Origin of the sequence: Bacillus sp. EKM206B, assembly GCF_011066015.1 — a bacterium.
Taxonomy (GTDB): domain Bacteria; phylum Bacillota; class Bacilli; order Bacillales; family Bacillaceae; genus Bacillus; species Bacillus velezensis.
Map to the genome: position 1 here is coordinate 1 of NZ_JAAMNL010000011.1, position 96,192 is coordinate 96,192.

The 96,192-nt window shown below is 43.2% G+C and carries 101 protein-coding genes, 3 tRNA genes and 5 pseudogenes; 31 read left to right on the forward strand and 78 right to left on the reverse strand.

What is annotated here, in order from left to right:
- From G9F50_RS16985 to dnaB, 6 genes are all read right to left on the reverse strand, one after another.
- Positions 1–77 (reverse strand) — tRNA-Asp (locus tag G9F50_RS16985).
- Positions 78–161: 84 nt separating this feature from the next.
- A tRNA-Glu gene (locus G9F50_RS16990) sits at positions 162–233 on the reverse strand.
- An 8-nt stretch (positions 234–241) separates the two neighbouring features.
- Positions 242–317 (reverse strand) — tRNA-Lys (locus G9F50_RS16995).
- Between the two features lie 202 nt (positions 318–519).
- A complete protein-coding gene (gene purA / locus G9F50_RS17000; RefSeq protein WP_165406473.1) occupies positions 520–1,812 on the reverse strand; it encodes an adenylosuccinate synthase in 1,293 nt (430 codons plus the stop codon).
- Between the two features lie 238 nt (positions 1,813–2,050).
- Complete coding sequence (locus G9F50_RS17005) at positions 2,051–2,464, reverse strand: VOC family protein (RefSeq protein ID WP_017418495.1); 414 nt, start codon at positions 2,462–2,464, stop codon at positions 2,051–2,053.
- Between the two features lie 117 nt (positions 2,465–2,581).
- Positions 2,582–3,946, reverse strand: a complete 1,365-nt coding sequence (gene dnaB / locus G9F50_RS17010) for a replicative DNA helicase (protein ID WP_004393100.1) — start codon at positions 3,944–3,946, stop codon at positions 2,582–2,584.
- A gap of 170 nt (positions 3,947–4,116) precedes the next feature.
- Here dnaB and G9F50_RS17015 point away from each other — a divergent pair, with 170 nt between their 5' ends.
- Entirely contained in the window at positions 4,117–4,314 is a 198-nt protein-coding gene (locus tag G9F50_RS17015) for a DUF2188 domain-containing protein (protein WP_025285570.1), read from the forward strand.
- 30 nt (positions 4,315–4,344) lie between these two features.
- Here G9F50_RS17015 and G9F50_RS17020 read toward each other — a convergent pair whose 3' ends face one another.
- Positions 4,345–4,554, reverse strand: a complete 210-nt coding sequence (locus tag G9F50_RS17020) for a hypothetical protein (protein WP_012118898.1) — start codon at positions 4,552–4,554, stop codon at positions 4,345–4,347.
- A gap of 118 nt (positions 4,555–4,672) precedes the next feature.
- On the opposite strand from G9F50_RS17020, the gene G9F50_RS17025 reads away from it, so the two are divergent.
- Together G9F50_RS17025 and G9F50_RS17030 are read left to right on the forward strand one after the other, a co-directional pair.
- Complete coding sequence (locus G9F50_RS17025) at positions 4,673–4,816, forward strand: YycC family protein (protein WP_007407902.1); 144 nt, start codon at positions 4,673–4,675, stop codon at positions 4,814–4,816.
- Positions 4,817–4,907: 91 nt separating this feature from the next.
- Positions 4,908–5,153 (forward strand): annotated as a pseudogene (locus G9F50_RS17030) (mannosyltransferase YkcB-related protein); the annotation flags it as partial.
- A gap of 79 nt (positions 5,154–5,232) precedes the next feature.
- Here G9F50_RS17030 and G9F50_RS17035 read toward each other — a convergent pair.
- The 10 genes from G9F50_RS17035 to G9F50_RS17080 form a co-directional block, all read right to left on the reverse strand.
- Positions 5,233–6,525, reverse strand: a complete 1,293-nt coding sequence (locus tag G9F50_RS17035; RefSeq protein WP_060562286.1) for a glycosyltransferase family 4 protein — start codon at positions 6,523–6,525, stop codon at positions 5,233–5,235.
- 22 nt (positions 6,526–6,547) lie between these two features.
- On the reverse strand, positions 6,548–7,603 hold the full coding sequence (locus tag G9F50_RS17040) for a phosphotransferase (protein WP_060562285.1): 1,056 nt from the start codon (positions 7,601–7,603) through the stop codon (positions 6,548–6,550).
- Positions 7,596–8,783 carry a carboxylate--amine ligase gene (locus G9F50_RS17045; RefSeq protein WP_025285573.1) on the reverse strand — a complete coding sequence of 396 codons (1,188 nt, stop codon included), beginning with the start codon at positions 8,781–8,783 and terminating at the stop codon, positions 7,596–7,598. The genes G9F50_RS17040 and G9F50_RS17045 overlap by 8 nt, the downstream gene beginning before the upstream one ends.
- Entirely contained in the window at positions 8,773–10,107 is a 1,335-nt protein-coding gene (locus tag G9F50_RS17050; RefSeq protein ID WP_060562284.1) for a glycosyltransferase family 4 protein, read from the reverse strand. Before G9F50_RS17050 ends, G9F50_RS17045 begins: the two co-directional genes overlap by 11 nt.
- Positions 10,104–10,760, reverse strand: coding sequence for a PIG-L deacetylase family protein (locus G9F50_RS17055; protein ID WP_060562283.1), 657 nt, complete (start codon positions 10,758–10,760; stop codon positions 10,104–10,106). Before G9F50_RS17055 ends, G9F50_RS17050 begins: the two co-directional genes overlap by 4 nt.
- An 87-nt stretch (positions 10,761–10,847) precedes the next feature.
- On the reverse strand, positions 10,848–11,546 hold the full coding sequence (locus G9F50_RS17060) for a protein kinase family protein (protein WP_079891088.1): 699 nt from the start codon (positions 11,544–11,546) through the stop codon (positions 10,848–10,850).
- 6 nt (positions 11,547–11,552) lie between these two features.
- The gene (gene rplI, locus G9F50_RS17065) at positions 11,553–12,002 is read right to left on the reverse strand and encodes a 50S ribosomal protein L9 (protein WP_004393063.1); all 450 of its coding nucleotides are present in this window, start codon (positions 12,000–12,002) and stop codon (positions 11,553–11,555) included.
- Entirely contained in the window at positions 11,999–13,978 is a 1,980-nt protein-coding gene (locus G9F50_RS17070; protein ID WP_007615000.1) for a DHH family phosphoesterase, read from the reverse strand. Before G9F50_RS17070 ends, rplI begins: the two co-directional genes overlap by 4 nt.
- A gap of 30 nt (positions 13,979–14,008) precedes the next feature.
- Positions 14,009–14,944 carry a YybS family protein gene (locus G9F50_RS17075; RefSeq protein WP_007615002.1) on the reverse strand — a complete coding sequence of 312 codons (936 nt, stop codon included), beginning with the start codon at positions 14,942–14,944 and terminating at the stop codon, positions 14,009–14,011.
- Between the two features lie 243 nt (positions 14,945–15,187).
- Positions 15,188–15,340, reverse strand: a complete 153-nt coding sequence (locus tag G9F50_RS17080) for a hypothetical protein (RefSeq protein ID WP_004393059.1) — start codon at positions 15,338–15,340, stop codon at positions 15,188–15,190.
- A gap of 133 nt (positions 15,341–15,473) precedes the next feature.
- Between G9F50_RS17080 and G9F50_RS17085 the strand changes: the two genes are divergently transcribed.
- On the forward strand, positions 15,474–15,959 hold the full coding sequence (locus G9F50_RS17085) for a spore coat protein (protein WP_007407913.1): 486 nt from the start codon (positions 15,474–15,476) through the stop codon (positions 15,957–15,959).
- 36 nt (positions 15,960–15,995) lie between these two features.
- On the opposite strand, the gene G9F50_RS17090 is transcribed toward G9F50_RS17085, so the two are convergent.
- Entirely contained in the window at positions 15,996–16,367 is a 372-nt protein-coding gene (locus G9F50_RS17090; RefSeq protein ID WP_007615010.1) for a winged helix-turn-helix transcriptional regulator, read from the reverse strand.
- Between the two features lie 206 nt (positions 16,368–16,573).
- Here G9F50_RS17090 and G9F50_RS17095 point away from each other — a divergent pair, with 206 nt between their 5' ends.
- The 5 genes and pseudogenes from G9F50_RS17095 to G9F50_RS17115 all read left to right on the forward strand — a co-directional run bounded on the left by G9F50_RS17095 (position 16,574) and on the right by G9F50_RS17115 (position 22,739).
- Positions 16,574–17,503 carry a manganese-dependent inorganic pyrophosphatase gene (locus G9F50_RS17095; protein ID WP_004393053.1) on the forward strand — a complete coding sequence of 310 codons (930 nt, stop codon included), beginning with the start codon at positions 16,574–16,576 and terminating at the stop codon, positions 17,501–17,503.
- A 189-nt stretch (positions 17,504–17,692) separates the two neighbouring features.
- Positions 17,693–18,611 (forward strand): annotated as a pseudogene (locus G9F50_RS17100) (DMT family transporter).
- A gap of 346 nt (positions 18,612–18,957) precedes the next feature.
- Positions 18,958–20,379 carry a glycoside hydrolase family 68 protein gene (locus tag G9F50_RS17105; protein WP_039063877.1) on the forward strand — a complete coding sequence of 474 codons (1,422 nt, stop codon included), beginning with the start codon at positions 18,958–18,960 and terminating at the stop codon, positions 20,377–20,379.
- Positions 20,380–20,452: 73 nt separating this feature from the next.
- Entirely contained in the window at positions 20,453–21,997 is a 1,545-nt protein-coding gene (locus tag G9F50_RS17110) for a glycoside hydrolase family 32 protein (protein WP_060562282.1), read from the forward strand.
- Between the two features lie 79 nt (positions 21,998–22,076).
- Positions 22,077–22,739: a GntR family transcriptional regulator gene (locus G9F50_RS17115; RefSeq protein ID WP_007409865.1), complete on the forward strand. Its 663-nt coding sequence runs from the start codon at positions 22,077–22,079 to the stop codon at positions 22,737–22,739.
- A gap of 77 nt (positions 22,740–22,816) precedes the next feature.
- Here the strand turns inward: G9F50_RS17115 and G9F50_RS17120 are convergent, their stop codons facing one another.
- From G9F50_RS17120 to G9F50_RS17130, 3 genes are all read right to left on the reverse strand, one after another.
- Positions 22,817–23,326: a DinB family protein gene (locus tag G9F50_RS17120; RefSeq protein ID WP_060562281.1), complete on the reverse strand. Its 510-nt coding sequence runs from the start codon at positions 23,324–23,326 to the stop codon at positions 22,817–22,819.
- A 50-nt stretch (positions 23,327–23,376) separates the two neighbouring features.
- On the reverse strand, positions 23,377–24,594 hold the full coding sequence (locus G9F50_RS17125) for an MFS transporter (protein WP_060562280.1): 1,218 nt from the start codon (positions 24,592–24,594) through the stop codon (positions 23,377–23,379).
- A gap of 176 nt (positions 24,595–24,770) precedes the next feature.
- Entirely contained in the window at positions 24,771–25,649 is an 879-nt protein-coding gene (locus G9F50_RS17130) for a LysR family transcriptional regulator (RefSeq protein WP_015240968.1), read from the reverse strand.
- A gap of 126 nt (positions 25,650–25,775) precedes the next feature.
- Between G9F50_RS17130 and G9F50_RS17135 the strand changes: the two genes are divergently transcribed.
- Entirely contained in the window at positions 25,776–26,354 is a 579-nt protein-coding gene (locus G9F50_RS17135) for a LysE family translocator (protein ID WP_060562568.1), read from the forward strand.
- 18 nt (positions 26,355–26,372) lie between these two features.
- Here G9F50_RS17135 and G9F50_RS17140 read toward each other — a convergent pair whose 3' ends face one another.
- From G9F50_RS17140 to G9F50_RS17170, 7 genes are all read right to left on the reverse strand, one after another.
- Positions 26,373–27,575, reverse strand: a complete 1,203-nt coding sequence (locus G9F50_RS17140) for an MFS transporter (RefSeq protein ID WP_063093713.1) — start codon at positions 27,573–27,575, stop codon at positions 26,373–26,375.
- Positions 27,576–28,466, reverse strand: coding sequence for a LysR family transcriptional regulator (locus G9F50_RS17145; protein WP_099567246.1), 891 nt, complete (start codon positions 28,464–28,466; stop codon positions 27,576–27,578).
- 156 nt (positions 28,467–28,622) lie between these two features.
- Positions 28,623–28,991 (reverse strand): DUF1304 domain-containing protein, encoded by a 369-nt coding sequence (locus tag G9F50_RS17150; protein ID WP_039063879.1) that lies wholly within the window; start codon positions 28,989–28,991, stop codon positions 28,623–28,625.
- 30 nt (positions 28,992–29,021) lie between these two features.
- The gene (locus G9F50_RS17155; RefSeq protein WP_004393039.1) at positions 29,022–29,660 is read right to left on the reverse strand and encodes a nitroreductase family protein; all 639 of its coding nucleotides are present in this window, start codon (positions 29,658–29,660) and stop codon (positions 29,022–29,024) included.
- Between the two features lie 13 nt (positions 29,661–29,673).
- Positions 29,674–30,135, reverse strand: coding sequence for a MarR family winged helix-turn-helix transcriptional regulator (locus tag G9F50_RS17160; RefSeq protein WP_169510223.1), 462 nt, complete (start codon positions 30,133–30,135; stop codon positions 29,674–29,676).
- A gap of 110 nt (positions 30,136–30,245) precedes the next feature.
- Entirely contained in the window at positions 30,246–31,124 is an 879-nt protein-coding gene (locus G9F50_RS17165) for a YitT family protein (RefSeq protein ID WP_060562277.1), read from the reverse strand.
- A gap of 183 nt (positions 31,125–31,307) precedes the next feature.
- Entirely contained in the window at positions 31,308–31,760 is a 453-nt protein-coding gene (locus G9F50_RS17170) for a MarR family winged helix-turn-helix transcriptional regulator (protein ID WP_007409879.1), read from the reverse strand.
- A gap of 119 nt (positions 31,761–31,879) precedes the next feature.
- Here G9F50_RS17170 and G9F50_RS17175 point away from each other — a divergent pair, with 119 nt between their 5' ends.
- Both G9F50_RS17175 and G9F50_RS17180 read left to right on the forward strand, forming a co-directional pair.
- Positions 31,880–32,311 (forward strand): GNAT family N-acetyltransferase, encoded by a 432-nt coding sequence (locus G9F50_RS17175; protein WP_060562276.1) that lies wholly within the window; start codon positions 31,880–31,882, stop codon positions 32,309–32,311.
- A 350-nt stretch (positions 32,312–32,661) separates the two neighbouring features.
- A complete protein-coding gene (locus tag G9F50_RS17180; RefSeq protein WP_012118923.1) occupies positions 32,662–33,528 on the forward strand; it encodes a DUF1259 domain-containing protein in 867 nt (288 codons plus the stop codon).
- A gap of 181 nt (positions 33,529–33,709) precedes the next feature.
- On the opposite strand, the gene G9F50_RS17185 is transcribed toward G9F50_RS17180, so the two are convergent.
- Both G9F50_RS17185 and G9F50_RS17190 read right to left on the reverse strand, forming a co-directional pair.
- Positions 33,710–34,111 (reverse strand): carboxymuconolactone decarboxylase family protein, encoded by a 402-nt coding sequence (locus G9F50_RS17185; RefSeq protein WP_007409882.1) that lies wholly within the window; start codon positions 34,109–34,111, stop codon positions 33,710–33,712.
- A 104-nt stretch (positions 34,112–34,215) separates the two neighbouring features.
- On the reverse strand, positions 34,216–35,124 hold the full coding sequence (locus G9F50_RS17190; protein WP_007409883.1) for a LysR family transcriptional regulator: 909 nt from the start codon (positions 35,122–35,124) through the stop codon (positions 34,216–34,218).
- A 118-nt stretch (positions 35,125–35,242) separates the two neighbouring features.
- Here G9F50_RS17190 and G9F50_RS17195 point away from each other — a divergent pair, with 118 nt between their 5' ends.
- On the forward strand, positions 35,243–36,028 hold the full coding sequence (locus tag G9F50_RS17195; RefSeq protein WP_060562567.1) for a 3-hydroxybutyrate dehydrogenase: 786 nt from the start codon (positions 35,243–35,245) through the stop codon (positions 36,026–36,028).
- Positions 36,029–36,341: 313 nt separating this feature from the next.
- On the opposite strand, the gene G9F50_RS17200 is transcribed toward G9F50_RS17195, so the two are convergent.
- Positions 36,342–37,790: an aminotransferase-like domain-containing protein gene (locus G9F50_RS17200; protein WP_060562275.1), complete on the reverse strand. Its 1,449-nt coding sequence runs from the start codon at positions 37,788–37,790 to the stop codon at positions 36,342–36,344.
- 128 nt (positions 37,791–37,918) lie between these two features.
- Here G9F50_RS17200 and G9F50_RS17205 point away from each other — a divergent pair, with 128 nt between their 5' ends.
- Both G9F50_RS17205 and G9F50_RS17210 read left to right on the forward strand, forming a co-directional pair.
- Positions 37,919–38,830 carry a DMT family transporter gene (locus G9F50_RS17205; protein ID WP_025285584.1) on the forward strand — a complete coding sequence of 304 codons (912 nt, stop codon included), beginning with the start codon at positions 37,919–37,921 and terminating at the stop codon, positions 38,828–38,830.
- Positions 38,831–38,979: 149 nt separating this feature from the next.
- Positions 38,980–39,159 (forward strand): annotated as a pseudogene (locus G9F50_RS17210) (DUF255 domain-containing protein); the annotation flags it as partial.
- A 133-nt stretch (positions 39,160–39,292) separates the two neighbouring features.
- On the opposite strand, the gene G9F50_RS17215 reads toward G9F50_RS17210, so the two are convergent.
- From G9F50_RS17215 to G9F50_RS17225, 3 genes are all read right to left on the reverse strand, one after another.
- A complete protein-coding gene (locus G9F50_RS17215) occupies positions 39,293–40,168 on the reverse strand; it encodes a BclA C-terminal domain-containing protein (protein ID WP_165417779.1) in 876 nt (291 codons plus the stop codon).
- Between the two features lie 46 nt (positions 40,169–40,214).
- Positions 40,215–40,565, reverse strand: a complete 351-nt coding sequence (locus G9F50_RS17220; RefSeq protein WP_113766408.1) for a DUF3992 domain-containing protein — start codon at positions 40,563–40,565, stop codon at positions 40,215–40,217.
- A 77-nt stretch (positions 40,566–40,642) separates the two neighbouring features.
- The gene (locus tag G9F50_RS17225) at positions 40,643–41,314 is read right to left on the reverse strand and encodes a CotZ-related putative spore coat protein (protein ID WP_165406595.1); all 672 of its coding nucleotides are present in this window, start codon (positions 41,312–41,314) and stop codon (positions 40,643–40,645) included.
- A 227-nt stretch (positions 41,315–41,541) separates the two neighbouring features.
- Between G9F50_RS17225 and G9F50_RS17230 the strand changes: the two genes are divergently transcribed.
- Complete coding sequence (locus tag G9F50_RS17230; RefSeq protein ID WP_165406604.1) at positions 41,542–43,044, forward strand: recombinase family protein; 1,503 nt, start codon at positions 41,542–41,544, stop codon at positions 43,042–43,044.
- Positions 43,045–43,150: 106 nt separating this feature from the next.
- Here the strand turns inward: G9F50_RS17230 and G9F50_RS17235 are convergent, their stop codons facing one another.
- The 21 genes and pseudogenes from G9F50_RS17235 to G9F50_RS17330 form a co-directional block, all read right to left on the reverse strand.
- Positions 43,151–44,344, reverse strand: a complete 1,194-nt coding sequence (locus G9F50_RS17235) for a Rap family tetratricopeptide repeat protein (protein ID WP_099320016.1) — start codon at positions 44,342–44,344, stop codon at positions 43,151–43,153.
- Between the two features lie 432 nt (positions 44,345–44,776).
- Positions 44,777–45,604 carry a hypothetical protein gene (locus G9F50_RS17240; protein ID WP_165406596.1) on the reverse strand — a complete coding sequence of 276 codons (828 nt, stop codon included), beginning with the start codon at positions 45,602–45,604 and terminating at the stop codon, positions 44,777–44,779.
- A gap of 246 nt (positions 45,605–45,850) precedes the next feature.
- Positions 45,851–46,237, reverse strand: a complete 387-nt coding sequence (locus G9F50_RS17245) for a cystatin-like fold lipoprotein (RefSeq protein ID WP_099320018.1) — start codon at positions 46,235–46,237, stop codon at positions 45,851–45,853.
- 62 nt (positions 46,238–46,299) lie between these two features.
- On the reverse strand, positions 46,300–46,806 hold the full coding sequence (locus tag G9F50_RS17250; protein WP_125778503.1) for a hypothetical protein: 507 nt from the start codon (positions 46,804–46,806) through the stop codon (positions 46,300–46,302).
- 11 nt (positions 46,807–46,817) lie between these two features.
- On the reverse strand, positions 46,818–47,828 hold the full coding sequence (locus tag G9F50_RS17255) for a bifunctional lytic transglycosylase/C40 family peptidase (RefSeq protein ID WP_165406597.1): 1,011 nt from the start codon (positions 47,826–47,828) through the stop codon (positions 46,818–46,820).
- Positions 47,825–50,188, reverse strand: a complete 2,364-nt coding sequence (locus G9F50_RS17260; RefSeq protein ID WP_165406598.1) for a CD3337/EF1877 family mobilome membrane protein — start codon at positions 50,186–50,188, stop codon at positions 47,825–47,827. Before G9F50_RS17260 ends, G9F50_RS17255 begins: the two co-directional genes overlap by 4 nt.
- A 10-nt stretch (positions 50,189–50,198) precedes the next feature.
- Positions 50,199–50,525, reverse strand: a complete 327-nt coding sequence (locus G9F50_RS17265) for a YddF family protein (protein ID WP_017418466.1) — start codon at positions 50,523–50,525, stop codon at positions 50,199–50,201.
- Between the two features lie 13 nt (positions 50,526–50,538).
- The gene (locus tag G9F50_RS17270) at positions 50,539–53,034 is read right to left on the reverse strand and encodes an ATP-binding protein (RefSeq protein ID WP_124737108.1); all 2,496 of its coding nucleotides are present in this window, start codon (positions 53,032–53,034) and stop codon (positions 50,539–50,541) included.
- Complete coding sequence (locus tag G9F50_RS17275) at positions 52,922–53,452, reverse strand: conjugal transfer protein (RefSeq protein ID WP_165406599.1); 531 nt, start codon at positions 53,450–53,452, stop codon at positions 52,922–52,924. Before G9F50_RS17275 ends, G9F50_RS17270 begins: the two co-directional genes overlap by 113 nt.
- Positions 53,453–53,463: 11 nt before the next feature.
- Entirely contained in the window at positions 53,464–53,712 is a 249-nt protein-coding gene (locus G9F50_RS17280) for a hypothetical protein (protein ID WP_025649948.1), read from the reverse strand.
- A 15-nt stretch (positions 53,713–53,727) separates the two neighbouring features.
- Positions 53,728–54,792 (reverse strand): conjugal transfer protein, encoded by a 1,065-nt coding sequence (locus G9F50_RS17285; protein ID WP_165406600.1) that lies wholly within the window; start codon positions 54,790–54,792, stop codon positions 53,728–53,730.
- 158 nt (positions 54,793–54,950) lie between these two features.
- The gene (locus G9F50_RS17290; RefSeq protein WP_099320108.1) at positions 54,951–55,247 is read right to left on the reverse strand and encodes a hypothetical protein; all 297 of its coding nucleotides are present in this window, start codon (positions 55,245–55,247) and stop codon (positions 54,951–54,953) included.
- A 67-nt stretch (positions 55,248–55,314) separates the two neighbouring features.
- On the reverse strand, positions 55,315–55,602 hold the full coding sequence (locus G9F50_RS17295) for a hypothetical protein (RefSeq protein ID WP_039062656.1): 288 nt from the start codon (positions 55,600–55,602) through the stop codon (positions 55,315–55,317).
- A gap of 21 nt (positions 55,603–55,623) precedes the next feature.
- Positions 55,624–55,878, reverse strand: coding sequence for a DUF3850 domain-containing protein (locus G9F50_RS17300; RefSeq protein WP_025649953.1), 255 nt, complete (start codon positions 55,876–55,878; stop codon positions 55,624–55,626).
- Positions 55,879–56,153: 275 nt separating this feature from the next.
- Positions 56,154–57,212, reverse strand: a complete 1,059-nt coding sequence (locus G9F50_RS17305; protein WP_099320023.1) for a replication initiation factor domain-containing protein — start codon at positions 57,210–57,212, stop codon at positions 56,154–56,156.
- Positions 57,205–58,626: a DNA translocase FtsK gene (locus G9F50_RS17310; protein ID WP_165406601.1), complete on the reverse strand. Its 1,422-nt coding sequence runs from the start codon at positions 58,624–58,626 to the stop codon at positions 57,205–57,207. The genes G9F50_RS17305 and G9F50_RS17310 overlap by 8 nt, the downstream gene beginning before the upstream one ends.
- 186 nt (positions 58,627–58,812) lie before the next feature.
- Positions 58,813–59,187 (reverse strand): DUF961 family protein, encoded by a 375-nt coding sequence (locus G9F50_RS17315; RefSeq protein ID WP_165406602.1) that lies wholly within the window; start codon positions 59,185–59,187, stop codon positions 58,813–58,815.
- Positions 59,188–59,251: 64 nt separating this feature from the next.
- Positions 59,252–59,343 (reverse strand): annotated as a pseudogene (locus G9F50_RS20840) (hypothetical protein); the annotation flags it as partial.
- 205 nt (positions 59,344–59,548) lie between these two features.
- Positions 59,549–59,809 carry a hypothetical protein gene (locus G9F50_RS17320; RefSeq protein ID WP_099320025.1) on the reverse strand — a complete coding sequence of 87 codons (261 nt, stop codon included), beginning with the start codon at positions 59,807–59,809 and terminating at the stop codon, positions 59,549–59,551.
- 50 nt (positions 59,810–59,859) lie between these two features.
- Positions 59,860–60,120: a hypothetical protein gene (locus G9F50_RS17325; RefSeq protein WP_099320026.1), complete on the reverse strand. Its 261-nt coding sequence runs from the start codon at positions 60,118–60,120 to the stop codon at positions 59,860–59,862.
- Positions 60,117–60,287, reverse strand: coding sequence for an ICEBs1 excisionase (locus tag G9F50_RS17330; RefSeq protein ID WP_394810743.1), 171 nt, complete (start codon positions 60,285–60,287; stop codon positions 60,117–60,119). The genes G9F50_RS17325 and G9F50_RS17330 overlap by 4 nt, the downstream gene beginning before the upstream one ends.
- Before the next feature lie 295 nt (positions 60,288–60,582).
- On the opposite strand from G9F50_RS17330, the gene G9F50_RS17335 reads away from it, so the two are divergent.
- From G9F50_RS17335 to G9F50_RS17350, 4 genes and pseudogenes are all read left to right on the forward strand, one after another.
- Positions 60,583–60,963: a helix-turn-helix domain-containing protein gene (locus G9F50_RS17335; protein WP_099320028.1), complete on the forward strand. Its 381-nt coding sequence runs from the start codon at positions 60,583–60,585 to the stop codon at positions 60,961–60,963.
- Positions 60,960–61,469 (forward strand): ImmA/IrrE family metallo-endopeptidase, encoded by a 510-nt coding sequence (locus G9F50_RS17340; protein ID WP_099320029.1) that lies wholly within the window; start codon positions 60,960–60,962, stop codon positions 61,467–61,469. The genes G9F50_RS17335 and G9F50_RS17340 overlap by 4 nt, the downstream gene beginning before the upstream one ends.
- 36 nt (positions 61,470–61,505) lie before the next feature.
- Positions 61,506–61,661: pseudogene (locus tag G9F50_RS17345) on the forward strand (DUF255 domain-containing protein); the annotation flags it as partial.
- Between the two features lie 74 nt (positions 61,662–61,735).
- A complete protein-coding gene (locus G9F50_RS17350) occupies positions 61,736–63,586 on the forward strand; it encodes a thioredoxin domain-containing protein (protein ID WP_260398184.1) in 1,851 nt (616 codons plus the stop codon).
- On the opposite strand, the gene G9F50_RS17355 is transcribed toward G9F50_RS17350, so the two are convergent.
- Positions 63,583–64,479, reverse strand: a complete 897-nt coding sequence (locus G9F50_RS17355; protein WP_060562273.1) for a CPBP family intramembrane glutamic endopeptidase — start codon at positions 64,477–64,479, stop codon at positions 63,583–63,585. The two genes, G9F50_RS17350 and G9F50_RS17355, sit on opposite strands and share 4 nt — an antisense overlap.
- Positions 64,480–64,693: 214 nt before the next feature.
- Between G9F50_RS17355 and G9F50_RS17360 the strand changes: the two genes are divergently transcribed.
- Positions 64,694–66,025 (forward strand): MFS transporter, encoded by a 1,332-nt coding sequence (locus tag G9F50_RS17360; RefSeq protein WP_007615061.1) that lies wholly within the window; start codon positions 64,694–64,696, stop codon positions 66,023–66,025.
- 32 nt (positions 66,026–66,057) lie between these two features.
- Here the strand turns inward: G9F50_RS17360 and G9F50_RS17365 are convergent, their stop codons facing one another.
- The 12 genes from G9F50_RS17365 to G9F50_RS17420 form a co-directional block, all read right to left on the reverse strand.
- The gene (locus tag G9F50_RS17365; RefSeq protein WP_012118934.1) at positions 66,058–66,438 is read right to left on the reverse strand and encodes a VOC family protein; all 381 of its coding nucleotides are present in this window, start codon (positions 66,436–66,438) and stop codon (positions 66,058–66,060) included.
- A gap of 56 nt (positions 66,439–66,494) precedes the next feature.
- The gene (locus tag G9F50_RS17370; protein WP_060562272.1) at positions 66,495–67,433 is read right to left on the reverse strand and encodes a LacI family DNA-binding transcriptional regulator; all 939 of its coding nucleotides are present in this window, start codon (positions 67,431–67,433) and stop codon (positions 66,495–66,497) included.
- Positions 67,434–67,495: 62 nt separating this feature from the next.
- Positions 67,496–68,254 (reverse strand): exodeoxyribonuclease III, encoded by a 759-nt coding sequence (gene xth, locus G9F50_RS17375; protein WP_060562271.1) that lies wholly within the window; start codon positions 68,252–68,254, stop codon positions 67,496–67,498.
- The gene (locus G9F50_RS17380) at positions 68,251–68,808 is read right to left on the reverse strand and encodes a methylated-DNA--[protein]-cysteine S-methyltransferase (RefSeq protein WP_060562270.1); all 558 of its coding nucleotides are present in this window, start codon (positions 68,806–68,808) and stop codon (positions 68,251–68,253) included. Before G9F50_RS17380 ends, xth begins: the two co-directional genes overlap by 4 nt.
- Positions 68,805–69,386 carry a bifunctional transcriptional activator/DNA repair enzyme AdaA gene (locus tag G9F50_RS17385; protein ID WP_060562269.1) on the reverse strand — a complete coding sequence of 194 codons (582 nt, stop codon included), beginning with the start codon at positions 69,384–69,386 and terminating at the stop codon, positions 68,805–68,807. The genes G9F50_RS17380 and G9F50_RS17385 overlap by 4 nt, the downstream gene beginning before the upstream one ends.
- Positions 69,387–69,578: 192 nt before the next feature.
- Positions 69,579–69,818, reverse strand: coding sequence for a 30S ribosomal protein S18 (gene rpsR, locus G9F50_RS17390; RefSeq protein ID WP_004392983.1), 240 nt, complete (start codon positions 69,816–69,818; stop codon positions 69,579–69,581).
- 43 nt (positions 69,819–69,861) lie between these two features.
- Positions 69,862–70,380 carry a single-stranded DNA-binding protein SsbA gene (ssbA, locus tag G9F50_RS17395; RefSeq protein WP_004392979.1) on the reverse strand — a complete coding sequence of 173 codons (519 nt, stop codon included), beginning with the start codon at positions 70,378–70,380 and terminating at the stop codon, positions 69,862–69,864.
- A 39-nt stretch (positions 70,381–70,419) separates the two neighbouring features.
- Positions 70,420–70,707: a 30S ribosomal protein S6 gene (rpsF, locus tag G9F50_RS17400; protein WP_004392977.1), complete on the reverse strand. Its 288-nt coding sequence runs from the start codon at positions 70,705–70,707 to the stop codon at positions 70,420–70,422.
- 111 nt (positions 70,708–70,818) lie between these two features.
- A complete protein-coding gene (gene ychF / locus G9F50_RS17405; RefSeq protein ID WP_004392975.1) occupies positions 70,819–71,919 on the reverse strand; it encodes a redox-regulated ATPase YchF in 1,101 nt (366 codons plus the stop codon).
- A 126-nt stretch (positions 71,920–72,045) separates the two neighbouring features.
- Positions 72,046–74,049: a molybdopterin-dependent oxidoreductase gene (locus G9F50_RS17410; protein ID WP_043020838.1), complete on the reverse strand. Its 2,004-nt coding sequence runs from the start codon at positions 74,047–74,049 to the stop codon at positions 72,046–72,048.
- Between the two features lie 46 nt (positions 74,050–74,095).
- A complete protein-coding gene (locus G9F50_RS17415; protein WP_012118942.1) occupies positions 74,096–74,302 on the reverse strand; it encodes a DUF951 domain-containing protein in 207 nt (68 codons plus the stop codon).
- An 85-nt stretch (positions 74,303–74,387) separates the two neighbouring features.
- Entirely contained in the window at positions 74,388–75,413 is a 1,026-nt protein-coding gene (locus G9F50_RS17420; RefSeq protein ID WP_088005468.1) for a YkvI family membrane protein, read from the reverse strand.
- Between the two features lie 179 nt (positions 75,414–75,592).
- On the opposite strand from G9F50_RS17420, the gene G9F50_RS20845 reads away from it, so the two are divergent.
- The 3 genes from G9F50_RS20845 to yyaC all read left to right on the forward strand — a co-directional run bounded on the left by G9F50_RS20845 (position 75,593) and on the right by yyaC (position 76,836).
- On the forward strand, positions 75,593–75,844 hold the full coding sequence (locus G9F50_RS20845) for a GNAT family N-acetyltransferase (protein ID WP_331852763.1): 252 nt from the start codon (positions 75,593–75,595) through the stop codon (positions 75,842–75,844).
- Positions 75,845–75,850: 6 nt separating this feature from the next.
- Positions 75,851–76,048, forward strand: a complete 198-nt coding sequence (locus G9F50_RS20655) for a GNAT family N-acetyltransferase (protein WP_231945408.1) — start codon at positions 75,851–75,853, stop codon at positions 76,046–76,048.
- Positions 76,049–76,221: 173 nt separating this feature from the next.
- Complete coding sequence (gene yyaC / locus G9F50_RS17430) at positions 76,222–76,836, forward strand: spore protease YyaC (RefSeq protein WP_004392969.1); 615 nt, start codon at positions 76,222–76,224, stop codon at positions 76,834–76,836.
- Between the two features lie 30 nt (positions 76,837–76,866).
- Here the strand turns inward: yyaC and G9F50_RS17435 are convergent, their stop codons facing one another.
- The 10 genes from G9F50_RS17435 to rpmH form a co-directional block, all read right to left on the reverse strand.
- The gene (locus tag G9F50_RS17435; protein WP_004392966.1) at positions 76,867–77,718 is read right to left on the reverse strand and encodes a ParB/RepB/Spo0J family partition protein; all 852 of its coding nucleotides are present in this window, start codon (positions 77,716–77,718) and stop codon (positions 76,867–76,869) included.
- Positions 77,711–78,472 (reverse strand): sporulation initiation inhibitor protein Soj, encoded by a 762-nt coding sequence (gene soj, locus G9F50_RS17440; RefSeq protein WP_007409899.1) that lies wholly within the window; start codon positions 78,470–78,472, stop codon positions 77,711–77,713. Before soj ends, G9F50_RS17435 begins: the two co-directional genes overlap by 8 nt.
- Positions 78,473–78,767: 295 nt before the next feature.
- Positions 78,768–79,619, reverse strand: a complete 852-nt coding sequence (gene noc / locus G9F50_RS17445) for a nucleoid occlusion protein (RefSeq protein ID WP_007409900.1) — start codon at positions 79,617–79,619, stop codon at positions 78,768–78,770.
- A 121-nt stretch (positions 79,620–79,740) separates the two neighbouring features.
- Positions 79,741–80,460, reverse strand: coding sequence for a 16S rRNA (guanine(527)-N(7))-methyltransferase RsmG (gene rsmG, locus G9F50_RS17450; protein WP_165417780.1), 720 nt, complete (start codon positions 80,458–80,460; stop codon positions 79,741–79,743).
- A 13-nt stretch (positions 80,461–80,473) separates the two neighbouring features.
- Entirely contained in the window at positions 80,474–82,360 is a 1,887-nt protein-coding gene (mnmG, locus tag G9F50_RS17455) for a tRNA uridine-5-carboxymethylaminomethyl(34) synthesis enzyme MnmG (RefSeq protein ID WP_004392959.1), read from the reverse strand.
- Positions 82,361–82,376: 16 nt separating this feature from the next.
- A complete protein-coding gene (gene mnmE / locus G9F50_RS17460; protein WP_004392954.1) occupies positions 82,377–83,756 on the reverse strand; it encodes a tRNA uridine-5-carboxymethylaminomethyl(34) synthesis GTPase MnmE in 1,380 nt (459 codons plus the stop codon).
- Positions 83,757–84,045: 289 nt separating this feature from the next.
- Positions 84,046–84,687 carry an RNA-binding cell elongation regulator Jag/EloR gene (jag, locus tag G9F50_RS17465; RefSeq protein WP_017418434.1) on the reverse strand — a complete coding sequence of 214 codons (642 nt, stop codon included), beginning with the start codon at positions 84,685–84,687 and terminating at the stop codon, positions 84,046–84,048.
- The gene (spoIIIJ, locus tag G9F50_RS17470) at positions 84,684–85,433 is read right to left on the reverse strand and encodes a YidC family membrane integrase SpoIIIJ (RefSeq protein WP_007409906.1); all 750 of its coding nucleotides are present in this window, start codon (positions 85,431–85,433) and stop codon (positions 84,684–84,686) included. The genes jag and spoIIIJ overlap by 4 nt, the downstream gene beginning before the upstream one ends.
- 160 nt (positions 85,434–85,593) lie before the next feature.
- Positions 85,594–85,944, reverse strand: a complete 351-nt coding sequence (gene rnpA, locus G9F50_RS17475) for a ribonuclease P protein component (protein ID WP_004392944.1) — start codon at positions 85,942–85,944, stop codon at positions 85,594–85,596.
- A gap of 153 nt (positions 85,945–86,097) precedes the next feature.
- Positions 86,098–86,232 (reverse strand): 50S ribosomal protein L34, encoded by a 135-nt coding sequence (rpmH, locus tag G9F50_RS17480; protein ID WP_003178075.1) that lies wholly within the window; start codon positions 86,230–86,232, stop codon positions 86,098–86,100.
- A 622-nt stretch (positions 86,233–86,854) separates the two neighbouring features.
- On the opposite strand from rpmH, the gene dnaA reads away from it, so the two are divergent.
- From dnaA to gyrA, 7 genes are all read left to right on the forward strand, one after another.
- Positions 86,855–88,195: a chromosomal replication initiator protein DnaA gene (dnaA, locus tag G9F50_RS17485; RefSeq protein ID WP_007409908.1), complete on the forward strand. Its 1,341-nt coding sequence runs from the start codon at positions 86,855–86,857 to the stop codon at positions 88,193–88,195.
- Between the two features lie 184 nt (positions 88,196–88,379).
- Positions 88,380–89,516: a DNA polymerase III subunit beta gene (gene dnaN / locus G9F50_RS17490; RefSeq protein WP_007409909.1), complete on the forward strand. Its 1,137-nt coding sequence runs from the start codon at positions 88,380–88,382 to the stop codon at positions 89,514–89,516.
- 134 nt (positions 89,517–89,650) lie between these two features.
- Complete coding sequence (gene rlbA, locus G9F50_RS17495; protein WP_060562268.1) at positions 89,651–89,866, forward strand: ribosome maturation protein RlbA; 216 nt, start codon at positions 89,651–89,653, stop codon at positions 89,864–89,866.
- Positions 89,867–89,881: 15 nt separating this feature from the next.
- A complete protein-coding gene (gene recF, locus G9F50_RS17500; RefSeq protein WP_007409910.1) occupies positions 89,882–90,994 on the forward strand; it encodes a DNA replication/repair protein RecF in 1,113 nt (370 codons plus the stop codon).
- Positions 90,995–91,011: 17 nt separating this feature from the next.
- Positions 91,012–91,257 carry an extracellular matrix regulator RemB gene (gene remB, locus G9F50_RS17505; protein ID WP_004392908.1) on the forward strand — a complete coding sequence of 82 codons (246 nt, stop codon included), beginning with the start codon at positions 91,012–91,014 and terminating at the stop codon, positions 91,255–91,257.
- 56 nt (positions 91,258–91,313) lie between these two features.
- Positions 91,314–93,230 carry a DNA topoisomerase (ATP-hydrolyzing) subunit B gene (gene gyrB, locus G9F50_RS17510; RefSeq protein WP_060562565.1) on the forward strand — a complete coding sequence of 639 codons (1,917 nt, stop codon included), beginning with the start codon at positions 91,314–91,316 and terminating at the stop codon, positions 93,228–93,230.
- Positions 93,231–93,445: 215 nt separating this feature from the next.
- On the forward strand, positions 93,446–95,914 hold the full coding sequence (gene gyrA, locus G9F50_RS17515) for a DNA gyrase subunit A (RefSeq protein WP_032870831.1): 2,469 nt from the start codon (positions 93,446–93,448) through the stop codon (positions 95,912–95,914).
- Positions 95,915–96,192 lie beyond the last annotated feature (278 nt).

The following is a 96,192-nucleotide window of genomic DNA, read 5'->3' on the forward strand; positions in this document are numbered from 1 at the left end:
TGGCGGTCCGGACGGGACTCGAACCCGCGACCTCCTGCGTGACAGGCAGGCATTCTAACCAACTGAACTACCGGACCTTACAGTAATTTGTCCGGAGAGCCGTATCGTGGCGGCCCTCCGAGGACAAATAAGGAGTTAGCAATAACGCTAAAGTAAATCAATGACCCGTACGGGATTCGAACCCGTGTTACCGCCGTGAAAGGGCGGTGTCTTAACCGCTTGACCAACGGGCCATAAAAAGTGGTGAGCCATGAAGGACTCGAACCTTCGACCCTCTGATTAAAAGTCAGATGCTCTACCAACTGAGCTAATGGCTCCTGATGTGTCGGATTATGTATCATAGAGCATTCAGACAAAAGCTTTCTTGCAGTACTCTATTGAAGCTGTTCCGTAACAACGAGATTTATAATATCATAGAACATTCGAAAGTGGCAACTACTTTTTTGAAAAAAATCTATTATTTTTTTCCTACATAAAAAAACAAGCCTCCGTGACCGGAGGCTTGTTTGCTGCAAATTCTTAGTTAGCGCGGTATACACTGCGGATGACGTTCGTTTGTGAACGGTCGGGACCGACAGAGAAAATAGAAAGCGGAATACCTGTCAGCTGAGACACGCGTTCCAGATAATGGCGCGCATTTTCAGGAAGATCGCTTAATGTTTTTGCACCTGTGATATCTTCCGTCCAGCCAAGCATTTCTTCATATACCGGTTCACACTCTGCGAGAGCTTTCAGACTTGCCGGGAATTCTTCAATCACTTCACCTTTGTAGCGGTAAGCGACACAGATTTTCAATGTTTCAATGCCAGTCAGCACATCGATTGAGTTCAGAGAAAGATCTGTGATTCCGCTGACGCGGCGGGCATGGCGGACAACAACGCTGTCAAACCAGCCGACACGGCGCGGACGGCCTGTCGTTGTGCCGTATTCGCGTCCGACTTCACGGATTTGATCTCCGATTTCATCTTTCAGCTCAGTCGGGAAAGGACCGTCACCGACACGGGTTGTGTACGCTTTAGATACACCGACGACGTGCTGGATTTTTGTCGGACCTACGCCTGAACCGATCGTCACCCCTCCGGCGACCGGGTTGGATGAAGTGACAAACGGGTATGTCCCTTGGTCGATATCAAGCATAACCCCTTGAGCGCCTTCAAATAAAACGCGGCGGCCTTCATCCAGCGCGTCATTCAGAACGACGGATGTATCGCATACATACTTTTTAATCTGCTGGCCGTATTCATAATACTCATCCAGAATATCTTCAATTTTGAAGCCTTCCGTTTCATACATTTTTTCCAGCAGACGGTTTTTCTCTTCAAGGTTCCGCTCAAGCTTTTCTGCAAACACGTCGCGATCTAACAGGTCTGCGATCCGAATGCCGATCCGCGCCGCTTTGTCCATATAAGCAGGTCCGATGCCTTTTTTCGTTGTGCCGATCTTGTTGGCCCCTTTGCGTTCTTCCTCTACTTCATCCAGTTTCAGATGGTATGGAAGAATGACGTGGGCTCTGTTGCTGATTCTCAAGTTATCCGTGCTCACATTGCGTTCATGAAGATACGCAAGCTCCGTTACGAGCGCTTTCGGATCAACAACCATTCCGTTCCCGATGACACACGCTTTTTCTTTATAAAAAATTCCTGATGGGATTAAATGAAGCTTGTACGTGACGCCATCAAACTTGATGGTATGTCCTGCATTGTTTCCGCCTTGATAACGTGCGATCACTTCTGCATTTTCTGATAGGAAATCTGTAATTTTACCTTTTCCTTCATCGCCCCACTGCGTACCTACTACGACTACTGAAGACATATATCCGTGCACCTCCGTTAACCTTTCAAAACGATATCTCATTCAAACAAATTAAGTGTATCAGTGCCGAAACAGAAAGTCAATCGTAAATCCGAACGTTTAAATCTTATTATTCTATATTTGTTCGCCTTAAACCTGATTAAAAGCGTTTTCTCTTTCATTTGCTATCTATTACTCCCGAAACTTTCATACTTTAACATGAAAAAGAACCCGTATCCCGGATTCTTCAGACAGTCATTTATATTCCGCTTGTATTCATCAGGACGATCCGCCAGCCGTCAGGATCTTCGATGGTCACGCCTTTTTCTTCCCAGTACGGATTTTCGGGTTCTTTCTCCTCATATCCCATCTGCTTTAATTTCGTGCTGATGCGAATGACCTCCTGCTGATCAGGGATGTAAAAGACAAGCAGGCTGTCGCCGTGCGGAACGGGCGCCGGATGAGACGAGCCGGTTTCTTCGGTGAATTCTAAATGATATTGCGTATGCGGCAGGCCGAACATGACGCCGCTGTAGCCCTCATGTCCGGAAAAACTGCCGATTCTCTTCAATCCGAGGCCTTCTTCATAAAACCTGATGATTTCCTTAAGCTGTCCGGTCGGCCGGGCAATCCGGATTTGCGCCGCTTGAAAATGCGGAAATTCAATTGTCATCATCATCCCTCCCTTAATGCCATTATATAAAAGCGCTTTCTTTTTTTCGTCTGCCGAACGGACGGCATTCTCTCATTCTTTCGGATGAAAAAAAGCCTCAAGACATTGCTTGAGGCTTTACGCACCTGCCGGAACACCGCCGTCATCAAAGCGCCTTTCCAGGTTTACGAACTTATTGTATTCTTTCACAAAAGCCAGTGAGACGGTGCCCACCGGGCCGTTACGCTGTTTGGCAATAATGATTTCGATGATGTTTTTGTTTTCGGATTCTTTATCATAGTAATCATCACGATACAGGAAGGCGACGATGTCGGCATCCTGCTCAATACTTCCCGACTCACGGATATCTGACATCATCGGACGTTTATCCTGCCGCTGCTCAACACCCCGGGAGAGCTGAGACAGGGCAATGACCGGGACTTCAAGCTCCCGCGCCAGCGCTTTTAGCGCCCGTGAAATTTCCGATACCTCTTGCTGACGGTTGTCGCTCGAACGGCCGCTTCCCTGAATGAGCTGCAGGTAGTCAATTAAAATCATGCCCAATCCGTTCTCCTGCTTCAGTCTGCGGCATTTTGAACGGATTTCGCTGACACGGATGCCGGGGGTGTCATCTATAAAGATACCGCTGTTTGACAGGCTTCCCATCGCCATCGTCAGCTTGCCCCAATCTTCTTCCGTCAGATTACCCGTTCTGAGATTTTGGGCGTTAATATTCCCTTCAGCGCAGAGCATACGCATGACAAGCTGCTCGGCACCCATCTCAAGACTGAATATCGCGACGCTCTCATCCGTTTTGGTGGCCACGTTTTGCGCAATATTTAAGGCAAACGCCGTTTTCCCCACAGACGGACGGGCTGCGACAATGATCAGATCATTCCGCTGAAAACCCGCCGTCATCCGGTCAAGCTCGATGAAACCGGTCGGAATCCCGGTTATATCGCCTTTCCGGTTGTGAAGCTGCTCAATGTTGTCGTATGTTTGCACAAGCACGTCTTTAATATTTTGGAAGGCGCCCGAATTTTTTCGCTGCGCGACCTCCATAATTGTTTTTTCCGCATCGCTTAATAAATCTTCAACTTCATCCTCGCGCGTATACCCGTCTTGAGCGATCGAGGTCGCCGTTCTGATTAAACGGCGGAGAATGGATTTTTCCTCAACGATTTTCGCGTAATATTCTATATTAGCCGCTGTCGGAACGGAATTCGCGATGTCCGTCAGGTAAGAGACGCCTCCCACCTCTTCTAACAAATCGGTATTCGCAAGCTCTGACGTTACCGTGACCAAATCAACCGGTTCACCGCGGTCTCCGAGCACGAGCATGGCATTGTAAATTTTTTGATGTGACATTCTGTAGAAATCATCCGGAATCAACACTTCAGAAGCCAGTGTTAACGCAGACGGCTGTAAAAAAACAGCACCTAACACGGCCTGCTCAGCTTCTATGTTTTGCGGCGGCAGCCGATCATTCAGAAGGTCTGTCATGCTAAGCACCGTCCTCTCCTTAAAAAATATCCAAACTCCATTTTACCATTTCTCAAGAAAAAGAATAGAAAAACATCACTTTCCCTGTATTTGTCAAACAGCGGCTGCGTGTTTCACCATTCCGAATGCTGGGAAACAAATAAATAAATCGAAACCAGGAGGTAAGAAGGATGAAAACATATGCAGTAACACCTAGTATTGATGCGGACGGATGGTTTGTGAAGGTGGAAAATGTGGCGCCGACGGCTCTTTATACATCAAAGGACGCGGCGATCGAGAAAGCGGAGCAGACGGCTAAAGAGAACAGCCCGTCTAAGCTTGTCATTTATGATCAGCATAAAAACATTGAAGAAGAACGGTCCTTTTAAGAAAAGCCTTCGCCCGAGCGAGGGCTTTTCTTAATCGATGAAACGGATGTGCAGCACCGTCTGCGCCATGAGATCGGCCGTTTTTTGATACAGCTCCCATTCTTCACAGGCGGCGAATACTTTCATCATGTCCTGCAATGTCTGTTTCAGTATGATAAATTCGTCAATTGTCCGCAGTTCTGCGGCTTTTTTCTGATAATCAGCCAGCTTCAGCTGTAATAACATCAATGGCGATTGCATAAAAAACCTCCCCCATTCTGTTATAAAGCCCCGCTTTTCAAACCTCCATTCCTTTGTCATATCCTCTTACGATAGATTTCTGATTTTAGTACAATAAAGAAACGGAAGGAGTGATCACATGAAACCGCTGCAAATTTCCGCCGAAACGGCGCAAAAACTCGCAGAATCACTGAATATGCCGCTTGAGAGAATCATGCACATGCCTCAGCACATTCTGCTTGCCAAATTAGCTGAAGTCCAAAAAGAGAACGATCACAAATAAAGGCTGCTCTCTCATATATATGTGCGGGAGGCGGAAGCGATGGCTTTCCGCCTCTTTTTTCGTTAAGAAAATTTTGGTAAAACATTCTTTGAACGGAATCGATCCGATTTTAACCGTCTCACAGCTGAAAAAACTTGTTGACGAAGGAAAAGTGAAATATTTCTTATTATCCGGAAACAATTCAGGCAATACGAAGCTTGTCTCATGGAGGAAAAAGCACGGCACAAAAATCTCAGCTGACCAATACAGCACCGGAAAAACAAGCTCAGCCCGGCAAGGAATGACGGGCGGCCCGGGCGGACAAAGTCAGCAGACTCTGTATGAGATGAAAAAATAGTTCGGAAAGAGGCTGGATAGTTAAACGCCGGCCTCTTTATTTTGCTCTTGAAGCACCTGCCATGCGGCGCCGGTATCATTCAGAAAAATGATTGATAAATCCTTTCTATTTTTGAAACCATCAGTTCCTGACGCAGATGCCGGCCGGCATAGGAGCGCGCTTCTTTTCCAAGCCGTTCCCTGAGAGACTGATCCGTAATCAGCATTACGAGAGCATCAGCAAGTTCGCGGCTGTTGCCGGGCTGGCAAATAAGCCCTGTGCCCTCATGCCGGATCATCTCAGGGATTCCTCCGCAGTCAGTTGCGACAATGGCGTGACCTGAGAACATCGCTTCGATGATCGCTATAGGGAAATTATCATTCAATGTCGGCAGGACAAATATAGATGATTCAGCCAAAAGCGCCGGCACATCACGTCGTTTTCCGAGGAAAAACACATTTGAGAGGCCCAGTTTCCGTCTCTTCTCTTCCAGAAACCCTCTCATGTTTCCGTCTCCGATGATCCATATATCAACTCCGGATAAATGGTGCCGGATGCGGGCGAGAGCGTCCAGCAGCACATCATGTCCTTTTCGCTCGGTCAGACGGGAAACGCACGCAATCACGAGCTTTTCAGCACGTTTTGACTCAGGGGCATCCTGAATGTCAATGCCGGTATGAACAGTCGTCAGCTGAGCCTCCTTCGCTCCGTACTCCAGCAAGGGCTCGTGAAAGGAGTCGCTGATTGTAATGATTTTATCCGAAGCCCGAATACCCTGCCTTTCTATTTCACTGAAATATGCCTCTTCTATTGAACCCTTTTGGATTTTATGGAACTTCATCCGGCTCTTCGTAAAATGTCCGTGCGGCGTGAAAAAAAGAGGACGCTGGTACGTTTGATTAAGGTATCCCAGCAAAAATACCGCAAATAAATCCTGCGCGTGAAACAGGTCATATTGTTCTAAGTCTTTCTCCTTCAAAAATCTTTGAAAGACATGTAAATAGCTGAGATTCTTCACAAACTTTTCGTTTGCGGCGCCGTATCTGCCAACAAGAAACGCTCTGATCTCGTCAGCGGCCCGCGGGATATCTTCCTGAAAAAAAGATGGCGGCATTTGAAGCGGCGAGATGACATCCGCCTGATGACCGATGCGCTCAAAACCCGTCTTAATTGATGTGATATAACTCGCCAACCCTCCGACATTCGGGTAACGGAGAAAGGTTGCGTACAGAATACGCAATGGCTTTTTTCGTTTGGGGGAGCTTTTTCCTTCCGCACAGAACGAATACAGCATCTCTGGCTCACTTTGATGTTCGATCCCGTAAAATTGATCCATGACGCGCAATAAGGCTGGAGGCACCAGACCGTTCGGCTTACCGATCTCTTCTTTCACATCCGCTCCCCCTCTCTCAAACTTATAATCCTAATTCCCGTCCCCATTTTGACACTTTGTCAACATGATACGGCAGCAGTTCCCCTCCCCGATTGTCGAAGATTCTCCGCAATTGGGTATGAAGCCCTTTCTCAAGTGTTCTCTGCAAATAAGCCATTTTATAAAGCGTCATAGGAGGGGTCTGAAAATGAATGCCCCGCTTTTTCATTTCTTTCGTATACACTTTTACGCAATACGTCCGAATATCTTCTGCGTGCCGGCTCCAATCTTTTCTGAAGCCAAGCAGAATTTCAACCAGCACCGTCATATCAAACCAAACCGGCGCGTATTTTGCGGATTCCCAATCGATGAATTGAATATCCCACGGTTCATGTCCGGACGCATCGTGGGTGCAGATATTCTGCATATGAAGATCACCGTGTGTGATGGCTGAGCCGTTTTGTATCAATTCAGGGAAAAAATCCGGCTCCTCCTGCTCAAGCAAGTTTGTAATTTGCCGATAATGAGGCTTCACGATATCTTTTGTGCGCTCATCTTTAAGAGCCCTATCCAATAATTCCGCTGTCTTTTTGATCTGCTTTTTACGCCCTTTTCTCATGGTTTCCGATCCATATACCGGCAGCCACGACCGCCATTTACCGTCAGAAATATTCTTGTTTTCAAAGGTGCGGCTGTGCAGTTCTGCGACAGACGGAATAATATACTTGAAATGCTTCGGGTGAAATGTAAGCTGTCCCCTGATCTGGCTGACAAACTCCATAAATATCCACGTTTCATGGTCACTTTCTTCTATAAGATAGATATCCGGCAGCAAATCCCCTAAAACAGAACGGGCTTTCCCGTATATATTAATCTCGACCTTGTTTTTTTCACGGGAAGATTTATATACCTTCAATATCAGCGGAACAGTTCCGGATTTTTTCTTTACAAACAGTTTATAAATGGCGCTTCTGTCTGTCGATTTCAGGCATGTGATGTCATCCGGATTCACCGCAGCCCTTTCACCGAACGAATACGACAGTTTTTCGTCAATTCTCAGTTTTTGAAATGCGCCATACAAAAGATCCTTTTCATACATGCCGATCTTCCTTCCGCTTCCGTTTCCAGCTGTTTTTGAGATGAGACCAAGTGTTTCTGATAAAGGGCATCGGGTCATTCCAAGCAAAAAGAGCGTACTCTTTTTTTCCTTTACACCCTTTCCAAAAATCCCGGAACGTCATTTCTCCTCTTTTTCGTTTCTTCAAAAACGTTAAGAAATAACGCACCTCATAAATCCAGTTGATTCCGTCTTTTTGTTCGAGCTGGGGCTTCACATGTTGTCCGGTCAAATACAGATAGTACATGTAAACGAAATGAACGCCTGCCGGTTCTGTCAGGCTATGGCTGAGCCAAAAGCGCGGATTAATTTCGATAAACTTGTAAACATTGTCCCGGGGATCCTTTTTAAATTCCGCCATGCCTACTCCCTTCAGCTGAATCGCTTCAAAAAACGGCAGGGTCTTCTCAATTAAATCAGGAAGCCGTTTGCTGACGACGTGGGCCCCCGCGCCAAAATCAGCAGGGAATTGATGGTTCTTTTGCAGAGAGAATAAGCCCATTAATTTCATTTGGTCATCATAAAAAGTGGCGACTTTATAAAAACACTGGTTGTCTCCGGGGATGATCTCCTGCACGAGCAGTTCTCCATTTTCTCTGTAGGAGCTGAACTCCTTGCGCAATTGTGCGGCATCCTTCATTACAATTGCTTTTTTGTTTACTTTTTTTCTGTATTCATGGCCGGCCACCGGTTTTAAAATACACGGGAAGTCAATATTGGCGATGGCCTCTTCCAGCTCATCCTGATTGTTCGGAAAAAAGGTTTTCGGGCAGGGGATGTGATGCTTGACCGCTAATTCATATGCTTTGCTTTTATCTAAGACCGTTTCTAACAGAGAGTGGCTCGGGAGCAAAAATAAAAAAAAACCGGCTAATGTCTCGCGGAATTTAGATATAAATCCCGCATAATCATCAGATCCTGCGTACAGAACCGGCTTTGCTTGGAATCGCTTCCCGAAATCAGTCAGAAATGTCAGCAGTTCTTCCTCTTGTGTTAAAGGGCTGGGACATATCCCGCAATCTGCCAATCTTGATTTTCCGATACGATAAGGTCCCTCCGTGTCAAACGCGTAAACATCGATTCCTCTTCGGGCCAGGCTGCGAATGATCCCAATCCCGTTTGCACTGAAATCAAGTACAACGGCTGCATGTTCATGTTTCATGATCTCCCTCCGAGCTGTTGGTATTTTGATAAATCGATTCGATATTTTTTATCATCGTCTCACTGCTTAAATATTTCTCCGCGTAGGCCTTTGCGTTTGAAGCAGCTATCTCCCGCGCAGATTTGTTAGAGATAAAAAACGCTAAAGCCCGGGCAAGAACCTTTGCATTTCCCGGCTCGACAATAAGTCCCGTTTTGTTATGGCGGATCAGATCCGGAATACCCCCGCAATCGGTCGCGATGATAGCCGAGCCGCTGAACATCGCTTCAATAATCGAAATAGGCAGACTATCATTAATGGTCGGCAGTACGAATATGTCCGTCATATTCAAAATAGCGGGAACATCATCTCTTTTTCCTAAAAAGGAGACCATAGATAGATTCAGTTTTCGAGCCTGTTCCTCTAAGGCGCTCCTCATCTCTCCGTCGCCCGCGATCAGCACTTCAACATGCTCAAGTACATCAGATGGAATTCTCGAAAGTGCGTCCAGTAAATATTTGTGACCTTTTCTCGGGCCTAATCTTGCAATACACGAGATGATGATCTTATTTTTCGGTAACGGGGTTTTTCTTTTCCCGCCTGTTTTTGCATCGTAATCGATTCCTGTGATCACCGTTGCCATGTCTTCCTGTTCGGCTCCGAGCTTCATGAGCGGGCTGCGGAACGTATCGCTGATAATAATCAGGCGATCTGCGTATTCAATGGCTTTCATCTCTAGTTTTTTATAATAAAACTCTTCTACCGATCCTTTTTTAAAGATGTGAAATTTAAGTCTGTTGAAAGTAAACATGCCATGCGGTGTGAAAAATAAAGGTTTCTTATAGATTTGATTGAATCTGCCTAATATATTGGCTGTAAATAAATCTTGAGCATGAAACACATCATATTTCTCCAGATGAATCTTTTGAAGCATTTGCTCGTATATAAACATCAGCCGATTATTCTTCAAAATATGATCACTGTAATCCCCGTATCTGTCACTAAAGAAATCTTTTAATTTCGGAACAACATCCGCCCGCAGTTCTTTTACCTGTGCGGACGGAAACAGATTGGGGGATATGACATCCACCTTATGACCTCTTTTTTTCAGTCCTTCACTAAGCGTTTTAATATAGTTTGATAAACCGCCCGTGTGCGGGTAGTCCCAAAACGTGGCAATCAAAATGGATAACTTCTGTTTTTTTCCGTATAATCGCGGAATATGATATGCATGTTTCATCTGAGTCTTTACCGCCGTCTTTTTTTGCGGGCGCGCTTTGACCCCGTAGTAGCGGTCAAGCGTCTGAATCATATACGGATACGGGACGGAAAATGTCTTGATCATTTCCAGATCCTCCGCACGACTTCAAAAGCTTCGGCGTATTCCACACCCGCCGTCATCCCTCTGACTCTTCCTAAATGTTTTACGCCTTCATATGAACGGGGATGAGGGTAATCCCTCATTTCTACGTCATAGTGGTGAAGCGCCGCGAGTTTGGCATCCATTGTGTCTGTGATATTGACGAAGTAATTAGGCTTGAAAAGTTTATCAGCCGTATTCCTCTCCCACTCGCTTGAAGATAGCGTTTCGAACGTAAGCAGTTCGATAGGCTTTTGATTCGGAAGCGGTCTGGCGGCTGTTAAAACTGCTTGGAATGTTCTCTGGTGATCCATATTGATATCGCCGTAATGATGTGTAAAGATTTTTTCAGGCTGATAGACGCGAATGAGCTGCTCTAATTCTTTGACAAGCTTATGAAGAGGGATACATTCCAGCTCTAAATTCGTATGCTCCAAAAAGATGACTTTCTCAATTCCAAGCTCTTGATTCGCGCGTTCGCCTAATTGTTTAATATGATGAGCTTCTTCTTTTCTTCCTAATGCCGTAATAATGGAAATCACTTTATATCCTTCATTGATCAGCCGTTTTATGGTGCCCGCTGCTCCCAATAGTTCATCATCGGGATGAGCGCCGATAACCATAATGTATTCTGCCATTTTTTCCACACTCCACCAAACAAATGTTACAAATATCATATGACGACCCTAAAAAAAGGAAACTTACATATGCGGATTTTCAGAAACTTACATGTGCGGCTGCCATTCCAGGTAACGTGACGGATTTAATTTTTTTATAGTGTTCAAAAACTCATCCGCCAAGCCGTATTTGTCCAGTCCTTTTAATAGTTTTACGGGAAACCGGGTAATGGCGGAAAAAGCTCTTTTATGGTCGATGACTTTAAGATTTCCGTGTTCATTGATCAGAATGTGCCTGATTTCGGCATCCCATCTGGTAAAACCGATTCTTTTTAATTCATCCAGCATATTTAAAATATCAGCAGTCAGTTTGACGGACAGGGATTTTTCTTTTCTGATATGGCGGGCAAGAGAGGTGCCTTGGATGTATTCCATCACAATATAACGATCTCCGTATTCATACAGTCTTGGAATCACCGGGGAACCTTGTCCGGTCTTTAAAGCCGCCAATTCCTTCTTGCATGTCCCTTTTTCAAAGAAGTATTTTACGCATTTGTTGTGTGTTAAGCGGTAGACTTCCCCGTCTTTTCCGTCTCCGATCAGCGGATAGTGCTCCAGCGCCTTTTTATTCTCCGGATTATTAAAATATGTTTCAGAAAAAAATCGTTTCATACCGACACATCCTTCGTTATGATGTAATATAATATGCAATCTGGTAACGATCGGAAATGAAACAATCTCATCATTTTCTTGCGCTGCGCCGTCTGCTGACATGAAAAAAACCCGCCGGATCGGCGGGTTTTTCATTGTATTTTACGCTTCTTCTTTTACGTGAACCTTCAGCACAGCCTGAACTTCAGGGTGCAGCTTTACAGGAACGTTTGTATATCCCAGTGTGCGGATACCGTCTTGGAGCTCCAGTTTCCGTTTATCCACTTTAATCTTATGCGTTTTTTGCAGCGCTTCTGCAATCTGTTTGCTTGTGACAGATCCGAATAGACGGCCGCCTTCACCGGATTTGGCACTCAGCTCAACAGTCAGCTGTTCAAGCGTTTCCTTCAAATCTTTCGCTCTTTCAAGCTCGGCAATCGCTTCTTTTTTCTCTTTTTCTTTCTGTCCTTTCAATGCGCTGATGTTTGTCGCATTTGCTTCGACAGCGAGGCCTTTTTTAATGAGAAAGTTATGTGCATAACCGTCTGCTACGTTTTTCATTTCGCCTTTTTTTCCTTTACCTTTTACATCTTGTAAGAAAATAACCTTCATCTCTGAACGCCTCCCTCAAAATATTCATCAATGGCTTCCTTCAGCCGGACGAGCGCTTCTGAGACAGAAATGCCCGATAACTGGGTTGCCGCATTGGTTAAATGCCCTCCGCCATCCAGCGCCTCCATAATAATCTGCACATTGACCTCACCCAGCGATCTCGCACTGATGCACACCGTATGCTCATCCCGTCTGGCTACCGCAAATGAAGCTTCCACTTCACTCATCGATAAGAGGGAATCAGCCGCCTGCGCAATCAGCACCTGGTCAAAGTACTCCTCTTCGTTCTCAGGAAGAGAAGCAATCGCGATATGTTCTTTATAAAGAGACGTATGCTGGATCAGCTTCGCCCGCTTGATATAAGAACCGACGGATTCTTTGAGAACTTTCTGCACCAGAACCGTATCTGCGCCTTTCGCTCTCAAATAAGAAGCGGCGTCGAACGTCCGCGAGCCCGTGCGAAGGGAAAAACTCTTTGTATCCACTATTATACCAGCTAACAGGGCCGTCGCTTCAATCATATTGATTTTGAGCCGCTTCGGCTGGTATTCAAGCAGCTCCGTCACGAGTTCTGCGGTGGATGAAGCATATGGCTCCATATAAACGAGCAGCGGGTCTTTAATAAATTCCTCGCCTCTGCGGTGGTGGTCAATCACAACGATGTGCTCGATTTTGTTCACGAGACGCTCTTCCATCACAAGGGATGGTTTATGTGTATCAACGACGACAAGCAGCGTGTCGTCATTTGAAATTTCCATCGCCTCTTCCGGCGTGATGAACCGCGACCACAGCTCTTCATATTTTTTAATTTCTTCAATCAGACGCTGAACGCTTGATCCGATCTGGTTCGGATCAATGACGATGTAGCCTTCTTTGCCGTTGGCCTGCGCCACCTTCAATATTCCGATTGCGGCTCCGACTGCGTCCATATCAGGAAATTTGTGCCCCATAATAATGACATTGCTGCTTTCTGAGACAATTTCCTTGAGCGCGTGGGAAATCACCCGGGCGCGCACCCTTGTGCGCTTCTCCATCGGATTCGTTTTGCCGCCGTAAAATTTCACCTTGCCGTTCGGCATTTTGATCGCCACTTGGTCGCCTCCGCGGCCGAGAGCCAAATCCAGGCTGGACTGCGCCAGATCTCCAAGCTCCTTCAAGGAAGAAACCGATGCGCCGATCCCGATGCTGAGAGTCAAAGATACAGTGTGAACGGCTGTTTTTTCTCGGATTTCATCCAAAATCGAAAATTTCGCGTTTTCAAGCTCCGTTAAAATGTGTTCATTTAACACCGCGATAAACCGCTCCGAGGACGTCCGTTTCAGGAAAATGCCGTACTCCTGCGCCCACGCATTTAATAATGAGGTGACCTGGCTGTTCATCGTACTTCTCGTTTGGTCATCCAGCCCCTGTGTGACGTCATCATAGTTATCTAAGAAGATATATGCCAGCACGGTTCTCTCATTTTCGTACTGCTTTTCAATCTGAATCTGTTCTGTCACATCAAAGAAATAAAGCAGGCGCTCATCTCTTTTAATCACTACTTTAAACTTCCGCTCATTCAAGGTGATCGTTTCCGAATCGACCTCCTGCTTGATCAGCGGCACGACGGCCTCGCATGTGTCATACAGCGACCGTCCGACGAGCGTGCTTTCATTAAAACAGGAAGACAAAAACGGATTCGCCCACTCAATGTAATATTGATCATTAAACAGCATAATCCCGATAGGCATTTCCATTAATGCCTCTTCGCCTACTTTTTTCAATCTATACGATAACGTGGAGATATAATCGTCAATTTCTTTTCTGATCAGAGAATCCGCACGTTTAATGAAAAACAAGATCACGGCGAGCAGCACAACGCCGATGGCTCCTATCAGCCAGTTAAAGTAAATGCTGATGAGGATTATGATGATTGACAATGCAATCAATGCATAGATGGGATACCGAAACAACGGTTTTTCATAAAAACTAGGCATTTCTATCAACTCCCCACCTGTAAGTCACACTCAATTTCGCGTCACCTTATTTCTTATGTTAAAGCCTATGTCAATGATGCCTAAGAGGAGATACACGGACAAGATGAGCGGAAAAAGCACCCCCAGCACAATTGCTAATACAGGAACGGCTTTCGGCATCTCCATTTCGCGGCAATAGAAAAAAATAAACGCTAATCCTTGAATACAAATCAGCAAGCTGAGAATAAATCCCCCATTCAATGAAACCGAATACAGCATATGCCCTTTTTCTAAAGGCAGAAACCCTAATATCGTCACAATAAAATACAGAATGACAACGCTTTGCGGGAGTTTGAGCTCTCTAAAAGGCTTCATCTTCGGAAGATCAGGGGAAAATCGCCGTAAAAGCGGCCTTGCCATAGCATAACTGAGGAAAGAAAAAACGATGCCGGTCAATACGAGCACTGTAGGAAAAAGATATTGAACCGTGCTCAGCTGACTTTCCATCAGCTTGATCTGCTTCCCGAACTGGTCTCCGTAACCCAGCTGTTTTGACATGGTATCAGCCACAGACAGCGACTCCCGAAGCTGGGACATGGTGGTATCAACCACATTCATATTAAGAAACACGATGCTGACCACAAAAAAAACGACGCCGCACAGCACATACGCCATAGCGCCGGCAGCAACCGCATAGCCGGGCTGTTTCTTTTTAAAATAATATCCCATGGCGATTCCCGTACAGGCCGCCGTAAAAGCGCCTGTAAGCCCGGTAAACGAACTTACAATAAAGCTGACAGGAAGGCTGGCAAGCCCCATCCATACCCCGGGCTTCAGACCATGCCGAATGGTGTAAAGAATGATCGGCAGCGGCAAAGCAAAGAGAAGAATTGCCCCCAGTAAAGGGAGGTACACGACCAAAAGGGAAATGATTGCAAAAATACTGATCAAAATGGCGCCTTCTATTAGAGCCCTTGTATTTTTCACTTACTCACCTCAAACCTTGTATCATTCGAACATACGAATAGAAAAGAGCAGCTTAGACGACTGCTCTTTTGACGCCGCAATGTCTCTTTCAAGACCTGAATTTTCCATAAACTCTCCAAAATACACGTATATATTTTAACATAAGTCGAAATCGCAAGTAAAATGAGCGCGGACAGCCGCAATGTTCCATGTGAAACATGAAAACAGACAAACGGACATCCCAGTGAAAGAATGCCCGTTGTATCAGTGATCCTGATCATCCATGAAACCAGAAGTATCTCTGTTTTTCTTTTTGGTTTTTCGTACATATAACAAGACGATAACGATAAGTAAGAGAGTGGTCGCCTGCAAAACCCCGCTGCTGAAAAGGAAGAAGTTCTTTATCATGTCCCACATATAGTTTCACCTCTATTTCGTATTTCCTTTACATTGAGTTTCCCTTTCTGGAAACTTCAAAACATCAGGAACAACATCGGGACCGGGGCATATGCTGAAAGTGAAAATGAAGGATAAAGGAGATTCTTACACCATGACTGAGCGGAGAACATTAGCATGGCATGAAACGTTAGAACTGCATGAGTTAGTGGCTTTCCAGGCAAACGGACTTGTGAAATTAAAAAGAACAGAGCGGGACGTAAGCGATGCCAGATTAAAACAGCTCTACAGATTTTCCATCCATTCGCTGGAACAAAATCTGCGTGAACTGCTTCCTTTCTTCCCTGAAGCTCCCGCTTTTCGTGAGGATGAAACAGAAGAGCGCGCTGATTCCTCCTTTTACAGCGGCGGCCTGCTTATTCTGGCCAAAACATCTGTCCGCAATTATGCCGGAGCCATTACAGAGACGGCCACACCTCAATTAAGACACGTCTTCGTCAAGCACTTAAACGCGGCCATCAAGTGGCACCAAATGGTCTTTGAGTATATGGAAGAACGGGGTCAATATCCGGCTTACAACCTGAGCGAATTGCTGAAAAATGATGTGCGCAACGCCAGAAAAGCCATCGCGATGAAATAAAAAAAAGCAGCAAGGAATTTAATCCTTTGCTGCTTCTTATTTTTGAGCGGACTGATCTTGAGGAGACGTTTTTTCCCGGTATGCCTCGAGAAACTCCCTGTTGGCATCTCCCCATTTCTTCATTTGCAAAACGATCGGTTCCAGCGACCTGCCGAATTCGGTAAGAGAATACTCCACCTTTGGAGGCACCTGCTGATATACCTCGCGATGCACGATGCCGTCCGCCTCAAGCTCGCGAAGCTGAAGCGTCAGCATACGCTGCGTAATGCTGGGGCAAATGCGCCGAAACTCATTAAACCGCTTTTTTCCGCCGATCATATGATAAAACAAAATACCCTTCCACTTTCCGCCGATAACGGAAAGCGTCAGTTCAACCGGACAACCTTCTTTATTCGGATATATGTTCATTTTTCATCCTCCATAGTACCTTTTTTGATACTATATGCTGATTAGCATCTGACTTACCCAGTATTTTACTCGCAATCCTCTCCACCTCTCAACAAAAATGCTTCTTTTTCACATCAATTTTTAAGGTTTTGAAGATTACACCCTCCTCAAGACGTGTTAAACTATAAAAAGATTGTTTACACTACAAAAAAGGACAAGGAGTTATTATGGAAAAAATTCTTATTTTCGGACATCAAAACCCAGACACAGATACCATTTGCTCTGCCATTGCCTACGCTGATCTAAAAAATAAACTCGGCTTCAATGCTGAGCCCGTCCGCCTCGGACAAGTCAACGGCGAAACACAATACGCGCTTGATTATTTCAAGCAGGAAAGCCCGCGTTTGGTGGAAACAGCCGCAAACGAAGTAAACGGCGTCATCCTTGTTGACCACAATGAACGCCAGCAAAGCATCAAGGATATCGAAGACGTTCAGGTTCTTGAAGTTATCGACCACCACCGTATCGCCAACTTCGAAACAGCGGAACCTCTTTACTACCGTGCTGAGCCGGTCGGCTGTACGGCTACGATCTTAAACAAAATGTACAAAGAAAATAACGTGAAAATCGAGAAAGAAATTGCGGGCCTCATGCTGTCAGCAATCATTTCTGACTCTCTGTTATTTAAATCTCCGACTTGCACGGAGCAAGATATCGCAGCGGCAAAAGAGCTTGCTGAAATTGCCGGCGTAGATGCGGAAGAGTACGGCTTAAACATGCTGAAAGCGGGCGCCGACTTAAGCAAAAAAACTGTGGAAGAACTGATTTCTCTTGATGCGAAAGAGTTCACGCTCGGCAGCAAAAAAGTCGAAATCGCCCAAGTCAACACAGTTGATATTGAAGATGTTAAAAAGCGGCAGCCGGAATTAGAAGCGGCTCTTTCAAAAGTAATTGCTGAGAAGAACCTTGACCTGTTCCTTCTCGTGATTACGGATATTCTGGAAAACGATTCCCTTGCGCTTGCCATCGGTGATCAAGCGTCAAAAGTGGAAAAAGCATTCAACGTGACTTTAGAAAACAACACGGCTCTTTTAAAAGGCGTCGTATCCAGAAAGAAACAAGTCGTTCCTGTTTTAACAGACGCGATTGCAGAATAACCAACACACCCCGGAAACCAGCCGGGGTGTTTTTTTATTGCTCAATCATCAGACGGCGTTTCGTAAGCGCTTTCTCCGAAAATTATTTTGACGGAATTTAATATAAAATATACAATATATAATATATCACATGGAAGACGTTCGATTTCCTAATTATTGTAAGTTAGCATCACAACATCAGAATCGGGGGTGTCTATCCTGGAAAAACACGCTGCTCTTTCTTATTCACGAACAACAGGCATTTGGCTTGTGCTGACAGGAGCTATCTTATGGGGGGTCTCGGGAACGGTTGCCCAGTATCTGTTCCAGCACCGCCATTTTAATACAGAATGGCTGACTTCGGTGCGCCTTCTGGTGTCAGGGGCGCTTCTGCTCGGCATCGCGTACCGCAAAGAAAAAGGACGGATATGGGCTGTTTGGAAAGACAGACGGGACAGAATTCCCCCTTCTTTTATTCGGGATTTTCGGAATGTTAGGCGTTCAATACACCTACTTCGCGGCAATTGAGTACGGCAACGCGGCAACTGCTACCGTTCTTCAGTATTTAGGGCCAGCGATCATCACATGCTTTTTAGCGATTCGCGCAAAGAGAATTCCTTCAGCAAAAGAGCTTCTGGCCGTCTTATTGGCGGTTGCCGGCACATTCATTTTGGTCACGCACGGTAATGTCGGAAGCCTGTCCATATCCGGTCTGGCCGTCTTTTGGGGCATCAGTTCGGCGTTTGCACTGGCGTTTTACACCCTTCAGCCGCATCGTCTGCTGAAGAAATGGGGATCGGCCATTATTGTCGGATGGGGCATGCTGATCGGCGGAGCCGCCCTCAGCTTGATCCGCCCGCCCTGGAAATTTGAAGGCGAGTGGTCCTTTCCTGCATATGCCGCGATTGTGTTTATCATCATTTTCGGAACGCTCATCGCTTTTTATTGCTACTTGGAAAGCCTGAAATATCTGAGTGCCTCTGAAACCAGCCTGCTCGCCTGTGCAGAGCCGCTGTCGGCAGCTTTTTTAGCTGTTATCTGGCTGCATGTTCCCTTCGGAATATCAGAATGGCTGGGTACTTTGCTGATTTTAGCCACCATCGCTTTATTATCTATCAAGAAAAAATAACCTCTCTTTTTTAGAGAGGTTTTTTCCTAGGCCCAGAGCACCCCTTAGTCTCAATTACCCATATATTAAAAGGCCTTTTTTCATTTTACTATCATCCAAAAGAGGAAAATAGACCAGTTGTCAATAGAATCAGAGTCTAATAGAATGATGTCGACAAGTAAATCATGCAGGATTGTTACTGATAAAGCAGGCAAGACCTAAAATGTGTTAAGGGCAAAGTGTATTCTTTGGCGTCACCCCATACATATTTTAGGTCTTTTTTTCTGTAACAAACCTGCCATCCATGAATGCAGGAGGATCGAATCGGCAGATCGCAAAAAAGGTACATACAAAAGGAGACATGAACATGAACATCAAAAAATTTGCAAAACGAGCCACAGTTCTAACTTTTACGACTGCACTTCTGGCAGGGGGAGCGACTCAAGCCTTCGCGAAAGAAAATACCCAAAAACCTTACAAAGAAACGTACGGCGTCTCTCACATCACACGCCATGATATGCTGCAGATCCCTAAACAGCAGCAAAGTGAAAAATACCAAGTGCCTCAATTCGACCAATCAACAATTAAAAATATCGAGTCCGCAAAAGGACTGGATGTGTGGGACAGCTGGCCGCTCCAAAACGCTGACGGAACAGTAGCTGAATACAACGGCTATCACGTCGTGTTTGCTCTTGCCGGAAGCCCGAAAGACGCTGATGACACATCCATCTACATGTTTTATCAAAAAGTCGGCGACAACTCGATCGACAGCTGGAAAAACGCGGGCCGTGTCTTTAAAGACAGCGATAAGTTCGACGCCAACGATGAAATCCTGAAAGAACAGACACAAGAATGGTCCGGTTCTGCAACCTTTACATCTGACGGGAAAATCCGTTTATTCTACACTGACTTTTCCGGTACACATTACGGCAAACAAAGCCTGACAACGGCGCAGGTAAATGTGTCAAAATCTGATGACACGCTCAAGATCAACGGAGTGGAAGATCATAAAACGATTTTTGACGGTGACGGAAAAACATATCAAAACGTTCAGCAGTTTATCGATGAAGGGAACTATACATCCGGCGACAACCATACGCTGAGAGACCCTCACTACGTTGAAGACAAAGGCCATAAATACCTTGTATTCGAAGCCAACACGGGAACAGATAACGGATACCAAGGCGAAGAATCTTTATTTAACAAAGCGTACTACGGCGGCAGCACAAACTTCTTCCGTAAAGAAAGTCAGAAGCTTCAGCAAAGTGCTAAAAAACGCGATGCTGAATTAGCGAACGGCGCCCTCGGTATCGTAGAATTAAACAATGACTACACATTGAAAAAAGTCATGAAGCCGCTGATCACTTCAAACACGGTAACTGATGAAATCGAGCGCGCGAATGTTTTCAAAATGAACGGCAAATGGTACCTGTTCACTGATTCACGCGGTTCAAAAATGACGATCGACGGTATTAACTCCAACGATATCTACATGCTTGGTTATGTATCAAACTCTTTAACAGGTCCTTACAAGCCGCTGAACAAAACTGGTCTTGTACTGCAAATGGGTCTTGATCCTAACGATGTAACGTTCACTTACTCTCACTTCGCAGTGCCGCAAGCCAAAGGCAACAATGTCGTGATCACAAGCTACATGACAAACAGAGGCTTCTTTGAGGATAAAAAGGCAACATTTGCGCCAAGCTTCTTAATGAACATCAAAGGCAAGAAAACATCCGTTGTTAAAAACAGCATCCTTGAACAAGGACAGCTTACGGTTAACAACTAATAACAACAAAAAGAAAATGCCGATACTTCATTGGCATTTTCTTTTATTTCTCAACAAGATGGTGAACTCAATCATGTCACGAAAATGGCCCGTTGTAATATTGATCTTTTTGGGTGCGTTCCTGTTTGTCGGCTTACTGCCGAACAAAAGCCACAATTCCTCTGACACAAACACGGAGCATAAGAAAGATTACCGTGCGGCGTATCATTTTACGACCCCGGACAAATGGAAAAACGACCCTCAAAAGCCCATTTTTTTCGAGGGGAAATATCATTACTACTATCTTTATAATCGGGATTACCCGAACGGCAACGGCACAGAATGGCGGCACGCCGTATCAGAGGACTTGGTGCACTGGACGGACGAAGGCACGGCTATTCCGAAATACACCAACGAAAACGGCGATATATGGTCCGGTTCTGTCGTCATTGATAAACACAACACCGCGGGCTTCGGCAAAAACGCGCTGGTCGCCGTCACAACGCAGCCGACAGCCAAAACAAAAGCCCAGGAACAATATTTATGGTACAGCACGGACAAAGGAAAAACGTTTACTTCCTATAGTGATCAGCCCGTGATGAAAAATCCGGGAACTAAGGATTTCCGGGACCCGAAAGTGATCTGGGATGAACAGGATGACAAATGGGTGATGGCCATGGCCGAAGGCGAAAAAATCGGTTTTTATGAATCACCCGATTTAAAAAATTGGAAATACACGGGCGGTTTTATCACTCAGCAGATCGGCCTCGTCGAATGCCCCGACCTTTATATGATGCGTGCAGATGACGGAACAGCCAAGTGGGTTCTGGGCGCAAGCGCAAACGGCAAACCCGCAGGCAAACCGAATACATACGCGTATTGGACCGGAAACTTTGACGGGAAGGAATTTACCCCCGATCAAGAAGAACCGCAATGGCTCGATTACGGCTTTGACTGGTACGGCGGCGTCACATTTGAGGACGGTAATAGCGAAGATCCGCTGACAAAACGCTATGCGCTGGCATGGATGAACAATTGGGATTATCCGAATGAAACACCGACACTAAAAAACGGCTTTAACGGCACGGATTCTATCGTCCGTGAAATCCGCCTTCAGCAGCAGGAAGGCGGCACATACAGCCTAGTGTCAGAGCCGGTTGAAGCATTGAACCAATTAACCTCTTCAACTGACAGCATAGAACACAAACAGGTGAACGGTTCAGAGACACTGCCGATCAAAGGTGATACATATCAGCTTGATATGGATATCGCTTGGTCAGATATCAAAAATGCAGGCGTCAGACTCAGAGAATCAGCAGACCAAAGTCGGCATATTGATATCGGTATTTCGGCAGAAGACGGCTATGCCTATGTGAACAGATCGTTTACAGACCAGCCTGATAAAACCGGTGCATACGCCGAAAGCAAAGCCCCATTTGACGGAAACAAAGGGCGCGTCCATCTGAAAATTCTCGTGGATAAAACAAGTATTGAAGTATTTGCAGACGACGGAAAAACCGTTTTGACAAATGAAGTGTTCCCAAAACACGAAGATCAGGGAATCACGCTCTTTTCTGAAGGCGGCTCCGCTGACTTTCAGCATATTGAGATGAAGCATCTCGGTTCGATTCATTCTTAGACGTCCCTCTTCATTTCTAACCAGCGCCCGGACTGTGGTAAAATGCAAATATGTATACTACGATTCATGAGGTGTTCCATTGGATAATCAAAACAAAGAACCTGTGCTGAAAAGAACCATCATGCGGGACGAAGTGTATCGCACACTCAGAAACTGGATCATAACGGGCAAGCTCAAACCGGAAACAAAGTTAAAGGACAAGGATTTGTCGGAAACATTGGGAATCAGCCGCACCCCGATACGGGAAGCCTTATTGCGGCTGGAAGATGACGGCTTGGTGATAACAAAAGCGAACAGATGGACGCTTGTCGCTCCGATTGAGTTAAAAGAAGCGGAAAACTTGTATTCCATCGTCTGGACGCTTGAAAAACTCGCATTGCAGCAAGCTCTCCCGCATGTGGACGATGCCGTGATTCAGGAATTGAAACAGCTGAATGAAAATCTTCTTCAAACAATGAAAGACGGCGATAAACTGGCCATCCTGGAAGCGGACAATGCATTTCACCATCGCATCATTCTGCTTGCGGACAACGCCGAACTTCACAAATTGCTAGTAAGCCTGAAAGTCAAAATTCAGAGAATGGAAATCCGCTATTTCAGTGAAAACGGCGCTTTAAACAGATCATATAATGAACACTCTGATATCATTCACGCATTAGAACAGCAAGATGCCGCCGCTGCTTTTACAGCGCTTGAAGCGAATTGGAAAAACAGTTTAGAACGGCTGCAGAACATGGCATAGCAAACGAAACAGCCAAATCACTCATATGATTTGGCTGTTTTACGGATATCACAAGACAGCCGCGTTGGCTGTCTTGTTTACTTTTTGTTTATATATAAATACATACCGTAATCCGTCGGCACAGAAGCATACCCCATCTGTCTGAGCATGGCTGTTATATTCCCGCGATGATACGTTCCGTGGTTCACAACATGGAGGATCATATCGGCCGCTGCGGTTTTCATGATGTCACCTGACGGATGCTCTATTTCAAGGGGGAGGCTGATATTTTCTTCCTTTTGCAAAAATAATTGATACCGGTCTGATAATTCCGAGAACATATCTTCCAGCTCTTCTATCTCTTTAGACAAGATGTCCTCTTTTTGCTGGTCAGCTGATTTCAGCGTATCCTCCAGACGCTCTCCGGAGAACACATCAAACCACCCCTTATCCGACAGATACACATGAGTCAATACACCGGCTATCGACGGAAAGACACTTTGAATCTCCTTACGGTACACATCCTCCGGAAGCTCTTTAAGCCGGGTGAATATTTGCTGATTTGCCCAAAGATGATAATCATACAATTGCAGTGCCAGATGTCCCACATTACCCTCTCCTCTCTCGATATAGAACGTACGTTCCTCATTATACTACACTACATGCGGCTTTGTACCATCTTCTTCATTCGCAGCTGAGAAAATCCGATAAAAGCCGAAATTAATAAGAGGAGGCCTGCGCCAATATAAATAAACCGCACGCCGAATACATCCGAGATGACCCCCGTTCCGATAATGGAAAACATAAAAATGAACTGAACTAAAGCTGATCTCGCCGCTAATATATTGACCCGTGTCTTTTCGGTCGTGATGTTTTGAAGCAATGTTTCCTGCGTGAGATCTCGTAATACACAAGCCGGCCCCATACACAGCACCAGAAAAAGGGCCGTAACGGCACTTGTGATCAACCCATAAATAAACGTGAACATTCCATATGCCAAGGCTCCCGTCAGCATAAGCGGAATGAGATGATGCTGAAACTGACCGGATAACTTATAGATGATCAGTCCGCCGATCATCGTCCCTGCATAATAGACTCCGTTGACATACCCCCACCAAGCCTCTCCTTTATGAAGGACGTCATGCACATAAGTCAAGGACACAGACCCGATCCATATCATGCCTGCCCACGATTCGATCACATCCATCACAATGAGAACCCTCAGCTGCTTTTGCCGAAATAAATACACCCAGCCGCTTGCCGCATCTGCAAAAAGGGAACGTTCCCTGACTGCTGCCGGCGCACACATGCGTACTTGAAGAAACAGAATGATGCCCAAAACCGAAGAAACCAATAACATGACAGTGACGATCATTGTATCGCTCTCTCCCAAGAACGCTATGATGACGCCGCCGAGAGACCACCCCGCAAACTGAACGGTCTGATCCGCCGCAGATAATAAACCGTTCGCTTTCGCCCTTCGATCAGGAGGAATGATTTCCCCAATCAGCGCGCTTTTTATCGGAGCAAACCATCCGTTGCAAAAAGAAATGCCTCCGATCAGACAAAACATCAGAAAAAAGAATGCGGATGAACCGGTTTGGATGACAAAAAACAAACAGACTAACAGTGTGATCTGAATCAATTGAGAACCGATTAACAAAGACCGAAGCGTGAACCGGCCGGTGACCAGCGGCAAAACGGCACTGCCCAATACGCGACATACAATGCTGACGAACGTCATAAGAGAGGCCATCGCCGTCGAACCGGTTTTTGTAAACAAAAACAAGATGACAGCCATCGTATAAAGTGAGAACCCCAAGTTGATAGCGGTCTGGCTGTATAAAATAGCGTAATATGCCCTCTTCATATTCATCTTCTCACTCCCTGATTATGTAAATCATACCATATTTGCTGATCGGCTCTCTTTTTTTAAAAAAAGGTAGGTATGGAGTCAAAAAACAGCTGGCTGACATCGAAAATGTCATTAAGATTCCGGACAAAAACAAAAGCCGATGCACGCAGGCATCGGCTTTCAAATTAACCTAAACATTATTTATCACCAAACGACTCAAGAACAAGCGACACAAAAGCCTCGGCGGCCGGAAGCTGCCATTTTTTCTTTTTGACCAGCATATGAGAATAAAGCCGCTCGAACGGCTCAGACTGCTGAAGAATTTTCAGCTTCCCCGCTTTTACCTCTTCTTTTACCGTAATATAAGGTAAAACGGAGAAACCGAGTCCGCTCATCACCGTCTGCTTAATGGCTTCTATACTCCACAATTCCATTGTTTGTAAATGACTGATATCATGTTTGACGAGAAATCGTTCAAACATAGTCCGATAGCTGCATCCTTCTTCATTTGTAATAAAAAAGTGCTTGCCGCTTTGTTGATAGTCGTCAAAATGTTCCGGTGCGTCACTGCCCGCCACGAGGACGATGCGTTCCTCCAATAAAGAATGATGTATGCATTTTTCCATTTGTATCTCCGGATACACCATAAATGCGATATCCACGCGGCCGCTTACTAATTCCACCTGATTCTGCCCGCATGTTCCGTTGCTCAATATGATATTGACGTTCGGATACTTCATGGAATATTCTCTGATAATCGGCCCCAGTCTGGAAATGGTCAAAGACTCCGGCGCAGCAATTTTTAAAACGCCCTTCACCTCGTGAATGCTTTGCATATTTTTGATCTTGTCATGGGCGGAAAGTAAATCCTCGGCTAACGGTATCAGCTCTCTCCCTAAAGGCGTCAGTTTCAGACGCCTTTTTTCGTACGTAAATAATGCGCCGCCGATCTCCTGTTCAAGCGCCTGAATATGAGTCGTAATCGTCGACTGCGTATATCCCAGCTTCGCCGCGGCCCCTGTATAGCTTCCCTTATCTACAATGGCCTGAAATGTAATAAGATGTCTGATCTCCATATGAATTCACCTCTAAGATGTATCGAAAAAATCAATAATGCGATTTTATTTTTCAATTTTATTTATAACTATTCTTATCATACAATAAAAAACGGTTCCATCACATTAGCAAATGAAGGTGATTTAATGAGTATCATAGCTTTTCTTTCTTATGTCCTGATGACATCTATTACACCCGGACCGAGCAATATTTTAATGATGAATGAAGCGCGCAGAGCCGGCTTTATCGGTTCATGGCGTTTTAACGGCGGAATCCTGACGGGATTTGCAGTTCTCGGCATTCTCAGCGGTCTGTTTACCATGAGTGTTTATCATTGGATTCCCGTCGTGGAACCTTACTTTAAAATTGCCGGAGCCGTCTATTTGCTCTATTTGGCTTGGCAGATCTCGCTGCCCAAAACATCAAAAGGCGATTCTGAAAAAAACCGATCGTCTTTTCTATCGGGATTTCTGTTTCAAATGATCAATATAAAGAGTATTTTATTCTTTTTAACCTTAATGAGCGCTTTTATATTGCCATTTCAGCACACGTATCCATTGATTGCGTTCTGGCTCGCGTCGGCTATTCTCCTGGGCTGGGCGGCTTTACTGCTGTGGTCGGCGTTCGGCTCTGTTTTTAAACATCTCTTTGAGAAACACGATAAAGCGTTTCGCATCGTGATGTGTCTGCTGCTCATCTATTCTGCGGTAAGCATTTATCTGTAATTCAAAAAAGATAAACGCCTATTGGTGTTTATCTTTTTTTCGTTTCGTCAATAATCCCAGCCAGACTGAAACGGCTGCTGAAACGGCAGAAAGCGCCGTGATCATGACGGCAATGCCGCCCCAGCCGAATTGGTGATAGAAAGCGCCGCTTGCAGTCCCCCCGATGCTCCCTCCCACATAATAGGAAAACAAATATAAGGCCGCGGCCTGTGCCTTATCGCGGACGGCCAGTTCGCCAACCCAGCTGCTGGAGATCGAATGGCCCGCAAAAAAGCCGAATGTGAAAATCGCAACTCCTAAAATCATGATCCCTATATCAGCAGATAAAGTAATGCAGACACCAATCATGACAATCACCAATGAGAATGGCAGGATTTTTCTTTTGCCGTATTTGTCTGCTAACATGCCCATCCACGTTGAACTGAACGTTCCGACAAGGTATACGAGAAAAATAAATCCGACTGCCGTTTGGCTTAGTGAATAAGGCGGCTTCATCAATTGAAAACCGATATAGTTATATAAAGATACAAAGCCGGCTTCCAATAAAAAACCGATGATCAAAAGGCAGCCGAAACCGGGCGTCCTGTATTGACGGTAAAATGAGGTGAAAATGTCGTTTCTTTTATATGTCCGGGGCGTAAAATGAGAAGAGGCAGGAAGGATCGTCCAGAAGATAATGCTTGCCAGCAAGCTGATGAGGCCGATCGTCAGCAAAGCCGTATGCCAGCTGAAGGAATCCGTCAGAAAGCCGCTGATGATGCGTCCCGTCATGCCGCCAATCGAATTTCCGCTGATATAAAGCCCCATTGCCATTCCCAAGCTGTCCGGCTCGATTTCTTCAGCTAAATAAGCCATTGCCGCGGCGGGAAGCCCCGCTAATGCAACTCCCTGCAGCGCCCTGCAAACGACGAGCAGCTGAAAGTCCGAAACAAACCCTGTGAGAACGGCTAGGATGGATGCAGCAAATAATGACACGCCCATTATCTGCTTCCGCCCGTACATTTCTGATAAAAAACCGGCGAATACCAGACTGATGGCTAAAGCAATCGTTGCCGCTGATTGGCTTAAGCTTGAAATCGCCGGTGACAGGTGAAAATCGTTTGCGATATCAGGCAGCAGCGGCTGTGTTCCCCAAAGGATGGCAAACGTGCAAAATCCGCCAGCAAACAAAGCGAAGTTTACCTTTTTGAATTGAAGTGTGCCGCGGCGAATGTAAGTCATTTATCTTCCCCCTTTTCTGTTAAGCCGGGTTTGAATAAACGCTATAAAATTCTCCGCTGCCGGCGATAAATAGCCGTCTTTCCTCCAAGCCAAACCAATCTCTCTTTCACAGATCGGATTGGTGACACTGAGAAGTTTGACCTTTGTTTTATCAAAAACGTGCAAGTCAGGGATAAGAGACACCCCCAGTTTAGCGCCGACTAACCCGGAAGCTGTCACAATATCTTCTCCCTCAAATACGACATCCGGTGAAAATCCCGCTTTTTCACACAACTCTTTAATCATGCCGTGAAGAACATTTGTATCTTTAAAAGAGATAAACGGTTCATGCTCCGCCATTTTCAAATCAATTTCATCATATGAGGCGAGCGGATGTTCAGCAGAAACGGCTAAATATAACTCTTCTGTTAAAAGCGGCTGGCAGATCACCTCATCGTTTTCATCACGAAGCGAAGTCAATGCGATGTCCACTTCTCTTGACGTTAATTGCTCGATAATCTGCTGATTTGATGCTTGGGTCAACTGAAAATTGACATGAGGATACATGTGTTGAAACGAGCTGATCACATCCGGAACCATACTCATGCCAAGCGACGGCAAAAAAGACAACAATATTGTGCCGTTGTTGGGATGGATTTCATTCCACACTTCCTGCTTACCGATTTCAATTTGTCTGATAGATTGTTCCACACGATGCAAAAACATTTTCCCGTACCGATTCAAATAAATATTCCTGCCTTTGCGATCAAAAAGCTGAACGCCCAGCTCGTCTTCAAGCTTTGAAATCGAACGGCTGAGAGCGGGCTGAGATATGGACAGCTGTTTTGCTGCCTGTGTAATATGCTGCACTTGCGCCACTGTCTGAAAATAATTAATCTGATGCCAATCCATTGATTGCCTCCGCGATTTGTTATTTTCACTTATCATACGTTACCCGATCTATAACTTCTAATTGTTAGTTTGCATGAAACTGATGCATATAAGGAATGATTTTCAAAACAGAATAAAAAAAGAGGGCTTCCTTTCCGGAAGCCCTCTTTCCGTCTGCTACGCCAATAATAGAAAAATAAGCGCTAAAACAGCCGGAAGTCCTTGTTTTACGATAATTGATTTGTTTGAAGTAAAGCCTCCGAAAATGGCCGCGATGACCACGCAGATGACGAAAAACATTTGAATCATATGGCCAATCGGATCAGCTCCGAGGATCAGCCCCCAAATGAGGCCGGCAGCCAGAAATCCATTATACAGACCCTGATTTGCAAACATGACCGCTACATTCCGATCACCTTCTAAATGCTTCGGCAATTTGAAGGACCGCTTAGCTGCCTTCGAATTGATAAAAAACATTTCAAGTATCATGATAAATATATGTTCTAAAGCTACAATTCCGACGAAAACAGCTGCAATAATCTCCACTGTCCCTCTCCCCTCAGCTTCACTTCAACCTTATTTCCATTGTGCGATTGTTTCGATAGGAAGACGGTAGGAAGCATATCCTTCGTCTGCCGCTTTTCCGATTGATAACAGCATGACCGGTACATAACGCTCTTTATCCATTCCGAAAACCTCGGCAATCTTTTCTTTATCGTAGCCGCCGATCGGGTTTGTGTCATAGCCGTGCGCGCGTGCCGTAAGCATCAGCTGCATGGAAACGAGTCCTCCGTCAATCAGAATCGTTTCACGGTTCACTTGCTCCGGCAGTTTTTCAAAATGCGCCGTCAACGCAGCGATTTGTCTGTCTTTTACTTCCTGCGGCATGTAGCCCAGTTCGACCGCTTTTGAATAAATTTCTTCTAAATAGTCATCACTGTTCATATCTGCGAAAACCGCGATCACCGCAGATGATGTGCTGACTTGTGTTTGGTTGAAGCTTGCAAGCGGCGCGAGTTTTTCTTTTCCTTCAGGGCTGTCAATGACGAGAAAACGCCACGGCTGCGCGTTGACTGAAGACGGCGCCGTCGTTGCTTCTTCCAGGATTTGAGTCATTTCTTCTTTGCTGATTTTTACGGCCGGATCGTAATTCCGAATGGAACGGCGCCCTTTCATAATGTCCATAAAGTCGTTTGTTTTCAGTTCTGTTTTCATGTGTAAAACACTCCTATGCTTTCATATTTTCTATATTATTCTGCATCTGTGACAATACGTTTTTTAACATACTGCGTTCTTCCTCGCTGACACCGGCAAGCATTTCCTTTATGAAACGCTCCTTCTCCTTTTTGGAAGCCTCGATTCTCTCCCGCCCCTGTTCAGTAAGCCGGACAAGTATAATTCGGTTGTCCTCGGGCTTCCGCCTTCTTGTGACCATTTCTTTGGCTTCAAGCTGTTTCAAGTGTCTGGTCACGGCTGCGCCATCAATATTCACCTTTTTCTGAAGATCGCTTTGGCTGATCTCATCGACGTAAAAAAGCACGGCGAGAAGCTCAAGGCGGGATTGGCTGATTCCGGTGCACGCTTCAAACTTCGTGCCGATCACTTTATGCAGTGATTGGAGCTGATATAAAATCTCGCCTTCCTCTGAACAACATGCTGTCAAAACCCATCCCCACTTTCTTTTGCGCAATTAATTGACTAGTCAATGTTTGATATATCAATAATATACAGCCGTCATTCTATTTTTGCAAGTTTTTTCTCCTTTTTTAAAAAAGCTGCCGATTAACGGCAGCTCACTTCTTAATGATTATGGACTTTTCTGAAATTACTGCCTTTTACTTCTGCGACATCATATACCGTCACAAAGGCTTGTTTATCAATGTCATTAATAATTTCTTTCAGTTTGGTTTCTTCTAAACGGTTGATAACACACGTGATTTCTTGGAATTTTTCATGAGAAAAACCGCCGTATGCTTCTTTATAAGTAGCGCTCCGGCCCAATTCTTCACGAATGGTCTCTACCATTAATGCAGGCTCATTGGTGATAATCTGAAATGTTTTAGAACCGCTTAAGCCTTCCTCAACCACATGAATGACCTTAGACGCAATGTAATAAGCAATGACGGAAAGCAATGCGCCTTGCAGCCCGAATACAAAAGAAACAAAAATAAACACAAACATGTTTAAAAATAAAATGAGGTCGCTCGTGCCAAACGGCAATTTCCGTGACAGAAGCACAGCCAGCATATCAATTCCATCTAAGGCGCCGCCGTTGCGCAATGCCAATCCCATTCCCAAGCCGAGAATAATCCCGCCGACAACGGTGATTAACAGGGTGTCTCCCTCAATGATAGCCGGTGTGTGGTGGAAAAAACTCGTGCCCGCGGCAAGTGAGACAATACCGATAATTGATAGAAACGCAAAACCTTTCCCGATTTGCTTATATCCTAACCAGACAAACGGTATATTGATCACCGCGATTAAGATCCCAAGAGGCAAATGAAACAGCTGTGAACCGACAATGCTGAGTCCGGTTACACCGCCGTCAGATACACTATTCGGAATCAATACGGTTTCCAGTCCATACGCGGCAATAATTCCGCCGATGATGACCATGATGGCCCGTACGATTGATTTCACTCTGAATTTCTTACGTCTTTGTTTTTCGATTGTACTCATATCATTCCCCGCTTCAATTATTTTTTCTTATTTAAATATACCATAATTGATACTTTTCGTTAAAAATAAGCCTATCGGCTATGTTGAAGCAGGAACCGAGGAAGGAGATGTCACAGATAACGTATCCATTTATGACTTTAATCATTCACAACGCAATCATTCACTAAAAGGAACTAATAACCATTAATAATCTCTTTTATTCCCCTTCTTCACAAATTCCCAATCATGTTCTATATTTTTTCTCACCCGCTGAAGAAGGCTGAAAATGGTTTCTTTTTCCTCAGATGTAAAGCCGGACAGAGCTACCTCCGCAGAATGCTCTCCTTCTCTTTGCAATAACGGATAAACCTTTCTCCCTTTTTCAGTCGGAAACAGTTTTTTTATTTTTTTATTTTGATCATCAGGACGCTTTTCAATAAACCCCTGTATTTCCAGTTTTTTGATTGCCCTCGCCGCTGTTGTTCGGTCGACTTTAATCATTTCCGCCACTTTTTCCTGTATCACTCCCGGGTTTTCACATATACGCACAAGATAGAGATACTGCCCTTTTGTTAAGTCTAATTCTTTAAATTCAATATTGCTGATGGAATCCAGTGCCCGTGCGATCATGCCGATTTCCCGCAAAATATCAGTCATATCTTTTCAAACCCTTCATTTTTTGTTGCATTTACAATATAATTATTTTATCGTTACTTCTATAAGACCACAAGCAAGCCGTGCAGTCCAGACTAACATGTGAAAAGGATTGGTTGATTATGAGGATAAAAAGAATAACAACGGAAATTGATTTACAAGCAGCGCTTGAGATTAGAAAAGCAGTATTCATTGAGGAACAGCAAGTACCTGAATCCGATGAATTTGATCAGTTCGATACGCTTCAGGAACAGTGCGGGCATGTCTTGGTTTATCATGAAAATCAGCCTGCCGGCACAGGACGCGTCCGCATTGTAAACCATACAGGCAAGCTCGAACGAATCTGCATCCTGAAGCCTTACCGTAAATACGGGTTGGGCAAAGTCATCATACGCGAATTAGAAAACATGGTAAAAGAAAAAGGCATCACCCAATGTAAACTGCATGGACAAACACATGCGGAAGGCTTTTATCACAAACTGGGCTATCAGACAGATTCACCGGAATTTATGGAAGACGGCATCCCGCATGTCTTGATGACAAAAGAGCTGTGAGCTGTCACTGAATGAGCAGCCAAACGGCTGTATGAATTATTTACCGAAGGCCTTGTATAAAGGCTTTTTTTCTTAGCCTGAAACTCAAATTAAAAGGTATGTGTGCTCAGCCGGTGCTTGTCACAAATGACCGCCACAAAAAAATCAAATCTGGAATAAAACTACCAATTTAAGCTTTTAATCTATTAAAAATTAACAGTTAAAGAGATTATAAAAAGGGAAGAAAATCTCAAATTATACAAGGAAGGCTGATTCTCTCTAATATGGACTGCTGACGCGTTACATTTTTTCTATCTTCACATATCTTTATACTACGTACGTTATAAATAGATTCCAGGAGGAGATATGAAGTGGAAGAAACGAGTATGGAGCCATCACGGCTCTGCAAAGAATTTGCTAGAATTCTCAATTCAACGCCCAGTGTCGTAAATGGCGTATGTACGGCGACAAGATTTCGAAGCAACATTCATCCGGTGGTACTCGGAAGAAGAGCCGAGGCATTTCCTTTTATTCCTCAGGCCTTTTCATTTGAAAGCATGGATCGGGAAGGCAGAGCTTTATGTTTAGGTGAAACTGTTTTACTGCAAGAAGAAGTGAACCCGTTAATGAGTGAGCTGCGCAAATTCGGTATCATCGTAACTGCCGTTCATAACCATTGGCTGTTTGATAAACCGCGTCTGATGTTTATGCATTTTGAATCAATTGATAAACCTCTCAATTTTGCAAGAAAAGTGAGAGAGGCCCTGAGAGTTCTAACTACTAAAACTGTGCGTGCGGTACCAAAAACTGACGGGGAAATGATTGAACGGCATGGTCTTTGTGACGAATTCAACGATATTCTAGGCGGAACCATGCATACGTTTGAAAATGGAATTTGTACAGTAATGAGATCACGAACGAATATAAAACCAGTAGTACTGGGACGGCCCGGAAGATCATTTTTGCTCATTCCGCAAATGTTTTCATTTGAATCAATGACAAAAGACGGCCGTGCTCTTTGCAGCGGAGAAACTGTCATTCTGCAAAAAGAAATCAATCCATTTATCAGCGTTCTTCGGAAACATGATCTGATTGTAACGTCACTTCACAATCACTGGCTGTTTGATAAACCGAGACTGATGTATATTCATTTCGAAGCGATTGATAAACCTGTCAACTTCGCCTTAAAAGTGAGAGATGCTTTAAAAGTGCTTACTGATAAAGAGGTCAAAGCTTAGCATGTTTCGAAGTATCAAAAAGCGATTAATATAATCGCTTTTACATATGATCAACCGAAAAACAAAAAAGAGGTCAGACATTTTAATGTTAAAAAACAGCCTTATAGGCTGTCGTTTTGTGTATATTCTATTGATGAGTTTATACTAATTCATCCCGCATTCCATACAAGCTCTTTATTTCTCAATGGTTTTCTACATGTCGTTGTGCAAACACCTTCTTAGCCACTGAAAGAGCATTAAGTACACGCGGGAATCCTGTATAAGGAACCAATTGGGTGATACTCTCTACAATCTCAGTCGGTGTTAATCCGGATGTAAGCCCTGTATTGATATGAAGTTCAAGCTGCGGCTCGGTTCCTTGCGTTACAAGGGATGAAATGGTAACAAGCGCACGTTGTTGATTGGTTAATCCCGGTCGTGAATATATATCTCCATAAGCAAATTCTATCATGTACTTACTTACATCTGGGGCGATATCTTTCAAGTCTTCGGAAATCTTTAAATGCGTAGAGATTTTATCATCGCTTGTTAAAGTGTACTCCATTAATTTGTCTAAACCTTGTTGGTAACGGCTTTGGTCCATTTGAATTTCCTCCTGAAAAGTACTTATTTTCTGACATAAGATAATATATCGCAGCCCTCTCTAACCGTAAAATACATAAAAACTATAAAAACCATTCATTTTTTTCATGAGTTATCTTGATCTGCGTAATTACTCTTACAAAAAAATGAAATATACCGGATAAATTCGCGTACTGCGTGTGAAACATATTTGCCTTTTTTTAAAATAATCGCCACTTTCCAAGGAATGGATGGATTGACAATGGAAATTGCCTTAACTAAACTTTGATCAGTCTTTTTCACTATAGATTGAGGGAAAATGGAAATACCTAGTTCTTCTCCAATCATTTCGCTGATAAAATCCCATTGAGAACTTTCATAAACGATATTTGGACGAAAACCGGCTCTAATACACTCTTGAATAATCCGATCGTGAAGAGAAAAGTCTTCACTAAACAGGATGAAAGGTTCATTTTTCAAGTCTTGCATTTCCACAATCTCTTTATGAACAAGCGGATGAGCGGAATGAACGAAGAGCATCAGTTCTTCATTAAGCAATGGAATGATATCAAACTGCTCTTCGTCCACTGGTTCAATAACCACGCCAAGATCCAGTACCCCATCTTCAACCTCCTGTTTCACCTTGTTTCCCCCATGTTCTATCAGCTTGATGTTCACATCAGGATACAATTGTTTAAATCCTCTAATGATTTTAGGAAAAAATAAGACACCGATAAGCGGCGGTATTCCAATTTTCACTTTTCCTTTTTTTAAATGTAAAAGATCGTATAAGTTCGTCGACAAGTCATCTATTGACTTCATAATCATTTGGCCCTGCTCAAATACAATTTCGCCTGCATCTGTCAAAGCGATTTGTCTAGCTGATCGATCAATGAGCTCAACCTTTAATTCCTCTTCCAAACTTTTCACCATCTTACTTAAGGCAGGCTGTGACAAATGCAAATTTTCTGATGCCTTAGTAAAACTGTTGGATTTAGCAACTTCAAGAAAGTAAGTGATTTGGCGTATATCCATCGTATGATCTCCATTCCATAAGTTTAACGAATACATTATATTCTTTTTATTCATTTTACTTATACAACTGCTGGGTGTAAACTTTTAGGAGACCAAAATGAATCCTGGAGGGGTTACTATGAGTAAATTATTGGAAAGTAAAGTTGCTCTTGTTACAGGCGCGGCGAGTGGAATTGGTTTAGAAATTGCACGTGAATTCGCTAAAGAAGGCGCAAAAGTGGTAATTTCCGATTTGAACGAAAAAGCCGTGCAACATGCAGCTGAGGAACTTACGGAACAAGGATACGAAGTCCTCTCTGCGGTTTGTGATGTAACAAACGAAGAACAAGTAGAAAAAAGTGTCTCTAAGACACTTGAAGCCTTTGGGCGATTGGATATTCTGGTAAACAATGCAGGGATTCAGCATGTGTCGGATATAGAAAACTTCCCGACTGATAAATTTGAATTTATGCTGAAATTAATGCTTACTGCTCCTTTTAGTGCGACAAAAAGAGTATTCCCTTTGATGAAAAAACAAAAATTTGGCCGCATCATCAATATGGCTTCCATAAATGGTTTAATCGGTTTTGCAGGGAAAGCGGCTTATTGCAGCGCCAAACACGGTTTGATCGGTTTAACTAAAGTATCAGCATTGGAAGGAGCGGAATACGGAATTACCGTCAACGCCTTGTGTCCGGGATATATCGACACTCCATTGGTGCAAAACCAGTTAAAAGATATTGCAGAGACTAGAGGCATTTCTAAAGAAAAGGTGTTTGAAGAAGTCATTTACCCCTTGGTTCCTCAAAAACGTTTGTTAACCGTGCAAGAAATCGCTGATTACGCAGTATTCCTCGCCAGTGACAAAGCGAAAGGCGTTACAGGGCAGGCAGTCGTAATGGACGGCGGTTATACGGCCCAATGATCTAAATATTAGAAAAAGCGCTATTCTTCATCTGTGATATAAGAATTTCTGTAAATGATTTACTCTTCAAAAACCAAGCCGATGTTCTTCTAGGAAAGACATAACCATACAATTGAAGTTTGAATAAAACAAGGAGAGCAGAGATTAACTTTTTTTACATTTTGCATCTTAACTTAAGAAAAGCCGCTTTGTTGGCGGCTTTTTTACTGGTTTTCATGAGGGGGAAGAAGCATTTGAAAAAGCGAAACGCGAAAACAAGCCGATTCTTGTCATTGATAGCTTGTCTCTTTCTATTAAAGTAATCATTATATATTTATCTGCTTGCCAATTCCTTAATCATCAAACCCAATTCATAAATTCCCTTTTGAAGGTCTTCAAGAGATGCATAAGCATATGATAAGCGAATATAATTCCCTTTTTCTTGAGCATAGATACTGCCGAGATTGAGAAGTATCCCTTTTGTCAAAGCTTTTGTATAAAGTAATTTCATAGATAGTGAAGGCAATATTTTTACCCAGACAAAGAATCCTCCCTTTGGCATATTCCATATAGCGACATTCTTCAAATTGGTTTCTAAGAGACTCATGACCAATTGCCTTCTCACCTTTAATTGACTTCTCACCTGTTCTAGATGTTGCTGGTATTCACCGGATGTAAACCACTCTGCCGCTACTCTCTGAGATAACGAACTGGAGCCGTAATCTGTTTGCATTTTTATGTCGGATAAACGTTCAATCACTGGTTCTGGACCGACGATCCATCCAATCCTCAAGCCCGGACTTAACGTTTTCGATAAACTGCCTATGTAAAGCACATGCCCATTTTTATCTATTGTTTTAATAGGATCTGGAGGAATCTCATCTATCCATAACTCCCGATAAATGTCATCTTCAATAATGGGAAGCTGTACATTCTCACTTGCCGCAAGGATTTCTTCCCGTCTCTTTTTTGACATTAAAATACCTGTCGGATTATGAAAACAAGGATTTGTATATAAGATAGCCCTCCCCCGTTCCCCCCTTGCCATGTGGATGTGTTCCGGCAAAAGCCCATCGTTATCCATAGGAACTCCAGTCAGCTTCATACCGGCTGATTGAAATACGTGTAATGAATAAAGATAGGACGACTGGTCAAGATAAACGGTCGATCCCCTTTGTAAAAGCCCCATTGATATCAGCTGCAAGGCTTGCAGTGCACCCGAAACAATAAGAATGGAAGAAGGAGACGCTTGAATGCCGATTGTTCTTAAATAGCCGCTTAATGCCTGTCTCAAAGGTAAATATCCTTTTGGTTCCTCATATCCGAATGCCTCTATGTTTTGAGATACCTTTCCCATCATCTTTTTCATAGCAGCTAAAGGAAAAATCTCATGTGAAAGTTCTCCTTTACTGAGCTGTATAAGATCGGAGTTTGATTCTGATTTATTGATCTCTTGAACGATTTTTTGGCTTGGCTGCTGGATTCCGGAGGTTACATACTGATCCCAATCGGGGGCGGAATTCTTAGCCAAAAGTGTCCATGTATTGTTCGTAACAACTGTCCCTTTGCCCATTCTGCCTTCGATTAATCCATCCGCCGTTAATTCCTCTAAAGCTGTAATGACTGTGCTCCTGTTCACCTCAAAGTGTTTAGCAAGCGTGCGCTGGCTTGGAATCTTACTTCCAATCGGCCATTCTCCATTTCCTATTTTCTCTTTTATAAATTGAATGATTTGTATGTACTTAGGAAGCTTTTTCATCTTTTTTTCTTCTGGAGCGCTCATAAAAAGGATCCTCCTTAAAGTGGTTGGATCAAAATCTATTTAACTGGTTGAAGTCATATCATCAAATCTTTATTAATATAGAAACACATTAAATAACTGGTTGGTTTTTGTAAAGAGGAGTGAGAAAGATGAGAAAGAAAACAGTTCGAATCGGTATATCTTACAGTCTGATGATTGGGTTGTGGGCATCAGCTTTCCCGGGAATTCGAGCGGGTTTGGAGAGTTACACGCCGGAACACCTCGCTTTGTTTCGCTTGTTGATTGGGTCAATGGCACTGTTGGTTTTTGCTGTTTTGACTCATATGCGTTTACCTGACATGAAGGATATCCCTGCTATTTTATCGTTAGGATTTTTAGGTTTTGCACTATATCACATTTTGCTGAATATCGGAGAAAAAACAGTCAGCGCAGGGGTAGCAAGCTTACTCGTGACCATGACACCTATTTTTTCTGCAATGTTATCCCGTCTGTTTTTTGGTGAACATTTTGGGCTTTATAAATGGATTGGCTCTATCATAAGTTTATTGGGTGTGTCGATCATTTCATTTGGGGCAGGAAACTATACAAATTCAGTGAACGGCATTTTGTTAATCCTGCTGGCAGCTTTTTCGGAGAGTATTTATTTCGTTTTTCAAGCTCGCTATATAAAAAAATATGGATTTATTCCATTCGTTACATTCACTATTTGGGGCGGGACAGTACCTATGCTTGTGTTTTTGCCTGGCTTAGGGGAAGAGTTTTTGAACGCTTCAATGAACTCAACATTGTCTATCGTTTACTTAGGTTTATTACCAACGGTTGTGCCTTACTTTGCACTTGCGTATGTAACTTCACTCGTCGGTGCTTCAGAAGCAACCATTTCACTTTATTTAACACCAGCCGTAGCCTTGGCCATTTCTTGGGTGTGGTTAGGTGAGGTGCCTGCGTTTATTGCACTGACAGGCGGGATGGTTACAGTCGCCGGAGTGTGTTTCACCTATCTAACAGTAAATAAAACGATAAAGATTTTAAATCCTTATTTCTTATCTAAAAAGCAATAAGGTGGATGAAGTTTAATCCTGAAAATAGAGTCATAAGCAGTTCTCCTTTTTAATGACTTGGGTGTGGTTCACAAAGTTGAGTGTATGAATTTTTTTAGAGGATTGTGGTATGTTAAACATACAAATATTAATAGAAAGAAGGTGAGCCCATGCCAAACAATAGTAAACCCAACAGTTTAATCACGGAGAAGTCCCCCTATCTGCTCCAACACGCCCACAACCCCGTAAACTGGCATCCTTGGGGAAAAGAAGCCTTCGAAAAAGCAAAACGCGAAAACAAGCCGGTTCTTGTCAGCATCGGCTATTCGACGTGTCACTGGTGCCACGTCCGTTAGAATAACCAAAGAATAACCAAAGAATAACCAAACAACTTGCATATGTAATCTGAACTTAAAAGTGATGTAACTAAGGACAAATAAATAAAAAAAAAGGAACTCAGGTGAATTCCTTTGTATTGTTTTTTTAGTTTAAACGAATAATAGATAAGGCCGCTCCTGTTGATCCCCCGCCTAAAAGTATAACTGTAGCCGCTACTCCAAATAATTGAAGAGATATTCTATCCCCTGCATCCAAAGTCGCAAACACATCATCATTGTAACTCGAAGTCGATATCGCCGGAGAAACGATTGATCCCGGAATTGGGTCACCATTACGCATTAATCTAGAACCAGCTAGCAATGAAAGAGTAGTATTGATTTGATATGAGAGATAATAACGTCCAGCCACTGGTACAGTAAACATATTGTTACCTCCATTTACCGTAAATCCATCCAAACTTTGATTGTTCGGTAAAGGAACCGTTGAACCACCCAGCACAACTACAATTGTACTACCAACTGTATTAGATGCATACATAGAATTTCCAGTTATACTTTCGCCGGTGGCTCCTGTTGCTCCTGTTGCTCCTGTTCTCCCTGTTACTCCGGTGGCTCCGGTTACTCCTGTTGCTCCGGTGGCTCCGGTTATTCCTGTTGCTCCGGCGGCTCCTGTTCCCCCTGTTGCTCCGGTGGCTCCTGTTGCTCCTGTTGCTCCGGTTACTCCTGTTGCTCCGGTGGCTCCGGTTATTCCTGTTGCTCCGGTGGCTCCTGTTCCCCCTGTTGCTCCGGTGGCTCCTGTTCCCCCTGTTACTCCGGTGGCTCCTGTTATTCCTGTTGCTCCGGTTACTCCTGTTGCTCCGGTGGCTCCTGTTATTCCTGTAGCCCCTGTTACTCCTGTTGCTCCGGTTACTCCTGTTGCTCCGGTTACTCCTGTTGCTCCTGTTGCTCCTGTTGCTCCTGTTGCTCCGGTAGCACCGGTGGCTCCCCCTCTGCCTCCACATGCGTTAAGTTGAGCGCACATTTCTGTCACTACTTTCAGCAAAGTTTATAATTTTAAAGATTTAATCTCAATAATATTGATAATTAAGTGAGAAAGAAACAGTTACATTTGAAGTACCTGTACCTCCAGCTCCTATAATTCCTATTGAGTTGATATCATTTAAAGTGATTGATCTACTTTCTCCTGGTGCTACTGTAAATCCAGCTACCGCAGTCCCGTTAACTGAAAGCGATGCTGTAGGGCCTACCCCTACGACCCCGTTATTTTCCACCATTATTGTCCCATTTATAACATAAGAGGTACCATCTTCCCAAATTGGTGTAGCTACAGCTCCTGTATCCCCTAAATCAATCGTGAAACATACAGCATCGTTTACAAAACCTGTTTGTTCATTACTACAACCACCCAGTATAGCCATCATTATCCTCTCCATTTCATTTTATATTTATAAAGATATGTTTTAAGTAACAAATTCGATTGGATAATCACCCTAACTTAAAAACATCTATTAGTTTTTTTAATGTGATTCAAATGAACCTCTATTAGACCATGTAATATTTTTTTCGATGAATCGATACTAAGACATTCAAGATCTTTAACCGTAATAGCACAGCTTTCTCCCTTTTTCACATTTAATGAGTATAAGTTCTCTTTAGTCTGGAGATTAATTTTAATAGTAGAATTCTTATTATCTTTATGATGGAGAGTAACTGTGGCAGTATTAGCAAAATTAGATTTATTGTTCCATAAAATGCTTGATTTTTTTTTAGTTGTCGTAAAACAAATTCTAAATTTATCTTTTATATTAGTTTTTAAAACCAAGTAATCATAAACAGGAATTTTAAGTAGACCCATTCCACAAAAACACGAAATATCAATTAAAATACGAGAACTTGAACGATACAAAGCTCTATTAGCACATTTTGAATTCAAGCAACAAGGAACTAGTAATTCCAAGACAACACAATTTCGCAGTTCATTCACCGAAACAACTGTAAAAAAACATGTTTTAAAAGAATGACCATTTGATAAGCCAGAAGCAAAAAAATGTTCACCCTCTTGAGTAATTAGAAAAAAAGGATATATACACGAATATTTTTGAACATTCCCCGACTTTTTATTAATATCATGGATTTCTTTTAGCTTTTTAATAATAAAGTTCGTCAATCTGAACCAACCCAATTCATTACCTAAGGTTAAAGTAGCTTTTTATAATTTATATTATGTGTCACGAAACTAATTGTGCATTTGTGATTGAGGTTTATCGAAACATTTCCCCCTCATTTTTTACGAGTTGTAGTGTCACGCACACTAAACTAACCACTCAAATTATGTTATATTATCAATAAATTACTTATACCTTTTTCTGTATATGGAGTGATTAAACGGTGGAAATGCAAAACAGAATTCAACGTGTGGCAATCTACCTCAGGAAATCTCGTAATAAGGAAGGCGAAGAAACTGAAGAAACATTGATGAAACACAGAAAACGTCTAATTGACATATCAAATAAAAACAAATGGGATTACGAACTATTTCAAGAGGTTGGAAACTCTATGAATGAAAATCGGCCCGAATACCAGAAGTTATTATCAAAACTTTCAGAAGGTATTTTTGATGCAGTCCTTTCTGTCAACCTAGCTCGTGTTACAAGGGACGATGCTGAGACACCAAAATTTATGAGCCTTCTCAGACAAGAAGATATCCTCTTCATAACGGACAGCGAACGAATATACGACTTAGAAGTCCAAGAAGATTGGCAGGCCTTGAAGTTTACTGGTTTCGTTAACAACTGGGAATACGAAAATATCAAAGCACAGCTAAGAAAAGGAAAAAAAGATAGTGCAAAAATGGGAAGATGGTCGAATGGTGTTCCAAATTATGGACTAGTTTACAACCGTTTTGATCGTTCTCTCGAAATTGACCAACAAAAAGCCGATGCTGTAAAACTTGCTTTTCAACTTGTCATAGATGGTTTAGGCGTTGATAAAGTCGCTAAAGAATTGAACAGACTAGGCTATAAAACAAATAGAGGCCGCTACTTCTCAGGAAATGCAATAACCAGGATGATACGTGCCGAGATATATAAAAGCGTGATAATATCAAATCGTGTGAAGGGGCGAAATTTATATGAAGGAAAATTGCGCCCAAAAGATCAGTGGATAATCGCTGAAAATGCAGCTCCCCCAATTATTGATGAAGAGACTTGGAATATGGCTAATGAGGCTTTAGATCAAAGAAAACTTCTCTCTCCTAGAGGTAAACAAAAAAAACATCCTCTATCTAACTTAATCAAATGCGGTTTATGCGGCAGAACACAAACCGTTTCTCGAAGAAGAGACAGAAATGACGCACTTGCCATTCAGCCATGCAATAAAACAGACCCTTTAGGGAAAAGCAAATGTAATAATAGAGGAATCAAACATGATACTATGATAAGCCTCGTAATTGAAGCTATAAATGAAAAGTATCAAGAAATCTCATCAGAATTAATAAAATTCGAAGAAGACACAGAAGCTAATGATATTAAGTCAATTAAAATAAACAAATTACAAGAACAAATCAACAAATCTAAAAAGGCTCTCAATATCTTACAAATTCAATTAGAAGAGGAACTCATCAATATCTCATCCTTTAAGGAAAGACGAAAAATACGTCAGGTGGAATTAAACAACTTGGAAAAAGAATTGACTGAATTGTTAGAGGAAACGAAAGAAGACGCATTAAAGTCAAAAAAGTCCTTTGCTAACAAATTAGATTTCTTTCTGGAAAATTGGCATACAATAGATGGAGCAGACTTAAATCATGAACTTATGTCATTCATAAATAAAATTATCTGGTATGCCCCAAGAGATAGTGAATTGCCCCCACAATTAAAATTTGAGTGGAGAGTGTAACCTGAAAAAAGTGAGCAGCTCCCTAAGGGAAAGCTCACTTTCATTTGATTATGTCTCAACTCTATCGGCTACTTGGTACACTTTAGCATTTGAAATTTCTCCAACTTTATTTACTCCCGCTATACTCAATCCCAACACTACCACTAGTGACAAGGCTATCAACTTGCGTTTCACTAATCATCTCTCCTTTTTGGATTTCATTTTTGGCTAAAATCACTTGCCTGTAGTACTTCGATGACCTTTCCGCATCTCCCTTTTTTCTGAATACTTCCGCAACTTCAAACCCAAATTCCTCAATGTCACCATACATCTTATGTGTACTAAAGAAACAAAATGAATTATCAATTAGATTATAACACCCATCAGTCAGATAAATTGCTTTCAACAGATCAAATTTCGCTTTATATTCTGAATTATCCCTCTCTTTAGCAACCGAATATCCCTTTTCATAAAAATACCCAGCGGACTTTAAATCGCCCCTTCTCGCTTGAACATGAGCCAAATTAAAAAGGGTCTTCTCAATACATGCATGATTTTCTTTTTCAAAATAATTGTAGGCATCAATTAAACACTCATAAGCTCTCTGAAAATCTCCTATCTGATTATATACAATCCCCATATTCAACAGGGAAGTATATACGTGAAGCTGTCTGTTTATCTTCCTCGATATTTCTAATGTCTCTTTGAATATTTCTAACGCCCCATTATAATCTAAAGAATCAATCAAGTTTCCGGCAGTTATATATTTACACCTTAATATTCGATCTTCATAATTTTTATACTTTCCATAAATACGCATGGCTCTCTTAACATAATTCAATGAAAAATATGTTTGTTTCATATAGTAATAAATCTCAGCCATTTTATAATAGAACTCCGCATGTTCGATCTCATCATCAACATAATTTAGTGACTGTTCAGCTCTTCTATAAGAGCTTATAGCAGAAACCAATTCCTTTCTTTTGAAATCGTACATTCCCATAAAGAAAAAGAAGTAATAATCCAACATCCCTTTAATCTGCCCTTGATGTTCTTGGAGTGCTTCATAAGCATTTTTTAACTCTTGTTCGTTTTTAGATTGAAGGTAGCTAATCATCATTTCGTGTCGGAAGTCTAATAGCTGGTGGTATAATATCACATCTGGATTCTTCTCCATCCGCCCCATTAATTCCTCAACTTCGTTTTTTAACCTAATAGCCTCCATATCAAGATTATTCTTTATCGCTGTATACCAGTCATTTAGTTTCTTCGTAACAATTTCATATGGAATTTTACCTTTGTTCAAGAAAACTTGTTGCAAGCAAATTCCCCCACTCCCGTAAATATTTTTGAAAATTTACATTAATTGTATTATGTCAGATTGAACATTTCTTGACAAAGTTAAAATGTAAAAAGGTACGAATTGTCTATTGAAGAAATTATTCTTTTCGTCTTTATTGCGGTTATTGTAAGTCTTTTGTTTCTTGACAGATTTTAAGCACAAAAAAAGAGCAGACATAAAGTCCACTCATATTCAAAGAGTTATGCGGTTTTAGTATTTCTAAACAGTCTTGTTATCAAGGTAACTAAGGAAGAGGACACTAGGCTTACTAAGATAAGATTCAGAATCGTTACCGCTTGTATCCCATCTTTGTTTAATTGTAAGCTAAACAAAAGAAGAATTATCAGTGATGAAAAGATATAGGTTTTGGACAGAAAAAATTTTTTCAAATTTATGTCACCACCTTTCATTTTATTTTACGCTATGGTGCTTCCAAACACTACCCTTTTTATTCCCCGTTAAATAAACTTTTATATATTGATCTTGAACAACCAAGCCATAGCCAGCGATTTCAAGTCCAAAATGAAAATTTCCCCTTCCATAAACCTCAGCGTAATTAGAACCTTTTTTGTATGTGCCTGCTTTCCAATTAGATACTTGCCAAATAGATAAGACACCTCTGGTATACCAAGCATCATTTAGCTTTGGTTTAACGTCTGATCCATTATACTGGAAGTACCCTTTAGCATTGACGGTAAACAATTTCATATTAAGAAAGTTTTTTGCTGTATAACTGTGTTTGTATGTTTTTGTATTTTTATATTTAGCCGCGGCAGTTTCAAAGTCAATTGGATCTTCCGGAGTGTCTTCTTCTGTTGTGGATTCAATAAAGTATACGGGGGTGTCAGTGAGAGTAATTGTTAGATCATTATTGATATTATATTCCGAGAATTTTCCCTGATCAATATTTGAATCAATGTATTCTTCAATATCAAGATCACTTTTTGGATTTTCAACATTAGGAAGGATGGTCTTACTATTAGAGTCTATATAGTAGTCATTTAAAGCTTGTTGACTGAATTTATTTAGATTATTAAACTCATCAATTGTTGCATTTAACTGATCTTCTGTTTGTGGTTTTTTCAACTTAACAAAAGCTAAAAGTTTTTCTTGATATTCACTAATCGACTTTATTTCATTATTTTCAGCAGCCTTAACGGGATTTGAGACAAACAGAAAAGAGGAGGTTATTAGCAACACACTCAATAAAGTTAAAATTGTCTTTCTGAATCTTTTCATAGTAACAGCTCCTTTAATAAAGTAGCATGCCTCTATGTTAGTTGACTCGATGAATGGCATGTAAAGCATAAAACCATTATTTCAAAACAAAAAAAATAGAACTTCCGTCACCAAAGAAAGCTTCTCCCCCTCCTCCTTCCATACCACTAATTGAAAATCATTACATTAATTGAAATGATTTCTATGTGAATTTTACCACTTTGATGTGACGTTTTCAAGGCACAAAAAAAAGAGCAGATATATAGTCTACTCCTTAGTTTTTGTTTCCTTACCTTTAACTTCTTCATAATCCGGTGTTTTCTTATACAATCCTAAACGGTCTCGTCCCTCAGTCCCGGGCATGTCTGACATTGCTTCATAAGAATCTCCAAGCTTTTCATAATACGAATAAGTAGTAAGCTTTCGTGATTTATCTTTCGGCTGATAAAATGCAAGCTGAATATACTTTCCATTATCATATACTCGAATTACGGCGTTATCTCTCTTATACTCATCTGAATCAGCTCTCATTTCTTGTCTGGCTTTCTTCTCCTGCTTAATCACTTTATTAATTGCATTATCATATTTACTACCGCCGCACGCACTCAGTAGAAGTACGGCGAATATATTAAGGAAAATAAAAAGGTTCTTCAAAATACGCACACCCTCCTTTTTCAATATTCATTATACTCAAAATATGAGTGTTTTTCCACTTTTTATCCATTTCCTTTCACCTGTACATCATCAACCAGCCACTTGTTTTTTTCCTTCTTCATTTTCGTTTGGACAATCAGCACTTGCTGACTGGTTACTGAATTTGCAGTAGTTGATACCTCTACAATGTTCAAAAACAATTCAGTCGAATCATCAATCGGCTTTGAATAGCTTTCCAGTGAGCGTAACTTGCTTTGTACACTGATAGAATGCTTTTTGTCAGATCGGGAAGGGAAGGCATAATCAAAGCCTTTTTCCGTGGTGTATTTTTTTACCGCATCGTATCGCTTATCAATATCACTGTAATTCAAAAACGCTTCAAAAAATTCCTTGTTCTTTTTTGCGCTGCCCTCATACTGAATCTGACTCAATTCTTTGTTTTTCTCTATTAACACATCATTTTTCTTATTGAGTTGGTCGATCTTAGAATGCTGTGCCCCATGAAACCAATACGCTGTCACCAAACCTACAAAGAAACAAACACAAATCCATGAAATATGTGTTTTCATGCTTCCACTCCTTAAAATTTTATTCTCCCAAATGAAACTAGATGACTGCGCCAGTAGCCGGATTTTAGATCAGAATACTGAATACCGCTGTCATTTGAATTAAACATCCGACCTTCACCAACATAAATGCCGACATGAGTAATTGCCTTTCCTTCATATGTGCCGCCAAAGAACACAAGGTCACCCGGCACGGCCTGTTTTTCACTGATCTTTTTCGTTGCTCCATGCTGTTCCTGCGCTGTTCTCGGAAGAGTAATGCCAGCCTTCGCATAAGACCATTGAACAAGTCCTGAACAGTCGAATCCACTTTTCGGGTTTGAGCCGCCCCACACATACGGCTGTCCTTCATATTTCAGAGCTTCTTTCATAATGTTTTCATAGCCATCTATTGCGCCGTCAACAGGCTTCACATCCTTACTAGAGCCTTTGAGATAGCGCATCACATGATCAACATAGTTCGGATCACCGTAGCTTTTCCAACCCATCTTAATGGCTTGAAGTCGGCTAAAGTCTAATGCTAGTTTTTTCGTGTATTTGCCACCGTGCTTCTTTACATATCCGATAAAACCAGAGCCAAAGTTATACGATTGTAAAGCCAGCCGGACGTCCCCTCCAGCTTCCTTAAACACTTTTTTAAAATGTTTGATACCGACTTCAATAGAATACTCCGGGTCTGTAATGGTATTTGGCGGCAATCCTATACTTTCAGAACTTTGCATAATATCTAAAGAACGCCCACCACTTTCTTGCATGGTGAGCGCCATAATCACATTTACTTGATCATATACGCCCTCTTGACGAGCGTATCTTTCAAACGCAAATCGGAAACGTTCAACCTCCGGGGCAATGCCGATCGTTTCAAATTCCCCATCTCCGCCCCCGATTTCATCGTTTCCAATGTCATGCTCTCCCGAAATCAACATGACGACAGCCACCGCCAAAAGAAAGAAGAGGATGACAGGGGTTGAACATATGAATATCCAAAGGTATGTTTTCGGCTTCGGCTTACTTAAAACTGTCATGTCCTTTCTTCCTCTCTTAATCTATCTATGCCTTTTGCTGATGAGCGACCGACAATATCTTGCAGGGGAAGAGTTTCCACTTTATTCACGATTTTTGGACTGTTACGCTTCAGTACCATAGGCTTTCCGGTGACTTTATTAGGAACTTCACGATTTACGAATCGGCTTTCACTGCTAGAAGAAACAGATTGTTTTTTCTCCACAGAAAAACCATCTGTTCGAACTTTTGAAGGTGTCTCAGATGGTCTTATAATTGGTTGATTCGGCTGTTTATTTTCCTGCTTAACAGTTGAATACGGAGTATGTTGTGTTTCTTTCTGAGCCTCTTGATAAGCCGGAGGAATGTTCTCCCGTTGCACTGCTGCTACCTGATGCTCATAACCCTTTGCCCGGTGCTCTCTAAATTGTTGTTGGTCTGTTCGTTCTTCTTCCGTCATCGTTTCTTGATGTAAAGGTGCTCTTTTTATTTTATCTTCTTCCTGCTGATGAAGATTTCCGTTCGTCTCATGAGAAGCAGCATCGTAATTCTCAACAAATTGCCTTTGGTCAGACCGGTCTTTTTCGTCCATCTTTTCTTGAAGCATTGGTGCACGTTTATAAGCGCCTTCCTGTTCTTCTTTCAAAACATCATCCATCATAGGGGCTGTAACACCTTCTCGCCGCCAGTCTCTTACAGAAGAGTTAAGCTGTTGTTTTTTCTGTAATTCACTCGGCGTTAATCTAGGCTGTTCTTTCCTCATGTTTTGCGGCTTTCTTTCAAGTGCCTTTCTCTCTTGATCAGAAGGCGGAGCTACAGATGCTTTTTCATTTTGTTGCGGCGTCCTCGAAATAGCTCCCTTGTTGAATCCAGTCACCATCCCCGGACTGCTTCCGCTTGCACTCGCTCCCTCAGAAGATGGCGATTCTTGATCTTCGAATCCGCCTTTTCCTTTTCTGTTGCCAAATACCTTTCCAATTTGTCCAATTGCCCCAGATAGTCTGCCTGCACCTTTTTTTGCGGCTTCCCAAGAAGGCTGTACATATTCCTTTCTCATGTTGTCTACCATGTTATTATCAACAGATACAACTTTTCCAGCGGTCACAAATTGAACAATCGAATCTCTCTTCTTAATTGCAATCCACATTACAGCCGCCAATACAACCGTATTTAACAGATACATCCCAAAACCGCTAGGAGGGATAAGTGTATCAACCATAAAACAGAGGACATATACAAACAGTATTAAAATGCTCAACATTGCTTTTAGAAGATAAATGCTTAGCAAACGTCCTAAAGCAACAAAACCTGACATAGCCAGTTGCGGGACATAAGCAATAATAAAAGCGAACGGAATAAAAAATACAATCGCTAAAGCGATAATCTGTAATAAGAAACTAAGAAACGCTAAAGCAAGAAAAGGGATTCCAATTGCTATTGCCGAAACAACAGCTATAAACGATTCCCCCAACTGATTAAACACATTCCCCGAAGTCATTGTGTCATTACTATACTTATCTATTTCAGTATCCTTTATATATTTTTTCTTTTCTTTTTGTCCTTCATCAGACAATTTATAAGACAACAACTTATCAACACGACTTAATTCTTCTTTGCTGTCTCCTTTCTCATTAATTTTAGCCGCACTTGTTTGATCATAGTTTACAATCAGGTACGGTTTTTTTAAGGCAATGTCAAAATACACATTACGCATTACAGCAACCGTACCTTCCATTTCCTTACCTTTTTCTATTTTTGATGCGTCAGCATAAACACCCTCATTTTCTACTATTCCAATCAGCCCGTTTCCTGCTTTCAACAGCTTCCCTTGCAACTCAACAGAAAGAGCATTCAATCCCTTCATGTAATAACCGGAGTTTGCTACCCATAAGCCCCCAATGACCATTACAACGATAAAAAGAATGCTACGTCTCATAGCATCCTTTGCGCTTCCTCTTACAAAGAAAAGGTACACAATATAACCGCCCACAAAGATAAAAAGTGCTTCCCCAAAATTCTTTTTCAGCGACTTATATACCGTTTTTGATACATTCGTGATGCTGTCTGCAAATTTATCTATCGGCTTAAGGTTATACATGATATCCATACCAGCATCGACCACACGAACGATATTCCCTGCAAAAGAAAACGTCACATTTGTCATCCCTACAAATGGACCTTTGAGCATTTCATCAGATGCTTCATTATTCGCTTGATAGCGAGAAATTGGAAATCGTTTCGACTCTAGTTCAACGCCTCCTGACTTTTCGATTTTGGGCTGTGTGGTTGTATCTCCATCCGCCGCAATGGTAGACACTGCTGTGAAGATGGTGAGAAACAGCAAAATGACAGCTGACACTATAAGAATTTTTTTCTTTTTCATGTCGCTCCTCCTAATCTAGCCTTGTCAGTAAATAAAACTGATAATTTGCGTTCGCTAAATCCCTTTCGGTCAGCACCTTCCACTCAGGAAAACGATCATACAATTTAAAACAAATCGCTTTTTGATACCTCATGTGCCTGAATATTTTGCGATTATGCTCCACTCTAATTCCTAGCAGCGCTTGCATAAATAGAGCCGTTGACCTATGCCCGATAAAGCTTTTATAGCGCCAACCGTAACACCTTAGTACATCATGAACTTCCTGTATCGTGATTTTGTCAGCCTTATAACAGCCCGGGCTGGTCAGAACCAAAGAATTTAAGAGCGCAACCTCCATTTTTCCATCCCCTTTATAAATATTTTTCCTCGGCGTATGCGACAGCTTTTTTCTCAACTGTTTTCAATGCACCTTCCCATTCTTCAAACAGGCATTCAATTGATATTTTGGCAGTACGGCCATAATAATCTTTAAAGAGACATTGCCCTTGGAACATGGATTCCATCATTTTCAGATTTTCTTTTGTGACCTCCATGTTCATCCATTTCAACACGTCTTCACGTTCATTCGGTTCATCAAAAGCAAAAGCAACACCAAAATTTCCGTTATCCTCTTCTTTCAAAGCGTCTTTTGTAGACTGTGAGATAAAATACTCAGCGTTATTATAAGAGCGACCTATACGCCGCATTTGACGTTCGACTTTTTTCCCTTGCTGGGAAGTGGTGAATATCCACGCTTCATCTATAAACTCAACTGTCTGTTCATCTTGATTCATCCCAAACAGCTCACAGAATTTACCGAGCGCAAACATAACCGCACTTGATTTTAATTGTGTGGTTGTATAATTCTCAAATCGCTCCGAGTGCTCCGGTAAATCCATATTTTCCACTTCTAAAATCGTGATTCTTTCTTCAAGTGATAGAGCCGGATTTGATCCATCATGAATACATAATTTCAGGATGGAGTCCGCCACAACTTCATTTAAATAATCGCCTGCTTTTCGCACGGCTTCTTCCGGATGATTCTGCATTTCCTTCACGATATGGAGGGAGCCAACTTGTTCCCCTTTTTGTTTCATCTCAATGACATTTGATGTCGCACGTAGAAACGCCGTATTCACATCGTCTTTTCCTTTAAAGTCATAGACTTGCTCAAAGATGACTTGAACGAGGTCTTTCGCTTTCATAGGCGGGAGGAAGGAAATCGGGTCTAATGCGCCCCAGTTTCCTTTGTCCTCATGATCTAACGTAATATAGTTGTATTTTTCTAAATGAGCGATATACAGAGGGAACTTTTCTCTGATCTCTTGATCGTTTAAAACCCGGCGTATCCATTTCCTCATTTCTTTTTTCGGGTCAATATAAAGCGCCTTAACGTTCAGCATGCTGATATAGTTAAAAATCAATTTTGCGAGATATGACTTCCCGTTCCCTGTGTCTCCTGTAATCAGACAATGAGGTGAACGTGTCTTCGACCCTTTTAACTGTTGGTTCGCTAGGAAAGGGTGAAACAAGACAAAATCACGACTTGATAAAATGGCGCTTTCCAAATCGGTATGCTCTATGAAACGATCAACCCAAGCAAGAAAGAATCCTATTTTTGAACCTATATCAGAGTTAACAGCAAACAAACCTTCAGCCAGCCCATCTTGTGTTGTTTTTTGAATCCAGTTTTTATCCGTTATATCTAACTTTTCGCCGGGCAGCATCTTATAAAACAGTTTCAATTGATCCGCCACAGGAAGCCTGCATGTGATGCCTGCCCCTTTTAAATGACGTCTAACAATCGTAGCCTTTCGGGTACAGTCCTTTTTATCTTTGCCATGAACCACAATGACGGCCAGCCAGTTCATCAAGTACACTTCTTCTTTTTTTATTTCATCTTGCAGATGCCGCACCATCGTCGCACTGGTCACAGTTGAAACGTCACTGCGGTCACCTGTGCTATGCTGTTCACGCTGTTCCTCTTTCAATTGTTGCTTCTTGATATTTAAGGCTGGTTTAGTGATAGACTTCGATTCTGTCTGTGCCTTGATCTGTACTTCTACTGGAAACGGAAGAGCCTGCGCTTCATAAAACAAATCACTTTCAGACATGTTGTGCAAAAATTCATCAACGACAACAAAAGAAGTGAAGCCTTCATCTTGATCACTATGGAGATGTAATACAGAAGGATTTGTAGGGTCAATAAGTGTATTCGTGATTGATCTGACGTTTCTAATCTCGCTTTCCTCTTCGATTCGATGCTTTAAGCCACGCACAAAATGATAACGATTCATGTACGTCATTTCCTGCTTCGTCAGCCGTTCGCCCCGAATGGACGCCATTACATTGGCTAATGTCTCTTCAACTTCTTCATACTTATAAAAAAAGGAGGTCGGAACATTTTGTTCCCACCCCAACATTTTGACGACTGTATCAGTCGCCGTATTGAACAATGACAATACATTGTCTTTCATTTCAACGCTGATGTTAACAAGGCTGTTTTTCAATTTAATGCCGAAGATAAAATCATACTTGGTAAGCCGCCCTAAACGTTGCTCCAAGAGTCTTACTGTTTCCTCATTGTAATAACGAGCCACATCCAAAGCATCTTCGGCAAGATCAGATTCTAAATCCTCAAATCGTTTTTCCAACTCATATTCACTTGGATACATCATTAAATGAAAATCATCATATGAAGTAATTTCTTCGAATAAGTGTTTCCATTTTTGTTTGTAATTCTCGACTTTTTCTTTATTCTGCATTGGGATGGAACTGCTTTTTATGCGGTAATACGCCCAAACGTCTCCCGTTCTTGTCAACAACAGGTTGTTGTATATGGCTTTCATCGGTGTTCTTAATTTCATTCGATTTTCCCACCACCTCTACTAATTTTCGGAACTCAATTTGCTTTTGCTTTTCATTACTTAAATCCACCTTGCGGTCATTACAAAACTTCTTTTCAGGAAGCTTAATCAGAAAATAGTATTTTGCAAAGTCAAAGAAATACAGATAGATGTTTTTTCCTTCCGGTTTAATTTTCGTTACAAGCATGGTTAACAATACCGGGGTACCAAAAATCACGATAAAGAATGTATTTTCAAAAGCGTGAGGGAAAATCATCCTCACGCCGTACCAAAAACCGAAGCATAGAGCCACAAAAATAAAGTAGTTGATTGCAGGTATCAACTCAATAGCAAACGGCAATGAAAAATTTTCGGTAAGCTGTTGAATTTTTTTCGGCTCCCGCATTGCCTTCCGATAATTAAAAACTAGACGCCCCACAATATCACTCCTTACAATTTGTTCATGAGTGCGTCAACCCAGCCGGAGAACTGCGACCAGTGACGAATAGTCCATGTAACAGCACTTCCGAGAACACAAGCCGCCACAATTCCGCCTATTTTCAATTTCACAAAGTGCTTAGCAGCCAAAGCCACGACAACAATCACAATAAACTGCGAGACAATGTCCAAAACCCAGCCTTTAACCCCGCTAAGAGTAGGGAGGCCAGCCCCCATAATCAAATGGTTGAATAAATCCATTTTGTTTTCCCCTTTCTAATTGTGTTTAAATTCATTCACATAAAATTGACCGCTGTTCTCTGTTAATTCGAGCGTAAAGCTTTCATTGACAGGTATCTCGTTTTCTTTTTCTTTAAATTGGACAGCACAAATAACCTCGAAACCTTTTTTCGTCCCGAAGATTTTAGCGCTTTTCACTTCACCGAATACAAGGCTTCCTTGAAGCGCTTCCGGCTTTTTCATCATATACACCATTTCTTCTTGTTTTTCAGAAGCATATTTTTCAAAGAAAGATGTAAGAAATGACTCAATCGCTTCCTTTTTATCTCCTGCGTATTCATCCCTCGTTTCTTCCTTCTCTGAAGCTGATACACTGCCCTTTAAGTCGTATATCTCAGTGAAGTAGGGGACAGCAGAGACAGCGAACGCATCGCCTTTATTGACTACAGGAATATTTAACAGCACTTGTTTTTCAGCTTTTTCATTTTCTGTGACTTTCTCCTTCACTTTCTTTTCCTTTTTTCCATCCTTTACTTTTTTCTCAACTTCTTTTTCTACCGGAAAGAGATTCGTATATGTCACTTTGTACTGAAAAAGCTTCCCTTTATCACCTTCTTTCACGTTATACAAACTGTAATCATTTAGCTGACGATCTCCCTTAAAGCCATCCATATCGAAGCGATCGCCTTCATCAAAACTTGTTTGTGTCTGTTTCACCATGTAACTCTCAAGATTCTTTTTTCTTTCGTCGATGGCGTCTTGATTGTTTTTCACGTTGATATATTCATTGATGAAGCCTGACAAGAAATTTTCAGCCGCCGTTGTAGACATATTCTGTTTTTCGCTATCAGCAGGCTTACTGGATTGATTCCTTAAATCATTTACAGTAGATCGAGTGTTAACAGACAACAAAACAGACAGGAGACAAAAGAGAAGTAACGCTCCTACACACGTCCACAACGTCCCTGCGACCAATCGGGTACGATCTCGCGGTACTTTTATATTTGTTTTCTCAGGCCGACGGACTTGTTTTATTTTTTGGAAAGCAGCCTTAAAAAATGATTCTTCTTTTTTCTCGTTTCCATTTTCCTTTTGAAGCATCTTTTCACCCCTTTAAGCTGTGCCTTTCTCACTTTCAGGCTGTTTTATTTTTCGGGATAGCCTTAATATAGAACGAGCGATTTTTTCATAATTCGGCTCATTTACATCCCCAACAAGGAACTTTACTGGCTTACCATTAATACTTTTCAAGACTTCCCTCATCTTAAAACCTCGCTTTCTATTTGCCTTGTACTCTCAAGGAAAGATAAAAAGGATGCTACACGAAGTAACACCCTTTTTATGGCTTGATTCTCTATATACACTTTTACACTTGTCATTCGTCCATCCGGTAGATACCTCGTTTTATAAAAGGTGTATCTGTACTCAGAAAAACCTTTGATCCTTTCACCTTCCACAATCAACATACAATCTCTGCTTAGACTTCTTACAAAAACCAGCGACGGGATGCCTACATTAAACCCCAAGCTCCTGAATTGATCGTCAACAGCAGACACACAACCACTCCTTCTATCATCGTCCTCCATTCTTCAAGTAGGTTGCTTCATATTCATAAAATCCTCCTCATTTTGGAGAGCTATCATACGACCTCAATATTTCAAACTCAACATCAACTTCCTCTATTTCTTCCTCTTCATCTTCACTTTCAGGAATGAAGAAGACAGCAGACACAAAACGTTTAAAATCATCCTTTAAGGGATACTCAGATTCAAGCAAAATCCTTTGACCCTTCTCATAATAAGGGACTAATTCATTCAATCTTTCAATGAATTCCTCAGCCAATTTCAATAAACCGATCTTTTCTAACTCACTTTCTAAATATGCTCGATTGAGAAGATTAAAGCTATTCATCTTTATTCCTCCTTATTGAAATTATTTAAATAGATCGCTGTTATTTTCTCCTTCCTTCATTTTTTCGATCTTTAATACTATAAGACCAGGTGTCAATGACTGACGCCTATCTAAAACAAGGACTTCTATGACTCGCTTCGTACACTCGCCCTTCCATTCATGAAGGCACAAAACATCTTTAGCCTTATAAATATTTTCGCTGACTGTAACCTCAGCAGCCCCTTTAGAAATAGCTTCAAACTCTTCCGGAAGTATCTTTAGATGATGCACTATCATGACAGCACACCTTTCTTGTTTAATATCTTGGGTTTCACCCAAACCCACCAACGGTAGCCCGTTGGATCGCTAATAATCTATCCCCCTATTCCCCCGAATCATCGGGGGACTCCCTCGCCGGTAGGCAGGAACAAACGGTTGTTTGTTCAATGCCAAGAGGGTTTTGGTGGCGCTGAATATGTCAACTCCTTATCCTCACTCCGTTCCGGTACCGTTGACACATACGTTTAATCGCATCACCCGTGTTTAAGAGCGATAGCAGTCTATTTAAACCTTTAAACGACCATGTCCGCCACCTCAGAAAGAAACACATCAAGCATCTTTTCTTGTTTCTCTGACAGCTCGGCTTCCATAATCATGTCCGAGAGGTCATTGCGTCCCAAATGTTGGTCAGCTTCCAGTACCATTTTCATGGTGGGGGAACATGAGTTTTTCAGCCAGTTCCTTGTTTTTTGATAAAAGTCTCTTTGCGGCTTCATGTACAATTGCAGTTTCCCTACATCGCCAATAAATTCAGACCAAAAAAGGCTCGTTTTCCAATGCTCCCGAGTGACTTCCTCGTCAGCATCAACGAACCTTACATAATTGTTAATGATCTGCATGGCGACTAATGTTAAGTCTTTCGTTTTCATCAAAGCATCAATTGCGGCTTGCGCTCGTTCACTTTTTAAGCGCAATTCATAGCGATTCCAATCGCCTAATTCTTCTAACGGGATATTGTATTTTTCAGCTTGTTCATAATTTTTCTCATAAAAGCAGAGGTACGCTTCTGATTTTTTTGAGCCGAAATAAATTGTCGTTCCGCCTGTTACACCATCCGATAAATCGAATGAGCCATTGAAATCAGATTTCCTAAACCGTGAAATACATTCGCCCTTTTGGGCTTTTTTCAACAATTCCGGGATTGAAAAGTATGTTTTTTTATCGTCAATTGCCAGATCAAGACGAGTAAATGACCCGCCATGCTGTATACAGTCTTGAAAGAAATCAAACCATGTTTTCTTCCGGCAATCTAAGAACGACTCAAATTGTCGACAGCCTTGACCCGATAACTCGACCAGAATACCTCTATTATCTCCGGGCGGAGAGTAAAAAACCTTTATGAAGTCCAGTTCAAACGTTCCGACATATCCGTAAAAGCCGTTTGGCTTTTCTGTCATGAAATCTTTGTTCAAGTGAAGAATGTTCTCGATAATGTGATCAACATCATGCGTTTTGAAAGTCACACGAATGTAGTCAACCATTGATGTTAAAGGCTTTTCAGCGTTTTCTTCTTTTTCTTTTACGATTACTACCCCCCTGTTAGCGTGGGGGGGTTTTTGTAGTTCACTCACTCGCTTCGCTCCTTCGTTCACCGCTGGCCGTCTGGTCGCTTACGCTGCCGCTGGCGACTGCCGTCGCTTGCGCTCCCTCGACTCCAACCAGCGATTCCTTAATAGATGACATGAAATCATACCCTTTCGGCACAATTGGACTGTAAAACTCTAAAACCGAACCTGTGCCGACATTGGCATATCCTCGCCCTGTCACTTTTTTATTCACAAATGCTTTGTCAACATCACCAAACATCATTCCGTAACCTGTATCAGACATCAAGCCTAACGATACACGGAAATTAAACTGATCTCGTATTCCGTCCGCTAGATATTTCGCATCTGGACGTTGTGCGCCTAAAACAAGAAAGTAACCCGCCTGTCTCCCCTTCATGACTAACTGTTTCATATAAGAAAGGGCTTCATTTCTTTCTTTCATATCTAAAAAATCCATAAACGCCACATATTCATCAAAGAAGATAAAAACAGGTTTCAACCCTAAATAGGCATAGTTTTCACCCGTCTTGTAATTTGGCATTTTCTTCATTTCATCCATTCGCTCCATCATGCCATCAACCGACTTTCTCAGACACATAAGGATGCCATTTTTCTGCGAATAGACTCTTTTCGGAAACACCTCTTCCAAGTCGGCTAAATCGGCATTTTTCGGGTCTAAGATTTTCACATCTGCCCCAAACCCCACACATGCTTTTATGATCGTTAACATGAAATAGGTTTTCCCTCCCCCTGTACCACCGGAAATAAGCATATGCGGCAACTTGTCAAACTTCCATGACACATGTTTCATCAACGGCAAAACACCATCTTTCGCCACTGCGTCATCTATTGAAATTCGATTTTTCTTCACGTCATAAAGCAATTTGAAGCAGACAAAGCCTTCTTCCATTTCTTTATCCACTAGGTCACAAAATAAGCCGTTTTCCAAATCCTTTCCCAATTCTAGGAAGCGATTCTGAAAACGGCTCATATCCATAGCTATACGGATATAAATATAATTGTTTTTAACTTGATAATACATCCTTGGAAAGTAAGTGATTTTTTCTTTTGAAGCTGTTTCATTCGAAAACAGCTTTTTCACCTGAACACTTTCCTTTTCATAAAACTTATTCGAAAAGATCATCCTTGCAATTTTTTGCCTGTGGTACAGCTTTTTATACGCATCATAAAACAGAAAATAAGCTAGGATGACAGCCCCCGCCGCGACTAAAAGAGAACACAACACACTTTTAATAAGCAATGGGACATTCCATTCAAAATGCTTTACGATTTTCATAACATCCAAGTGGAGCAAATGATCTTCCCAGAAGAAAAACATAGATAACAAAAAAACAGGTACAAATATGATTGCACCTGTCATTATTACATTGTTTCTCATTCTAGGCCGGATTCGAACCCCCCTATACTTCCAAAGCATTGTCTTAAGCCTAGAAATGATAACCCCCCCCCGTCACTTTACAAATACGCTTTACAACGACATGTGGGACATTCAAAGGTTTGATATATATATACTTCTCCCGTTTCAAGCGTTGCATAATCAACGTGTTCGATCACTTGCATATCCACATCACAGTTAGGACACACGACTAGTGCCGCACTCTCCTTATTTTTTGTCATTTGCAGACTGAGAAGGAGTCGAATTTGTCTTTGCCGCCCCTGCACCTTTAGGCACAATATCTTCTACCCTTACTGTCCAATTCAGATTGGCGAAATTTCCAGCAGTCATTGCCATTGCACTGATTTGCGGATTCACTAGCTCTACATCAGCAAACGCTTCAAACTCTTTAAGGTCTACATAATCAGGAACAGTCACCTCAATTTGACCTTGCTGAACACTTGAAGCCAAGTTATAGACCCTTGCTTCTAATTTATCCGTTCTTTTCCCGTCCACATAAGCATATTTTTCACGATTCAGCCCCATAAATTTCAGTTTTCCAAAAGTCATTTCAGTATTCGGCACGATAAAATTGAATTTCATTATTTTCACGTCTCCATTCCGTTATTTTTATTCGGTTATTTAAATTTCAATTTTATATTCACAGATTCGCTCCGGTACTGTCTCCATCGTGGCGCTTGTCAGTCGCTAACGGAAAATTCCTTCATGGCGACCTAGTAGGCTATTTATAGCCATCAGGCTGATTACAGCCATGCCGCACGCTTATTCTAGCCTGCTACAGCATTTAAAGTGATTGCTGTTCATCACTCAAATACTCACGCATGACTTTTCATCAAAAATGCCCTATAATAAAAGTGTCGAGTTTTTATTGCGGGCGTTCTTGATGGTAATCATCAAGGCGCTTTCTTTGTCTGTATGTAATTTTCAAAGAGCACAATCCTTTCTAATGACATTTTTCGTACAATTCATCATTGTACAAGACGAACACTCGGCTATCTTTCTTACCTGTCGGTTCAACCGACCATATGCACCACCAATGCCATCCTTTAAGCTGTTTTGACACTTCTACATTGGCTAAATCATAAGTTGGTGCTTCCACTACATAAGATTCAGAAATTGCATAATCAGCAAAATGTTCAAAATTCTTATCAGCTTCTAAGGCTTCAATATCCATAACAATAGTTGCATTCACTTCTACTTTCATCGCATCCCCCCTTTCAATTTTTCCAACAATACTGATAGTGGTATATGGCTTCACACTATACGTTTTTGTTGAAGTGCAGAAAGGTCTTTTCTGCCGATACCGTAATTTTTACAAATCCGGCGATATGAAACGCCTTTTTTAAGCAGCACCTGAATATTATTTAGTGAAAGTGGCTTATTCAAAAGATGCTTTATAATAACTTGATTTAGTGCCAGTTTCATTCTCACCGACCAATTACCCTCCATCTGTCTGGCTAATGGTACAGCATCCTTCATAAATGAATTTGTTTGCTCCAAATCCAAATGAATCACCCAATCTCTTGAATGTTTTTATAAAGGTAAGAACTTTCAAATTTGCTCTTGATAACTCTCCCCTTAAGAGTTGTATAGCCCTCTTCTTCTAATTCTTTATTTAATTCGCGAATGATCTCATAAGCTTTTGCTCTTTTCACATTAAGAATTTCTTGTACATCATTCACTGTATATACTCCTTTCATTTGACCATCCTTCCTTTTAAAGATCATCAACTCTTTATGTTGATTTAATTATAACACTCCGATTCGGAGATGTAAATAAAAAATAGAACATTTCGGAGAATTTTTCATGAGATCATGGACGAGACAACAAAATGGATAACACTACAGATTAAGTTTATATACTCCGATTCGGAGAATCAAACCTTAATGTTCGCCTTTTCGTTCTAATTTATGAAAGGGTCAGCAATTGCTGATATTATAATAATTAATCAACTCTTTGTGGAATGGATGATAACAAATGACACTAGGCCAAAGATTAAAATGGGCTCGAAAAAAATCCGGTTACTCAAATCAGGACGTACCAGCCGAAAAAATTGGGCTAACAGGGAAAACATTATCCAATTATGAAAGGGATTATAGATCACCCGATCCGGAGACATTAAAAAAACTTGCTGAATTATATGATGTATCCACCGATTTTTTGGTCGGCAAAGAAGAAAAAGACAAACCTAAATCTAAATTGGATCAAACAGTTAATGAAGCAATTGAGCAACTTAAAAACGAAGAGACTTTACTTTTCATGAAAGATGATGACATTGACGAGGAAACAGCTAAATTAATTAAACAAGCTTTAATTAATGGTATTAAATATGTAGATGCTATGAAAAAGAAAGAGTGATTCTTATCTATACCTCCAAAAACATCAAACATAAGGCTGAGAGCGTTATCCATGAACATGGTACAAATAATGTTTATCAAATTTGTGAAAATTTAAGAATTGTTTTACTAAAAGAAGACCTTGGTTGTATCAACGGTTTCCTTCAATACTACAAAGAAAGGGAAACATATCTGATACACGTTAATAAAAATTCTGTTCACCCCGACCTTATAATCGCTCATGAATTAGGGCACTACTATCTGCATAAGAATCTAAATTCCTTTCAAATGGAAAACTGCTCCCTAGTACTCGGAAATAAATTGGAAATTCAAGCAAATGCCTTTGCAACTGAATTACTTTTACCCGATCACATCATTTCCAATGAATTACCAAACTTGCAAAATTGGACATTAAAACAAATCGCCTCATTCTTTCAGCTCCCCTTATTTGTAGTAGAGTATAAAATGGAGCACATGAACCTTTTATCACACCAAGGACAACAGGAATTCAGAAAGTTTGCTTGGTGAATCAAGTCAAAATCTAAAAAGAAAGAAGGTGATCCCATGCCAAATAAAAAAGTACCCAATAGATTAATCACTGAGAAGTCACCGTACTTACTCCAACATGCTTATAATCCCGTGGATTGGTATCCTTGGTGCGATGAAGCATTTGAAAAAGCGAAAAGAGAGAATAAGCCTGTTCTCTTATCTATTGGGTACGGGTAGCTTAGCGAACATGTCACTGGTGCCACGTAATGGCCCACGAGTCCTTTGAGGACGAAGAGATCGCCGGTATGTTAAACGATAAATTCATAGCCATCAAGGTTGATCGTGAGGAGCGGCCTGATGTGGATTCCGTGTATATGAGAATCTGCCAGCTGATGACGGGGCAGGGCGGGTGGCCGCTGAACGTGTTCGTCACCCCAGATCAGAAGCCGTTTTATGCGGGGACATATTTTCCGAAGACGAGCAAATTTAACCGTCCGGGCTTTATCGATGTGCTTGAACATCTGTCCGAAACGTTTGCGAATGACCGGCAGCATGTCGAGGATATCGCCGAAAACGCCGCCGCTCATCTTGAAGTCAAGGTTCACCCGGCCGAGGGCATGCTTGGCGAACAGGCTGTTCATGACACGTATCGCCAGCTGGCCGGCGGGTTTGATACAGTGTACGGCGGATTCGGCCAGGCTCCGAAATTTCCGATGCCGCATATGCTCATGTTTCTGCTTCGCTACTACAGCTATACGGGCAAGGAACAGGCTTTGGCCGGCGTAACCAAGACACTCGACGGCATGGCGAACGGCGGAATTTTTGACCACATCGGGTTCGGCTTTGCCCGCTACTCGACTGATAATGAATGGCTCGTGCCGCATTTTGAGAAAATGCTGTATGACAACGCCCTTCTCCTGACCGCCTATACGGAAGCCTACCAAGTCACGGGTAATGAGCGCTACAAACAGATTGCGATGCAGATCGTAACGTTTATTCAGCGGGAAATGATACACGAAGACGGCAGCTTTTTCTCAGCTTTAGACGCTGATACCGAAGGCCGTGAGGGGAAATATTACATATGGTCCAAAAAAGAAATCATGAATCTTCTCGGTGATGAACTCGGCCCGCTTTACTGCAAGGTGTATAACATCACAGATCAAGGCAATTTTGAAGGCGAAAACATCCCGCACCTCATTTTCACGCGGCGTGAGGCCATCCTCGAAGAGACCGGCCTCACCGGACATGAACTGGCCGGACGCCTTGAAGAGGCAAGAATAAAATTGCTGGAGGCCCGTGAAAACAGAAGCTATCCGCATACAGATGACAAAGTGCTGACCTCATGGAACGCGCTCATGATTGCCGGGCTGGCAAAAGCCGCAAAGGTATTTCACGAGCCTGACTTTCTCAGCATGGCGGAAACAGCGATCCGCTTTCTCGAACGGCACCTCATGCCGGACGGGCGCGTCATGGTCCGCTATCGCGAGGGCGAAGTGAAAAACAAAGGGTTTATCGATGATTATGCTTTTCTCATCTGGGCTTATCTTGAACTGTATGAAGCGGGTTTTAATCCGTCTTATCTGCAGAAAGCGAAAACGTTATGTACAAGCATGCTGGAGCTGTTCTGGGATGAACGGCACGGAGGTTTCTTCTTTACGGGGAATGATGCTGAGACCCTTCTTGTCAGGGAAAAAGAGGTTTATGACGGGGCCGTGCCTTCCGGAAACAGCGCGGCTGCCGTACAGCTGCTTCGTCTCGGCCGCCTGACGGGTGATATATCACTGATTGAAAAAGCCGAAGCGATGTTTTCCGTGTTCAAACGGGAAATAGAGGCCTATCCGAGCAGCAACGCTTTCTTCATGCAAAGCGTACTGGCACATACAATGCCCCAAAAAGAAATCGTTGTTTTCGGAAGGAAAGATGACCCGGACAGAAAACGTTTCATTAAGGCGCTTCAGGAGCATTTCACTCCCGCCTATACGATTCTCGCCGCAGAACATCCGGAAGAGCTTGCCGGCATTTCTGACTTTGCCGCGGGTTATCAAATGATCGACGGGAAGACAACGGTCTACATTTGTGAGAATTTCGCCTGCCGGAGGCCGACGACGGATATTGATGAAGCGATGAACACCTTACAAATCAGCAGCAGAGCCTAGGCGGCCTGCTGCTTTTCTTTTGTCACAAAACGGAATGCGAGCCATGCGAAGATGATATTGATCACCAGAGTCGATATGCAATCATATATTTCATAGCCGCCGGCTGCTGTTGTAAATATCGACGGAATGCCGCCGTACACCGAATGATCCTCTGTGAGAAAGATAAATAAAAACATATTATTGGCAGCGTGACCGCCAAGGGACATCTCCAGACTGCCCGTTTTAATCGTGATAAAGGTCCAGATCATGCCAATGGTGACATATCCGATTCCCGCCCAGAGAGCCCCATTATCCATCTCCGGATTCCCGAAATGAAGTGCGCCGAATAATCCGCCGATAATGACTGTCAGAACCACCGCATTTGCCGTCAATTTTCCGGCGAACTGAAGCAGAAAACCGCGAAAGAGAAATTCCTCCGCAGAAGTTTGAATCGGCACCAACAAGACAGCCGCCGCTAACAGCAGCAGAAAACGTGAAGCATGGAATTCCTGAAGCATGAAACGATCCGGATGAATTGTAAAATCAATCAGCCCCGCGATAAACATCAGCACAACATATGTGCCGAATCCAAAGAAAATTCTCTTCCAGTTCAGCGACTGATTCGGTGTGATGATGGATAAAAACCGCCGTTTCATAATGAAACGAACCGCTATCCAAATGCCCGGAATCGCTATGAAATAGACGATATGCTGTAAATAAATATCCGCCAGCGGGTCACTTAATGCCCCCTCATCCCAATTTATCGTCAGTGAAGGATTGAAAGCGGACGTGAGAAACATATAAAACACGGTCAGTATGCTTCCGAAAAAAAACAAACCCACAATGACCAACAGAGAAAGAATATATCTCGATACACTATTTTTTCCCTCTGCGGGCCGTACAAACGTATTCATATTTATGCATCAACTTCCTTTCCTTCAACATTTTACAATATAAACAGAAACAGATATAGGAAATGTTATATATTTTAAGAAGAAAGCGCTATGCCGTTTCCTTTGGCTCTGGTTATTTACACTCTGTTTTTGCCAAAAAAAGACCTTTATAATGTATTCGTCAGATAAATTTACAGTATTTTCTGATTACAATTGCAAAGTCAGGGGGTTTTTTATGAAACATCAGACATTCTCAAATGTAGCGAACCGATTAGACCGTCTCCCCATTTCGCGTGTGCACTATCAAGTATTAACCGCTCTCGGAATCATCTATTTTTTCGATCTCGCTGATCTGTTTACGCTCAGCAACGTGGCTCCGGCGCTGATTGAGCATTGGGGCGTGAAGCTGTCCACCATTGCCGACATTACGGCCGCATCCTTCCTGGGCATGTTTTTAGGCGCGTCCATCGGCGGAAGGCTGTCCGATCGGATCGGCAGGAAAAAAGCGCTGAATTGTTTTGTCCTTGTCTTTTCGATCTCATCTTTTCTGAATGCGCTGGCATGGGACATTCCGTCCTTAATGATTTTCCGCTTCTTGACCGGGCTCGGCGTCGCGGCCGCCATGATTGTGACGAACAGCTATTTGGCGGAATTTTTTCCATCCTCCGTACGGGGAAAATACATCTCCCTTTGCGCCATGATCGGGCTAATCGGCGTTCCCGTTACAAACGTTGTTTCCGCTTTTGTCATTCCTTTAGGCTCATGGGGGTGGCGGCTCGTATTCGTATGGGGGGCGGCCGGACTCATTTATTTCTTTTTTATCCGCCGGCTTGAGGAATCGCCGCGCTGGCACGAAAATCGGGGCGCATATGATCAGGCAAACGCCATTATGAACCGTCTTGAAGCACGTGCAGAGAAAGAAAAAGGCCCGCTTCCCGCGCCAAAAGAGGCGGCAGAAGTACATACAGTGAAGCACGCAGGCTACTTAGGGCTGTTTCAGGGCAGGAATTTAAAGATCACCATCATCCTGTCAGCGGTATGGATTCTTGAAACCTTTGGCTTTTACGGCTTTGCTTCATGGGTGCCCAGCCTGCTGAAAAGCAACGGCATCACCATGGAAAAAACGCTGTGGTACAATGTGCTTCACTCTGTCGGCGCACCGCTTGGCGCACTGCTCGGTTCCATGATATCCGAGACGTTCCAAAGGAAATGGATTCTGGCCGCAAGCGCCTTTCTGACTGCCATTGCCGGACTGTTATACGGCATGACGTTTATTCCCGTCATGATTATTGTGTTTGGATTTGTCGTTAACGTCACGGAACGGATCTTCACCTCAAACTTATACGCCTACACATCGGAACCGTATCCTACGGAATATCGCTCGGCCGGGAGCGGGCTGGCGTATGGGCTCGGCCGTTTTTCCAACATATTCGGCTCCCTGCTCGTCGGATTTATTGCCGTTAAGCTCGGCTACATCAGCGTCTTTTTGTTCATCGGCGGCTGCTGGCTTCTATGTTCCGTTTTGTTAATCCTCTTCGGCCCGAAAACAAATGCACAGCAAATTTAATCAATAAAACAGTGCGGAATCACTCCGCACTGTTACACTGTGATTTCTATCAAATTGCCTTCCCCATCCTCTATCACGCTCTCATAATATCCGTCACCCGTCACGCGCGGGCCGCTTACAACCTGAAATCCATCGTTTTTAAACGTTTCCGTCAATTCATTCACCCGCTCCTTGCTGCCTGTAGAAAATGCGAGATGCGCCCATCCGGTCATATTCTGTGACGGAACTTCATCAATGCCGCCTTTTTTCATAAGTTCCAGCCTGCATCCAGAGTCAAATGAAAGAAAATACGATTTGAAATCTTTTTTCTCATTATGATAAAGGTCATTGGCCTTGGCGCCGAAGTATTTCTCATAAAATTTTTTCATCCGCTCCAAATCTTTCACCCATATCGCTGCATGTTCAATTCGCATATGTCCGCCTCCCTTTTTTTCTCAATCTATTTATAAAGCATGAAACCCATTTCAGCTCAAGACTTTTTCCGCTGAAATTGATGCATAATTTGTTTTTTAGCCGTTTCTTCGTGAAAAAACAATAAAAATGCTTCCTTTCCGACCCGTTCCAAATGAAGTTCCAGGGATGGAATATTCAATGCCCGGCTGACGCTCAGATTTCCCTCGCCGATGATCTCCGCGTCCCATTTCTGTTCTTTCGCAAACTGGTACAAGCCGGCAGCCACGTCATCACTGTGCGCATAGATGGCCGTCGGCGCCTTGTCGAAACCCCAGAAGTGCTCACCTGCACGCTTTCCGTCGTCCATATCATGGCATCCGACCAGAATGCGGGTTTCATCAAGAGAGCCGAAAACCGCCTTATATGCGGTTACCTTGTCGGCCGTACTCGGGCTTTTTTCTGCTTCCCGCACACATGTAAAAGCAACGTCTTGATGCCCGCGGTTCTTCAAATACAAAAAGCTTTCTCTGTATGCTGCCTGCCTGTCATTATAAGCGCAGGGAATCTCTTGATGCTGTGTATATTCACAAGCGACAATGGGACCGTATTCCAGGTAAGGCACGGCGGTTTCCCATTCATTCGCGCGGGACGTGACAATCAGTCCGTCAATCTTTTTCATTTTCAGCAGTTCGAAATATGTCATCTCTATAGCGGGGTCATAGTTGGTGGGGAGAAGGGTTGTCACGTAATCATGGGCAAACGCTTCCTTCGTGATACCGTTTACAATTTTGTCAAAGCAGGGATGGTCGCTATACGGCAAAATCACGCCGATTGTATTGGTCTGTCCGCGAATCAGATCAATGGCGGTTCGATTAGGGGTATAATCCAGCTCCTTCATCACTTGATTCACAAGACGCCTTTTCTCCTCAGATACGTACGGATGTCGGTTTAATACGCGTGATACGGTGGCCACCGACACATTCGCCAGTTTCGCAATCTCTTTTATATTTGCCATGTGCTCCTCCATTTTCGGTGATAAAAAAGCAGCAAGAGTGGATTTCTCTTACTGCTATCTCATCATAAATCCACTGTCATTTCAACAGGGCAATGGTCAGAACCCATGATATCGGCACAAATGGCCGCTTCGCTGATCCGCGGCTTCAGTCTGTCTGAAACAATGACGTAATCAAGCCGCCAGCCGATGTTTTTATCACGTGCGTTCGTCCTGTAAGACCACCAAGAATAGGCGCCTTCCCGATCAGGATATAAATAGCGGAATGAGTCGGTAAATCCCGCGTTCAGCAGGGCGCTGAACGCTTCCCGCTCCTGCTCCGAGAAACCGGCGTTCTTCCGGTTGGCTTTCGGATTTTTTAAGTCTATCTCCCTGTGTGCGACATTCAGATCGCCGCATAAGATCACGGGCTTCTTCCGGTCAAGCTTCTGCAGATAATCCTTAAAATCGGCTTCCCATTGAAGACGGTATTCAATTCGCTCTAATCCGCGTTTGGCGTTCGGCGTGTAACAGTTGACGACAAACACGTTCTCAAATTCAAGCGTGATCACCCGTCCTTCTTGATCATGGTCGTCAATCCCCAGTCCATAGAACACGTGCAGCGGCTTTTCTTTCGAAAAAACAGCCGTGCCTGAGTAGCCTTTTTTCACCGCATAGTTCCAATAGGCGTGATATCCTTCAGGCTGTAATGATACTTGTCCGTCCTGTACTTTTGTTTCTTGCAGACATAGAATATCGGCTTCCGTTTCCTGAACGTAAGTATTGATATCTATCTTTTTCATCACGGCACGCAAGCCGTTTACATTCCAAGAAATCAGTTTCATGTGATCCCTCCTGTCCGGCTCAGCCGGTATTCCAGTGTTTCAATGTTTCCGCCCTCTAATGCCAGCAGCTGCTTTTTCATTTCTAAACCGCCTCTGAACCCGGTCAGTTTCCCGTTTTTTCCGATGACGCGATGGCACGGAACCGTAATCAATACCGGATTTTTCCCGATTGCGGCGCCCACGGCTCTTACGGCTGCCGGTTTCTGAATCATTTCTGCTATATCCGAATAGGAGTATGTCTCGCCGTACGGTATGTCCATAAGCGCTTTCCATACAGCAAGCTGAAATTCTGTCCCGTAAAGATCCACCGGCACTGAAAAAGCTGATCTGCCATTGTCAATGTACTCGGACAGCTCTGCCGTGTAAGGCGCCAGCTTTTCATCATCACGTGCCAATCGGTATTGCGGCAGTGATTTTTTTGCCCACTGCTCAAGCTCTTCAAAGCTTCCATGATTTGACCCTATAAAGCAAAGCCCCTTAGATGTGGCGGCTGTATACAGGCTCCAATCATTCCGTGTGAAGAGTGTCCAATAGACCATAGGCTCTTTACTCATATTGAACCTCCCTGTCCCATCTTGGCTGTTTTTCTGTATTCTGTGGGCGAACTCCCGGTTCCCTTTTTAAAAAGGGTCGCGAAATGCGCTGTGTTTGGAATTCCGACAGTCAGAGCGATCTCCATGACTGTCATATCAGTATGCTTTAAAAGGTGTTCCGCCTTCGACAATCTTATTTTCTGTATATACGCAATCGGGGATATTCCCCTGATTTTTTTAAATGTCCGCTGTAAATGATAGGGGCTGCCGTGACACATTTCGGCCAGTACGCTCAGAGTCAGGGATTCGTGATAATGGCGGTCAATGTACTCAGTGATTTGAGCAATCCATTCTTCATCAGGAAGACGAAGACCGTTCGGCCGGCACCTTTTACAGGGACGAAAATGTCTCTCGAGCGCTGCATCAGCCGTATCAAACACCAGCACGTTATCTTTATTCGGAACTCTCGATTTACAAGAAGGCCGGCAGAAAATCCCCGTCGTTTTTACTGCATAATAAAATGCCCCGTCATAAGAAGCATCATTGTGTATGATTGCGCTCCACTTTTCATCAGTCAGGATATTTCTGTCTGTTTCCATCTCAGCCACCCCCTGTTCTTCAGTATAAACAAATTCATTGCATAAGTACGCGTTTTTGAATAGAGGAGCAAGATAACAAAGATAGGTGTCAGGAGCACTTCCATGTTTCATGTGAAACATTTCGGCAGGATGGAGAGGGACTGATATAAAAAAAGAGCAGGAGCCCGCAGGCTCTTGCTCTTTTCTTTCGGCTTACTCGCCAGTTACGTATGGAAGTAAAGCCATTTGACGTGCGCGTTTGATCGCGATAGTCAATTTACGTTGGTATTTCGCGTTTGTTCCAGTTACACGGCGAGGTAAGATTTTACCACGCTCAGAAACAAACTTTCTAAGAAGATCTACATCTTTGTAATCGATGTGCGTAATGCCGTTAGAAGTGAAGTAACAAACCTTACGGCGTTTCGCACGACCGCCTCTGCGTCCTCCTGCCATTGTCATTTCCCACCTTTCTCGTTATGAATATAGCGATAATCTATTAGAACGGAAGATCATCATCCGAGATGTCAATCGGCTTGCCGTCGTTGGCAAATGGATCATCATTAAAGCTGTTCCCTTGATTTCGTCTCTGGTTGTTCTGATTTCCGCCGAACGGATTATCATTTTGGCCTCCGCCAAAGTATTGGCCTCCGCCGCTGTTTCCTTCGTTGTATCCGCCTGATCCAGAACCGCCGCTGTTTTTAGGCTCAAGAAATTGAACACTTTCAGCTTGGACTTCTGTCACGAAGACACGCTGTCCCTGCTGATTTTCATAATTTCTTGTCTGGAGTCGGCCGTCTACGCCGGCAAGGCTTCCTTTTTTAAGAAAGTTTGCAACGTTTTCGGCTTGTCTTCTCCAAGTGACACAATTAATGAAATCGGCTTCACGTTCTCCGGACTGGTTCGTGAATGTACGATTCACAGCAAGAGTAAACGTGGCGACAGCCGCACCGCTTGGCGTATAACGAAGCTCTGGGTCTTTTGTCAGTCTTCCGACTAATACAACTCGGTTAAGCATATGAAAGACCACCTTTTAACATTATATATTTCAAATTGCTTATTCTTCTTCTTTAACAACGATGTGGCGAATGATATCGTCACTGATCTTAGCTAAACGGTCGAATTCAGCAACCGCTGCAGCTTCAGACTGAACGTTTAAGATTTGGTAGAAACCGTCACGGAAATCGTTGATTTCGTAAGCAAGACGACGTTTACCCCAATCTTTTGTTCCAGTGATCTCCGCTCCGTTAGAAGTCAATACGTTGTTGAAACGCTCGATAACTGCCTTCTTTGACTCTTCGTCAATGTTCGGACGGATAATGTACATAACTTCGTACTTTTTCATCTGTTTGCACCTCCTTTTGGTCTAAGCGGCCCTATAATGGGCAAGGAGCAATAATTCTATTACTCACAAGTTTATATTATACCAAAGCTCTTGTCCCTTTACAACTGTGTCCTATACATTAAATCGGAAATGAATGACATCTCCGTCTTGGACTACATATTCCTTACCTTCCAGACGCACTTTTCCGGCTTCTTTCGCTCCGGACATTCCGCCGCCTGCCAAAAGGTCTTCATAAGCAACCGTTTCAGCGCGGATAAAGCCGCGTTCAAAGTCAGTGTGGATGATACCCGCACACTCAGGAGCTTTCATGCCTTTTCTGAATGTCCATGCGCGCACTTCCTGTTCGCCCGCCGTAAAGTATGTCGCAAGGCCGAGAAGAGAGTATGACGCTTTAATCAGCTGATCAAGACCTGATTCTTCGATGCCGAGCTCCTCAAGGAACATTTGCTTTTCTTCGCCTTCCAATTCAGCAATTTCAGACTCAATTTTCGCACAGACGACGATAACTTCGGCGTTTTCACCCGCGGCGTACTCTCGGATTTTCGCAACATATTCATTATCTGAAGGATCAGCCACTTCATCCTCGCTTACATTTGCTACATAAAGCACGGGTTTTGACGTAAGCAAATGAAGCTGCTTCACAAGCTTTTGCTGTTCTTCCGTAAATTCAACGGAACGGGCAGGCTTTTCTTGTTCGAAAGCTTCTTTTAATTTAGACAGAATGTCAAATTCAAAAACCGCTTCTTTGTCTTTTTGCTTTGCAAGCTTGCTTACACGCGTGATACGTTTTTCGACTGTCTCCATGTCGGCAAGAATCAATTCAAGATTGATCGTTTCAATATCGTCAATCGGATCGACTTTCCCTGACACGTGCGTAATATTGTCATCAGCGAATGCGCGTACAACGTGGCAGATCGCATCTACCTGACGGATATGAGAAAGAAACTTATTTCCGAGTCCTTCACCTTTTGATGCGCCTTTTACGATCCCCGCGATATCAGTGAATTCAAACGCAGTCGGCACCGTTTTTTTCGGGTTCACCAATTCAGTCAGCTTTTGCAGACGTTCATCCGGCACTTCCACGATTCCCACGTTCGGATCAATTGTACAGAACGGGTAGTTGGCTGATTCGGCACCAGCCTGGGTAATTGCATTAAATAACGTCGATTTTCCGACATTCGGCAAACCGACAATTCCAGCAGTTAAAGCCATTCTTTCATCTCCTCTATATCAAACCATCATCGTATAAACGTATTGTAAACCTAGAGCAATTATAAGGAGGTTCATAGGAAAAGACAAGCTGAGAAAAAAGCATTTCCCACCCTCTCTGTCCTTAGATTATCCTTTTTTAACCGCTACCAGACAGTCAAAAAGCGTACTTCCCATTCCATTATCGGAATTTGAATCCTTTGTGAGCATGTTGACGGAGCCTCCGAATGCCGCCCACATGCCTTCATCTATATTCACCGTCTTCGGGTGAGCCTGCTTCATGATTTTCACCCTGCCGCGCAGACGGCCGCGGTCATTGTACACCTCTGCCGTATCTCCGTCTTGAAGTGAAAGCTCCTCGGCGATATCCGGCGACAGATCCACCTGAATCTGCTGAAGCTTTTCAATAAACGGCACGTGCTGTGAATGATTGGAGCGCTGCGGGTGAATGGACAGCAGCGTATACGGATATTTCCCGGCAAGCCCGGCGTCATGATAAACAGACTCCTCCGGCACCTCCAATTGAGGGAGGCCGCTGTATCCTTTCTCTTCTGCCAGTGACGAGACGAATTCAAATTTTCCGCTCGGGGTTAAAAATTGAAAATCACTCCACGGAACCTGTTTGACCGGAAGCGGCATATGTCCTTTTTCCTTTAATTGCTCAAGGGTGATTCCTTCTTTCTCCAAAGAAGAGAGCCCCATTTTTAAGAAATCTTCCGTACTGTAATCAAACAGCTCCCCGAATCCGAGACGCTTTGCGAGTTCCGTCCAGATCCAGCGGTCTGATTTTGCCTCTCCCTGCGGTTCCGCAAGCTTCTTGCCATATTGAACATAGTGATGATACATGCTGGAATAATAAATATCTTCCTCTTCGAAAACAACGGCCGTCGGCAGCACATAGTCACAGAGCTTCGCCGTATCGGTCATGACCGAATCAATGGCCACTGTGACCGGTGTTTTTTCAAATGCTTCCTTCACTTTTTTTGTATTCGGCACCTGTGTCAGCGGATTGCCGCACGTCACGATGATCATTTCAATCGGCGGATCGGCTGCATTCAGCGCCTCTTCGGCTTGAGTCATCATCGAAAACGTTCTCGAACTTTTCTTCAGATCAGGACGGGTGAGCTCGGCCTTTGCAAAGCTTTCACCGACTTGCACATTTCCGAAGTTTGCGCCGCCGCCTTTGATACCGACATTTCCGCTCGCCGCAGCTAAAGCGTCAATCCACCGTATCGTCCCGCCCCCGTTTTTATATCTCTGCATCCCAAGACCCATAAAAGTGGAGGCGGGACCGTCAGCATATAAATCAGCAAGATATTCAATCACTTCTAAAGACGTTTCTGTTTTCTCAATGATCTCCTCAATAGAAATCGTCTGCAGAAGCTTTTCTATTTCTTCAAAACCGACCGAATGCCTTTGAATGAAATCGAAATCGGTTCTGCCGGTTTGGCATAATATTTTTAAAACACCCGCCGCAAGCCAGCCATCCATGCCGGGTTTAACGGATATATACCGATCGGCAAGCTTGGCAGTCGGGTTAAAAATAGGATCAATGACCGTCAGTGTCGCTCCTTTTTTCTTCACCTGCTGCAGATGATGATAGAGGTGCATATTCGTCCGGGACACGTTTCTGCCCCATACGATCACATGCTTGCTGTGATAAATATCAAGCGGTCCATGCCCGTAAGAACGCCCGAAATCCCAGCGCTGCGCTTCAATGCCGGAACCCCAGCAAATGCTGCCCGCAATCTCCGTCACACCGCCGTATCCATTGAAAAAACGCTGGTCGAGCGCCTTCAAAAGACCGTTATTGGCGTAATCATGACTGTGTAGCACTGCGGCAGTGCCCAACGTCTCCTTAATCACCGCCATTTTTTCAGCAATTTCATCTAACGCCTGCTCCCAGGAAATGCGGACAAATTCGCCGTCTTTCTTTTTTAAAGGAAAACGAAGCCGTTCCGGCGCATTCGTTTTCGTCTCCAGCATTCTGCCACGGCCGCAAATTTTCCCTTCCGTAATGGGATGATTCGGGTCTCCGTCTACTTTCGTCACCTTTCCATCCTCAACTGTCACCAAAAAGCCGCAGCTGTCCCAGCAATTCAGCGGGCACGCTGACTGATGCACTTTGCTCATCGGGCCTCTTCCTCTCCTCTATATGAAAAAGCATGAGCGCCAGCCCTTATGATGCAGGCTCCTCATGCTTGACGAGTACTTTTTTCAGCTTTCTCTCAAAATCTCTTCTCGGAATCATGACACTGTGGGAACAACCCGTGCATTTGATCCGAATATCCATTCCCATCCGAATGATTTTCCACCTGTTTTCACCGCAAGGATGCGGTTTCTTCATTTCAACAATATCATTCAGGCCAAAGTCTTTATCCGCCAAGACCCTTCACCTCTCTCCATAGACTGCTTTATTTATTGTACAAAAAAAAACAGGATAAGAGCAACGGCCGCACTCAAAATGAGCATTATACTTTTTTCCATCTCCCTAAAATAGGGTAAAGAAGAAGACATACCAGCAAATAAAGACTTAAAAGCCCGTAAATGGGATATAAAATCGCGATCAAATCCGAAAAACCGATTGTCGTAAAAGGCACCATCACAGCTAAAAGAAGAGATACGAGCGTCCATCTCGGCAATTTCACAAATGCAAGCATGCGGCTGGACAGCCCGAACAGACCGGTCACCGTTGTCGTATAGATGGCTAAAAAAAGCACGGCGGCCATACAAAGAAATAACGGATAAGGAGCGCCTTCAAGGACGGCGAAAAGAGGAATCTCATATTGTGTAAGACTGCCTGAAAGCTGTACAAGCGTTTCATTGTAAACAAATGAAATCATACCGAAAATCAGCCCGCTTGCAACGCTTGCGATTTTCGCTTCTCCCAGTCCCTTCATATCTTTCCCGATTGAAGAAAGAACAGCGACAACAGAAAGGATGTTTAAGGACGTGAAGGTAATGCTTGCCGGCCAATTATACTGGCGGGTCAAATCTATCGTCCACGTGTAATGATGGGTTGTCTGAAAAAAGACCAATGCATATAACAGCCCCGCTACAAGAATCGGTATCAAAATACTATTCAGAGATAATATTCCTTTTATATCCCAAAAGAATAAACCGACGGTCACAATGCAAAGAAGAAAAATACCGATCCAAAACGGCAGCTTGTACATTTGCAGTGTCACACCGCCGCCGGCAATCATAACCATCGTCATTGAAAACAAATAAAACATAATAAGCACATCATAGACTTTAGCAAGAGCCGGCCCCATCAGATGCTCAAGCACAGGTAAAAAGTGCGTTGATTGAACCCGATAGCTGATCTTCAACACAATATAAGCCGAAATCGTAAACATGACTGTAAACAATACAATAGCCAGTCCGCTTTCGACACCGAAAAACTGCCATATTTCCTGCCCGCTTGCATACCCGGCCCCAATCTGGCTGCTTAATATGAGCAGCATCCACTTCATCCCGGCTCTCCACACCCTCATCACCTCATAAAATTTCTGATCATCTCCGCATATTGCTACTATATTGAGTGACAGCGGCAAACATTCATACAAATGGGACAAATATGGTATGATAACGACGATTGACTATTCAGAAAATTTATTTATGTTAGGCGCTCAAATCATGGACATCAGGCGTTTAACCGCAAGCGATACCCGATATCAGGCTCAAAGCTTTAGAAGATCACCCGGGCGCATTCGCCGTCAGCTATGATGAGGAGAAAGAATGGCCGTCCGAAAAATGCAAAGCCAGGCTTGAAGCCGGCAATGCCATCGTGCTTGGCGCCTTTGAACAAGACAGACTGATAGGAATCCTCAAGATCTCCAAGCATTCGCTGTTTAAACTAAGACACATTGCGGTTATTGGTTCTATGTATATTTCCCCCAAACACCGAGGGTCAGGCGCGGGATAAGCTTTAATGACGGAAGCCATCAGCCAAGCAAAAAAGATGAAAGACACAGAACAGCTCCATCTCTTTGTTACTTCAACAAATGAACCCGCAAAAAAACTCTGCGCTCAGTTAGGATTTATCCTCTTCTCTACAGAAAAAAGAGCGCTGAAATTAGATCATCAGCAATATGTTGATGTAGATCAAATGGTCTTATTTCTTTCATAAACTTAGAGAATAACTGCTCTGGGTTCTTTTTTCTATCCCGCTCTTTTCAAGCAACCGGCATGCTGATCATGACATAAGCATAAAAAAAGGCAGCGCTGGATATACTGTAAACAACCTACATCACCAAAAACAACAATGTAATACTCGTATGACATGACAAGGAAGTGAACCTTATGAATCGAAAAGGCGGGCTTTTTTCTCAAGAACGGGCAAAACAATATGTATCTCATACGGATTCTTCTGCTGCGAATCAAATACAAGCGATCCTTACTTCATCTTTACGTAAAGCAGCCGGCAGACCGTTAGTCACCGTGTGTATCGGTACAGATCGGTCGACCGGAGATTCATTAGGTCCGCTCGTAGGAACAAAGTTAGAAAAAATGAATTTAGGCAGATTGCACGTTTACGGCACGCTGTCAGATCCTGTTCACGCCGTCAATATGAAAGACAAGCTGAAAGATATTCAACATCTACATAAAAATCCGTTTATTATAGCGGTTGATGCTTGTTTAGGCCGCGTCAAAAGCGTAGGCTCATTTCAAATCGGCGATGGGCCGTTGAAGCCCGGAGCAGGTGTTCAAAAAGATCTTCCCGAAATCGGTGACGTCCATATCAATGGAATCGTCAATGTCAGCGGGTTTATGGAGTATTTTGTCCTGCAGAATACGAGGCTTCATCTTGTTATGAGCATGGCAAATGTTTTAGCAGAGGGGTTACAGCTGACAGATAAATCAGAAGGCCGGCAGGAACGGCTCAGTCCGTTTCATAAGCTGACAAGACGTATATAAAAAAACCATCTTTTTTTAAAAAGATGGTTTTTACGCTTCTCTTTCAGACAATAGTTCTAGGATACGTTCAAGATCTTCATTTGAGAAAAACTCAATCTCAATCTTCCCTTTTTTCTTTTGTCTCTTAATATTTACTGTTGTTCCGAAGTAATTTTGCAAATACGATTCCCGCTCTTTTAACACAACATCTTGAACAGGTTCTTTTTTCTTTGTTTCACGTGGAACATTGTTGTTTAACTGCTGAATCAGCTGCTCAAGCTGACGGACGTTCAGCTGTTCTTCAACCACTTTCTTCACAAGCGGTTCAAGCTTGTTTTTATTTTTCAAACCAAGCAAGGTTCTGCCGTGTCCCATGGATAACGTACCTTCTGCAATGAGGTTCTGGATGCTTTCCGGCAGCGTCAGCAGTCTTAAATGGTTGGCAATATGAGGCCTGCTTTTCCCGAGCCGTTTAGCGAGCTGTTCCTGGGTTAAGTCCAAATGCTTCAGCAGTGAGTCATATGCCAGAGCTTCTTCAAGCGGTGATAAATCTTCACGCTGAAGGTTTTCCAAAAGAGCGATTTCCCGCATCAGTGATTCAGATAAATCCCGCACGATAGCCGGCACTGTCTCTTTACCGGCAAGTTTTGCGGCGCGGTAACGGCGTTCGCCCGCTACAATATCATAGCCCTTCAATGATTTTCTCACGATAATGGGCTGAAGAATGCCATGCTGAATGATGGACTCCTTCAGTTCAGCTAATGACTCATCGTCAAATTGTTTTCTTGGCTGATAAGGATTGGGGCGTAAATCACTGATTTTAATCTCTTCCACTGTCTCTTCAGACAAATCAACCTGATTAAACAACGCGTTAATCCCTTTTCCGAGCCCGCCTTTAGCCATTCGCTGCCACTTCCTTTGCTAAATCTAAATATACTTCCGCACCTCTCGAACGCGGATCGTATAATATGATCGGCTTGCCGTGACTCGGCGCCTCACTTAAACGGACATTGCGAGGAATAATGGTTTGATACACTTTATCTCTAAAGTATTTCTTTACCTCTTCTATCACTTGAATGCCGAGATTCGTTCTGGCATCAAGCATCGTCAGAAGCACTCCTTCTATCATTAAGTCGGTATTTAAATGTTTTTGCACAAGCCGAACTGTATTTAATAATTGACTCAATCCTTCAAGAGCGTAGTATTCGCACTGAACCGGGATAACGACTGAATCTGAAGCGGTAAGCGCATTAATCGTTAATAACCCGAGAGACGGAGGACAATCAATAATCATGTAATCGTAATTTTGTTTCACAGATTCTAATGCTCTTTTCAGCCTGACCTCCCGTGAGATCGTCGGAACCAATTCGATTTCCGCTCCCGCAAGCTGGATCGTGGCCGGAATGACATCTAAGTTCTCTACTGAAGTCGGTTTAATAATATCTGTAACATCTGCATCATCTACTAAAATATCGTACACACAATGATCCACATCGGCTTTTTCAATCCCTAATCCGCTCGTTGCATTGCCCTGCGGATCAATATCAACAAGAAGAACCCTTTTACCTATGTAAGCCAAGCAAGCCCCCAGATTGACAGAAGTCGTCGTCTTCCCGACTCCGCCTTTTTGGTTCGTAATTGCTATGATTTTTCCCACGATGTCACCTACCTTCACATGAACATGTACTGTCTTGTTTCTATCTTATCAAAAAAAGAGTAAAGCGTTTTATTTTTTTCATAATTTGTTTATCAGCAAGTGAAAAAAATGTAAACGAAAAAGACACTTTCTAATATAAGTTCTCCGATAAGACTTTTTTGACTGTAAAAAGACAATTCACGACACAAAAAGATAAAATTTTACATATATAATGTATAGTGCACAATAAATCTATCATTATCTCAAAATAATTTTTTGATTAAAATAAAAACTCCCCTGCTGATCAGGAGAGTTTTTATTTAGGTATCCGAATGGTAAGCTGGATGTACTCTTCGAATTCTTCTTCTTCAGTGTTCAGCCTGACGCCGCTGTCTTCTACCATGGACAGTGACTGACGAATCGTATTCATCGCAATTCTTGTATCCCTGCTGAACGCTTTGCGTCTCGGCTTTGGTTTCTGCTTATTCTGTTCAAGCATTTTCACCACTCTGTCTTCCGTCTGCTTGACGTTTAAGCTTTTCTCAATGATTTCCGCAAGCAATGTGACCTGAAACTCCGGCTGTTTGAGCGGAATCAGTGCTCTTGCATGACGTTCCGTAATTTTTTTCTCCATAATCGCATCCTGGACGGGTTCCGGGAGCTTTAACAATCGGAGCTTGTTCGCAATCGTTGACTGGCCTTTTCCTAAGCGCTGCGCCAAGGCTTCCTGTGTTAAATCATGAAGTTCTAACAGCCTTGCGTACGCATGAGCTTCCTCAATGGAGGACAATTCTTCCCTTTGCAGGTTTTCAATCAAAGCGACAGATGCTGTTTCAGTATCAGAAAAATCTTTAATAATTGCGGGAATCTTCTCCCATTCAAGCGTCTGTACCGCTCTCCAGCGCCTTTCACCCGCAATGAGCTCATATTGTCCTTCATCTTCTGTATGTCTGACAACAATCGGCTGAATGATGCCGTGTGTATGGATAGTCATTGCTAACTCTTTGATTTTTTCATCTGAGAAAATGGTGCGTGGCTGAAAACGGTTGGGAACGATAGCATGTACCGGTATTTCGAGTATCTCTTCTTTGTTTGTATCATGCTCAGCTATCTCCGGTTCCTCTTCCTTCTCACCAAACCCGAAGAAACGAGAGAATGAATGCTTCATGTACCTACACCACCTTTAAAAACTGCCATTTTTATAATTCTATTTTCTCATGGTTTTTCCTGCTGTATCTTCATCAATTTTGCAGAAAATATGATGGAATTGTCACATCAGGCTGTCTAAATTACCCTTCAATTGGCGATTTATTTGGAGTACCCGGTTTTCTCGGATATTTTTTCGGAGTGCTTTTCGTCTTGCGAATGATCATAATGTTCCGTTCACTTTCTTCAACGGGAAGTGTAAAGGAATGAACTTGTTCAAGCTCTCCTCCCAATACTTTAATCGCCTTTTGCCCCGCTTTCAGCTCTTCATCAGCGGCTGCAGCTTTTAGTGCCGCAAATATACCGTTTTTCTTGGCCAGCGGCAGACAAAGCTCACTCAGGACCGACAGACGCGCCACCGCACGGGCCGTCACGAGATCGAAGCTTTCCCGGACGTCTTTCCGCTGTCCGAATGTCTCCGCTCTGTCATGGACAAATGTCGTATGCTCTAATTGTAAAGCATCAGAGAGAGTTTCCAAAAACGTAATCCGCTTATTCAGTGAATCGACGATGGTGACATGCAGATGCGGGAAGCAGATTTTGACGGGCAGGCTTGGAAAACCGGCGCCGGCGCCGACATCAGAAAGAGTGGTGACCTTTTCAAAATCAATATAAAATGCCGCCGTTATCGAATCATAAAAATGCTTGAGATAAACTTCCTTTTTCTCAGTGATGGATGTCAGATTCATTTTTTCGTTCCATTCCACGAGCATCCGGTAATACAACTCGAATTGCTCCAGCTGGCGGTCAGAAAGGGAAATCCCTTTCTCCGCTAAACTGGATGTAAATTCCTCTATATTCATGCCGTCATCCTTTCTATTCAGCTACCTTGGCAATACGGCCCTGCTCCAGGTATACCAGCAGGATTGAAATGTCTGCCGGATTGACGCCGGAAATACGGGACGCTTGAGCAACTGATAAAGGACGCACTTCTTTCAGCTTTTGACGGGCTTCAGTAGCAATTCCTTTAATGGCGTCATAATCAATCCGATCAGGGATTTTTTTGTTTTCCATTTTCTTCAGCTTTTCCACTTGCTGCAAGGATTTTTCGATATATCCTTCATATTTCACCTGAATTTCCACTTGTTCCGCCACATCTTGCGGAACCGGAGAATCTGCAGGCGCAAGTTTTGTCACTGTTTCATAGTTCATTTCCGGACGTTTCATTAAATCTGTGCCGCGCACTCCGTCTTTCAGCTCGCTTCCGCCGAGTGAACGGATATATTCCTGATTCTCAGGAGACGGCTTGATAATAACAGACCAGAGACGTTTTTTCTCTGCCTCGATCGCCGCTTTTTTCTTCTCAAACGCTTCATAGCGCTCATCAGAAATTAAGCCGATCTCATGGCCGATTTCCGTCAGGCGAAGATCCGCGTTGTCGTGACGGAGCAGCAGTCTGTATTCCGCCCGTGAAGTCAGCAGACGATACGGTTCATTGGTTCCTTTCGTTACCAAATCATCAATCAATACACCGATATAAGCATCGGAACGGCTGAGGATCACTTCTTCTTTTCCAAGCGCTTTGCGGCCTGCGTTGATCCCTGCCATAATTCCTTGCCCGGCTGCTTCCTCATAACCTGATGTACCGTTAATTTGACCGGCTGTGTACAGGTTAGGGATTTTTTTCGTCTCCAGTGTAGGCCAGAGCTGCGTCGGTACAATCGCGTCATACTCAATCGCGTATCCGGCTCTCATCATCTGCACCTTTTCCAGTCCCGGAATGGTCGCCAGCATCCGCTGCTGCACGTCCTCAGGAAGACTCGTGGATAGACCCTGAACGTATACTTCCTGCGTATTTCTGCCTTCCGGCTCAAGGAAAATCTGATGGCGCGGTTTATCATTAAACCGAACGACTTTATCTTCAATCGAAGGGCAGTATCTCGGTCCCGTTCCTTTAATCATACCGGAATACATCGGCGAACGATGCAGGTTGCTGTCGATGATCTCATGAGTCTCAGGACTCGTGTAAGTCAGCCAGCAAGGCAGCTGATCGGTAATGTATTCAACCGTTTCATATGAGAAAGCGCGCGGAACCGGGTCCCCCGGCTGGATTTCTGTTTTGCTGTAATCAATGGAATCGCTTGAGACACGAGGAGGCGTGCCCGTTTTAAAACGGACGAGATCAAAACCGAGCTCCTCTAAGTGCTCAGAAAGTTTAATAGACGGCTGCTGGTTATTCGGACCGCTTGAGTAAGACAGATCACCGAGAATGATCCGCCCTCTTAAATACGTTCCGGTGGTCAGCACGACCGTTTTTGCCTTGTATTCAGCACCAGTTTGCGTAATGACACCGCGGCACTCTCCGTCTTCAATGATTAAACGCTCGGCAATCCCTTGAAGAAGTGTCAAATTCGGTGTTTTTTCCAGCGTATGCTTCATTTCGTGCTGATATTGGAATTTATCCGCCTGCGCACGCAGCGCCCGTACGGCCGGACCTTTTCCTGTATTCAGCATTCTCATTTGAATATGAGTTTTATCTATATTTCTAGCCATTTCTCCGCCGAGCGCGTCAATTTCGCGGACGACAATCCCTTTCGCGGGGCCGCCGACAGACGGATTACATGGCATAAACGCAACCATATCAAGATTAATCGTCAAAACAAGCGTTTTGGCTCCCTGGCGCGCGGATGCGAGGGCAGCCTCAACACCGGCATGCCCGGCGCCGATGACAATCACGTCGTATTGGCCTGCTTCATACCCCATGGTTTTTTCCTCCCTTTTATTTACCTAAACAAAATTGTGAAAAGAGCTGATCAATTAAGCTTTCGTGGACGGCATCACCGATGATTTCGCCCAGCAGTTCCCAGCACCTTGTCAAATCAATTTGCACCATATCAATCGGAACATCCTGTTCAATTCCGTTCAGCGCATCATCAATCGCTTGCTTGGCCTGATGCAGAATCGAGATATGACGGGTGTTGCTGACATAGGTGAGATCTCCGCTTTCGATCGCTCCTGTATAAAATAGCGACTGAATCGCTTCCTCTAAATCTTGAATGCCTTCTTCTTTCAGCAATGAGGTCGTGACGACAGGCCGGCCTTTCGCCAGTTCCTTGACGCGCTCAGCGTCAATCTTAGCCTCAAGGTCCGTCTTATTCATAATGACAATGACGTCCATTCCCTCAACCGCTTCAAACAATTTCACATCTTCTTCAGAAAGCGCTTCGCTGTGGTTAAGCACAAGCAAAATGAGATCCGCTTCCTTCAGAACCTGCCGTGACCGTTCCACACCGATTCTTTCGACGATGTCTTCTGTCTCACGGATTCCGGCGGTATCGACAAGCCGAAGCGGCACGCCTCGCACATTGACATATTCCTCAATCACATCACGCGTCGTTCCCGGAATATCGGTTACGATCGCCTTCGTTTCATGGACAAGGCTGTTAAGCAGAGAGGATTTCCCGACGTTCGGACGGCCGATGATCACGGTAGACAGTCCCTCACGCAAAATTTTCCCCTGCTCAGACGTACGGAGCAGCGCCTCGATTTCTTTCTTCACGCCGCTTGCCTTCTCCACTAAAAGCTGATGCGTCATTTCTTCGACGTCATCATATTCCGGATAATCTATATTCACCTCAACATGGGCAAGTGTTTCTAACAACTCATCACGCAGACGGCGGACAAGCGCGGAAAGCCGTCCTTCCATCTGGTTCATGGCGACATTCATGGCACGGTCCGTTTTGGCCCTGATCAGATCCATCACCGCTTCCGCCTGTGAAAGGTCAATCCGTCCGTTTAAAAATGCGCGCTTCGTAAACTCACCGGGTTCTGCCAGTCTCGCACCTTCTCTTAAAGCAAGCTGGAGCACCTGATTAACCGTCACAATACCCCCGTGACAGTTGATTTCTATGACATCTTCCCTTGTGAATGTTCTGGGCGCTCTTAAAACAGACACCATGACTTCCTCAATAATCCGTCCCGTCGTACTGTCCGCGATATGCCCGTAATGAATGGTATGCGATTCTGCCGAACTGAGCGTTTTGCCTTTCGGACCCTTGTACATTTTGTCGGCGATCTTTACGGCTTCCGGGCCGCTCAGCCGAACGATCGCAATCGCGCCTTCACCCATCGGAGTTGAAATCGCTGCAATTGTATCCATGCTGTTCACCTCTCTTTATCTCTGTTTCCATCTATATAAAAAATTTTATTTACGCCAAAATTAAAAGATAACATAGTTTGGTTTGAAGTGGAAGATACGTTATCCACAAAGGCAGAAATTCATCCCTTATTACTTTAACTTATCCACATGTGAATAACAATTAATTTTATTTCCTAAAACCTTTTTTATCAACAGCATAGACCGAAAAAGAAAAAACTTAAACGCAAAAAATGCGATTCTGCTCAGGAATAGAGCCATTTTTACCAATAAAAAAACCGAAGTTCCGATTTTACCCGGACTTCGGTTTTCTGCTATCTTTATGGGAAATAACGAGATGGCGGTATCGGCCTTCGCCGGTAGAAAACGTTTTGATATTTGGATGCTTTGACAGCGCGTCATGGATGATTTTTCTTTCACCTGACGGCATCGGTTCTAAATGCACATCTTTTTTCGTTTTCGACACTTGCTTGGCCAGCCTGTTTGCCAGCTGATCCAGAATTTCTCTTCTTTTCCGCCGATAATTCTCAGCGTCGACAACGGCTTGGCGATACTGGCCGGAGCCGCGGTTCAAAACAAGCTGCGTCAATGTTTCCAATGCATTGAGTGTTTGTCCTCTTTTGCCAATAAGCAGCGCCGCTTTTTCACCTTTAATGTGAAAACAGACTGTTTTCTTGTTTTCTTCCGTAACAATCTCAGAAGGCCCGGCAATGGAATGGATGATTTCTTCTAAATACGCTTTCGCTTCCTGAACAGGATTTCTTTTCTCTTCCAGTTCTACGATCGCATTCTTTTTTCCGAAAATACCCAAAAACCCTTTATATTCTTCTTGCACCACTGTTATTTCTACTTGATCTTTCGTCAGTTGAAGTTCCTGAAGGCCTGATTGAACTGCTTCTTCGACATTCCGTCCCGCAGCAGTCACCTTCTTCACTTTTTCTTTCCTCCGGCTTTCTGCGTTTCCGGATCGTGTTTAATGTCAGGTCCTTTAATAAGGAATGTCTGAGCAATCATAAACAGGTTTCCGACTACCCAATACAGAGAAAGCGCGCTCGGGAAGTTGATCGCAAATACGATGATCATGATCGGCATAATCCATACCATCATTGCCATTTGAGGATTCTGAGTCGGATTTCCCGCCATCATCAGCTTCTGCTGGACAAAAGTGGCCACACCGGCAACGATAGGAAGAATATAGTAAGGATCCTTCTCTCCTAAATCAAACCATAAAAAGCTGTGCTGTGAAATGGCTTGCGTACGCATAATGGCGTGGTAGAATCCGATCAAAATCGGCATTTGAATCAGGATCGGGAAACATCCCGCCAGCGGGTTTACCCCGTGCTTTGAAAACAGGGCCATCGTTTCCTGCTGAAGCTTCTGCTGCGTTTTTTGATCTTTAGAGCTGTATTTTTCTCTGAGCTTTTGCATTTCAGGCTGCAGCGCCTGCATCGCTTTTGAGCTTCGAAGCTGCTTGATCATCAGCGGCAGAATCAGCAGACGAATTAAAATCGTAACGATGATGATCGATAAACCATAGTTATCGCCCGTCAGTTTCGCTACGTACGTAATGACTTCTGACAATGGATACACAACATATTTGTCCCAGAAATGCGGACTATTCGCCGTAATCGGCTCTTTCACACTCGAGCACCCGGCCAGCAGCACGAGCATACCGACCATACTCAGTAGTAACCATATTCTCCTTTTCAAGAACGTTTCCTCCTATACCAATCTTTATGAACCTTGTATGTATTTTAGCATCTTTCAGTTTCAAATGGCGTTCATTTTTCGCCAAATAAAAGGAAGCGCTTTTAAAAACGTGAAGAAAACAAAATATGAGCTATTTTGACGAAGATTTCTTATATAATGAGGTTTTTCTGAATAAGTGCTGCAGACTCTTTTTCGTTTCTTCAAAACTGAGATCGCCGGCGGGTTTTCTTGCGATAATAATAAAATCTTTCGGCTTGAGCAGCTCTTTTTCCTCCTGAACAGCCTGTCTGATTAACCGCTTCACCCGATTGCGCACGACGGCATTGCCGATTTTTTTACTGACAGAAAGCCCTACCCGGAGCTCTTCCTGTTTCGGCTGATCAAGCGTATACAGCACGAACTGGCGGTTTGCCATAGACGTTCCGCGTTTAAACACTTTTTGAAAATCTTCATTTTTCTTTAACCGATTTCGCTTCTTCACTTTAATTCACTCCGATATTCACTCGCAGAAACTTTTATTTCTATCTAAAAAAAACGGGCCGCCGGAATACTGAAGAAATTTCTCCAGTACCGGGCGACGCATGACATCTCACTCTCTTAATGTGAAAAAAGACCACTGACATTATTCAGTGGCCTAAGCTGATAATACTTTTCTGCCTTTGCGGCGACGGCGTGCTAATACTAGACGACCGTTTTTTGAACTCATACGGCTTCTGAAGCCATGAACTTTACTGCGTTTACGGTTATTCGGTTGGAATGTTCTTTTCATTTATGACACCTCCCTCGAGGAATAGCTGTTAAAGACAGTCTTACTTATTATATTTGTGCTGCCTATTCATTGTCAACTTCAGCAGTGCTTTTATTTCTTACAACCATAATAGGATAACATACCTTAACCAGTTTAGAAACCTTATTTTTCATATTCCTTTTTTTAACGCAAAAAAAAAAGCCGCGCTCCCCCGAAAAAACGTCATGTGGATAATTTTTTAGCCTTTTTTTAATATCCACAGTCGTTATCGACAACATTTTCACATTGCTAACCCCTGTGGACAATGATTTTTCAACAAGTTGTCAGGTTTGTGGATAAGATTAAGAGAACCATTGCAAGTCCTCGCTTAATTTGATATTATATTTGTGTTTTAACTCTTAATTACTTATCCAGCCCATTCTCTTTATCCACAAACTGTGGATAAGTTGTGGATTGTTTTCACACAGCTTGTGTAGATTGTTGTCCACAACTTGTGGAATTTGTCGAAAAGCTGTTTTTCTACTATACTATATGTTTTCAACATTTCGTGTGTACGAATGGTCAGAGCCATATGCTCTTTTTTTGTGTTCTATAACAGGGAAAGGGCGCTGATTTTTAAAGAAAAGGAGGGCTGTGCCGGATAATGGAGAATATATTAGATCTTTGGAATCAAGCTCTAGCTCAAATTGAGAAAAAGCTAAGCAAACCGAGTTTCGAAACTTGGATGAAGTCGACGAAAGCCCATTCGCTGCAAGGGGATACCTTAACCATCACCGCTCCCAATGAATTTGCCAGAGACTGGCTGGAGTCCAGGTACTTACATCTCATTGCAGATACCATATACGAATTAACCGGGGAAGAATTGAGCGTCAAATTTGTCATTCCTCAAAATCAGGACGAAGAAAACTTTTTACCGAAACCGCAAGTGAAAAAAGCGGCAAAAGAGGAACCGTCTGATTTTCCCCAAAGCATGCTCAACCCGAAATATACATTCGACACATTCGTCATCGGATCGGGAAACCGATTCGCCCATGCAGCATCACTGGCTGTGGCGGAAGCACCCGCTAAAGCGTACAACCCTTTATTTATATACGGGGGAGTCGGCTTAGGAAAAACCCACTTAATGCACGCGATCGGCCATTATGTCATTGATCATAATCCTTCAGCCAAAGTGGTGTACCTGTCTTCTGAAAAATTCACAAATGAATTCATCAACTCAATCCGCGATAATAAAGCCGTTGATTTCCGCAACCGCTACCGGAACGTTGATGTACTTTTGATAGATGATATTCAATTTTTAGCCGGAAAAGAACAAACACAGGAAGAGTTTTTCCATACATTCAACACGCTTCATGAAGAAAGCAAACAAATCGTGATTTCCAGTGACAGACCGCCGAAAGAGATCCCGACCCTTGAAGACCGCCTGCGTTCGCGGTTCGAATGGGGATTGATTACGGATATCACACCGCCGGATCTGGAAACGCGGATTGCCATCCTGAGAAAAAAAGCGAAGGCGGAAGGTCTTGATATTCCGAACGAGGTCATGCTTTACATCGCGAATCAGATTGACAGTAACATCCGCGAACTGGAAGGGGCATTAATCCGGGTTGTCGCCTATTCATCCTTAATCAATAAAGACATTAACGCAGACCTGGCTGCAGAAGCATTGAAAGATATTATTCCGTCTTCTAAGCCGAAGGTCATTACGATAAAAGAGATTCAGCGGATTGTCGGACAGCAGTTCAACATTAAGCTTGAAGATTTCAAAGCGAAAAAGCGCACGAAATCCGTGGCGTTCCCAAGGCAAATTGCGATGTATCTTTCAAGAGAAATGACAGATTCTTCTTTGCCTAAAATCGGGGAAGAATTTGGCGGGAGAGACCATACAACCGTCATTCACGCCCATGAAAAGATTTCAAAACTGCTGATTGATGACGAGCAGCTTCAGCAGCAGGTGAAAGAAATAAAAGAACTGCTTAAATAATAGTGCCCTCGGATGAATCGGGGAAAGTGTGAATAACTTTTTCATAGCCATACACAGTCTGTCCACATGTGGATAGGCTGTGTTTCCTGTCTTTTTCACAACTTATCCACAAATCCACAGGCCCTACTATTACTACTGCTATTTTTAAAATATATTAATTATATTATCCGTTAGGAGGATAAACATGAAATTTACGATTCAAAAAGATCGTTTAGTCGAAAGTGTACAAGACGTTCTAAAAGCCGTTTCATCCAGAACCACAATTCCCATTCTCACCGGTATTAAGATCGTCGCCTCAGATGAAGGGGTATCTTTCACAGGAAGTGACTCTGATATTTCAATCGAGTCATTCATTCCGAAAGAAGATGATGATAAAGAAATCGTGACGATCGATCAGCCGGGAAGTATCGTGCTGCAAGCGCGTTTCTTCAGCGAAATCGTTAAAAAACTTCCGATGGCGACTGTTGAAATCGAAGTTCAAAATCAATATTTAACGATTATCCGTTCCGGAAAAGCCGAATTTAATTTAAACGGCCTTGATGCAGATGAATATCCGCATCTGCCGCAAATCGAAGAGCATCACGCCATTCAGATTCCGACGGATCTTTTGAAAAACCTGATTCGCCAAACCGTGTTCGCTGTGTCCGCCTCAGAAACACGCCCTATCTTGACAGGTGTAAACTGGAAAGTCGAAAACGGTGAATTATTATGCACTGCCACGGATAGCCATCGACTCGCTTTAAGAAAGGCGAAGCTTGATATTCCGGAAGACAGCTCTTATAACGTGGTCATTCCCGGGAAAAGCTTAACCGAGCTGAGCAAAATTCTTGATGACAACCAAGAACTGGTTGATATCGTCATTACAGAAACTCAAGTTCTGTTCAAAGCGAAAAACGTATTGTTCTTCTCAAGATTGCTTGACGGAAACTATCCGGACACGACCAGCTTAATTCCGCAGGAAAGCAAAACGGAAATCGTCGTGAACACGAAGGAATTTTTACAGGCGATAGACCGTGCTTCTTTATTGGCGAGAGAAGGCCGCAACAACGTTGTAAAGCTTTCTGCCAAACCGGCAGATTCGCTGGAGATTTCATCAAATTCTCCGGAAATCGGGAAAGTGGTCGAAGCTGTGCTGGCTGACCAGATTGACGGCGAGGAATTAAATATTTCATTCAGTCCAAAATATATGATGGACGCACTGAAAGTACTTGAAGGAGCGGACATCCGTATCAGTTTTACGGGAGCGATGAGACCGTTTCTTATCCGTACGCCGAATGATGAAACCATCGTTCAGCTCATCCTTCCGGTCAGAACGTATTAATCAAACAGAATGTGCTGCCGGCTTAGTTCGGCAGCTTTTCTATTCATCAGCCGCTCCCTCAAGTTTTCCCTTTCCTTATTTCAGGATTTTTTAGTACAATTAGATATTAGTGATATTTGAAAGAGGTCGATAATATGGCAAATCCGATTTCGATTGATACAGAAATGATTACGCTTGGCCAGTTTTTAAAATTAGCCGATGTGATTCAGTCCGGCGGCATGGCGAAGTGGTTTCTGAGCGAGCATGAGGTGACTGTCAACAATGAACCTGACAATCGCCGCGGCAGAAAGCTTTACGTTGGAGACGAGGTCGCGATTGAAGGATTTGGTTCATTTCAAGTCGTCAATTAAAGCGGGTGACAGCGGTTGTATATCCAAAATTTAGAATTAACATCCTACCGTAATTATGAGCGCGCTGAGCTTCAATTCGAAAACAAGGTGAATGTGATCATCGGGGAAAATGCCCAAGGCAAAACCAATCTGATGGAAGCCATCTATGTCCTTTCGATGGCAAAATCACACCGCACCTCAAATGACAAAGAACTTATACGGTGGGACGAAGACTATGCTAAAATAGAAGGAAGAGTGATGAAGCGAAACGGGGATATCCCGATGCAGCTTGTCATCTCCAAAAAAGGTAAAAAGGGCAAGGTCAATCATATAGAGCAGCAAAAACTCAGTCAGTATGTCGGAGCGCTGAACACCATTATGTTTGCCCCTGAGGATTTAAATCTCGTCAAAGGAAGCCCCCAGGTGAGGAGGAGATTTCTCGATATGGAGATCGGGCAGGTTTCTGCCGTTTATCTGTATGATTTATCTCTATATCAAAAAATCCTTTCACAGCGGAATCATTTTCTGAAACAGCTGCAAAGCCGGAAACAGACTGACCGGACCATGCTTGACGTTCTCACTGATCAGCTGATTGAAGCAGCCGCAAAAGTTGTCGCCAAACGTCTGCAGTTTACGGCGCAGCTTGAAAAATGGGCGCAGCCGATCCATTCCGGCATTTCCCGGGGACTTGAAGAACTGACGCTTAAGTATCACACGGCGCTTGATGTATCAGATCCCAAAGATTTGTCGAAAATAGGTAACAGCTACCAGGAGTCTTTTTCGAAATTAAAAGAAAAAGAAATAGAACGAGGCGTCACATTATTCGGACCGCATCGGGATGATGTCCTTTTTTATGTGAACGGACGCGATGTGCAGACGTACGGTTCGCAGGGACAGCAGCGTACGACGGCTTTGTCTTTGAAGCTGGCCGAAATAGATTTGATTCATGAAGAAATCGGAGAATACCCCATTTTACTTTTGGATGATGTACTAAGCGAGCTGGATGATTACCGACAGTCCCATTTGCTTCATACGATCCAAGGCCGTGTGCAGACATTTGTCACCACGACAAGCGTGGATGGCATTGACCACGATACCTTACATCAAGCAGGAATGTTCCGTGTGGAAAACGGTACGTTAGTGAAGTGAAGAAATGAGGTGAGCGATTGTATATTCATTTAGGTGACGACTTTGTCGTTTCAACACGCGATATCGTCGGCATTTTTGACTGCAAGGTCAATGTATCGCCGATTGTTGAAGAATTTCTGGACAGACAGAAAGAAAAAGTAGTGCCGTCCGTAAACGGCACGCCAAAGTCTATCGTAGTCACGACTGAGAATATATATTACTCTCCCTTATCTTCCGGCACACTGAAGAAACGTGCGCAATTTATGTTAGAAATAGATTCTTAGCGGATCTTTACAATGAATATATCGTTTAAGAAAAGTGTAGGTGAATGTGCATGGCTATGGAACAGCAGCAAAATAGTTATGATGAGAATCAGATACAGGTATTAGAAGGTTTGGAAGCTGTTCGAAAGAGACCGGGGATGTACATCGGATCAACTAACAGCAAAGGCCTTCACCACTTGGTGTGGGAAATCGTCGACAACAGTATTGACGAAGCCCTGGCCGGTTATTGTACAGATATTAACATCGAGATTGAAAAAGATAACAGCATTACCGTTAAGGACAACGGGCGCGGAATTCCGGTCGGTATCCAGGAGAAGATGGGCCGCCCTGCGGTTGAAGTTATCATGACCGTTCTCCACGCCGGCGGTAAATTTGACGGAAGCGGATATAAAGTATCCGGCGGTCTTCACGGTGTAGGGGCGTCCGTCGTAAACGCCTTGTCGACCACTCTTGACGTTACGGTTCATCGTGACGGAAAAATCCATTATCAGGCGTACGAGCGCGGTGTACCTGTGGCCGATCTTGAAGTGATCGGTGATACTGATAAGACCGGAACGATTACGCACTTCGTTCCGGATCCGGAAATCTTCAAAGAAACAACCGTATACGACTATGACCTGCTTTCAAACCGTGTCCGGGAATTGGCCTTCCTGACAAAAGGCGTAAACATCACGATTGAAGACAAACGTGATGGACAAGAACGGAAAAACGAGTACCACTACGAAGGCGGAATCAAAAGCTATGTTGAGTACTTAAACCGTTCCAAAGAAGTCGTTCATGAAGAGCCGATTTATATCGAAGGCGAGAAAGACGGCATAACGGTTGAAGTTGCATTGCAATACAACGACAGCTATACAAGCAACATTTATTCTTTCACAAATAATATCAACACTTACGAAGGCGGGACGCACGAAGCCGGATTTAAAACCGGTCTGACCCGTGTCATAAACGACTATGCAAGAAGAAAAGGGATTTTCAAAGAAAATGATCCGAATTTAAGCGGGGATGATGTGAGAGAAGGGCTGACTGCCATTATTTCAATTAAGCACCCTGATCCGCAATTCGAAGGGCAGACGAAAACCAAGCTCGGCAACTCCGAAGCGAGAACGATCACTGATACGCTGTTTTCTTCTGCGCTGGAAACATTCCTTCTTGAAAATCCGGACTCAGCCCGCAAAATCGTCGAAAAAGGTTTAATGGCCGCAAGAGCGCGGATGGCAGCGAAAAAAGCACGGGAATTGACCCGGCGCAAAAGTGCGCTTGAGATTTCCAATCTGCCGGGCAAACTGGCGGACTGTTCTTCTAAAGATCCGAGCATTTCCGAGCTGTATATCGTAGAGGGTGACTCTGCGGGCGGATCAGCGAAACAGGGACGGGACCGTCATTTCCAAGCTATTCTGCCGCTGCGCGGTAAGATTCTGAACGTTGAGAAAGCCAGACTTGATAAGATTCTCTCAAACAATGAGGTCAGATCAATGATCACGGCCCTCGGAACAGGAATCGGAGAAGATTTTAATCTTGAAAAAGCGCGTTATCATAAAGTGGTCATCATGACGGATGCCGATGTTGACGGCGCCCACATCAGAACGCTTTTATTAACGTTCTTCTACAGATACATGCGGGAAATCATCGAAAACGGCTATGTCTACATTGCCCAGCCGCCGCTTTATAAAGTGCAGCAGGGAAAACGGGTGGAATACGCTTATAACGATAAGCAGCTTGATGAGCTGTTAAAAGAACTTCCGCAATCACCTAAGCCCGGCCTCCAGCGTTATAAAGGTCTTGGAGAAATGAACGCGACTCAGCTTTGGGAAACGACAATGGACCCTGCGACCAGAACGCTTCTGCAAGTCAATCTTGAAGATGCAATGGACGCTGACGAGACTTTTGAAATGCTGATGGGTGACAAAGTAGAACCGCGGAGAAACTTCATAGAAGCAAACGCCAGATACGTGAAAAATCTTGATATTTAACCAAGAAAGCCTTATTTTCGTTAAGAAATAAGGCTTTTTTCTCAAAGCGGCTTCTAAAGCCTCTGAAAACCCGCAAAACCCGTATATTCTACTAAATTAATGTGTATAAACACAAGTTTATTGATATAATGGAGAATAGTGAAATCGTATTGAAGATCATAATGGACAATCTACTCCCACATTATTTCATGTGATACTTCAGGGAGGTTTTTTTAATGAGTGAACAAAACACACCACAAGTACGTGAAGTCAATATCAGTCAGGAAATGCGGACATCCTTCCTGGACTATGCAATGAGCGTTATCGTATCCCGGGCGCTTCCGGATGTGCGTGACGGTCTGAAGCCGGTTCACAGACGGATTTTGTACGCGATGAATGATTTAGGCATGACCAGTGACAAACCATATAAAAAATCTGCCCGTATCGTCGGTGAAGTTATCGGTAAGTACCACCCGCACGGTGACTCAGCGGTTTACGAATCAATGGTCAGAATGGCGCAGGATTTTAACTACCGCTACATGCTTGTTGACGGACACGGCAACTTCGGTTCGGTTGACGGCGACTCAGCGGCCGCGATGCGTTACACAGAAGCGAGAATGTCAAAAATCGCAATGGAAATCCTCCGGGACATTACGAAAGATACGATTGATTATCAAGATAACTATGACGGCGCAGAAAGAGAACCTGTCGTCATGCCTTCGAGATTTCCGAATCTGCTCGTCAACGGAGCTGCCGGTATCGCGGTCGGAATGGCGACAAATATTCCTCCGCATCAGCTTGGGGAAGTCATTGAAGGCGTGCTTGCCGTAAGTGAGAATCCTGAGATTACAAACCAGGAGCTGATGGAATACATCCCGGGCCCGGATTTTCCGACTGCAGGTCAGATTTTAGGCCGGAGCGGCATCCGCAAGGCATATGAATCCGGACGGGGATCCATTACGATCCGGGCTAAGGCTGAAATCGAAGAGACATCATCGGGAAAAGAAAGAATTATTGTCACGGAACTTCCTTATCAGGTGAACAAAGCGAGATTAATTGAAAAAATCGCAGATCTTGTCCGGGACAAAAAAATCGAAGGAATTACCGATCTGCGTGACGAATCCGACCGTAACGGAATGAGAATCGTCATTGAGATCCGCCGTGACGCCAATGCTCACGTCATTTTGAATAACCTGTACAAACAAACGGCCCTGCAGACGTCTTTCGGAATCAACCTGCTGGCGCTCGTTGACGGACAGCCGAAGGTACTAAGCCTGAAACAATGTCTGGAGCATTATCTTGATCACCAGAAGGTTGTGATCCGGCGCAGAACGGCTTACGAACTCCGCAAAGCGGAAGCGAGAGCTCACATTCTGGAAGGTTTAAGAATTGCTCTCGATCATTTAGATGCCGTTATTTCTCTTATCCGCAATTCCCAGACGGCTGAAATTGCGAGAACAGGTTTGATCGAACAATTCTCACTGACTGAAAAACAAGCGCAAGCCATTCTGGATATGCGCCTTCAGCGATTAACCGGTCTGGAGCGCGAAAAGATTGAAGAGGAATATCAATCACTTGTTGCGCTTATCGCCGAACTGAAAGATATTTTAGCCAATGAAGCAAGAGTTCTTGAGATCATTCGTGAAGAGCTCAATGAAATCAAAGAGCGTTTCAATGATGAGAGACGCACTGAAATCGTGACGTCCGGTCTTGAAACAATTGAAGATGAAGATCTTATCGAGAGAGAAAATATCGTCATCACACTGACCCATAACGGCTATGTTAAACGTCTCCCGGCGTCCACATACCGCAGCCAAAAACGAGGCGGAAAAGGCGTACAGGGAATGGGAACGAATGAAGATGACTTTGTGGAACACTTAATTTCCACATCAACGCACGATACGATCCTGTTCTTCTCTAATAAAGGGAAAGTATACCGTTCTAAAGGATATGAAATCCCTGAATACGGCCGTACGGCAAAAGGCATTCCGATTATTAACCTTCTGGAGGTTGAAAAAGGCGAATGGATTAATGCTATTATTCCGGTCAGCACGTTTGATGAGGAGCAATACCTCTTCTTTACGACCAAACAAGGGGTGTCGAAACGTACGGCACTGTCCCAGTTTGCGAATATACGGAATAACGGGCTGATCGCCCTAGGTCTCCGGGAAGACGATGAACTGATGGCCGTCCGCCTGACTGACGGCAAGAAACAAATCATCATCGGAACGAAGAACGGTTTGCTGATCCGTTTCCCTGAAGCAGATGTAAGACAAATGGGACGCACAGCTGCAGGTGTTAAAGGCATCACGCTGACAGACGATGATGTCGTGGTAGGCATGGAGATTCTTGAAGAAGACTCCCATGTCCTCATAGTGACAGAAAACGGCTACGGCAAACGCACACCGGCTTCAGAATACAGAGTTCAAAGCAGGGGCGGAAAAGGCCTTAAAACATGTAAAATCACTGACAGCAACGGTCCGTTAGTAACCGTGAAAGCAACAAAAGGCGAAGAGGACTTAATGATTATTACGGCAAGCGGCGTGTTAATCAGAATGGATATTAATGATATCTCCACTACGGGACGCGTAACACAAGGCGTCCGTCTGATCCGCATGTCTGATCAAGAGCATGTAGCCACTGTGGCGCTTGTGGAAAAGAATGAAGAAGAGCCGGAAGAAACGGAAGAAACGGAAGAAGTATAAACGTAGAAGCGCAGCTGTAGCAGGCTGCGCTTTTACTATATAAAGAAATGAAAAAAAGCTTTGACACATAGTGATGATGCTGATATAATCATTTTTGTTGTCTTTTTAATAGAAAGGCAAGCCTAGCGAAAATATTTTTTAAAAAAGTATTGACCTAGCAAACTGAAAATGTTATGATTAAGAGGTCGCTTCGAGAGAAGCAACAAAGTTCTTTGAAAACTAAACAAGACAAAACGTACCTGTTAATTCAAAGTTTTAAATAAATCGCACAGCGATGT

Bases quoted from the DNA above. Each gene is read 5' to 3' on its own strand.
- purA (WP_165406473.1), bottom strand. From the start codon at position 1,812: ATGTCTTCAGTAGTCGTAGTAGGTACGCAGTGGGGCGATGAAGGAAAA.
- G9F50_RS17005 (WP_017418495.1), bottom strand. From the start codon at position 2,464: ATGACAATTGAATTTCCGCATTTTCAAGCGGCGCAAATCCGGATTGCC.
- dnaB (WP_004393100.1), bottom strand. From the start codon at position 3,946: ATGACAGACCTTCTGAATGATCGGCTGCCGCCGCAAAACATAGAAGCT.
- G9F50_RS17015 (WP_025285570.1), top strand. From the start codon at position 4,117: ATGAAAACATATGCAGTAACACCTAGTATTGATGCGGACGGATGGTTT.
- G9F50_RS17020 (WP_012118898.1), bottom strand. From the start codon at position 4,554: ATGCAATCGCCATTGATGTTATTACAGCTGAAGCTGGCTGATTATCAG.
- G9F50_RS17025 (WP_007407902.1), top strand. From the start codon at position 4,673: ATGAAACCGCTGCAAATTTCCGCCGAAACGGCGCAAAAACTCGCAGAA.
- G9F50_RS17040 (WP_060562285.1), bottom strand. From the start codon at position 7,603: ATGTATGAAAAGGATCTTTTGTATGGCGCATTTCAAAAACTGAGAATT.
- G9F50_RS17045 (WP_025285573.1), bottom strand. From the start codon at position 8,783: ATGAAACATGAACATGCAGCCGTTGTACTTGATTTCAGTGCAAACGGG.
- G9F50_RS17050 (WP_060562284.1), bottom strand. From the start codon at position 10,107: ATGATCAAGACATTTTCCGTCCCGTATCCGTATATGATTCAGACGCTT.
- G9F50_RS17055 (WP_060562283.1), bottom strand. From the start codon at position 10,760: ATGGCAGAATACATTATGGTTATCGGCGCTCATCCCGATGATGAACTA.
- G9F50_RS17060 (WP_079891088.1), bottom strand. From the start codon at position 11,546: ATGAAAAACCCGCCGATCCGGCGGGTTTTTTTCATGTCAGCAGACGGC.
- rplI (WP_004393063.1), bottom strand. From the start codon at position 12,002: ATGAAGGTTATTTTCTTACAAGATGTAAAAGGTAAAGGAAAAAAAGGC.
- G9F50_RS17070 (WP_007615000.1), bottom strand. From the start codon at position 13,978: ATGCCTAGTTTTTATGAAAAACCGTTGTTTCGGTATCCCATCTATGCA.
- G9F50_RS17080 (WP_004393059.1), bottom strand. From the start codon at position 15,340: ATGTGGGACATGATAAAGAACTTCTTCCTTTTCAGCAGCGGGGTTTTG.
- G9F50_RS17085 (WP_007407913.1), top strand. From the start codon at position 15,474: ATGACTGAGCGGAGAACATTAGCATGGCATGAAACGTTAGAACTGCAT.
- G9F50_RS17090 (WP_007615010.1), bottom strand. From the start codon at position 16,367: ATGAACATATATCCGAATAAAGAAGGTTGTCCGGTTGAACTGACGCTT.
- G9F50_RS17095 (WP_004393053.1), top strand. From the start codon at position 16,574: ATGGAAAAAATTCTTATTTTCGGACATCAAAACCCAGACACAGATACC.
- G9F50_RS17105 (WP_039063877.1), top strand. From the start codon at position 18,958: ATGAACATCAAAAAATTTGCAAAACGAGCCACAGTTCTAACTTTTACG.
- G9F50_RS17110 (WP_060562282.1), top strand. From the start codon at position 20,453: ATGTCACGAAAATGGCCCGTTGTAATATTGATCTTTTTGGGTGCGTTC.
- G9F50_RS17125 (WP_060562280.1), bottom strand. From the start codon at position 24,594: ATGAATATGAAGAGGGCATATTACGCTATTTTATACAGCCAGACCGCT.
- G9F50_RS17130 (WP_015240968.1), bottom strand. From the start codon at position 25,649: ATGGAGATCAGACATCTTATTACATTTCAGGCCATTGTAGATAAGGGA.
- G9F50_RS17135 (WP_060562568.1), top strand. From the start codon at position 25,776: ATGAGTATCATAGCTTTTCTTTCTTATGTCCTGATGACATCTATTACA.
- G9F50_RS17140 (WP_063093713.1), bottom strand. From the start codon at position 27,575: ATGACTTACATTCGCCGCGGCACACTTCAATTCAAAAAGGTAAACTTC.
- G9F50_RS17145 (WP_099567246.1), bottom strand. From the start codon at position 28,466: ATGGATTGGCATCAGATTAATTATTTTCAGACAGTGGCGCAAGTGCAG.
- G9F50_RS17155 (WP_004393039.1), bottom strand. From the start codon at position 29,660: ATGAAAACAGAACTGAAAACAAACGACTTTATGGACATTATGAAAGGG.
- G9F50_RS17165 (WP_060562277.1), bottom strand. From the start codon at position 31,124: ATGAGTACAATCGAAAAACAAAGACGTAAGAAATTCAGAGTGAAATCA.
- G9F50_RS17170 (WP_007409879.1), bottom strand. From the start codon at position 31,760: ATGACTGATATTTTGCGGGAAATCGGCATGATCGCACGGGCACTGGAT.
- G9F50_RS17175 (WP_060562276.1), top strand. From the start codon at position 31,880: ATGAGGATAAAAAGAATAACAACGGAAATTGATTTACAAGCAGCGCTT.
- G9F50_RS17185 (WP_007409882.1), bottom strand. From the start codon at position 34,111: ATGGACCAAAGCCGTTACCAACAAGGTTTAGACAAATTAATGGAGTAC.
- G9F50_RS17190 (WP_007409883.1), bottom strand. From the start codon at position 35,124: ATGGATATACGCCAAATCACTTACTTTCTTGAAGTTGCTAAATCCAAC.
- G9F50_RS17195 (WP_060562567.1), top strand. From the start codon at position 35,243: ATGAGTAAATTATTGGAAAGTAAAGTTGCTCTTGTTACAGGCGCGGCG.
- G9F50_RS17200 (WP_060562275.1), bottom strand. From the start codon at position 37,790: ATGAGCGCTCCAGAAGAAAAAAAGATGAAAAAGCTTCCTAAGTACATA.
- G9F50_RS17205 (WP_025285584.1), top strand. From the start codon at position 37,919: ATGAGAAAGAAAACAGTTCGAATCGGTATATCTTACAGTCTGATGATT.
- G9F50_RS17215 (WP_165417779.1), bottom strand. From the start codon at position 40,168: ATGTGCGCTCAACTTAACGCATGTGGAGGCAGAGGGGGAGCCACCGGT.
- G9F50_RS17220 (WP_113766408.1), bottom strand. From the start codon at position 40,565: ATGGCTATACTGGGTGGTTGTAGTAATGAACAAACAGGTTTTGTAAAC.
- G9F50_RS17230 (WP_165406604.1), top strand. From the start codon at position 41,542: ATGCAAAACAGAATTCAACGTGTGGCAATCTACCTCAGGAAATCTCGT.
- G9F50_RS17240 (WP_165406596.1), bottom strand. From the start codon at position 45,604: ATGAAAAGATTCAGAAAGACAATTTTAACTTTATTGAGTGTGTTGCTA.
- G9F50_RS17250 (WP_125778503.1), bottom strand. From the start codon at position 46,806: ATGAAAACACATATTTCATGGATTTGTGTTTGTTTCTTTGTAGGTTTG.
- G9F50_RS17255 (WP_165406597.1), bottom strand. From the start codon at position 47,828: ATGACAGTTTTAAGTAAGCCGAAGCCGAAAACATACCTTTGGATATTC.
- G9F50_RS17260 (WP_165406598.1), bottom strand. From the start codon at position 50,188: ATGAAAAAGAAAAAAATTCTTATAGTGTCAGCTGTCATTTTGCTGTTT.
- G9F50_RS17265 (WP_017418466.1), bottom strand. From the start codon at position 50,525: ATGGAGGTTGCGCTCTTAAATTCTTTGGTTCTGACCAGCCCGGGCTGT.
- G9F50_RS17270 (WP_124737108.1), bottom strand. From the start codon at position 53,034: ATGAAATTAAGAACACCGATGAAAGCCATATACAACAACCTGTTGTTG.
- G9F50_RS17280 (WP_025649948.1), bottom strand. From the start codon at position 53,712: ATGGATTTATTCAACCATTTGATTATGGGGGCTGGCCTCCCTACTCTT.
- G9F50_RS17285 (WP_165406600.1), bottom strand. From the start codon at position 54,792: ATGCTTCAAAAGGAAAATGGAAACGAGAAAAAAGAAGAATCATTTTTT.
- G9F50_RS17295 (WP_039062656.1), bottom strand. From the start codon at position 55,602: ATGAATAGCTTTAATCTTCTCAATCGAGCATATTTAGAAAGTGAGTTA.
- G9F50_RS17300 (WP_025649953.1), bottom strand. From the start codon at position 55,878: ATGATAGTGCATCATCTAAAGATACTTCCGGAAGAGTTTGAAGCTATT.
- G9F50_RS17310 (WP_165406601.1), bottom strand. From the start codon at position 58,626: ATGCTTTGGAAGTATAGGGGGGTTCGAATCCGGCCTAGAATGAGAAAC.
- G9F50_RS17315 (WP_165406602.1), bottom strand. From the start codon at position 59,187: ATGAAATTCAATTTTATCGTGCCGAATACTGAAATGACTTTTGGAAAA.
- G9F50_RS17320 (WP_099320025.1), bottom strand. From the start codon at position 59,809: ATGAAAGTAGAAGTGAATGCAACTATTGTTATGGATATTGAAGCCTTA.
- G9F50_RS17335 (WP_099320028.1), top strand. From the start codon at position 60,583: ATGACACTAGGCCAAAGATTAAAATGGGCTCGAAAAAAATCCGGTTAC.
- G9F50_RS17350 (WP_260398184.1), top strand. From the start codon at position 61,736: ATGTTAAACGATAAATTCATAGCCATCAAGGTTGATCGTGAGGAGCGG.
- G9F50_RS17355 (WP_060562273.1), bottom strand. From the start codon at position 64,479: ATGAATACGTTTGTACGGCCCGCAGAGGGAAAAAATAGTGTATCGAGA.
- G9F50_RS17360 (WP_007615061.1), top strand. From the start codon at position 64,694: ATGAAACATCAGACATTCTCAAATGTAGCGAACCGATTAGACCGTCTC.
- G9F50_RS17365 (WP_012118934.1), bottom strand. From the start codon at position 66,438: ATGCGAATTGAACATGCAGCGATATGGGTGAAAGATTTGGAGCGGATG.
- G9F50_RS17370 (WP_060562272.1), bottom strand. From the start codon at position 67,433: ATGGCAAATATAAAAGAGATTGCGAAACTGGCGAATGTGTCGGTGGCC.
- xth (WP_060562271.1), bottom strand. From the start codon at position 68,254: ATGAAACTGATTTCTTGGAATGTAAACGGCTTGCGTGCCGTGATGAAA.
- G9F50_RS17380 (WP_060562270.1), bottom strand. From the start codon at position 68,808: ATGAGTAAAGAGCCTATGGTCTATTGGACACTCTTCACACGGAATGAT.
- G9F50_RS17385 (WP_060562269.1), bottom strand. From the start codon at position 69,386: ATGGAAACAGACAGAAATATCCTGACTGATGAAAAGTGGAGCGCAATC.
- rpsR (WP_004392983.1), bottom strand. From the start codon at position 69,818: ATGGCAGGAGGACGCAGAGGCGGTCGTGCGAAACGCCGTAAGGTTTGT.
- ssbA (WP_004392979.1), bottom strand. From the start codon at position 70,380: ATGCTTAACCGAGTTGTATTAGTCGGAAGACTGACAAAAGACCCAGAG.
- rpsF (WP_004392977.1), bottom strand. From the start codon at position 70,707: ATGAAAAAGTACGAAGTTATGTACATTATCCGTCCGAACATTGACGAA.
- ychF (WP_004392975.1), bottom strand. From the start codon at position 71,919: ATGGCTTTAACTGCTGGAATTGTCGGTTTGCCGAATGTCGGAAAATCG.
- G9F50_RS17410 (WP_043020838.1), bottom strand. From the start codon at position 74,049: ATGAGCAAAGTGCATCAGTCAGCGTGCCCGCTGAATTGCTGGGACAGC.
- G9F50_RS17420 (WP_088005468.1), bottom strand. From the start codon at position 75,413: ATGAGGGTGTGGAGAGCCGGGATGAAGTGGATGCTGCTCATATTAAGC.
- G9F50_RS20655 (WP_231945408.1), top strand. From the start codon at position 75,851: ATGACGGAAGCCATCAGCCAAGCAAAAAAGATGAAAGACACAGAACAG.
- yyaC (WP_004392969.1), top strand. From the start codon at position 76,222: ATGAATCGAAAAGGCGGGCTTTTTTCTCAAGAACGGGCAAAACAATAT.
- G9F50_RS17435 (WP_004392966.1), bottom strand. From the start codon at position 77,718: ATGGCTAAAGGCGGGCTCGGAAAAGGGATTAACGCGTTGTTTAATCAG.
- noc (WP_007409900.1), bottom strand. From the start codon at position 79,619: ATGAAGCATTCATTCTCTCGTTTCTTCGGGTTTGGTGAGAAGGAAGAG.
- rsmG (WP_165417780.1), bottom strand. From the start codon at position 80,460: ATGAATATAGAGGAATTTACATCCAGTTTAGCGGAGAAAGGGATTTCC.
- mnmG (WP_004392959.1), bottom strand. From the start codon at position 82,360: ATGGGGTATGAAGCAGGCCAATACGACGTGATTGTCATCGGCGCCGGG.
- mnmE (WP_004392954.1), bottom strand. From the start codon at position 83,756: ATGGATACAATTGCAGCGATTTCAACTCCGATGGGTGAAGGCGCGATT.
- spoIIIJ (WP_007409906.1), bottom strand. From the start codon at position 85,433: ATGGTCGGTATGCTCGTGCTGCTGGCCGGGTGCTCGAGTGTGAAAGAG.
- rpmH (WP_003178075.1), bottom strand. From the start codon at position 86,232: ATGAAAAGAACATTCCAACCGAATAACCGTAAACGCAGTAAAGTTCAT.
- dnaA (WP_007409908.1), top strand. From the start codon at position 86,855: ATGGAGAATATATTAGATCTTTGGAATCAAGCTCTAGCTCAAATTGAG.
- dnaN (WP_007409909.1), top strand. From the start codon at position 88,380: ATGAAATTTACGATTCAAAAAGATCGTTTAGTCGAAAGTGTACAAGAC.
- rlbA (WP_060562268.1), top strand. From the start codon at position 89,651: ATGGCAAATCCGATTTCGATTGATACAGAAATGATTACGCTTGGCCAG.
- gyrB (WP_060562565.1), top strand. From the start codon at position 91,314: ATGGAACAGCAGCAAAATAGTTATGATGAGAATCAGATACAGGTATTA.
- gyrA (WP_032870831.1), top strand. From the start codon at position 93,446: ATGAGTGAACAAAACACACCACAAGTACGTGAAGTCAATATCAGTCAG.